Source organism: Nesterenkonia sp. NBAIMH1 (assembly GCF_007922635.1).
In the GTDB taxonomy this organism is placed as follows: domain Bacteria; phylum Actinomycetota; class Actinomycetes; order Actinomycetales; family Micrococcaceae; genus Nesterenkonia; species Nesterenkonia pannonica.
This window is the reverse complement of the sequence record NZ_CP042335.1, coordinates 572329-687671: the sequence shown is the minus strand read 5'-3', so window position 1 is coordinate 687671 and position 115343 is coordinate 572329. Positions and strand designations below refer to the sequence as shown.

General features: G+C 65.6%; 109 protein-coding genes and 1 pseudogene (2 of these 110 only partly in view). 63 read left to right on the top strand and 47 right to left on the bottom strand.

What is annotated here, in order from left to right; all coding sequences use genetic code 11:
• The 3 genes from fdh to FS388_RS12985 all read right to left on the bottom strand — a co-directional run.
• Nucleotides 1-2707: the 5' portion of a formate dehydrogenase gene (gene fdh, locus FS388_RS03215; protein ID WP_246836276.1), read on the bottom strand. It extends 596 nt beyond the left edge of the window; only the first 2707 of its 3303 coding nucleotides appear in the window; its start codon is at nt 2705-2707; its stop codon lies off the left edge, out of view.
• A gap of 33 nt (nt 2708-2740) precedes the next feature.
• Nucleotides 2741-3670: a LysR family transcriptional regulator gene (locus tag FS388_RS03205; protein ID WP_146339638.1), complete on the bottom strand. Its 930-nt coding sequence runs from the start codon at nt 3668-3670 to the stop codon at nt 2741-2743.
• A 203-nt stretch (nt 3671-3873) separates the two neighbouring features.
• Entirely contained in the window at nt 3874-4032 is a 159-nt protein-coding gene (locus tag FS388_RS12985) for a hypothetical protein (RefSeq protein WP_168198578.1), read from the bottom strand.
• Between the two features lie 30 nt (nt 4033-4062).
• Here FS388_RS12985 and FS388_RS03200 point away from each other — a divergent pair, with 30 nt between their 5' ends.
• Complete coding sequence (locus FS388_RS03200) at nt 4063-4716, top strand: hypothetical protein (protein ID WP_146339636.1); 654 nt, start codon at nt 4063-4065, stop codon at nt 4714-4716.
• Nucleotides 4717-4733: 17 nt separating this feature from the next.
• Here the strand turns inward: FS388_RS03200 and FS388_RS03195 are convergent, their stop codons facing one another.
• The 12 genes from FS388_RS03195 to FS388_RS03145 form a co-directional block, all read right to left on the bottom strand.
• Nucleotides 4734-5351 carry a hypothetical protein gene (locus FS388_RS03195; protein ID WP_146339634.1) on the bottom strand — a complete coding sequence of 206 codons (618 nt, stop codon included), beginning with the start codon at nt 5349-5351 and terminating at the stop codon, nt 4734-4736.
• Nucleotides 5302-5616, bottom strand: coding sequence for a hypothetical protein (locus tag FS388_RS03190; protein WP_146339632.1), 315 nt, complete (start codon nt 5614-5616; stop codon nt 5302-5304). Before FS388_RS03190 ends, FS388_RS03195 begins: the two co-directional genes overlap by 50 nt.
• A gap of 243 nt (nt 5617-5859) precedes the next feature.
• Nucleotides 5860-6216 (bottom strand): hypothetical protein, encoded by a 357-nt coding sequence (locus FS388_RS03185; protein WP_146339630.1) that lies wholly within the window; start codon nt 6214-6216, stop codon nt 5860-5862.
• A 73-nt stretch (nt 6217-6289) separates the two neighbouring features.
• On the bottom strand, nt 6290-6445 hold the full coding sequence (locus FS388_RS12980) for a hypothetical protein (RefSeq protein WP_168198577.1): 156 nt from the start codon (nt 6443-6445) through the stop codon (nt 6290-6292).
• Nucleotides 6446-6557: 112 nt separating this feature from the next.
• Complete coding sequence (locus tag FS388_RS03180; protein ID WP_146339628.1) at nt 6558-7535, bottom strand: hypothetical protein; 978 nt, start codon at nt 7533-7535, stop codon at nt 6558-6560.
• A gap of 67 nt (nt 7536-7602) precedes the next feature.
• On the bottom strand, nt 7603-8157 hold the full coding sequence (locus tag FS388_RS03175; RefSeq protein WP_146339625.1) for a hypothetical protein: 555 nt from the start codon (nt 8155-8157) through the stop codon (nt 7603-7605).
• A 410-nt stretch (nt 8158-8567) separates the two neighbouring features.
• Complete coding sequence (locus FS388_RS03170; protein ID WP_146339623.1) at nt 8568-8759, bottom strand: hypothetical protein; 192 nt, start codon at nt 8757-8759, stop codon at nt 8568-8570.
• A gap of 132 nt (nt 8760-8891) precedes the next feature.
• The gene (locus tag FS388_RS03165; protein WP_146339621.1) at nt 8892-10478 is read right to left on the bottom strand and encodes a sodium/solute symporter; all 1587 of its coding nucleotides are present in this window, start codon (nt 10476-10478) and stop codon (nt 8892-8894) included.
• Nucleotides 10479-10592: 114 nt separating this feature from the next.
• Complete coding sequence (gene pdxT / locus FS388_RS03160) at nt 10593-11210, bottom strand: pyridoxal 5'-phosphate synthase glutaminase subunit PdxT (RefSeq protein ID WP_146339618.1); 618 nt, start codon at nt 11208-11210, stop codon at nt 10593-10595.
• Nucleotides 11207-12115 (bottom strand): pyridoxal 5'-phosphate synthase lyase subunit PdxS, encoded by a 909-nt coding sequence (gene pdxS / locus FS388_RS03155; protein ID WP_256369561.1) that lies wholly within the window; start codon nt 12113-12115, stop codon nt 11207-11209. Before pdxS ends, pdxT begins: the two co-directional genes overlap by 4 nt.
• Nucleotides 12116-12218: 103 nt before the next feature.
• Nucleotides 12219-13028, bottom strand: coding sequence for a PspA/IM30 family protein (locus FS388_RS03150; protein WP_146339614.1), 810 nt, complete (start codon nt 13026-13028; stop codon nt 12219-12221).
• A gap of 127 nt (nt 13029-13155) precedes the next feature.
• Entirely contained in the window at nt 13156-14742 is a 1587-nt protein-coding gene (locus FS388_RS03145; RefSeq protein WP_146339609.1) for a TPM domain-containing protein, read from the bottom strand.
• A gap of 66 nt (nt 14743-14808) precedes the next feature.
• Between FS388_RS03145 and FS388_RS03140 the strand changes: the two genes are divergently transcribed.
• Nucleotides 14809-16455 carry a S1C family serine protease gene (locus FS388_RS03140; protein WP_146339607.1) on the top strand — a complete coding sequence of 549 codons (1647 nt, stop codon included), beginning with the start codon at nt 14809-14811 and terminating at the stop codon, nt 16453-16455.
• A complete protein-coding gene (locus FS388_RS03135) occupies nt 16452-17219 on the top strand; it encodes a PIG-L deacetylase family protein (RefSeq protein WP_146339606.1) in 768 nt (255 codons plus the stop codon). The genes FS388_RS03140 and FS388_RS03135 overlap by 4 nt, the downstream gene beginning before the upstream one ends.
• Here the strand turns inward: FS388_RS03135 and FS388_RS03130 are convergent.
• The 3 genes from FS388_RS03130 to FS388_RS03120 all read right to left on the bottom strand — a co-directional run bounded on the left by FS388_RS03130 (nt 17216) and on the right by FS388_RS03120 (nt 20516).
• Complete coding sequence (locus FS388_RS03130; RefSeq protein WP_146339605.1) at nt 17216-18862, bottom strand: anti-sigma factor domain-containing protein; 1647 nt, start codon at nt 18860-18862, stop codon at nt 17216-17218. The genes FS388_RS03135 and FS388_RS03130 overlap by 4 nt on opposite strands.
• An 88-nt stretch (nt 18863-18950) precedes the next feature.
• Complete coding sequence (locus FS388_RS03125; protein ID WP_246836275.1) at nt 18951-19418, bottom strand: tRNA (cytidine(34)-2'-O)-methyltransferase; 468 nt, start codon at nt 19416-19418, stop codon at nt 18951-18953.
• A gap of 9 nt (nt 19419-19427) precedes the next feature.
• Nucleotides 19428-20516, bottom strand: coding sequence for a DnaJ domain-containing protein (locus FS388_RS03120; protein WP_146339604.1), 1089 nt, complete (start codon nt 20514-20516; stop codon nt 19428-19430).
• Nucleotides 20517-20605: 89 nt separating this feature from the next.
• On the opposite strand from FS388_RS03120, the gene FS388_RS03115 reads away from it, so the two are divergent.
• Nucleotides 20606-21787, top strand: a complete 1182-nt coding sequence (locus FS388_RS03115) for a cysteine desulfurase family protein (protein ID WP_146339602.1) — start codon at nt 20606-20608, stop codon at nt 21785-21787.
• Between the two features lie 6 nt (nt 21788-21793).
• On the opposite strand, the gene FS388_RS03110 is transcribed toward FS388_RS03115, so the two are convergent.
• Genes FS388_RS03110 through FS388_RS03085 form a run of 6 tightly spaced genes read right to left on the bottom strand, consistent with a single transcriptional unit; the run spans nt 21794 to nt 26430 of the window.
• Nucleotides 21794-22213 carry a chorismate mutase gene (locus tag FS388_RS03110; RefSeq protein ID WP_146339600.1) on the bottom strand — a complete coding sequence of 140 codons (420 nt, stop codon included), beginning with the start codon at nt 22211-22213 and terminating at the stop codon, nt 21794-21796.
• A 23-nt stretch (nt 22214-22236) separates the two neighbouring features.
• Nucleotides 22237-23364, bottom strand: a complete 1128-nt coding sequence (mnmA, locus tag FS388_RS03105) for a tRNA 2-thiouridine(34) synthase MnmA (RefSeq protein WP_146339597.1) — start codon at nt 23362-23364, stop codon at nt 22237-22239.
• Nucleotides 23365-23404: 40 nt separating this feature from the next.
• The gene (locus tag FS388_RS03100) at nt 23405-24715 is read right to left on the bottom strand and encodes a DUF58 domain-containing protein (protein ID WP_146339596.1); all 1311 of its coding nucleotides are present in this window, start codon (nt 24713-24715) and stop codon (nt 23405-23407) included.
• A gap of 13 nt (nt 24716-24728) precedes the next feature.
• Nucleotides 24729-25751: a MoxR family ATPase gene (locus FS388_RS03095; protein ID WP_146339593.1), complete on the bottom strand. Its 1023-nt coding sequence runs from the start codon at nt 25749-25751 to the stop codon at nt 24729-24731.
• A complete protein-coding gene (locus FS388_RS03090) occupies nt 25748-26155 on the bottom strand; it encodes a hypothetical protein (protein ID WP_168198576.1) in 408 nt (135 codons plus the stop codon). Before FS388_RS03090 ends, FS388_RS03095 begins: the two co-directional genes overlap by 4 nt.
• Nucleotides 26155-26430 (bottom strand): hypothetical protein, encoded by a 276-nt coding sequence (locus tag FS388_RS03085; protein WP_146339589.1) that lies wholly within the window; start codon nt 26428-26430, stop codon nt 26155-26157. The genes FS388_RS03090 and FS388_RS03085 overlap by 1 nt, the downstream gene beginning before the upstream one ends.
• Before the next feature lie 110 nt (nt 26431-26540).
• On the opposite strand from FS388_RS03085, the gene FS388_RS03080 reads away from it, so the two are divergent.
• Entirely contained in the window at nt 26541-27104 is a 564-nt protein-coding gene (locus FS388_RS03080) for a hypothetical protein (RefSeq protein WP_146339587.1), read from the top strand.
• A gap of 251 nt (nt 27105-27355) precedes the next feature.
• The gene (locus tag FS388_RS03075) at nt 27356-27550 is read left to right on the top strand and encodes a hypothetical protein (RefSeq protein WP_146339585.1); all 195 of its coding nucleotides are present in this window, start codon (nt 27356-27358) and stop codon (nt 27548-27550) included.
• A 55-nt stretch (nt 27551-27605) separates the two neighbouring features.
• On the opposite strand, the gene FS388_RS03070 is transcribed toward FS388_RS03075, so the two are convergent.
• Nucleotides 27606-27818: a hypothetical protein gene (locus tag FS388_RS03070; RefSeq protein ID WP_146339583.1), complete on the bottom strand. Its 213-nt coding sequence runs from the start codon at nt 27816-27818 to the stop codon at nt 27606-27608.
• Between the two features lie 204 nt (nt 27819-28022).
• Nucleotides 28023-28658, bottom strand: a complete 636-nt coding sequence (locus FS388_RS03065) for a hypothetical protein (RefSeq protein ID WP_146339581.1) — start codon at nt 28656-28658, stop codon at nt 28023-28025.
• A gap of 57 nt (nt 28659-28715) precedes the next feature.
• Here FS388_RS03065 and mtrA point away from each other — a divergent pair, with 57 nt between their 5' ends.
• The 20 genes from mtrA to FS388_RS02965 all read left to right on the top strand — a co-directional run bounded on the left by mtrA (nt 28716) and on the right by FS388_RS02965 (nt 49636).
• Complete coding sequence (gene mtrA / locus FS388_RS03060; RefSeq protein WP_146339579.1) at nt 28716-29405, top strand: MtrAB system response regulator MtrA; 690 nt, start codon at nt 28716-28718, stop codon at nt 29403-29405.
• Nucleotides 29406-29408: 3 nt separating this feature from the next.
• A complete protein-coding gene (gene mtrB / locus FS388_RS03055) occupies nt 29409-31121 on the top strand; it encodes an MtrAB system histidine kinase MtrB (RefSeq protein WP_146339577.1) in 1713 nt (570 codons plus the stop codon).
• Nucleotides 31118-32878, top strand: a complete 1761-nt coding sequence (locus tag FS388_RS03050) for an LpqB family beta-propeller domain-containing protein (RefSeq protein WP_146339575.1) — start codon at nt 31118-31120, stop codon at nt 32876-32878. Before mtrB ends, FS388_RS03050 begins: the two co-directional genes overlap by 4 nt.
• 79 nt (nt 32879-32957) lie before the next feature.
• The gene (locus FS388_RS03045) at nt 32958-33638 is read left to right on the top strand and encodes a hypothetical protein (protein WP_146339573.1); all 681 of its coding nucleotides are present in this window, start codon (nt 32958-32960) and stop codon (nt 33636-33638) included.
• On the top strand, nt 33626-33793 hold the full coding sequence (locus FS388_RS03040) for a phosphoribosyltransferase family protein (RefSeq protein ID WP_146339571.1): 168 nt from the start codon (nt 33626-33628) through the stop codon (nt 33791-33793). Before FS388_RS03045 ends, FS388_RS03040 begins: the two co-directional genes overlap by 13 nt.
• A gap of 180 nt (nt 33794-33973) precedes the next feature.
• Nucleotides 33974-34714 (top strand): ribosome hibernation-promoting factor, HPF/YfiA family, encoded by a 741-nt coding sequence (gene hpf / locus FS388_RS03035; RefSeq protein WP_146339569.1) that lies wholly within the window; start codon nt 33974-33976, stop codon nt 34712-34714.
• A gap of 115 nt (nt 34715-34829) precedes the next feature.
• Nucleotides 34830-36698 (top strand): proline--tRNA ligase, encoded by a 1869-nt coding sequence (locus FS388_RS03030; protein WP_146339567.1) that lies wholly within the window; start codon nt 34830-34832, stop codon nt 36696-36698.
• 45 nt (nt 36699-36743) lie between these two features.
• On the top strand, nt 36744-37295 hold the full coding sequence (gene rimP / locus FS388_RS03025) for a ribosome maturation factor RimP (protein WP_168198574.1): 552 nt from the start codon (nt 36744-36746) through the stop codon (nt 37293-37295).
• A 51-nt stretch (nt 37296-37346) separates the two neighbouring features.
• On the top strand, nt 37347-38318 hold the full coding sequence (gene nusA, locus FS388_RS03020) for a transcription termination factor NusA (RefSeq protein ID WP_146339563.1): 972 nt from the start codon (nt 37347-37349) through the stop codon (nt 38316-38318).
• A 25-nt stretch (nt 38319-38343) separates the two neighbouring features.
• On the top strand, nt 38344-38622 hold the full coding sequence (locus FS388_RS03015; RefSeq protein ID WP_146339561.1) for a YlxR family protein: 279 nt from the start codon (nt 38344-38346) through the stop codon (nt 38620-38622).
• Between the two features lie 160 nt (nt 38623-38782).
• Complete coding sequence (gene infB, locus FS388_RS03010; protein ID WP_146339559.1) at nt 38783-41611, top strand: translation initiation factor IF-2; 2829 nt, start codon at nt 38783-38785, stop codon at nt 41609-41611.
• 132 nt (nt 41612-41743) lie between these two features.
• Nucleotides 41744-42217, top strand: coding sequence for a 30S ribosome-binding factor RbfA (rbfA, locus tag FS388_RS03005; protein WP_146339557.1), 474 nt, complete (start codon nt 41744-41746; stop codon nt 42215-42217).
• Nucleotides 42218-43186: a tRNA pseudouridine(55) synthase TruB gene (truB, locus tag FS388_RS03000; protein ID WP_146339555.1), complete on the top strand. Its 969-nt coding sequence runs from the start codon at nt 42218-42220 to the stop codon at nt 43184-43186.
• Nucleotides 43187-43254: 68 nt separating this feature from the next.
• The gene (locus FS388_RS02995) at nt 43255-43629 is read left to right on the top strand and encodes a hypothetical protein (RefSeq protein WP_371708582.1); all 375 of its coding nucleotides are present in this window, start codon (nt 43255-43257) and stop codon (nt 43627-43629) included.
• Nucleotides 43608-44096 carry a hypothetical protein gene (locus FS388_RS02990; protein WP_371708580.1) on the top strand — a complete coding sequence of 163 codons (489 nt, stop codon included), beginning with the start codon at nt 43608-43610 and terminating at the stop codon, nt 44094-44096. Before FS388_RS02995 ends, FS388_RS02990 begins: the two co-directional genes overlap by 22 nt.
• Before the next feature lie 9 nt (nt 44097-44105).
• Nucleotides 44106-45083 (top strand): bifunctional riboflavin kinase/FAD synthetase, encoded by a 978-nt coding sequence (locus FS388_RS02985; protein WP_146339553.1) that lies wholly within the window; start codon nt 44106-44108, stop codon nt 45081-45083.
• A gap of 9 nt (nt 45084-45092) precedes the next feature.
• Complete coding sequence (locus FS388_RS02980) at nt 45093-45965, top strand: class I SAM-dependent methyltransferase (protein WP_146339551.1); 873 nt, start codon at nt 45093-45095, stop codon at nt 45963-45965.
• Between the two features lie 87 nt (nt 45966-46052).
• Nucleotides 46053-46322, top strand: a complete 270-nt coding sequence (gene rpsO / locus FS388_RS02975; protein WP_146339549.1) for a 30S ribosomal protein S15 — start codon at nt 46053-46055, stop codon at nt 46320-46322.
• Nucleotides 46323-46632: 310 nt separating this feature from the next.
• The gene (locus tag FS388_RS02970) at nt 46633-48909 is read left to right on the top strand and encodes a polyribonucleotide nucleotidyltransferase (RefSeq protein WP_146339547.1); all 2277 of its coding nucleotides are present in this window, start codon (nt 46633-46635) and stop codon (nt 48907-48909) included.
• An 82-nt stretch (nt 48910-48991) separates the two neighbouring features.
• Nucleotides 48992-49636, top strand: coding sequence for a trimeric intracellular cation channel family protein (locus FS388_RS02965; protein WP_146339545.1), 645 nt, complete (start codon nt 48992-48994; stop codon nt 49634-49636).
• 63 nt (nt 49637-49699) lie between these two features.
• Here the strand turns inward: FS388_RS02965 and FS388_RS02960 are convergent, their stop codons facing one another.
• From FS388_RS02960 to metK, 4 genes are all read right to left on the bottom strand, one after another.
• Nucleotides 49700-50176 carry a pyridoxamine 5'-phosphate oxidase family protein gene (locus tag FS388_RS02960; RefSeq protein WP_146339543.1) on the bottom strand — a complete coding sequence of 159 codons (477 nt, stop codon included), beginning with the start codon at nt 50174-50176 and terminating at the stop codon, nt 49700-49702.
• 21 nt (nt 50177-50197) lie between these two features.
• Nucleotides 50198-51691, bottom strand: a complete 1494-nt coding sequence (locus FS388_RS02955) for an FAD-dependent oxidoreductase (protein ID WP_146339541.1) — start codon at nt 51689-51691, stop codon at nt 50198-50200.
• 104 nt (nt 51692-51795) lie between these two features.
• A complete protein-coding gene (locus tag FS388_RS02950) occupies nt 51796-52587 on the bottom strand; it encodes a hypothetical protein (protein WP_146339539.1) in 792 nt (263 codons plus the stop codon).
• Nucleotides 52588-52618: 31 nt separating this feature from the next.
• A complete protein-coding gene (gene metK / locus FS388_RS02945; RefSeq protein ID WP_146341841.1) occupies nt 52619-53794 on the bottom strand; it encodes a methionine adenosyltransferase in 1176 nt (391 codons plus the stop codon).
• A gap of 56 nt (nt 53795-53850) precedes the next feature.
• On the opposite strand from metK, the gene ahcY reads away from it, so the two are divergent.
• Nucleotides 53851-55350, top strand: coding sequence for an adenosylhomocysteinase (gene ahcY / locus FS388_RS02940; RefSeq protein ID WP_146339537.1), 1500 nt, complete (start codon nt 53851-53853; stop codon nt 55348-55350).
• 161 nt (nt 55351-55511) lie between these two features.
• Here ahcY and FS388_RS02935 read toward each other — a convergent pair whose 3' ends face one another.
• From FS388_RS02935 to rfbB (FS388_RS02910), 6 genes are all read right to left on the bottom strand, one after another.
• Nucleotides 55512-56408, bottom strand: a complete 897-nt coding sequence (locus FS388_RS02935) for an SDR family NAD(P)-dependent oxidoreductase (RefSeq protein WP_146339535.1) — start codon at nt 56406-56408, stop codon at nt 55512-55514.
• A 33-nt stretch (nt 56409-56441) separates the two neighbouring features.
• Nucleotides 56442-56744, bottom strand: coding sequence for a putative quinol monooxygenase (locus FS388_RS02930; protein WP_146339533.1), 303 nt, complete (start codon nt 56742-56744; stop codon nt 56442-56444).
• A gap of 57 nt (nt 56745-56801) precedes the next feature.
• Nucleotides 56802-57635: a nucleotidyl transferase AbiEii/AbiGii toxin family protein gene (locus tag FS388_RS02925; RefSeq protein ID WP_146339531.1), complete on the bottom strand. Its 834-nt coding sequence runs from the start codon at nt 57633-57635 to the stop codon at nt 56802-56804.
• Nucleotides 57607-58620 (bottom strand): type IV toxin-antitoxin system AbiEi family antitoxin, encoded by a 1014-nt coding sequence (locus FS388_RS02920; RefSeq protein ID WP_146339529.1) that lies wholly within the window; start codon nt 58618-58620, stop codon nt 57607-57609. The genes FS388_RS02925 and FS388_RS02920 overlap by 29 nt, the downstream gene beginning before the upstream one ends.
• A 121-nt stretch (nt 58621-58741) precedes the next feature.
• Entirely contained in the window at nt 58742-60151 is a 1410-nt protein-coding gene (locus tag FS388_RS02915; protein ID WP_146339527.1) for a bifunctional dTDP-4-dehydrorhamnose 3,5-epimerase family protein/NAD(P)-dependent oxidoreductase, read from the bottom strand.
• Nucleotides 60148-61149: a dTDP-glucose 4,6-dehydratase gene (rfbB, locus tag FS388_RS02910; RefSeq protein ID WP_146339525.1), complete on the bottom strand. Its 1002-nt coding sequence runs from the start codon at nt 61147-61149 to the stop codon at nt 60148-60150. The genes FS388_RS02915 and rfbB (FS388_RS02910) overlap by 4 nt, the downstream gene beginning before the upstream one ends.
• An 86-nt stretch (nt 61150-61235) precedes the next feature.
• Between rfbB (FS388_RS02910) and rfbA (FS388_RS02905) the strand changes: the two genes are divergently transcribed.
• Together rfbA (FS388_RS02905) and FS388_RS02900 are read left to right on the top strand one after the other, a co-directional pair.
• Entirely contained in the window at nt 61236-62117 is an 882-nt protein-coding gene (gene rfbA, locus FS388_RS02905; RefSeq protein ID WP_146339523.1) for a glucose-1-phosphate thymidylyltransferase RfbA, read from the top strand.
• 11 nt (nt 62118-62128) lie between these two features.
• A complete protein-coding gene (locus tag FS388_RS02900) occupies nt 62129-63751 on the top strand; it encodes an N-acetylneuraminate synthase family protein (RefSeq protein ID WP_146339521.1) in 1623 nt (540 codons plus the stop codon).
• Between the two features lie 1048 nt (nt 63752-64799).
• On the opposite strand, the gene FS388_RS02895 is transcribed toward FS388_RS02900, so the two are convergent.
• On the bottom strand, nt 64800-65669 hold the full coding sequence (locus FS388_RS02895; protein ID WP_146339518.1) for a hypothetical protein: 870 nt from the start codon (nt 65667-65669) through the stop codon (nt 64800-64802).
• Nucleotides 65670-65757: 88 nt separating this feature from the next.
• On the opposite strand from FS388_RS02895, the gene FS388_RS02890 reads away from it, so the two are divergent.
• The 5 genes from FS388_RS02890 (at nt 65758) to FS388_RS02870 (ending at nt 71760) form a co-directional block, all read left to right on the top strand.
• Nucleotides 65758-66666, top strand: coding sequence for a hypothetical protein (locus FS388_RS02890; protein ID WP_146339516.1), 909 nt, complete (start codon nt 65758-65760; stop codon nt 66664-66666).
• Complete coding sequence (locus FS388_RS02885; RefSeq protein WP_146339514.1) at nt 66618-67310, top strand: hypothetical protein; 693 nt, start codon at nt 66618-66620, stop codon at nt 67308-67310. The genes FS388_RS02890 and FS388_RS02885 overlap by 49 nt, the downstream gene beginning before the upstream one ends.
• Nucleotides 67311-67329: 19 nt before the next feature.
• The gene (locus FS388_RS02880; protein WP_146339512.1) at nt 67330-67572 is read left to right on the top strand and encodes a hypothetical protein; all 243 of its coding nucleotides are present in this window, start codon (nt 67330-67332) and stop codon (nt 67570-67572) included.
• A 90-nt stretch (nt 67573-67662) separates the two neighbouring features.
• The gene (locus FS388_RS02875) at nt 67663-68550 is read left to right on the top strand and encodes a hypothetical protein (protein WP_146339510.1); all 888 of its coding nucleotides are present in this window, start codon (nt 67663-67665) and stop codon (nt 68548-68550) included.
• A gap of 126 nt (nt 68551-68676) precedes the next feature.
• Nucleotides 68677-71760 carry a glycosyltransferase gene (locus FS388_RS02870; protein ID WP_146339508.1) on the top strand — a complete coding sequence of 1028 codons (3084 nt, stop codon included), beginning with the start codon at nt 68677-68679 and terminating at the stop codon, nt 71758-71760.
• 35 nt (nt 71761-71795) lie between these two features.
• Here the strand turns inward: FS388_RS02870 and FS388_RS02865 are convergent, their stop codons facing one another.
• Nucleotides 71796-73217 carry a bifunctional dTDP-4-dehydrorhamnose 3,5-epimerase family protein/NAD(P)-dependent oxidoreductase gene (locus tag FS388_RS02865; RefSeq protein ID WP_146339506.1) on the bottom strand — a complete coding sequence of 474 codons (1422 nt, stop codon included), beginning with the start codon at nt 73215-73217 and terminating at the stop codon, nt 71796-71798.
• The gene (rfbB, locus tag FS388_RS02860) at nt 73217-74215 is read right to left on the bottom strand and encodes a dTDP-glucose 4,6-dehydratase (RefSeq protein WP_146339504.1); all 999 of its coding nucleotides are present in this window, start codon (nt 74213-74215) and stop codon (nt 73217-73219) included. Before rfbB (FS388_RS02860) ends, FS388_RS02865 begins: the two co-directional genes overlap by 1 nt.
• A 79-nt stretch (nt 74216-74294) precedes the next feature.
• Between rfbB (FS388_RS02860) and rfbA (FS388_RS02855) the strand changes: the two genes are divergently transcribed.
• The 18 genes from rfbA (FS388_RS02855) to FS388_RS02780 all read left to right on the top strand — a co-directional run bounded on the left by rfbA (FS388_RS02855) (nt 74295) and on the right by FS388_RS02780 (nt 95814).
• Entirely contained in the window at nt 74295-75167 is an 873-nt protein-coding gene (gene rfbA / locus FS388_RS02855; RefSeq protein ID WP_146339502.1) for a glucose-1-phosphate thymidylyltransferase RfbA, read from the top strand.
• A 703-nt stretch (nt 75168-75870) separates the two neighbouring features.
• Entirely contained in the window at nt 75871-76182 is a 312-nt protein-coding gene (locus tag FS388_RS12975) for a hypothetical protein (protein ID WP_168198573.1), read from the top strand.
• A gap of 423 nt (nt 76183-76605) precedes the next feature.
• Nucleotides 76606-77064 (top strand): hypothetical protein, encoded by a 459-nt coding sequence (locus FS388_RS02850; protein WP_146339500.1) that lies wholly within the window; start codon nt 76606-76608, stop codon nt 77062-77064.
• Between the two features lie 746 nt (nt 77065-77810).
• Entirely contained in the window at nt 77811-79202 is a 1392-nt protein-coding gene (locus FS388_RS02845) for a BNR repeat-containing protein (RefSeq protein WP_146339498.1), read from the top strand.
• Nucleotides 79203-79205: 3 nt separating this feature from the next.
• The gene (locus FS388_RS02840; protein WP_146339496.1) at nt 79206-82331 is read left to right on the top strand and encodes a glycosyltransferase; all 3126 of its coding nucleotides are present in this window, start codon (nt 79206-79208) and stop codon (nt 82329-82331) included.
• Between the two features lie 2 nt (nt 82332-82333).
• Complete coding sequence (locus FS388_RS02835) at nt 82334-83371, top strand: NAD-dependent epimerase (protein ID WP_146339494.1); 1038 nt, start codon at nt 82334-82336, stop codon at nt 83369-83371.
• A gap of 1728 nt (nt 83372-85099) precedes the next feature.
• Nucleotides 85100-85681 carry a hypothetical protein gene (locus tag FS388_RS02830; RefSeq protein ID WP_146339492.1) on the top strand — a complete coding sequence of 194 codons (582 nt, stop codon included), beginning with the start codon at nt 85100-85102 and terminating at the stop codon, nt 85679-85681.
• A 199-nt stretch (nt 85682-85880) separates the two neighbouring features.
• Nucleotides 85881-86342, top strand: a complete 462-nt coding sequence (locus FS388_RS02825; protein WP_146339490.1) for a hypothetical protein — start codon at nt 85881-85883, stop codon at nt 86340-86342.
• A 59-nt stretch (nt 86343-86401) separates the two neighbouring features.
• On the top strand, nt 86402-86938 hold the full coding sequence (locus FS388_RS02820) for a hypothetical protein (protein ID WP_146339488.1): 537 nt from the start codon (nt 86402-86404) through the stop codon (nt 86936-86938).
• Between the two features lie 5 nt (nt 86939-86943).
• Nucleotides 86944-88572 carry an aldolase catalytic domain-containing protein gene (locus FS388_RS02815; protein ID WP_146339486.1) on the top strand — a complete coding sequence of 543 codons (1629 nt, stop codon included), beginning with the start codon at nt 86944-86946 and terminating at the stop codon, nt 88570-88572.
• Entirely contained in the window at nt 88572-89261 is a 690-nt protein-coding gene (locus tag FS388_RS02810) for a cytidylyltransferase domain-containing protein (protein ID WP_146339484.1), read from the top strand. Before FS388_RS02815 ends, FS388_RS02810 begins: the two co-directional genes overlap by 1 nt.
• A gap of 143 nt (nt 89262-89404) precedes the next feature.
• Complete coding sequence (locus FS388_RS02805; RefSeq protein WP_146339482.1) at nt 89405-90700, top strand: hypothetical protein; 1296 nt, start codon at nt 89405-89407, stop codon at nt 90698-90700.
• A gap of 49 nt (nt 90701-90749) precedes the next feature.
• Nucleotides 90750-91148: a hypothetical protein gene (locus tag FS388_RS02800; RefSeq protein ID WP_146339480.1), complete on the top strand. Its 399-nt coding sequence runs from the start codon at nt 90750-90752 to the stop codon at nt 91146-91148.
• 75 nt (nt 91149-91223) lie between these two features.
• Nucleotides 91224-91508, top strand: a complete 285-nt coding sequence (locus FS388_RS13325; RefSeq protein ID WP_256369560.1) for a transposase — start codon at nt 91224-91226, stop codon at nt 91506-91508.
• Between the two features lie 186 nt (nt 91509-91694).
• On the top strand, nt 91695-92333 hold the full coding sequence (locus FS388_RS13320) for an IS3 family transposase (RefSeq protein WP_256369559.1): 639 nt from the start codon (nt 91695-91697) through the stop codon (nt 92331-92333).
• Nucleotides 92311-92856, top strand: a complete 546-nt coding sequence (locus FS388_RS02790) for a hypothetical protein (protein ID WP_146339478.1) — start codon at nt 92311-92313, stop codon at nt 92854-92856. Before FS388_RS13320 ends, FS388_RS02790 begins: the two co-directional genes overlap by 23 nt.
• 55 nt (nt 92857-92911) lie before the next feature.
• Nucleotides 92912-95389, top strand: a complete 2478-nt coding sequence (locus FS388_RS02785) for a glycosyltransferase family 2 protein (RefSeq protein WP_146339476.1) — start codon at nt 92912-92914, stop codon at nt 95387-95389.
• Nucleotides 95386-95814: a hypothetical protein gene (locus tag FS388_RS02780; RefSeq protein WP_146339474.1), complete on the top strand. Its 429-nt coding sequence runs from the start codon at nt 95386-95388 to the stop codon at nt 95812-95814. The genes FS388_RS02785 and FS388_RS02780 overlap by 4 nt, the downstream gene beginning before the upstream one ends.
• Before the next feature lie 69 nt (nt 95815-95883).
• Here FS388_RS02780 and FS388_RS02775 read toward each other — a convergent pair whose 3' ends face one another.
• Nucleotides 95884-96438 (bottom strand): TetR family transcriptional regulator, encoded by a 555-nt coding sequence (locus tag FS388_RS02775; RefSeq protein WP_146339472.1) that lies wholly within the window; start codon nt 96436-96438, stop codon nt 95884-95886.
• A gap of 87 nt (nt 96439-96525) precedes the next feature.
• On the opposite strand from FS388_RS02775, the gene FS388_RS02770 reads away from it, so the two are divergent.
• On the top strand, nt 96526-97272 hold the full coding sequence (locus tag FS388_RS02770) for an SDR family NAD(P)-dependent oxidoreductase (RefSeq protein ID WP_146339470.1): 747 nt from the start codon (nt 96526-96528) through the stop codon (nt 97270-97272).
• Nucleotides 97273-97294: 22 nt separating this feature from the next.
• Here FS388_RS02770 and FS388_RS02765 read toward each other — a convergent pair whose 3' ends face one another.
• The 3 genes and pseudogenes from FS388_RS02765 to FS388_RS02755 form a co-directional block, all read right to left on the bottom strand.
• Complete coding sequence (locus FS388_RS02765) at nt 97295-97678, bottom strand: hypothetical protein (RefSeq protein WP_146339468.1); 384 nt, start codon at nt 97676-97678, stop codon at nt 97295-97297.
• 505 nt (nt 97679-98183) lie between these two features.
• Nucleotides 98184-98651 (bottom strand): SpoIIE family protein phosphatase, encoded by a 468-nt coding sequence (locus FS388_RS02760; RefSeq protein WP_146339465.1) that lies wholly within the window; start codon nt 98649-98651, stop codon nt 98184-98186.
• Nucleotides 98621-99124, bottom strand: a pseudogene (locus tag FS388_RS02755) (GAF domain-containing protein); the annotation flags it as partial. The gene FS388_RS02760 and the pseudogene FS388_RS02755, both read right to left, overlap by 31 nt.
• Before the next feature lie 221 nt (nt 99125-99345).
• On the opposite strand from FS388_RS02755, the gene kdsB reads away from it, so the two are divergent.
• Nucleotides 99346-100080: a 3-deoxy-manno-octulosonate cytidylyltransferase gene (gene kdsB, locus FS388_RS02750; protein WP_146339461.1), complete on the top strand. Its 735-nt coding sequence runs from the start codon at nt 99346-99348 to the stop codon at nt 100078-100080.
• A gap of 17 nt (nt 100081-100097) precedes the next feature.
• Here the strand turns inward: kdsB and FS388_RS02745 are convergent, their stop codons facing one another.
• Nucleotides 100098-101258, bottom strand: coding sequence for a glycosyltransferase family A protein (locus FS388_RS02745; protein ID WP_168198572.1), 1161 nt, complete (start codon nt 101256-101258; stop codon nt 100098-100100).
• A gap of 56 nt (nt 101259-101314) precedes the next feature.
• Here FS388_RS02745 and FS388_RS02740 point away from each other — a divergent pair, with 56 nt between their 5' ends.
• The 5 genes from FS388_RS02740 (at nt 101315) to FS388_RS02720 (ending at nt 107771) form a co-directional block, all read left to right on the top strand.
• Nucleotides 101315-103300, top strand: a complete 1986-nt coding sequence (locus FS388_RS02740; protein ID WP_146339457.1) for a hypothetical protein — start codon at nt 101315-101317, stop codon at nt 103298-103300.
• Between the two features lie 10 nt (nt 103301-103310).
• Entirely contained in the window at nt 103311-105020 is a 1710-nt protein-coding gene (locus tag FS388_RS02735) for a hypothetical protein (RefSeq protein WP_146339456.1), read from the top strand.
• An 82-nt stretch (nt 105021-105102) separates the two neighbouring features.
• On the top strand, nt 105103-106176 hold the full coding sequence (locus FS388_RS02730; protein WP_146339454.1) for an LCP family protein: 1074 nt from the start codon (nt 105103-105105) through the stop codon (nt 106174-106176).
• A 39-nt stretch (nt 106177-106215) separates the two neighbouring features.
• A complete protein-coding gene (locus tag FS388_RS02725; protein WP_146339452.1) occupies nt 106216-107262 on the top strand; it encodes a hypothetical protein in 1047 nt (348 codons plus the stop codon).
• Nucleotides 107259-107771, top strand: coding sequence for a hypothetical protein (locus FS388_RS02720; protein ID WP_146339450.1), 513 nt, complete (start codon nt 107259-107261; stop codon nt 107769-107771). The genes FS388_RS02725 and FS388_RS02720 overlap by 4 nt, the downstream gene beginning before the upstream one ends.
• A 111-nt stretch (nt 107772-107882) precedes the next feature.
• Here FS388_RS02720 and FS388_RS02715 read toward each other — a convergent pair whose 3' ends face one another.
• Complete coding sequence (locus FS388_RS02715) at nt 107883-108980, bottom strand: CDP-glycerol glycerophosphotransferase family protein (protein ID WP_146339448.1); 1098 nt, start codon at nt 108978-108980, stop codon at nt 107883-107885.
• Nucleotides 108981-109107: 127 nt separating this feature from the next.
• On the opposite strand from FS388_RS02715, the gene FS388_RS02710 reads away from it, so the two are divergent.
• The gene (locus tag FS388_RS02710) at nt 109108-110406 is read left to right on the top strand and encodes a pitrilysin family protein (protein WP_146339446.1); all 1299 of its coding nucleotides are present in this window, start codon (nt 109108-109110) and stop codon (nt 110404-110406) included.
• Nucleotides 110407-110456: 50 nt separating this feature from the next.
• Here FS388_RS02710 and FS388_RS02705 read toward each other — a convergent pair whose 3' ends face one another.
• Nucleotides 110457-111605: a GAF domain-containing SpoIIE family protein phosphatase gene (locus FS388_RS02705; protein WP_146339444.1), complete on the bottom strand. Its 1149-nt coding sequence runs from the start codon at nt 111603-111605 to the stop codon at nt 110457-110459.
• A 218-nt stretch (nt 111606-111823) separates the two neighbouring features.
• Here FS388_RS02705 and FS388_RS02700 point away from each other — a divergent pair, with 218 nt between their 5' ends.
• The 3 genes from FS388_RS02700 to FS388_RS02690 are packed head-to-tail and all read left to right on the top strand — an operon-like array spanning nt 111824 to nt 114694.
• The gene (locus tag FS388_RS02700) at nt 111824-113557 is read left to right on the top strand and encodes a glycosyltransferase (RefSeq protein ID WP_246836274.1); all 1734 of its coding nucleotides are present in this window, start codon (nt 111824-111826) and stop codon (nt 113555-113557) included.
• Nucleotides 113547-114215: a hypothetical protein gene (locus FS388_RS02695; RefSeq protein ID WP_146339442.1), complete on the top strand. Its 669-nt coding sequence runs from the start codon at nt 113547-113549 to the stop codon at nt 114213-114215. The genes FS388_RS02700 and FS388_RS02695 overlap by 11 nt, the downstream gene beginning before the upstream one ends.
• 5 nt (nt 114216-114220) lie before the next feature.
• Complete coding sequence (locus FS388_RS02690; protein ID WP_146339441.1) at nt 114221-114694, top strand: hypothetical protein; 474 nt, start codon at nt 114221-114223, stop codon at nt 114692-114694.
• Between the two features lie 16 nt (nt 114695-114710).
• Here FS388_RS02690 and FS388_RS02685 read toward each other — a convergent pair whose 3' ends face one another.
• On the bottom strand, nt 114711-115343 hold the 3' portion of the coding sequence (locus tag FS388_RS02685; protein ID WP_146339439.1) for an acetamidase/formamidase family protein. It continues 444 nt past the right edge of the window; the window shows 633 of its 1077 coding nt (coding positions 445-1077); its start codon lies off the right edge, out of view; its stop codon occupies nt 114711-114713.

The window sequence follows — 115343 nt, the reverse complement described above, 5'->3', positions numbered from 1 at the left end:
TCCGCGCAGGGTTGCTCTGCTGCCCATAGAGGGGGTTGGTGATCGGGGATTCGGGCGGCTCGTAGTGCGTGGGCAGCGGACCGTCCACCATGCCCTTGGGCGCGTAGAGCCAGCCCTTGCCGTCCGACTGCATGATGAAGGGGTCGTCCCCGGCGAGCGCGTCCGGCCCGCCTGAGTCCGGGTCGGCCTCCGTGCCGGGCTTCAGGCCTATGGGGAAGTCCGGCACGTCCTTGCCGGTCCACTTCTCCTGGTCCTCGTCCCACCAGATGTACTTCTTGCGTTCGCTCCAGGGCTTGCCCTGAGGGTCGGCGGACGCGCGGTTGTACAGCACGCGACGGTTGGCGGGCCATGCCCACGCCCACTCGGATGCTGTCTCGTCCTGCTCCTGGCCGGGCTTGCGGCGGGCAGACTGGTTGACGCCGTCGGCGAAGATGCCGGTGTAGATCCAACAGCCTCCTGAGGTGGACCCGTCGGCGCGCATCTGGGTGAAGCTCGACAGCGGCTTGCCAGCGTCCTCACCGGTGAGGTGGTAGCCGTTGATCTCACGCAGGACGGCTTCTGCGTCGGGCTCGCCGTGCTCATCGACGGGGTAGTCCCAGGTGAGGTCCTGCAGGGGACGATCGCGCGGGTCGGTGGAGTCGGCCACCCGCTCCCTGATGCGCTTGCCCAGCTCGTAGAAGAACTCCAGCTCGCTCTGCGCGTCGTCGGGCGGGTTCACCGCCTGGTGGCGCCACTGGACCAGCCGCTGGGTCTGGGTGAAGGTGCCGGCCTTCTCGGTGTGGTTCGCCGCCGGCATGAAGAACACCTCGGTGTCGATGTCTTCGGTGCGCAGCTCGCCGCTGTCGATCTCCGGCCCGGCCTTCCACCAGGTGGCCGACTCGATGAGGCTGAAGTCGCGGACCACCAGCCACTTCAGGTGCGACATGCCCATCCGCTGCATCTTGCCGTTCGCGGAGCCCACGGCGGGGTTCTGGCCGACGATGAAGTAGCCGTCGATCTCGTCCTTGAGCATCTTCTCCAGCGTCTGGTACGTCCCGTGGGGGCCGGTCAGCCGCGGCAGGTAGCCGTAGGCGTAGTCGTTCTCCTTCTGCGCCGCATCGCCCCACCAGGCCTTGAGCAGGCTGACCGCGTACGCATCGCCATTGGCCCAGAAGCCCTTCTGGTGCTTGGATCCGATGGCGTTGGTGAACTCGGCCAGGGTGTTGTGCGTTCCGGCTTCGGGCATCGGCAGGTAGCCCGGCAGCAGGTTGAACAGGGTGGGGATGTCGGAGGAGCCCTGGATGGTGGCGTGGCCGCGCAGGGCAATGATGCCTCCGCCGGGACGCCCCATGTTGCCCAGGAGCAGCTGAAGGGCAGCGGCGGTGCGGATGAACTGCGCGCCCTGAGCGTGCTGGGTCCAGCCGACCGCGTAGCAGAACGCGGTGGTGCGGTCGCGCCCGGAGTTCTGCGTCACCGACTCGGCGAGGTACTGGAAGTCCTCGGCCGATATGCCGCAGGTCTCTTCGACCATCTCCGGGGTGTAGCGGGAGTAGTGGCGCTTGAGCACCTGGAACACGCAGCGGGGGTCCTGCAGGGTGGGGTCGTGGGCGAGGTCCGCGTGCGTGAGAGGAGGTCCTCCTTCGCCGTACCCCTGCGGGTCGGCGGTCTCGCCCTCATCGTCAGCTCCCTTCTCCTCAACCTTCTCCCCGCTGCCGCGGGCCTGGTAGGACCAGGAGGCCGGGCTGTAGGAGCTGCTCTCCTCGTCGTACCCGGAGAAGAGCCCGTTGAGGTCCTCGGTGTCCCGGTAGTCCTCAGAGATGATCGTCGCCGCGTTGGTGTAGTGGCGGACGTACTCCTCGAAGTAGAGGTCGTTGCTGAGGACGTAGTTGATCAGGGCGCCCAGCAGGGCGATGTCGCTGCCTGCGCGCAGAGCCACGTGCTTGTCGGCCACGGCGCTGGTGCGGGTGAAGCGGGGGTCGACGTGGATGACGCGGGCGCCGCGCTTCTGCGCCTCAGTGACCCACTGGAATCCGACAGGGTGGCACTCGGCCATGTTGGAGCCCTGAATGACGATGCAGTCAGCGTTCGCCAGGTCCTGCTGGGGCTGTGAGGCTCCGCCTCGCCCGAACGAGGTTCCCAGACCGGGAACCGTGGAAGAGTGTCAAATGCGAGCTTGGTTCTCGATCTGCACCGCGCCGGCGGCCGAGAACAGCTTCTTGATGAGGTAGTTCTCCTCATTGTCGATCGTCGCGCCGCCGAGGCTGGCGATGCCCATGGTGCGGTTGACCGGGTTGCCGTGCTCGTCATGGTCCTGCCAGTGGCGTCGGCGGGACTCGACGAACCGGTCGGCGATCATGTCCATGGCTTCGTCCTGGCCCAGCGCCTGCCACTCGTGGGAGCGGGGAGCGCGGTACAGGATTGTGGTCTGGCGGCCCACGGAGTTGACCAGCTGCTCGCTCGCAGCGCCCTTGGGGCAGAGCCGCCCGCGGGAGATCGGTGAGTCGGGATCGCCTTCGATGTGGATGACGCGGTCGTCCTTGGCGTAGACCTTCTGGCCGCATCCCACGGCGCAGAAGGGGCAGACGCTCTGCACCACCGTGTCGGCGTCCGCTGTGCGGGGGGCCGTCTGACGCGTCTTCTTGGACGTCACGGCTGCGCCGCGGCCCGAGGAGTCCCGGGAGCGGAGCTGGCGGATGACGGGCCATTCCAGCGGTGTGAGCCGTGTCATGAAGGGATACTATCAGGGCCGTTCCGCGAGCGGTCAGTCCAGGCCCGTCAGCGGGTTCTGGCTGGTCACCGCGGCGTTCGCCGCCGCCGCGAGGGTCTCCAGGGCCGCCGCAATGAGCCGGCGGCGCTCGGATCCGCGCCGCGCCGCCGCGAGGACGGTTCGGGCTGGAGCGGTGGCACCGCCGAGGCTCACCCTCACGACGCCGGGATGGGTGGGCGCCATTCGCGGCAGCAGCGAGACCCCCAGCCCCGAGGCCACCAGCGTGGACACGGCCGTCCAGTCCTGGGCGTGGTGGCCCTCAGAGGGTGTGAAGCCGGCTTTGGAGCATTGCTCAAGGATCTCCTGACGCGACCCCTGCCACGGCGATCCGAGGATCCAGGGGTCCTCCTTCGCTTCGCTGAGCAGCACCTCATCCTCACGCGCGGAGAGGGGGTGCCCCCGCGGAACGATGAGGTCGACGGGCTCGGTCACCAGCCGCCGCACGGAGAAGCGCGGGTGGTCGTCGGGCGGGGTGTGCGGCCCGGCGGGCATGATCACGATGTCGGCCTGCCGTCCCGCCAGCAGGCGCGGGCCCTGGGACGGCTCCACTTCGCGCACGCGCCAGGGGCTCTGCGGCCAGGCGGGCCGCCACCGGCCGAGGGCCGGCAGCACGATGGAAGAGATGGCGAAGACGTGGGAGGCCACGCGCACCTCGCCGACGGCCGGATCCGCCGCATCGGCGACGGCCATCCGCGCCGCCTCGTCGGCAGCGTGCAGGTGGGGAGCCGCTTGGACCAGAGCCTCTGCCGCGGCTGTGAGCTCCACGTTGCGTCCTCGGCGCTCGAGGAGGGGCACGCCGAGGTCCGAGGCCAGGCGCTGAATCTTGCGTGAGATGCCTGAGGCGTTTCGCCCCAGCACGTCAGCGGCGGCAGTGACGCCGCCGTACTCCGCCACAGCCTCCAGCAGGGGCACCGCATCATCCATCAGGGGAGTCGCCACCCCTCCAGTCAACCATTGCTGAAATCGCAATGGAACAGCTGACTATTGTGCCGTGGACGCATAGGGTCCCGAGGCCGGATGGTTGTCCGTATGGAAATCTTCTTCGCGGTCGGAGCAGCAGCGATGTTCGGTGCCGGCCACTACATGAGCGGCACAGTCGCGCGCACCGCCGGGCCTCTCGCGGTGGCCTACTGGACCCAGTACGGGGTGGTCGCGGTGGCCGCGATGCTGCTGCTCACCCAGCCGTTTCCGCCGAGCTGGAGCTTCTCCGCGATCACGTGGGGACGGTGGCCGCCCTGGGCGGCATCGCAGGGTCCCTGTGCCTCTACGCCGCTCTCCCGCGCCACGTTCACCCCTTGCCGTCAGGGGCGTCCACGGTGACGGCCACGGTGACCCCGGGACTGGTGGCGATGCTGCTCCTGGGCGAGGGCGCCGAGCCCATCCGGTTCGCGCTGATCGGCCTGGCCATGCTCACCGTGTGGCTGCTGGTCTCCCAGCGCAGGGATGACCGTGCGGTGACCGTGGTGACCTCCCCTCTGCCGGTGGTGACCTCGTCGATGACGATCGTCGGTCCGGACACTGTTCTGCCTCAGGCTCCGCGCACGCGCCCGGGCGCGGGTCCGCGCCCTTGGCTCTGTGCGCAGGGCTGGGCTATGCCGTGGAGCTGGTGGGGGTGGCCCAGATTCCGGGGAATCGTTCACCCAGGGCTGCTGGCATGGGCGGCCGCCTCGTTCCTGGTGATGCTCGGCCTGGTCGCGGTGCGGCGCGGTGTGCGGGTGCTCCCCAGGGGTCGGGGAGGGGGCGCTGGTGGTGCTCGCCGGCGGGTTCAGCGCGGCGGGCATGCTGCTGTTCCACCTCAGCTCCTCGGCGGTGGGGCTGGCGACGACCTCAGCGACGGTCGCCGTCTACCCGGCGGTGCCGATCCTGCTGGCGGTGGTGCTGCTGGGGAGCGGCCGACCCGTCGTGGGTGGGCCGGGCTGGTGGGCGCCGCGGCCGTGGTGGCTGCCGGTGCGCTCAGCACTGCCCTGTAGACGGGCGGGGCTGCGCCTCAGTTCTCCGGGAGGAGGTCGAGGGTGATCGGTATGGCCGATTCGATCGTGCTGCTCTGCCCCTCGTACTCCACCTCGAGCGAGGCGACCAGGTCGACGGTGGCGGCGCTGATGGGGATCTCGAAGGCCGCGCCGTAGTCCCCGTACGGCCACTGGTCGATGCCGGAGGCCTCAGAGGTGTACTCGTGCTGGGTGCTGCCGCCGTCCTGGTCCACGGCCGTGAGGGTCCACGTGCCGCCGTCGAAGTCCAGGACCCCGTCCGGTCCCTGGATCTCGATGCGCATGTCGAGGATCAGCCAGATGCTGCCGGGCTCCGCGGGGCCGGTGCTGTCGAGCCCGTAGAGCATCCAGGCATCCTGGTTCTCCCAGTTGTAGCCGTCCTGGTACGCCTCCGGGTCCCATTCGAGCTCGTCGTGCTCGTAGGTGAGCATCGCTCTGTTGATGATCAGCTGCGCGTTGTGCTCGGAGCCCTCGTCGCCGCTGTAGAGCGTCTGGTCGGGGAAGACGAACGTCTCACCCACCTCGAGGGTGTGGGGGATCTCCGGCAGGTGGAAGAGTGCGGCTGCCTCAGGATCCGTGGCCTCGCCCCTCGGCGAGGCTGATCTCCCCTGCTCCACGCCGTGCGCCGAGGAGGACGAGCGCGTCGCCCTCCGCGACGGAGGCGATGAAGCTGCCGCTGATCTCCTCACCGGCGAGCGCTCCGGACTGCTCCTCGCCGCCTATGCGCACGCTGAGCTCGCCGTCCTCCGACCACGGGTCGTCCGCGGGTTCGTAGCTCCACTCCACGTACCGCAGCTGCTCTCCCTCGGCGGCGACGGCGGTCTGGCCGTCGGTCTGCACGCTGTCCACCTCCGCGAAGTCGTCGATGGTGACGGTGCCCACCGGTGCTGGGAGGGGGGAGGGAGCGTGAGATCCCTGCCGCGCTCGAAGTCCTCCTGCGCGGGGCCTGGATGAACAGCCCTGGTTCGGCCGTCGTCTCAGGACTCGCCTCCCCTTCGTCCAGCTCCTCCTGCTCCGCCTCCTGCGCGGCAGGCGGCTGGTCAGCAGCGGGGTCGCCTCCGGGCCTGGACAGCAGCAGCCACGCAGCGGTCCCCAGCATGGCGACGGTGAAGACGCCGAGAACGATCAGAACCGCCCACATGCCTCTGCTGCGTCCGGCGTCGGAGGCTTCGCCCTGAGGGGATGCGCTCGCCGGCTGCGCGGACGCGGCTGCGGGGCGGTCTCCGTCTGAGCCGACCGTCTGCGGGTGCGCGGGCTCGTCGAGCGGGTTCCAGGTGCCGTCGGGGTGCGGTACCCGGGGTGCCACCCGCCCTCAGCGTCGTGGAAGCCGGCCTGCCAGGCGCCTTCGGCGTCGTAGAATCCGGGCTGCCACTGACCGTCCGGGTCGTAGAATCCGCCGTGCCATAGGCCCTGGGCGTCGTGGAATCCGGGCTGCCACTGACCCCTGCCGTCAGCAGCACCGAGCGGCTGGTTGTCGCTCATGCGAGCCCCCCTCTGATCAGTGTGAGAGACAGCCTATGGCCAACGGCGGCGCGTGCCTACTGCTGGGGCGAATTCACCAGTCGTACAGGTCGACGTTCTCCCTGGCGAGCGTGAAGCCGTTGCCGGTGTCCACGGACCAGCATTCGACGCCGGTCTCGGCAGAGGTGCAGGCGAAGTCGTCGTTGGTGATCGCCTGTCCGTAGTTCAGGCTCGCCGGCTGTCCACCCACTGACGAGTCACAGTCCGGCTCGGAGCTTCCGCTGCTGCTGACCGTGAAGGTGGATCCGTCGTCACAGCCGGCGGGGGCGCTGAAGTTGTGCTCGTCGATGGTGCAGGTGACGTCATCGCTGCCGAGCTGGCAGTGGATGTTGCCGCTGGGGAGGTGAAGGAGCTGCCGCTGGCCGCGTTCGCCGGTGCGGGGCGCTCCTCGTCCACCTCCTCGGCGGTGAACTGCCACTCGGTTGTGGCGCCTTCTGAGAACTCGTAGCCGTCCATGGCCTCAGCGTTGACGGTGACGGTCTCGCCGGGCTCCACACCCACCTCATCGCTGACCGGCTGGCCGTCGACGAGGTACTGGATCCCTTCGACGTCGGGGATCGTGATGATTCCGTCCTCTTCGTCGAAGCTGACCTCCTGCGGGTGACGGTCTGGGAGGCGTCGGGGTCCTCCTGCCCGTCCTCAGGCGAGAGCTCCTGCTCCTCGTCCTGCTCCTCGGGCTGCTCCTGCGCCTGATCGTCCACGGGCTCGTCCTCGTCGTCGCCTGAGAAGAACAGCACCCAGAGGGCCACCAGGGCCCCGATGACCAGCAGGACGAGAAGGGCGATGATCGCGCAGATGCCCGCAGGGCTGCGGCGCTCTTCACGCGAGGGCTGCTCCACGGACTCGTAGCCGGCGGGCGGGTACTGGCCAGGGGGCGCTCCCACCGGAGCGGCGGGGTAGTAGCCCTGCTGCTGATGCTCCTGCGCGTGCTGCTGGGCCGGGTAGGCGGCGGTCTGGTCCTCCCAGGGAGGGGTGCCGTGGGGTGCCGGCTGCCCGTGGTGGACGGCGCCGAACTCTTCGGTCTGCTGCGGATCGGAGGAGCCGGTGGACAGGGCCTGGGTGGGCTGGTCCTCGCCGGGACCCGAGCGGCTCGCCAGCGCTGCGTCGACGTCGGGGTCGCCGAGGCTGCCGAGCCAGTCGAGCAGCCCCGGGTATGCGTTGGGGTGCTCGGCGATCTGGGGCCTCACCTCGGGGTGGGAGGCGGCCAGCTCGTACAGCTCCTGTGCGCTGGTGCTCGGGTCCTGCGCCTGGGCGCGGGGGCCCTTGGGTCCGTCCGTCATGTCCTGCATGCTCCTCGTGTCTGAACAGGTCTGTGCGGAAACCTACCGCTTTTCGCCGCTTCCTGCCCTACCGGCCCATGGCCCGGATGCTCGCCTCGGAGTGCTCGATCAGCTCGACAACCATGTCGACGATCAACTCTTCATCCTGGGGGTCGCTGCTCTGGGCCCAGTACTGCACGCTGGAGGATCCCATAACTTGGTAGAGGTTGACCGAGACGCCGGAATGCTCCGGATACTCGAAGACGGTGATGTGTCCCTGAACTCCGTCCTCGTCGAAGATCCGAGTCTCGGCAGCTCCGCCGTCGATCTCCGCCAGCACGGGAAGGCACACCGCGGACTGCTGCTCCCAGACGTCGCCGAATCCCTGGAATGCCTCATACGATTGGTAGCGTGCGGTGACGCGCAGGTCCCCGGGTCCGGCGAAGGAGCGCTCTGCCTCCGTGCCGAGGCCCTCCGGTCCCTGCTCCGCCATCGAGTCGGCACGGTCGTGCCAGAAGTCGTCGCGCGCGTGGACTGCCTCCAGGCACGCGTCCGCATCCTGGGGGCGGGGATCGCCTGCTCTGATCTGCTCCTGCAGGTTCTCCGAGTACGAGGCTCCTCGCTGAGCTCCTGCTGGGCCCACTCCGCGTCGAAGAAGAAGGTGTCGGCACCGGCCTGGTCGGGGCGTCTGCGCGCAGCGTGCCCGGCAGCGCATGCTCGGCGGGAATGATCTGCTCCAGCTCCGAGGGTGTGAGCGCACGCTGCGGATACGGGCCGTCTCGAACCATGATCGCGGCCACCAGCAGTGCGGCTGAAGCGAGGAGTGCGACGCTCATGGCGCCGATGCCCGCGATCAGCCACGTGCGCCTCGAGGCTCCGGGGTTCAGGGGCCCCTCGGTGCGGGGGCGCGAGGCTCAGGCTTGGCCTTCGGCGGACGCTGCAGCTCGGGCTGCGGCTGTGGCGGGGGTACCCCGGGGGCGCGAGCGTCCGTGGGTGTGTGCTCCGGCCTGTCCAGGCTGCGCCGCCGTCCCACTTCTGCGAGGGCGGCAATCGTCACGCTGATGGCGCCGGGGATGAGGATGCGGGTGATGAGCTCGTGTAGGAGCTGGTGTAGTCGGAACCGTCGGGCCCGTAGCTGAACTCGCCGATCTCGATGCCGCGCACAGAGCCGTTGTAGATCATCCAGATGCCCGGTATCAGGGCGATGCCGAAGATGATGCGCCAATGCCGTTCCAGCAGTCCCATGCAGAGCCCTCATCTCGTTCCTCAGGCGGCCCGGGGCCGCGCCTGGGACTGAGAGTAGTGCGCCGGACGGGCAGGAGCGCGGCATGACGCCCAAAAGGGACGAACGTGACGCTGATCGGCGGCTTCAAGGCCTCAGATGAATGGAATGACGACGGCCACGGTGAGCCCGACCATGCCGATGGCGGCATAGCGGTACCGCTTGTACCAGGGCTTCTGGGCCTGCTCCGCGGTTTCGCGGTCCCAGACCTCGCGGCTGAAGATGACCTCCCGGATGTCCTCCGGGTCGGGGGCCTCCTGGGAGAGGGTGATGACTGCGAACATGACCGCCGAGATGAGGAACATGATGCCCGTGGCGTAGAGGAAGTGCACGCCGTGGAGGTCCAGGAGCTCCCCAGTGATGAAGCCCACCATGCCCAGGGGCGCGATGATCGTCAGGGTCCAGAAGGCAGCGCCGGCGGTGGCCCGCTTGAAGAAGATGCCGCCCAGCAGCACGACGACGAACGGCATGGTGACGTAGCCGAGGAAGCTCTGGAAGTACTCGACGATGGTGTCGAAGGTGAGGATCACCGGAGCCCAGAGGACGGCGATGACCATGAAGACGCCGACCAGCACGCGGGAGATGAGCAGCAGCTGCTTCTCGGTGTACTGCTTCTTGCGGGTCTTGATGAAGTCGTTGACGACCAGCGAGGAGGCGCCGTTGAGCACCGAGTCGAGGGTGGACATCAGTGCCGCGATCAGGGCGGCGACCACCAGTCCGCGAAGCCCCTGGGGCAGGTACTCGAAGACCAGCGACGGCCACGCCATGTCTGGGTCGTCGAGGTCGGGGAAGACGTCTCGGGCGAGGATGCCGGGGAAGATCAGCAGGATGAGCAGCGGCAGCTGCATCAGGCCGGCGAAGAGCACGCCCCAGCGGCCGTGGTCGATGTTCTTCGCGGCGAGCACGCGCTGGACCACCATGTGGTTGGAGACCCACACATAGAAGCCCAGCCAGATCGCACCGGTGAAGATGCCGGGCCAGGGCAGGAAGTCGTCGTCGGCCGACCGGGCGATCGAGAAGTCCTCGTCGCCGGCGATCTCCGGGAAGGCCATCCAGTCCCAGTCGAAGTCCTGGAACAGGAAGACGAAGATGACGCCCGCCGCCACGAACAGCAGGATTCCCTGGATCGTGTCGGTGATCATCACCGCACGGAGTCCGCCGAGGATCACGTAGATCCCGCCCAGGATGGCGATGGTGATGATGTGCACCATCAGGGGCACGTCGGGGAAGAGCAGGCTGAGCACCAGGGCGCCGGCGAACATGCCGCCTGCGGAGTCGATCAGCATGCCGGTCACCACCGTGAAGCCTGAGAAGGCGTGCCGGGACCGGCGGTCGTATCTCTTCTCCAGATACTCCGGGACCGTGGTGATCTTGGACTGCAGATAGATCGGCAGGATGAACATGGCGAAGACCACCAGGATGAGGGTGGCCATCCATTCGTAGTTCCAGACGGCGATGCCGGTGTCGTAGCCGGCGCCCGCGAGTCCGAGGAACTGCGTGCCCGAGAAGTTGGTGACGATCAGCGAGAAGCCGACGAGCGGCCAGACCATGCCGCGACCGGCGAGGAAGAAGTCGTCCGAGTCTTTGGTCTTTCGGCCGGACCACCAGCCGATGAGGATGGTCCCGATGATGAAGAACGCGATGACGCCCAGGTCGAGCGCACTGAGGTCAAAGTCCGGCATACCGCCAGAGAGTGTCACGGGTCACTTGCCGAACGCTGACGTTTTCCCCAACACTCACTGAGTGCAAGGTGGGTGTCGCTCCCGCGCCCTGACACGTGCCCTGCGGGCGCTGGTCTATTCGCCGGAGAGGGTGACGAAGAGATCGTGGAGGCGGTGGTCGGCGGTCAGCTCCGGGTGGAAGCTGGCGGCCAGGCGGTTGCCCTGGCGGACCACCACCGGGTGGGAGCCCCCGGCGCCCAGTTCGGCCTGCGCGAGGATCTCCACGTCCTTGCCGGAGACGTCCTCGATGATGGGCGCCCTGATGAACACCGCCGGCAGGCGGCGCTGGGAGTCGGGGATCTGCTGGGTCTCCAGCTCGGTCTCGAAGGAGTCGAGCTGGCTGCCGTAGGCGTTGCGGCGCACCACCACGTCCAGGCCGCGGACGCGGTCGAACCCTTCGAGCGCTTCGGCGTCGAGGACCCGGTCGGCCATAAGGATCAGGCCCGCGCAGGTGCCGAAGAGGGCCATGCCCTCGTCGTGGCGCTGCCGGATGGCCGGCATCAGCCCGACCGGCGCGGCCAGGCGTGCGATAGCGGTGGACTCCCCGCCGGGGATGATCAGTCCGTCGAGCCCCTGGAGCTCGGCGGCGCGACGGACCTTCACCGTGTGGGCTCCGGCGGCCTTCAGGGCGCGCTCGTGCTCAGCGACCGCGCCCTGAAGGGCCAGGACCCCGATGGTGGGGGTTCGGGTCACCAGCCGCGCTCAGCCAGACGGTGGTGCTGGGGGAGGTTTCCTGCGGAGATGCCGACCATGGCCTCGCCGAGACCCTTGGAGACGTCGGCGATGACAGCGGGGTCGTCGTAGTAGGTGGTGGCCTTCACGATGGCCTGGGCCCGAGCGGCAGGGTTGCCGGACTTGAAGATGCCGGACCCGACGAACACGCCTTCGGCGCCCATCTGCATCATCATGGCGGCGTCGGCCGGGGTGGCCACGCCCCCCGCCACGAAGAGGACCACGGGCAGCTTGCCCTCGGCGGCCACCTGCTTGACCAGCGGGTAGGGAGCGGCGAGGTCCTTGGCGGCGGCGAACAGCTCCACCTCGTCCAGGGCGGAGAGGCGGGCGATCTCGCCCTTGATGGTGCGCAGGTGCCGCACGGCCTCGATGACGTCGCCGGTGCCTGCCTCGCCCTTGGAGCGAATCATGGATGCGCCTTCGGCGATGCGGCGCAGGGCTTCGCCGAGGTTGGTGGCTCCGCAGACGAACGGGACGCTGAACCTGGTCTTGTCGATGTGGTGGGCCTCGTCGGCGGGGGAGAGGACCTCCGACTCGTCGATGTAGTCCACCTTGAGGTGCTCGAGCACCTGAGCTTCGACGAAGTGGCCGATGCGGGCCTTGGCCATGACGGGGATGGAGACGGCGTCAACGATGGAGCTGATCAGCTCGGGGTCGCTCATGCGGGCCAGGCCGCCCTCTGAGCGGATGTCGGCGGGAACGCGTTCCAGGGCCATGACGGCGACCGCGCCCGCCTCCTCAGCGATCCGGGCCTGCTCGGGGGTGACCACGTCCATGATCACACCGCCCTTGAGCATCTGGGCCAGTCCCTTGTTGACGGTGCCGGTGCTTGTCGATGCGCCGGTGTCAGAGCCGTTGACGGTCACGTAGATCTCCTAGAAGAGGTGAATGGAGGGCGAACTGAAGAAGTCCACCCTCCATTACACCAAAGACGACGGGTTTATGCCCGTCCTCAGCTCCGATTCCGGGTCAGGCTTTGTCCTTCTCAGTCTCCAGGGAGGCGAACTCCGACTCGTCGACGGCTGATTGGTCCCCGCCTGCCTCCAGCGAGCGGGGCTCCGACTCGCCGGCTCCGGAGCGCAGGGCGGCGAGGCGCGCCTCGACCTCTGCCTGCTCGCCGAGGTCCTCCAGCTGCTCGAACTGTGCGTCGAGCGAGGAGGCGGCCAGTTCGTTCTGACCGCGGACCATAGCCTCTTCGCGGCGGATCTTCTCCTCGAAGCGGCCGACCTCTGAGGTGGGGTCCATCACGTCGATGGACTTCACGGCGTCGTGGACCTGGGACTGGGCGTGGGCAGCCTTGGAGCGGGCCACAAGCTCGTCCCGCTTGCTGATGAGCTGCTGGCGCTTGGTCTTCATCTGCTCCAGGCCGGTGCGCAGCTGCTCGACGGTGTCCCGCTGCGACTGGATCGTCGGCTCCACGGCCTTCGCCGAGTTCTCGGAGTCGATCTGGCGCTGGATGGCGACCTTGGCCAGGTTGTCGAACTTCGAAGCCGACTGCTCCTCGCCGTCGCCGCGGAAGTCGTCTGCCTTGCGGGAGGCTGCGAGGGCCTTCTGCCCCCATTCGCGAGCCGTGTCGAGGTCCTCCTTGTAGTCGTCCTCCATCATCCGCAGGTTGCCGATGGTCTGGGCGACGGCTTCCTCAGCCTCACGGATGTTGTTGGTGAAGTCCCGGACCATCTGGTCCAGCATCTTCTCGGGGTCCTCGGCCCGGTCGAGCATGGTGTTGACGTTGGCTCGGATGAGCTGGGACATCCGACCGAAAATGGACTGCTTGCTCACGGTGATCACCTTCTCCTTATCAGGCTGCATCGCGGTGGCACGATCACGCCCTCGATCCTAGTCGCAGGGGCTGGCACGGCGTCAGCCCCAGGGATGAGTTTGTCGCCCACGGCGAACGTCGGGCTGCTCAGAGGATTCCGCGGCGGCGCCGGCCGCCGCCGGTCATGCGGCTGACGGTCCTGGCGGTGCGCATGGTGCTGCCCATCGGGGAGCGGCGGCCGTAGCCCATGCCCATTCCGGTGCCCATGCCGAAGCCGCCTCCGAAGCCTCCGCCGGTGCCGTAGCGGCCGCCGGGCCCTCCGGAGGGGTGCTGGTACGCGCCGCCCATGCCGCCCGAGAAGTTCGACTCGGCCTGCTCCCGCTGAGCGATCTGCGCAGCCTGGACGGCCATCTGCTTGGCCTGCTGGGCCGAGTCCACGGCACGGGCGGGCTCTGAGGAGGCGCGGCTCTCCGCCTCGGCGAGACAGCGCTCCGCCTCGGCCATGCGGGTGCGGCTGGTCGCGGAGATGCCGTACCGGCGGGAACGGAGGTAGTCAGCCGAAGACTGCACCTGATTGCGGGCGGCGAGGAGCTCGTGGTCCAGCACCTCCCGTGCCCGGCGGTCCTTGGCCTGCTTGTCCCGCACCGCGTTGAGCGGCTCATCGAGCTCCCGGTGAGCGATCTCGAGACCCTCCAGAAGCTCCAGCGGGTCGATGCGCTCATCGGAGGCCAGTGAGCTCTTGGCTCGACGCACCGCAGTCTGCGCGGCGGCGATCGGGCCGGCCAGATCATGGGCCTGCCCGGCGTCCTGAATGGCCTGCGCCTGAGCGATGTCGGACTCCGTCTGGGCGATGCCCGTCTCCAGGTTCTTCCGTGCGGTGCGCAGCCGCTCGCCGGAGTGCTCCAGGGAGTCGACCAGCTCGCCGGCGTCCGCGACAGCCTGCTCCCCGGAGTGCAGGGCCAGCACAGCCTCGGACGTATCGCCCTGCTCGGCTGCCGCAGCCGCATCAGACCTGGCCTCCTCCGCGGCCTTCAGCGCCTGCGCGGACTGTGTGAGGTTGTCGCGGTACTGCTTCAGCGCATCGTCGCTGTACCTGCTGCTCAGGTCCTCGAGCGCCTGCTCGCGCTCCTGCCGGCGCGGGGTGAGCTCGGCGATCTTCGACGCGAGGTTCTCGATGGCTGGGCCCGGGTCGCGCTCCAGGCTGCGGAGCTCGTTGAACTCGTCCTGGTGCGAGTCCAGCGTCTCGCTGATCTGCTCGCAGCTGCGGATGATGGTCTTCAGCTTCTCGCGGACGGTCTCCTCGTCGAGCTCCTCACGTCCGGCCCGCGCCGCATCCGCCTGATGCTGCAGGTGGAAGGACTCGCTCAGCTGCTCCTTGGCCTCATCGATGTCCCTGCGGAAGGGAAGGACCTTCTCATCGCCGTATGAGGCGGAGGCGAAGAGCAGCTCCTGCTCAGACTCCTGCACGGCGTTGTCGGCGCTGACCAGCAGGGACCCCGCCTGCTTGCGCAGCTCGTCGGTGTCATGCTCGTCGAGGGGGTCGCGCTTGGCCTCGGAGAGCTGCTGGTTTCGCTGCCCCGAGGAGATCCGCCGGGAGCCGCTCCCCATGCCGGAGACCCAGACCGCTCCGAGGCCGATCAGGGCCAGCACAGCTGCACCGATGAGCAGCGGACCCACCAGCGTGCCCACAGGCGGAACGGCGACCGGGAAATATGCAGAAGCTTCTGGCACCATGTCCGTGAGTCTATAGAACGAAGCAGGACACATCAGTGTCCATCCACAGGATCGAGGCAGACCCTCATGACCCAGGACCCCCACGGCCAGCCCGGCAGCGACCGCCCCGAGGACGAGGCCGCCGAGTCGAATCCCACTGGCCCTGCGCCCAGCGAGCCGCCCCCGCCCGGGGCGTCCGAGCCGGCGCAGCCCACCCCGGGCTGGGGCGCTCCCAGCGGCGGCTACGCCCACGCCGCCCAGCATGAGCACGAGCAGCGCTTCGACCCCTCAGAGCCCACGCCTGCGGAGGGCGGAGCGGGGCACCAGCACACCGCGCAGATGCCTCCGCAGCCTGCTGGACCCGGCACGCAGGGGCCTGCCTACGGATCCGATGAGCCCTATGCGGGCGCACCGGCCGGACAGCCGCATCATCCTCAGTCGGCCGTCCGGAAGGAGAAGCGCAGCGTGGGGCTCTTTGCCCTGCTGGCCTGCACCCTGATCGCCGCTCTGATCGGCGGCGCGCTGGTGGCAGGCATCGCCGCGCTCGCCGACCGTTCGCCCCAGGCGGACGGAGAGGGATCCGTGGAGGAGCAGGCCGGCGATTCGGCCATTGAGGTGAACAGCCCTGATGACGCCACGATCGTCACGGCGGCTGCCTCCGAGGCGTCTCCGTCGGTGGTGACGCTGGCGGTCGCCGACGAGGGCGCCGCCGGTTCCGGCTCCGGCATCGTTCTCGACGACCAGGGACATGTTCTGACGAACACGCACGTGGTGACGCTGGGCGGAGCCAGCGCCGACCCGCTCATCCAGGTGCAGCTCTTCGACGGCTCGTCGGTGGATGCTGAGATCGTCGGCACCGACCCGGTGTCGGATCTCGCGGTCGTGCAGCTGCAGGGTGCCGAAGAGCTGGATCTCACGCCTGCCGAGCTGGGCAGCTCAAGCGAGCTGAATGTGGGCGATCGAGCCATCGCCATCGGAGCGCCTCTGGGGCTTTCGGGCACGGTGACCGACGGCATCGTCTCCACGCTGGACCGCACCATCACGGTGGCCTCCTCGGAGGTCGAGGACCCGGGCGCAGACGCCCCTGAGGGCGAGGGCGACGGTGAGGGCTTCGAGTTCTTCTTCCCGGACAGCGAGGGTGACGAGGAGGAGGGCCAGCCTGCGCCCAGCCCGGGCGGCTCCATCTTCCTGAACGTCATCCAGACTGACGCGGCCATCAACCAGGGCAACTCCGGCGGTGCGCTGGTGGACTCGGAAGGACGGGTCATCGGCGTCAACGTGGCGATCGCGTCCTCCGGCGGCATGCTGGGAGAGGCCGGAGGCAGCATCGGGGTGGGCTTCGCCATCCCGGTCGACTACGCCCAGCGGGTCGCTGAGGACCTCATCGAGCAGGGCAGCGCCTCCCATGGGCAGATCGGCCTGATGGGCACGGACGCCTCGCACGACCCGCAGATCAACGAAGAGATCCTCAATGAGGGCAGCGCTGCTCCCATCGGCGGCGATGCCTTCACCGCCGGCGCCCTGGTGACTGAGGTGCTGGAGGGCTCACCCGCGGATGAGGCCGGCCTGCAGGCCGGGGATGTCGTCACCGAGGTGGAGGACCGAAGGATCGACGGGCAGCTGGCGCTGTCGGCGACGATCCGGGAGTTCCGCGCCGGGGAGACCATCACACTGACGGTGCTGCGCGACGGCGAGGAGCAGCAGGCCGAGGCGACGCTGGCAGAGATGGAATGAGGTCCGGCGGGGACCTGCTGACTCCCGAGGAGCTCATCGAGGGCCTCGGCATCGGCCGTGCTCTGGCCTTCGGCGCCCATCCTGACGATGTCGACTTCGGCGCATCGGCGACTCTCGCCGCTCTGGCGGACCGGGGAGCGGAGGTCACGCTGGTGCTGCTCACCGCCGGCGACGCCGGGGGCTTCGACGCCGCACGCAGCGCGGAGGAGACCGCGCGTGTGCGTCTGGCGGAGCAGCAGGCGGCAGCCGAGGTGCTGGGCATCCGGGAGGTCGTCCTCCTGGACGGCCGGGACGGCTTCGTCCAGCCCGACGAGGCGCTGATCGGGGAGGTGGTCCGCCTGATGCGGACCTACCGTCCCGACGCGGTGCTCTCCTTCCACCCCGAACGGAATTGGGACAGGCTGCAGGCCTCGCATCCGGACCACCTGGCCTGCGGCGAGGCTGTGGTGCGGGCCGCCTACCCGGCGGTGGAGAACCCCTTCGCCTACCCGGAGCTCGCCCAGCAGGGCCTGGAGGCGTTCAAGATCAAGCACCTGCTCCTCATGGGCGCCCCGGCTGATCGGGTGAACCTGCGAGTGGATGTGACCGGGCTGCAGGAGCGCAAGATTGAGGCGCTGAGCCGTCACTTCACGCAGCATCGCGACGCGGAGCGGATGGTCGGGTTCGTCTCTGACCAGATGAGCCGCATCCACGGGGGCGGAGGCTTCGCCGAGGAGTTCCACCACGTGGTGGTGAACTCCCCGGAGACGATCTCGGGCTTCTAGCCCTCCTCGGGCACCTGCAGGGACACTTCGGTGACTGTGTCGCCCTGGGGGGTCTCCTCGTTGCGCACCTGCTCGACGGTGATCTGCAGCATCCGGTGCTGGGCCAGGCCGCTGACGTCGATGCCGTCGGACTCCAGCTCGTCGGCGGTGAAGTTGCCGAGGGATGAGATGGGCGACTCGCCCACGGGCAGCAGCCACACCTGGTAGGTGGCCTCGCCGTCCAGCTCGGGGACGTCCTCGAACTCGATGAACCCGACGTCCTCCTGCTCGGAGAGCACGGCGCGCACCTCGCCGCCGTCGTTCATCTCCTGCTCGATGGTGTACGCGTCCTCATCGGCTTCCACCGCACTGCGGGTGTCACTGGCTGCGGTGATGATGAGCCACACCAGCAGGCCGACCAGCACCACCCCGACGAAGGCGGCGATGAGCATCCACCGCTTGGCCTTGGGCACCTGGCGCTCGGTCTCTTCGGCGTCGAAGCCGGCGGTCTCCACCATGCCCATGCCGACCTCTTTGTGGGCGACCGATCCCAGCACGGCGTCGAGAAGGCCCGACGGCGGTGCGACGGGGTGGGAGGCGAAGATCTCGGCGAGGGTTCTGCGGGTGGCCAGGACACGGGTGTCCCACCGCTGCGCGGTGGAGGCTTCGGCCGTCAGGGCGGCTTCGTCCAGCAGCGCCCGCTCCGCATCGTCCACTGCGTCCAGGGCGTAGGCCTCGGCCAGCTCGGTCAGCAGGCCCTTGTCCAGGTCAGCGCTGACCTCATTGGTGAAGTTGCGGTTCACGGCTGTGCCGCGGGCGATGTCATCTGCGGTGACGGCGGCTCGGAGGATCGGGTCGCCCTCGCCCTCGTGCCCCCGCTGCTCACCTTCGAGGCGGGCGCTGTGCAGGCGCGTCATGGCGTCGCGGAGCCGGGACTTCACCGACGGGACGGCTGCGCCCACCTCCTGGGCGACCATCTGATGGCTCCGCCCGGCCAGGTACGTCAGCGCCAGAGACTGAACCTGGGAGTCCGAGAGCGGCAGGAGGTCCTCGAGCACCTCCTCGGGCAGTCCGGCGACGCCGCCTCCCTCGGATTGGGGGACGGGGACGAGCGGCAGCGGCTCGGCCAGGCCCTCCCGGAAGCGTTCGGCGATGATCCGGTGGGCCAAAGGCACCAGCCACTCGAGCACCAGTTCGTACTCGTTGGGACGCCAGTGCGCCTCCTGCCCGGCCTCACCGGTGCTGATCTCAGGCTCGAAGCCCGCGTACTCGTCGGTGAGCGTCTGGGAGGCCTTCGTCTGGAGCCTGAGGTCCTGGGCGCGCGCCTCGGCCTGGTCCCAGAGGTGCTGGTAGACCGCCTGTGCTGAGGCCGCGGCACCGTCTGCTTCCGCGTGCATCAGCAGGGCAAGCCCGTAGACCACGTCTGAGGTGGACTCGTAGAAGAGGGAGAATGCGGCCTGGTCGCCCCGGGCAGTGCCGGTCAGCAGCTCCGCCAGGGTGGGGTCCTCAGCCGGTGCGGCCGTCTCATCGTCAGTGTCAGTCGTGCCCAGCTCAGCGCCGTACTCGCTGTGACCGGGTGCCGCGTCCTCCAGGTGCTCGCCCTCAGGCGTCACCTCCTGCTGCGGGTCCTGGTCGGGCTCGTCCGTTCCGTTCGGGGTGCTCATGGTGCGAGTCTAGTGAGCCAGTCCGCGCAGGCCCGGCGCGACGCCCCGCAGGCCCGCAGATGATAGTCCCGGAGCGGGATGCTGCCGGTCACACCGCACCGTCGAATCCGTGCTGGCGCCACGCCTCATAGACGACGACGCTCGCCGAATTCGCAAGGTTCAGGCTCCGGATCCCCGGGCGCATGGGGATCCGGACGAGTTCGGTGACCCTGGGGTCGTGCTTGACGTGCTCGTCGAGACCGGTGGACTCGCGGCCGAAGAGCAGCGCGTCACCGTCCTGGTACTCGATGTCGGTGTGGTGGGCGGCAGCCTCCCCGGTGAACGCGAAGACTCTGCGCGGCCTCAGGGCTGCGTAGGCGGCGTCGAGGCTCTGATGCTCGGTCATGACGGCAAGGTCGTGATAGTCCAGCCCCGCCCGCTTCAGCCGGGTGTCGGTGAACTCGAAGAGGGTGGGCCCAGCGATGTGCAGCTCGAAGCCCACGGCGGCCGCCAGCCGGATGAGGCTGCCGGTGTTGCCGGGGATCTCGGGCTGGTCGAGGATGACGTTCAGGCGCACTGGGTGCCCCTAGATCTCGTCCGGCTGGACCAGCTGCCGCCTCAGGGCCGCCATGAGGTGACGATCCACCAGGTTGGGCTGCTCCTGGTCTGTCAGCAGATCGGTGATCTGCCGGAACGCGCGCGCCGCCGGCACGGGAGCGTCGAGGTCGGATGCGCCGCCGACGGTCTGGACCAGAGGCTTGAAGAGGTCGTCGCTGGGGGAGAGGAGGATCACCTGGTAGTCCACGCGCAGCGTGGGCACGCTGGAGGCAGTGGCTCGCATGGCCTCCTGGACTGCCCCGCGGAGCCTCCTCGCCTCAGCCTGAAGGTTGGGCACGCTGTGGCTGCGGCCGTGGGCATGCAGCTGGCCGCCGTCCCAGGCTGCGGCCTCACCGCCGATCTCCAGCGCCTCGACGACCACCAGCCGGTGGCCGCAGATGAGGACGTGCGGCACACGGTCGCTGCTGGTGGGCTTGGCGCGCCCGCGGCGGTCCACCTGCACTGCGGCCTCGTACACGTCGTTGAACAGCCGGGCCGCAGGAACCCGCGGGAAGACGTGGGCCTCCAGCAGGGCCGCCACGCGGCTGCCGCGCTTGGCGGCGCCGCCGCCGAAGAGGCCGGAGCGCTTGAAGGTTCCGTGCATGCGCTGACTGGTGAGCTGCAGCGGCAGCGGCTGGGGCTCCTTCAGGGACGGGAAGTACTCCACCGCCAGGTCGGCGACGTCTGTGCCCCCGCGTCGGGCACGGTCCTGCCCGGCAGGCTCCGAGGAGCCGGTGTTGGCGGCGGAGCCGCGGCTGGAGAACGACTGGGGCGTGTACAGCCCCTGGTCCGCCTCCGCGGCAGGCTCGTAGTGGGCAGCGCTGCGGTCGCGTTCGGCCGCCGGTCTCGGAGCAGGCTCGCGCTCCGGCGCCGGGCCGTACATGTCAGCGTCGTAGTCGGCGCGGGCGTCCTCATCGCCGAGCACCTCCCATGCCAGCTGCACCTCATGGAATGCTTCGGCCGTTCCTCCGGCATCCGGGTGCGTCTGACGCAGGCGGCGGCGATAGGCAGCGCGCAGGGTCTTGAAATCATCACCGGGCTCAACCCCCAGCACGGTGTAGTGATCTGGCTCGTTCATCAGACGTTCAGCATAACTCCATGCCTTAACCCCCCGATCCCTGTGACACCCCGGATCCGGGGCCTCGGCCGGGCGTAGAATCGAGGGTGATGCCCCGCTATTTCGACCATGCCGCCACCACTCCTCTGAAACCCTCTGCAGTGCAGGCGATCACTGAGCACAGCGGCTTGGCGAACCCCTCCTCGCTGCACGGCTCGGGGCGCCGGGCGAGGCTGGCTGCGGACTCCTCCAGGGCTCGCCTGGCGGCCGCCGCCGGGGCTGACCCCAGTGAGGTGATCATCACATCCGGAGGCACCGAGGCGGACAATCTCGCCGTCAAGGGGCTGTACTGGCAGCGCCGGCATGAGGACGGGCGCCGCCGCCGCATCCTGCTGCCTGCGCTGGAGCACCACGCGGTTCTCGAGGCCGCCGAATGGCTGGAGGCCCACGAGGAGGCCGAGCTGGTCATCATTCCGGTCGACGCCGAAGGTGTGGTGGATCTGGCCGCGCTCGAGGCGATGCTCGCCGAGGCTCCGGAGAGCATCGCCCTGCTGACGGCCATGTGGGCCAACAACGAGATGGGCGCGGTGCAGCCGATCGGCAGGATCGGTCAGCTGTGCGCCGCCGCTGGGGTCCCCTTCCACACTGACGCCGTGCAGACTTTCGGGTCGATCCCGGTGAGCTTCGCCGAGTCCGGGGCCTCCACGATGGCCATCAGCGGGCATAAGATCGGCGCGCCCGTGGGCATCGGGGCGCTGCTGGTGCGCCGAGACGTGAAGCTGATGCCTGTTCAGCACGGAGGCGGCCAGGAGCGCGACATCCGCTCAGGCACCCTGGATGTGCCGGGGCTGGCGGCCTTCGCTGCGGTGGCCGAGGAGGCGGTGGCCTCTCTGGAGGCGGAGTCGTCTCGCCTGGCCGGCCTGCGCAACCGGCTTCTGGAGGCGGTGGAGCAGGAGGAGGGGGTCAGGCTGCGGGGCCCGGATCCGCGCACCCACCCGCAGAAGCGGCTGCCGAACAATCTTCATTTCACGGTCGACGGGGCGGAGGGGGATTCGCTGCTGTTCATGCTGGACATGGCCGGCTTCGACACGGCCACGGGCTCGGCCTGCACGGCCGGGGTGCCGCGGCCCTCTCACGTGCTGCTGGCGATGGGCCTCAGCGAGGAGGAGGCCCGGGGCGCCCAGCGTCTGACGTTGGGCTGGACCACTGCCGAGGAGGATGTGGAGGCGCTGAGGCAGGCGCTTCCGGGCATCATCAGGCAGGCGCGCACCGCCGGGATGGCAGCCGGCTGAGGGAGCTCAGCTTTCGGTGGCCCAGTCGAAGGGCGCGTCCGGGTCCTGCGGAGCCGCGGGCCGGTTCGGGGGGTGTCCGTCGCTCTCGGTGGCGGAGAGCGCCTGGTGGTGCCGGATGACCTCTTCGATGATGAAGTTCAGGAACTTTTCGGCGAAGTCCGGGTCGAGCTCCGCATTGGCCGCCAGCTGCTTGAGGCGGGCGATCTGGTTCTTCTCCCGCTGGGGGTCTGAGGGCGGGAGCTTGTGCCGCGCCTTGAGCCGCCCGACGCGCTGAGTCGCCTTGAACCGTTCGGCGAGCATGTGGATGAGCGCCGCGTCGATGTTGTCGATGGAGGAGCGCATGGACAGCAGCTCCTGCAGAATCTCTGGGTCGACGTATTTCCCGGCTTCGCCGGCCCGGTCGTAGGAGGGCTGCTGGGTGCTCATCCTCACACCCTAGCGAAATCCGGCTAGGCAGGCTGGTAGTGGCGGCTGCGGGCGGTGTCGATGGTGGCCTGGCCCAGCACCCGTGTTCCCTGGTACATCACAGCGGTCTGGCCTGGGGCGACGCCCTTGAGGGAATCGATCAGCTCCACGTGCAGGCGGGGGGAGCCGTCGTCGTCATGCTGCACGCGCGCCCGGGCGGGCACAGGGTCGGCGTGGGCGCGGATCTGCAGCTCGATGTCGAACGGGGTGCCCGCGGCGGCCTCCTCGACGGGCCGGCCGGCCCATGAGAGCCGGATGCCGGTGATGAAGTCCACCTCCAGCAGCTCCTGGGGCCCGGCGACGACGGTGTTCTCCTTGGGGCGGATCTCCAGCACGAACCGGGGCTTGCCGTCCGGGGCGGGCCGTCCCAGCTTCATGCCGCGGCGCTGTCCCACGGTGAACGCCTGCGCGCCGTCGTGCTCGCCGAGCTGCTCGCCCTCGGGGTCGACGATGGGGCCCTGCTGCAGGTCGATCTGCTCGGCCAGCCACCCGCGGGTGTCTCCGTCGGGGATGAAGCAGATGTCGTGGGAGTCGGGCTTCTTCGCCACGGAGAGGCCGCGCTCGGCGGCTTCGGCCCGCACCAGATCCTTGGAGGGGGTGTCGCCGAGGGGGAAGTAGCAGTGGGCGAGCTGCTTCTCGTTGAGCACGCCCAGCACGTACGACTGGTCCTTGGTCCAGGTGGCGGCGCGGTGCAGCTCGCGCGTGCCGTCCTGCTGCTCGATGATGTGGGCGTAGTGGCCGGTGGCGACCGCGTCGAAGCCCAGAGCGATCGCCTTGTCCAGCAGCGCTTCGAATTTGATCTTCTCGTTGCAGCGCATGCACGGGTTGGGGGTCCGGCCGGCGGCGTACTCGGCGATGAAGTCGTCGACCACATCTGCTTTGAACCGTTCGGAGAAGTCCCACACGTAGAAGGGGATGCCGAGCTTCTCGCAGGCGCGCCAGGCGTCGGAGGAGTCTTCGATGGTGCAGCAGCCTCTGGAGCCGGTGCGCAGGGTCCCGGGCATGCGGGACAGGGCCAGGTGCACGCCGACCACCTCGTGGCCGGCGTCGACGGCGCGGGCTGCGGCGACGGCTGAGTCCACGCCGCCGGACATTGCTGCTAGTACCTTCATCGCGGTATCCAGCGTAGGCGCTCATCCGGATATTCCGAAGCTAGAGCCTGCCCTCGGCCTTCAGGCGGATGTAGGTGTCGGCCAGTGCGGCGGGCAGCTGCCGGGGAGGAGCTTCGACGACTTCGGCCCCCACAGCGGTCAGCTCGTCGCGGACTGCGGCGGACTCGTAGAGCTGCCGCTCTGCTGCGGCGGCGGAGTAGACGTCGGAGACGCTCTGCCGGGCATCGAGCCGCGCCTGGAGCTCCGGGTCCTGGGGGGAGGCGACGACGACGGTGTGCTGGGAGGCCAGGGTCGGAAGGACGGGCAGCAGCCCCTCCAGCACCGCACCGGCGTCCAGTGCGGTGAGCACCACGACCAGCGCGTGCCGGGTGCTGACCTCGGCCACCCGGGCGGGCAGCTGGGAGAAGTCGGCTTCGACGAGGGCGGGCTGGACGGAGGCGAGCTGCTCGGCCATGTGATGGCTGAAGGAGCCCGCTGCGGCGGAGGAGGCCCGTGCGACCTGCTCGCGGTGGAAGGCGGTCAGGTCCGTGCGGTCGCCTGCGGAGACGGCGAGCGTGCCCAGCAGCATGGCGGCCTCGATGGATGTCTCGATGCGGGGTTCGTCGCCGATCCGCACCGCGGAGGTCCGGGAGGCGTCCAGGCAGAGGATCACCCGGCGTTCGCGTTCGGGCCGCCAGGTGCGCACCACCAGGTGCTCGCCCCGGTCGGCTCCTCCGGCGCGGCGGCGTGCGGTGGCCCGCCAGTCGATGGAGCGCACGTCGTCGCCGCGGACGTAGTCGCGCAGGGAGTCGAACTCGGTGCCGGCGCCAAGGCTCCTGGCGGCGGAGCTTCCGTCGAGCTCACGGATGCGGCGCAGGGCCGACGGCAGGTGCTTCCGGGACCGGAACGGGGGCAGGATCCTCAGGGTTTGGGGCACCCGGTGGGTGACTTGGCGTCCGGCGATCCCCAGGGGCCCGAGGCTGCGCACGGCGATGTGCTCGCTGCGCAGGTGCCCGCGGCGCACGGGTGTGAGGCGGGTCCGGATCTGCAGGGCCTCGCCGGGGTCGATGCTCACGGGGTGAAGCGGCTGCTGGGCGCGGGCGCTGGGCTGCCAGCCGTCTCGGGCGTATCCGCGCAGGCGCCGCCGCCCGGCGTTGTGCAGCACGGTGACGGCCTCGGCGTGCTCGTCGAGGCGGATGGGGCGCACCGGCTCACGTGTCACCGTGATGCGCCGGGGCGAGGCGCAGAGGAGCACATCTGCTGCGGTCAGGGCGGCCAGCAGCCCCACCCACCACCAGAAGGCCCCGGGAAGGAGGACGACGGGGAGGGCGAGGGCCAGGGCGGCCCACAGCGCACGCCGAGTCAGGAGCATCGCGGGCGCGGACTCAGTGCTGCCGCTGAGGGGCTGGGGCGTATGCGGGCTGTGGGCTGGGGGTCCGGCCCTCCGGGCTGTGGACGCCGGGCACCGGGACCGATGCCAGCACGCCGTGGAGCACGTCGTCGGAGGAGACCCCGTCCATGTGCGCCTCGGCGGAGAGCATGACCCGGTGGCGCAGCGCAGGCAGGGCCAGGGCTTTGACGTCGTCCGGGGTGACGTAGTCCCGTCCGGAGAGCCAGGCCCAGGCCTTGGATGCGTTCAGCAGGGCGGTGGCTCCGCGGGGGGAGGCGCCGAGCTGGAAGCTGGGGGCGTCGCGGGTGGCCCGGGCGATGTCGACGATGTAGGCCGAGACCTCCGGGGATGTGGCGACCTGGGCGACTGCCTCACGGGCGGCGAGCACATCCTCGACCCCGGCCACGGGCCGCACGCCTGCGGCGGCGAGGTCTGAGGGGCGGAACCCGGCGGCATGGCGGCGCAGCACCTCGATCTCTTCGTCGCGGGCGGGCATCTCCAGGTGGACCTTCAGCAGGAACCGGTCCAGCTGCGCCTCGGGAAGCGGGTATGTGCCTTCGTACTCGAGCGGGTTCTGCGTGGCGGCCACCAGGAAGGGGTCGGGGAGGGCTCGGCTGACGCCGTCGACGGAGACCTGCCGCTCCTCCATGGCCTCCAGGAGCGCGGCCTGGGTCTTGGGCGGGGTGCGGTTGACCTCGTCGGCGAGCAGCAGGTTCGTGAAAAGCGGCCCCTTGCGGAAGGAGAAGTCTCCGCCTTCTGCGTCGTAGACCAGGGACCCGGTGATGTCGGAGGGCATCAGGTCCGGGGTGAACTGCATCCGCTTGGAGTCCAGGCTCAGGGCGGCCGAGACAGCGCGCACCAGCAGCGTCTTGGCCACACCGGGCACCCCCTGGAGCAGCACGTGGCCGCGCACCAGCAGTGCGATGGTCACCGAGGTGACGGCGGCATCCTGGCCGACGACGGCCTTGGCCACTTCCTCGCGCACGGCGGCCAGCTTCTGCCGGGCCTCATCACTCATCTGTTCTCCTCCGTCGGGGTGTTCACGGTGGTGGTCTGCTGCTCGAGCGTCTGAAGTGCCTGAGCATAGGTCACCAGGTCGGTGCTGCTGTCCACGCGGGGATGCTCCAGCAGCGCGGTCAGCTCCTGCGGGTCGCGTCCTGTGCGGTGCGCGGCGGCGCGGGCCGCTGCGTGGGGTTCGGGATGGGTGCCGAGCCGCAGGGTGCGTCCGAGCCGACGCAGCGTTCCCTGCCGCAGGGCATCGGCGGCACGGCTGTGCGCGTGGGCGCGCTGATACAGCCGGGCACGGCCTTCGGTGAGCTCCCCGGCGGGCACGTTGGCCGGCATGGGCTCGGCGACGACGGGCCCGTAGCGACGGCCGGCGGCGAGGATTCCGATCAGGGCCGCGAGCACCAGCCACCCCATCAGCGGCAGCATCCATCGTCGAGGAGCTGACCGGGGTCAGCCAGTCCTCCTCCCGGCGGGGCTGTCGTCCGCGGAGGGGTGTACCAGATGAGCTGGTCGTCCTCGCCGGAGAGGTCCTGGGCGAGGCTGAGGGCCAGGGCCGCGTTTCCGGCGCGCTCGATCTGCCGGTTCGCGAAGGCGTCGGGGGCGCCGAGGACCAGTCCTTCAGGGGTGTCTGCCAGCAGGTGGCCCTCGGGGTCCACGGGGAAGCACCCCTCGTCGCCCGGGATGACCACTCCGGGGACTGGATGCTCTCGGACGACTGGGCCGCGTCGATCTGGCATTCGGATCCGGCGGGGATCTCGGGGGCGGTGCCGGCCGGGCCGGTCTCGAGGGGCAGCGCACCTTGGGGCAGCTCCTCAGGCACATGCTCGGCGGCCCACGAGTCGCCGAGGATCCAGAGCGCCTGCCGCTGACCGTCGGAGACCTGGCTGAGCAGCTCCTCGCTCAGCTGCCCCTCGGGGCCTCGTCCGAGGTTGGGAGGGAGCATGGTGACGACGCCGGCGTCGGGCAGCTGCCCCATCAGCTCGCGGGCCTCAGTGCCGGAGGAGGCGGCATGCACGGTGATGCCCTCGTCCTCCATGACGGCCGCGAAGGCTCCGTAGCCGTCGAGCTCGGTGCTGCCCAGCGCGTAGGGGCGGGCCTCGCCCTGGTCCATGAGCTGCATCGCCGCGGCGGTGAGCGCGCCGAGGACCAGAAGGATGATCCAGAACTGTCCGCGGGCGAGGGTGCGCCGCGCCGCGGAGCCCAGGCCCACGGCGGTGGGAGCGGGTGCTGTCACTGCGGCGCCACCAGCCTCGGGCCGGAGGCAGCCGCGGCGGGCTCGGCGGCTGCGAGCTCCTCGTCGAGCTGCCGGAGGGCCTCGTACTGCTCCCGACTCAGCGTCCCGCCCCGTAGAGGGAGCGGCTGAAGTCCTCGGCGGCCTGCTGCAGACGGCCCGCGCGGGAGCCGAACCGGGCGTCCAGGGCCGCGCAATCTCGGTGGCGGTGCGGCCTGCCTGCGCGGTGACGAGTGCGCGCTCCTCCGCGGAGCGGGCCATCGCGCGGTAGGTGTCGCGGAAGGCTTCGGCATGCTCGCCGCGGTGGGCGTGCTCCTCAGCCCGGCTCCGCAGCTGCGCTGCGCTCGCCGTCGGGTCGATGTCGACCTGCGGCTCGGCCGAGGGTGCTCGCTCCAGGCGGGGCGGATCAGCAGCACCACGGTGATGACGGCCGCCGCAGCCAGCACCAGCAGCAGCAGCGGCCCGAAGGGCACGTCGAGGCCGGTGGCGTCGGCGAATCGCGCGTCGAGCCATCGCAGGAAGTCGTCGAACGCTTCGCGGAGAGGCCCGGAGAGCTCGCGCTGGTATTGGGCCTCTGAGAGTTCGCTGCGCAGCAGTTCGCGCGCCTCGTCGGGGTGTGGGAGGCCGCCGGGGTCATGGTGCCCTCCATGTCTGTGCGAGCGCCGCAGGCGATGGTTCGTCTCCGTCGGCCTGCATCTGCCGGACGGTGCGGCTGAGCCGCACGTCGAGGGCTTCCTGCCGGATGCGGCTGCTGATGTGGATCATCGCGACGCCGGCGCCCATGAGCGCCACGCCGACGGCGTTGAGGGCGGCTTCGAAGACGTGCAGGCCGATCATCATCCACACGGCGGCGCCCTCATCGGGGCCTGCCCCTGGTCTGCGGCTGATGCGACGCCGGAGGCTATGCCCAGGGGCACTGCTGCGATGCTGATGATGATCAGCACCATGACGAGCAGCAGGAGACCGCCCCCATATTCCTCCACCAGAGTCCGCGGTTGAGCTGGAATGAGCGGGCGACGGCGGAGAAGGCGGTGCGTCGCTCGGTGATGATCACCAGGGTGCATGCAGCAGCGCGGTGGTGATCCATGCCAGCGCCAGGAGGCTCACGGGCACGACGACCACCGCCCCGATGAACAGCGTGATGATGATGATGAAGAGCGCGACGAAGGCTCCGACCATCAGTCCCACGAACAGGAGGACGGTCAGCATGAGCAGGTGGAGGCTCAGCCAGCCCCAGACGGCCGGGGGGTGCCGGAGCGCCTGGCCGAAGCTGGTCTTCAGCCCCAGCCCTGAGCGCAGTGCGGGAATGATCAGCAGCGTGGCCGCGGCGACCCACAGGAGGGAGGAGACGAAGCCCGTGAGGGCGGTGACGGCCAGGAAGGACGCTTCCCCCATGAGTGACAGGGCCATCTCCTGGTCCTCGTAGGCGAGCGGATCGGCCAGGATCCGGTTCATGGAGGAGGGCGCGACGGCGTAGGTCAGCAGGGTCAGCAGCAGGGTGATGGTCCCCGCGACGAAGGGGATGCCGAGCGCGGCCTTGGGGGAGTGGCGGATGATGGCGAGGGCCGCGGCGAAGATCTCGTTGAGGTTGAGCGGCCGCAGCGGGTAGACGCTGCTCGTCCCGGCCTCCTGGGGCGGGAGTGCGCTGAGGGAGCCCCGGCCGGTCTCCATGCGCGCGCCCACCATGTGACCACCATATATCCTGGGCGTCGATACGATGCGAGGAAGGTTGCTGAGGGCTCCATGAAAGCAAAGATTCTGGTGGTCGACGACGATGAGGCGCTTGCCGAGATGATCGGCATCGTTCTGCGCAATGATGGGTTCGATCCGACGTTCTGCGAGACCGGCGATGCGGCATTGGAGGCGTTCCGGGCCAGTGATCCTGATCTGGTGCTCCTGGATCTGATGCTTCCGGGCAAGAACGGCATCGAGGTGTGCCGGGAGATCAGGGATGAGGCTGATACGCCGGTCATCATGCTGACCGCGAAGTCCGACACTGCTGATGTGGTCCGCGGCCTGGAGGCGGGCGCTGACGACTATGTGCCCAAGCCCTTCAAGCCTGCTGAGCTGGTGGCCCGGGTCCGGGCGCGTCTGCGCCCCTCGGACTTGGCGCCGAAGGCTGACGCGGACACCCTGCTGACCGTGGGGGATCTGAGCATCGACGTCGCCGGCCATGAGGTGCGCCGGGGCGATGAGCGCATCTCCCTGACGCCGCTGGAGTTCGATCTGCTGACGACGATGGCGAAGAAGCCGTCTCAGGTGTGGGCCCGCGAGCAGCTGCTGGAGGAGGTCTGGGGCTACAGGCACCAGGCGGACACTCGTCTGGTCAACGTGCACGTGCAGCGGCTGCGCTCCAAGATCGAGCGCGACCCGGAGAGCCCGGAGATCATTCAGACGGTTCGCGGCGTCGGCTATAAGGCGAAGGCGTCCTAGCGGGTGCTGAACCTGCACCGCCTGTGGACCCGGTCGCTTCGCCTTCGTGCGGTGCTGCTGACCGGCCTGTTCACGCTGCTGGGCACGGGGCTGGTGGCCTCGTTCCTCATTTCGCAGGTGACGGACGGGTTCTTTCAGGAGCGCTTCGAGCAGGTGGAGACCGAGGCGACGAGCGGCTTGGGCTATGTGCGCAGCAGTCTGGACACTCTGCCCTCCACGGAGACCACTGCGGTCAATGACTATGTGACCAGCACCTTCAGCGACATCTCGGGGGCGACGAGCCTGCCCCGGGAGACGATGCTGGTGCCGTTGGAGGATGCGGAGAACCTGGCTGTGCAGCCGCGGGCCACGGGTGGGGTGGAGCCTGACGAGGTCATCACGGACGAGATGCGGGATGCGGTCCTGGGCGGTCAGGAGCAGTACTGGCAGTCGATCAGCTACGTCAACGAGAACGGCGACACGGTTCCCGGTGTGATCTTCGGGCTGCGGATCACGTCGCTTCCTCAGGGAAGCACGTACGGGACCTTCTTCATCTACGACTTCTCCTCGGTGCAGGAGAACATCGACTTCGTCTTCCGGATCCTGATGATCGGTGTGGGGATCCTGCTGGTGCTGAACATTGCGATCGCCCTGTGGCTGGCCCGGACCGTGGTGCGGCCGGTCTCCCAGGCTGCGGAGGTGTCGGAGCGGATCGCGGACGGCCAGCTGGATCAGCGTCTGGCCGTGGTGGGCGAGGATGAGATCGCCCGGCTGGGCCAGTCGTTCAACCGGATGGCGTCGAACCTGCAGGATCAGATCGTCCAGCTGGCGAACCTGTCGAAGATGCAGCAGCGGTTCGTCTCCGACGTCTCGCATGAGCTGCGCACCCCGCTGACCACGATCGGCATGGCTGCGAGCATGCTTCATGAGTCGCGCGAGGACTTCGATCCCATGACGCAGCGGACCTCGGAGCTGCTGCACCATCAGGTGGAGCGCTTCGAGGGCCTGCTGGCGGACCTGCTGGAGATGTCGAGGTTCGACGCAGGGGCCGCGGAGCTGTCCCTGAACGAGGTGGACCTGCTGGGCCTGACCAAGGAGGTCCTTCTCACGGCGAAGCCCCTGGCGGACCAGTCCGAGACTCCGGTGTATCTGGTGGTGCAGGGCGAGGACTTCCGCGCTGAGGTGGACCACCGCCGGATCGACCGGATTCTGCGGAACCTCATCAACAATGCCATCGAGCACTCTGAGGGCAGGCCGGTGGACATTGTGATCGCTGCGTCGCCGACGGCGGTGGGTGTGGCGGTCCGTGACTATGGCGTGGGCATGACCTCCGAGGAGGTCTCCCGGGTGTTCGACCGGTTCTGGCGGGCTGATCCTGCGCGGGCCCGCACCACGGGAGGGTCCGGGCTCGGCCTGGCCATCGCGACGGAGGACACACGGCTGCACTCCGGTTCGCTGGATGCGTGGGGCCAGAAGGGGCAGGGGTCCTGCTTCCGGCTGGTCCTTCCGCGCTCGCAGGAGGCTCCCTACCGGGCTGCGCCGCTGGCCCTGCCGCCGAGCTACGCCACCCATGAGCGGCAGAGTGTCGAGGATCGGGACCTCATCAGCGCGGCGGCGGCTCACGAGAGGGTCCATGAGCAGGCGTTGAATGACCAGCCGCTCAGCGCGGCGGCTCGGGCCGAGGACGCCCCTGAGCCCGGTGCGGCTGAGGACGATGATGAGGGAGGAGTGCGATGAGGTCTCGGACCTGGGCGGCCCTGGCGGCTGCCGCGGCGCTGCTGACGGGCACTGCCTGCGCCCCCGCGGTTCCCACGGAGGGCCCGGTGAGCACCTCGGAGGCGGCGCCGCTGCCGGAGTTCAGCGTGAACATCAACCCGGAGCCTCCCGCAGAGGGGGCCTCGCCCGAGGAGATCGTCGAGGGGTTCCTCCAGGCGGGGGCGGGGCCTCAGGACGACTATGCCGTGGCGCGGCAGTACCTGACCCCGGAGGCGTCCCAGGAGTGGGTTCCCGACCAGGGGACCCGGGTCTATTCCGATGAGCCGGAGCTGATACCTGATGGTGACTCGGCGTTCACGCTGCAGGTGCCGGTGGACTCATCGGTGGATGCGGTCGGAACGATGAGCCACCCGCGCAGCGCGGAGTCCTTCTCCTTGGAGATGGAGGAGGTCGAGGGTGAGTGGCGGATTGCCTCCCCGCCTGACATGACGATCCTCGATGACGCGCAGTTCCGGGCCATCTTCACCGATGTGACCATGTACTTCTTCGACCCGCAGCATCGGTTCGCGGTCCCGGACACGCGCTGGTTCCTGAACCGCCCGGGCATGCCTGCCCAGATCGCGGGCCGCCTGCAGCAGGGCCCGGCTGAGTGGCTCAGCGGCGCCGTGGTCTCTGCGCTGGGCGCTCCGGACGACGCCACGCCGCCCACGGTGTCTGTGAACCGTGACAGCCAGGTGGCGACGGTGGGGCTGGACCCGTCGGCTGTGGGGGGTGCGAGCCAGTTTGAGCTGCTTCTGATGCAGTCGCAGCTGGAGATGGCGCTCACCCAGCTGAACACCGTCTCCAGTGTGGAGATCAGCACGGGGGCTGCCGAGGTGGCGATCCCTGATGAGGCTGAGGTGCCGGCGGAGCAGCGCCCCGAGATCGAGCAGACGCCGTACACGACCTCCACGATGGTGGGCATCGTGGGCGACGAGATTGCTCTGCAGGAGGGGACCACCACCTTGGAGCTGTCCGAGCTTCCGGATCTCAGCGCATACTCTCCGCAGGCGCCGGCGCACCCGCGCGATGAGGAGGGCGAGGTCTTCGGGTTCCTCGACGGCGATGCCGAGACGCTCTATCACGTGCGGCTGGGGGACGATGAGCCCACCGCTGCGGTGGAGGGTGAGGATCTGACACGCCCCTCGATGGACAACTACGGCTGGACCTGGACGGTGGACAACGAGGACGACGAGGCATCGGTGCAGGTTGCTGAGCACAACGGCGATGGGGAGTCGGCTCCTCAGTCGGTCTCTGCCGACTGGCTGGAGGGCCGGACGGTGACCTCGCTGCGCGTGGCCCAGGACGGCACCCGGGTGGCGCTGGTCGTCGACGACGGCGGGGTGCGGACGCTGTACGTGGCAGCGATCGGCCGCAACTCCGCCGGCACTCCGCGAAGCATCGGCCCGGGCCGTGTGCTGGAGCCCACCCTGGACATCAGCGAGGTGCGCTGGGCGACCAATGACAGCCTTCTGGTGTGGGACCCGGTCCCGGGGGATCCGGAGTCGGACGATCCGCCCACGGATGTCGGAGAGATTGAGCGCGTCTGGCTGACCGGCGAGCAGGAGGTGCTGGAGAACGGCGTGGCCGGCCTGCAGAATGTGGCCGCCGGTGAAGGCTCCGGTGGAGGCCAGAGAATCTACGTCGAGGGCAGCATCAACCCGTTCCTCAACGAGCTCGGCGAGCAGTGGGAGCCCAACGACGACGTGGAGATCCGCGACTTCGCCTACCCCGGCTGACCTCCCGGCCTCCCCGCAGGCCGGGCTGCCTCTTCCACAGGGGGTGCGTCGCACGGTCCGGCCCGGGGACGCTGGTCCCATGTCGGTAGGCCATGGGTTCGGCGCCACCCTGGACGCCCTGTGGTTCTCGTCGGCGGGGATCGCGGCGCGCGGCGCCTGCGCGGCGGCATCAGACCTGATCATGCCGCAGCAGTGCGGCGGCTGCTGGGCCCCTGCCTGCGTGCTGTGCGAGGAGTGCGCAGAGGATCTGCGGCTGATGCTCAGGGCGCCGTTCTGGGCGCAGGAGGGCGCCCGCGCGCTCCCCTGTCCTGCCGGAGCCGGACTGGAGGGGTTGCCTGATGCTCATCCGGGGGCTGGTGCGGACGGGCTGTTCGTGCTGCCTGTGCTCAGCGCAGCGGCGTACAGCAGGGTGGTCTCGCAGGCCGTGGTGGCCTTCAAGGACCACGAGCGGGTCAGGCTGCGGGAAGCTCTGGCGCCGGCATTGGGACGGGCAGCGCGCCTGGCTGCGGCCTCACTGCTGGCCCCGCATGAGTCGGCGCTGCTGGTGACCCCTCCGGGAACCCTGGCCTCTCGGCTCCGCCGCGGGCGCTCTCCTCTGCATGAGCTGCTCGTCGCGGCTGATCTGCCGCCAGCTGTCACGCCGGCCTTCGGGCTGGTGCGCTGGGGGCCGACGGATGAGGCGGCCTCGCTGCGGCCGGGCGCTGGGCAGAAGGGCCGCAGCGCAGCCGGCCGACGCAGCAGCGCCCCGTGCCGCGGCTGACGGCAGAGGGACGCCGGGTGCTGCCGGGGTCGACCGTCCTTCTGGCCGATGATGTGCTCACCACTGGGTCCACGCTGAAGCGGCTGAGCATGGCGCTCAGCGCCGCAGGAGCGCAGGTGCGAGGGGGCGTGGTGCTGGCCGCAGCGGCACGGTGAGGCCCGTCATTCTCGGCGCCCACGAGGAATGTTGGGAATGCTCTTCACACCGAGGTCTGCTCGGGCATAGGGTCAAGTATGGGTATCACTTAGACGAGACCCATCGCACCGGCGGTGGCCTCGAAAGCACCTCAAGGTCCCGTCAGTGCGCGACACGCGCGAAAGCGAGGAGGACCGGAAATGACCCTGCAGGTGACCTACACCGGACGAGGCATCAGTGTTCCGCAGGACTTCAGAGACCATGTCGAGATGAAGAGCGACAAAGCCGCCTCCCTGGCCGATAAGGGGCAGCGGATGGAGGTCAAGCTTTCCTCCCAGACCGGGCACCGAAGCGCGGAGACCACCATGGTGGTGGAGCTCACCGTCATCGGACGAGGCCCCATCATCCGTTCCGAGGCTCAGGCGGCTGACAAGTTCGCCGCTTTCGAGACGGCGTGGGACAAGCTCTGCGAGCGTCTCCGCAGAGCGCGCGACAAGAAGAAGTCCAAGGCTCATGGCAATGGAAGCGGGCGGGCCAACGGCGGCAGCCACACGCCTCCGGGCCTCGGAGCCGCACTCGCCGGCCTGACGCCGGTGGATCCGGATCGTCCGATCTATGAGCAGGTCACCGATGCTGAGCGGGCCGATGACGCCCCGCCGGCTGAGGAGGACGCCGATGAGCCCATCCGCATCCGGCGCAAGGTGTTCTCGGCGGAGCCGATGAGCGTGGATGCGGCGGTCGACGCGATGGAGCTGCTCGGCCACGACTTCTACCTCTACCTCGACGTGGAGACCGGCCAGCCCTCGGCTGTCTATCGCCGCCGCGGCTGGACCTACGGCGTCATCTCCTTGGACGCCTCCGCCGAGGGAGGCGACGAGGAGGAGCGGCCCTACAGGCCGGAGAACGGTGCCACGCTGCAGAGCCTGAGGTCAGCAGCCTGATCCTGGATCCGACTGCAGGCAGCGCAGAGGCGGGGTCCCTGATGGCGGGGCCCCGCCTCTGCGCGCGGGTAGACTCCCCACAGATTTCTGCCGCCACCGTCTGAAGAGGTTCTCCGTGACCGTTCGCCTGTCCCACCTGTTCCTGCGCACGCTGCGCGAGGCCCCCTCAGAGGCTGAGGTGGCCAGCCACCAGCTGCTGGTCCGCGCCGGCTACATCCGCCGCGCGGGTGCGGGCATCTACACCTGGCTGCCGCTGGGCCTGAGCGTGCTGCGCAGAATCGAGCAGATCATCCGCGAGGAGATGCACGCCATCGGGGCCCAGGAGGTGCACTTCCCCGCCCTGCTGCCCAAGGAGCCGTATGAGGCCACAGGCCGCTGGGAGGAGTACGGCGACGGCATCTTCCGCGTGCCGGACCGCAAGGCGGAGCAGGTCGAGTACACCGACCAGGACGGGGAGACGCAGACCGTGCGGGTGCCGAACCACCTGCTGGCGCCGACGCATGAGGAGGTGTTCACCCAGCTGGTCAAGGACATCGCCGGCAGCTACAAGGACCTGCCGCTGAACCTGTACCAGATCCAGACGAAGTACCGGGATGAGGCACGTCCTCGTGCGGGCCTGCTGCGGGGCAGGGAGTTCATCATGAAGGATTCCTACAGCTTCTGCCTCACGGAGGAGGACCAGCAGGCGGCGTATGACGCTCACCGCGCTGCGTATGTGCGCATCTTTGAGCGGCTGGGCCTGCCGGCGGTGCCGGTGAGCGCGCAGTCCGGCGCTATGGGAGGGGCCGCCTCGGAGGAGTTCCTGCATCCGAGTCCTGTCGGCGAGGACACCTTCGTGGAGTCGGCCGGCGGGTACCGGGCCAATGTGGAGGCCGTGACGACGCCTGCGCCCGAGCCGATCGAGTACGGCGACGCCCCGGCGGCGCAGGTGCACCATACGCCGGGCACGGACACCATCGAGACGCTGGTGGCTGCGGCCAATGCTGATCACCCCAGGGAGGACCGCGCGTGGACCGCCGCGGACACGCTGAAGAACGTGGTGGTCTCGGTGACGACTCCGGAGGGCCAGCGGCTTCTGGCCGTCATCGGCGTTCCGGGCGACCGCGAGGTGGACCTCAAGCGCGCCGAGGCGACCATCGGCCCCAAGCTCGGAGTGGAGGGGGAGGTCCAGCTGGAGGCGGCGAACGAGGCCGACCTCAAGGCGCATCCTCGTCTGGTGCGCGGCTACATCGGCCCTGGGATCTCCACGGGCGCGCCTCACCTGGGAGCGTCGCTTCCCACCGAGTCGGCGACGGGCATCCCCTACCTGGTGGATCCGCGGGTCGTCTCCGGAACCCGGTGGATCACCGGGGCGAACGAGCAGGATCAGCATGTCTTCGGGCTGGTCGCCGGCCGCGACTTCGGCTGGGACGGCACGATCGAGTCGGTGGTGGTGCGCGACGGCGACCCCGCACCGGACGGGTCCGGCCCGCTGGAGACCCGTCGCGGCATCGAGATGGGCCACATCTTCATGCTGGGCCGCCGGTACGCGGAGGCGCTGGGCCTGCAGCTGCTCAACGCTGACGGCAAGCTTCAGACGGTGACGATGGGCTCCTACGGCTTCGGCGTCACCCGTGCGCTGGCTGCGCTGGCGGAGTCCAACCATGATGACAAGGGCCTGATCTGGCCGTTGGCGGTGGCCCCTGCACAGGTCCACCTGGTGGCCACCGGCAAGGGCGAGGAGATCTTCGAGTATGCGGATCAGCTGGCGCGCCAGCTGGAGGCGGCCGGCGTGGACGTGATCTACGACGACCGGCCCAAGGTCTCCCCGGGCGTGAAGTTCGGCGACGCTGAGCTTCTCGGCGTGCCCAACATCGTGGTGGTCGGACGCGGCCTCAAGGACGGCACGGTCGAGCTGAAGGACCGCCGCACCGGTGACGTCACAGAGCTGCCGTCGGATGAGGCGGCCACGCGGATCGCGGAGCGCGTCGCGTCCCAGCGCTGAGCCCGCTGGACGGCGGCGGCGCATATCCCTGGCAGAATGGGCGGCATGGCTGTACCACCGCGCGCTGGAGATGATCGCCGCTTCCCCGACGAGCGGGCCGAGCGGCTCGCCGGGCTGATCGAACCCACCGTGGAGGCGCACGGCCTCTACCTGGAGGAGCTTCGGCTGAAGCCGGGGGCCACGGGCCACCTGCAGGTGGTGGTCGACTACTTCTCGGGCACCGACAGCGTCGATCTGGACACGCTCGCGAGCCTTTCGCAGGCGATGGAGGTGGTCCTGGATGAGCACGCTGAGTCTGGGCCGCTGGCCGAGGTGGCCGCCTATGAGCTGGAGGTCTCGACCCCGGGCGCGTCCCGGCCGCTGACCGAACCTCGGCACTTTCGCCGGAACCTCGGGCGGAAGATTGAGGTCGAGCGGGAGGGCGAGTCGCCCATGGTCGGCCGTCTCAAGGACGTGGACGACGAGAGCATCACGGTCCAGGAGATCATCGAGCCCCCCAAGAAGGGCATGACCCCTAAGCAGGGGCCGGAAACACGCGTGCCGATGTCCTCGGTGGCTCGAGCACGCGTACAGGTAGAGTTTTCACACCAGGAGTAACGACGTTGGGCATGCCGCGGTTTGGACGGGCGGCAGGCTGGGAGGCAACAAGTGGATATCGATATGAGCGCGCTGCGCATGCTCGTCGCTGAGCGTGACATTCCCCTGGAGCGGCTGATGCCGGCCATCGAGCAGGCGCTGCTCCTGGCCTATCAGAAGTCGCCGGGGGCTATGCAGCGTGCCCGCGCTGAGGTGGATGAGAAGACGGGCCACGTCACGATCTGGGCCAAGGAGCTCGACGAGGACGGCAGCATCGTGGGGGAGTTCGACGACACCCCCAGCAACTTCGGGCGCATCGCCGCCTCAACCGCCCGCCAGGTCATCATGCAGCGCATCCGCGATGCTGAGGATGACCAGGTGCTCGGCGAGTTCAAGGGCCGTGAGGGTGAGCTGATCTCCGGGATCGTCCAGCAGGGACGCCATCCTGAGATGGTGCAGGTCGACATCGGCGGCATTGAGGCGGTCCTTCCTCCCCAGGAGCAGGCGCCCGGCGAGACGTACACGCACGGCTCGCGGCTGCGCGCCTACGTGGTCGAGGCCCGCCGGGGCTTCAAGGGTCCGTCCATCACGCTCTCCCGCTCCCACCCGGGCCTGGTCAAGAAGCTCTTCGCCCACGAGGTGCCGGAGATCGCCGACGGCACGGTGGAGATCACGTCCATCGCCCGTGAGGCAGGCCACCGCACCAAGATCGCGGTCCGGGCCACCCAGCCGGGCATCAACGCCAAGGGTGCCTGCATCGGCGCCATGGGCTCCCGGGTCCGCGCTGTGATGACCGAGCTCAACGACGAGAAGATCGACATCATCGACTTCGACGACGAGCCGGCGTCCTACATCGCACACGCCCTTTCGCCCTCCAAGGTGAGCTCTGTCACCGTGTTGGATGAGGCTCAGCGCTCCGCACGAGCTGTGGTGCCGGAGTACCAGCTCTCCCTTGCGATCGGCAAAGAGGGGCAGAATGCGCGCCTGGCGGCCAAGCTCACCGGGTGGCGCATCGACATCGTTTCCGACGCCGCCGCGCGCTGACCGAAAGAGCGGGGTGTAGACTGGTTTGGTCCCAGTTCGGACCTGCGTCGGCTGTCGCCGGCGCTCCGATCAGGATGACGTCGTCCGATTCGTCCTTCAGGACGGTCAGGTGCGTCCAGATCCCGCACGCCGGATGCCCGGCCGCGGGGCATGGCTGCACCTGAGTCGGGAGTGCTTCGACTCCGCGTTGAAGCGCAGGGCTTTCAGCAGAGCGTTCCGAGCTGCTGTGAGCACTGAAGGTCTGGAGTACGACGCCGTCGCAGCACACGTGTCCACCGACAAGAGAACGGGTTTGAAGGAATGAACACCCGATGAAAGCGGCAGGATGAGCGCCCAATGACGCCCACACCCTCCCTGCCGGGAAATCTTAAGCACGTTCAACGGCCCATGTCGGTGAGCCGCTGAGAGCCACAGCTCCGCTGTGACATTCAGCGGAGCATCGAGCGGGCCAGACTAGGAGAAATGTGGCCAAGGCCCGCGTACACGAGATCGCCAAAGAACTCGGTGTCACATCGAAGCAAGCGCTCGCCAAGCTCGAAGAGCTGGGCGAGTTCGTCAAGTCCCCGTCGTCGACGGTTGAGCCGCCGGTAGCCAAGAAGCTCCGGAACGCGTTCCCCAAGGCGGAATCTGCCCCGGCGCCGGAGAAGTCCGGCTCCGCGCCGGCACCCGGCCCGCGGTCGGCGCCCAAGCCGGGCTCCGCCGCGCCGAAGCCCGGCGGTCCCAAGCCCGGGCCGAAGAAGCCCGAGCCCGCTCCTGAGCCGGCTCCCCAGGAGGCCCCCCAGGAAGCCCCGCAGGCTGCTCAGCCCGCACCGGGCCAGGCAGCTCAGCCTGCAGTCCAGAAGGACGAGACCGGCGCCGAGTCCAAGCCTGAGCCCAAGGCCCAGGGCGGTTCGCCCTCCGAGGCTCCGGCTGCGGATGCGCCGACGTCCGGCCAGGGCAAGCCTGCGCCGAAGCCGGGCGGCCCCAAGCCTGCTCCGCGCACCGGCGGAAACAACCCCTTCGGAGTCTCCGGCGGTCAGCCGGCTCCTCGCCCCCGGGGCGGTCAGCCCCGTCCGGGCAACAACCCTTTCGCGCCCAAGCAGGGCATGCGCGGCTCGGGCGGTCCCGGCGGCACGGGCGGACCTCGTCCGCGCGGCGGTCAGGGCGGTCCAGCGGGCGCACCGCGGCCCGGGCAGCGTCCCGGCGCCGGTGCACCCTCGGCACGCACTGACGGCAAGCCGGGGGCTCCCAAGCCTTCGATGATGCCCGGTCAGGCTCCGGCGCCTGCGGCCCCGGGCCGCGGCGGTCCAGGCGGAGGAGCTCCGGGCCGTCCCGGCGGCGGCCCGCCCCGTGGTCGCGGCGGCGGTCCTCGTCGCGGCGGTGCGGCCGGCGCATTCGGCCGCGGCGGCGGAAAGTCGAAGGCTCGCAAGTCCAAGCGCGCCAAGCGCGCAGAGCTTGAGGAGAAGCAGACTCGCGAGGTCGGCGGTGTGCGCGTCCCCAAGGGCGACGGCACCACCGTGCTTCGCCTGCGCCGCGGCTCCTCCCTGGCGGACTTCGCGGAGAAGATCAATGCAGAGCCCGCAGCGCTCATCGCAGTGCTGATGAAGCTCGGCGAGATGGCCACCTCCAACCAGTCCCTGGACGAGGAGACCTTCCAGCTGCTCGGCGAGGAGCTGGGCTACAAGGTCGAGATCGTGTCCCCCGAGGACGAGGACCGCGAGCTGCTGGAATCCTTCGACATCAACCTCGAGGACGAGGCGGCCAACGAGTCCGGCGAGGACTTGGAGGAGCGCGCTCCGGTGGTCACCGTGATGGGTCACGTCGACCACGGCAAGACCCGCCTCCTGGACGCCATCCGCTCCTCGAAGGTCACCGAGGGTGAGGCCGGCGGCATCACCCAGCACATCGGCGCCTACCAGGTGGAGGTCCCGCACGAGGGCGAAGAGCGTGCCCTGACGTTCATCGACACCCCGGGCCACGAGGCGTTCACCGCCATGCGTGCCCGTGGTGCCAAGGTCACGGACATCGCCGTGCTGGTGGTCGCCGCCGACGACGGCGTCATGCCGCAGACGGTGGAGGCACTGAACCACGCCAAGGCGGCCGGCGTGCCGGTTGTGGTGGCGGTCAACAAGATCGACAAGGAGGGCTCCCAGCCCGACAAGATCCGCGGCCAGCTCACCGAGTACGAGCTGGTGCCCGAGGAGTACGGCGGCGACACGATGTTCGTCGACGTCTCCGCGCGCAACGACATCAACATCGAGGCGCTGCTCGAGGCCGTCCTGCTCACCTCTGACGCAGCCCTGGAGCTGACGGCCAACCCGGCCAAGGAGGCGCGCGGCGTCGCGATCGAGGCGCACCTGGACCGCGGACGCGGCCCGGTCGCCACCGTGCTGGTGCAGTCCGGCACGCTGAGGGTCGGCGACAACATGGTGGCCGGCAACGGCTTCGGCCGCGTGCGCGCCATGTTCGACGAGCACGGCGAGGCTGTGCACGAGGCGGGCCCGTCCCGGCCCGTGCAGGTGCTGGGTCTGTCGGCGGTGCCCCGCGCCGGTGACAGCTTCCTGGTCACCAACGATGACCGCACCGCCCGCCAGATCGCTGAGAAGCGTGAGGCTGCTGAGCGCAACGCCCTGCTGGCCAAGCGCCGCAAGCGCGTCTCGCTGGAGAACTTCGACCAGGTGGTGGCCGAGGGCAAGATCGACACCCTCAACCTCATCCTCAAGGGCGACGTCTCCGGTGCCGTGGAGGCCCTGGAGGATGCGCTGCTGCAGATCGACGTGGGCGACGATGTTCAGCTGCGCGTGATCCACCGCGGCGTGGGTGCGATCACCCAGAACGACGTCAACCTGGCCACGGTCGACAACGCCGTGATCGTCGGGTTCAACGTCCGTCCTGCGGAGCGCGTCACCCAGCTGGCCGAGGAGGAGGGCGTCGACATGCGCTTCTACTCGGTGATCTACGCAGCCATCGATGACATCGAGTCGGCGCTGAAGGGCATGCTGAAGCCGGAGTACGAGGAGGTGTCGCTCGGATCCGCAGAGGTCCGGGAGGTCTTCCGCTCCTCGAAGTTCGGCAACATCGCCGGTTCGATCGTCCGTTCGGGCATCATGCGCCGCAACGCCAAGGCCCGTCTGATCCGCGACGGCAGCGTCGTGGGCGACAACCTGGTCATCGACTCGCTGAAGCGGTTCAAGGACGACGCCACCGAGGTCCGCGACGGCTTCGAGTGCGGCATCGGACTCGGCTCCTTCAACAACATCCAGGAAGGCGACACCATCGAGACCTGGGAGATGCGCGAGATCCCGCGCACCTGATCCCGTCCCGACGGTGAGGCGGCGTCCGTTCGGCCATTGCGGCCGGCGGGCGCCGCCTCCGTCTGACATCCCAGCTTTTTGTGAGGGATCCGCCGATAGGGTGGATCCAGACCCTCTGAGAGGAGAGACACCATGGCAGATCCCGCACGCGCATCCCGGCTCGCGTCCCGCATCAAAGTGATCATCGCGGAGGCCCTGCGCTCCCGCATCAAGGACGACCGGGCTGAGCTGATCACCGTCACCGACGCCCGCGTCACCAACGACCTGCAGAACGCCACCATCTACTACACCGTGATGACCGCGGATGAGGATGAGAGGGGTGCCGCTGAGCACCTCCTGCGGGTCAACCAGGGGCTGCTGCGCAGCGAGATGGGACGCCAGCTGAGCGTCCGGCTGACCCCCACCCTGGAGTTCGTCGCCGACGAGATCCCCGAGTCGGCGGCTCACCTGGAGGACCTGCTCGCCAAGGCGCGCGAGCAGGACGAGAAGGTCCGCGAGCTCCGGAAGAACGCCGAGCCGGCGTCCTCCGAGTCCCCGTACCGCTCCGACGCTGATGCGGGCGAGGCCAACGCCGAGGGCGATCGCCCCTCTCCTGAGGACCGCTGATTGGGCAAGCGGCAGCGGCCTGAGGAGCTGGAGGTCGGCTCCGGGCTTGTCCTGGTGGACAAGCCCGCGGGCTGGACCAGCCACGACGTGGTCGGCAAGGTCCGCAAGCTGGCCGGGACCCGGAAGGTCGGCCACGCCGGCACTCTGGACCCCATGGCCACCGGGGTGCTGGTGGTCGGCATCAACAAGGCCACCCGGCTGCTGACCCACATCGTCGGGGTCGACAAGACCTACACGGCCACGATCCGCCTGGGCCAGGCCACCACCACCGACGACGCTGAGGGCGAGGCCCTGGAGACCCGCTACGCCAACGAGGTTTCGGCCGAGCGGGTCGAGGAGGCTGTCTCCCGGCTGACCGGTGAGCTGATGCAGGTGCCGTCGACGGTCTCGGCCATCAAGGTCGACGGCCGTCGCGCCTACGACCGGGCCCGTGCGGGCGAGTCGGTGGAGCTGGAGGCGAGGTCGGTGACGGTGCACCGCTTCGCCGTGCAGGAGATCCGGCACATCGACGGCGGACGGTTCATGGACCTGGATGTGGAGGTGCGCGTCTCTTCGGGCACCTACGTGCGGGCCCTGGCCCGTGACCTGGGGGAGATGCTGGACGTCGGCGGGCACCTGACTGCTCTGCGGCGCACCGCCGTGGGCCCCTACACGGAGGGCCAGTGCCTGAGCATCGAGCAGCTCAGCGAGGACTTCGGATACATCGGTCTGGCAGAGGCCGCCGGGCAGATCTTCCCCCGACGCACGCTGGGTGCGGAGGAGGCTGAGCACCTGGGCCATGGGCGGCGCATCACTGCCTCCGGCTCCGAGGAGCTGACGGCCGCCTACGGACCCGACGGTGAGCTGGTGGCGCTGCTGCGGGACATTCCTGCCAAGCCCGGGGCGTCATCCTCCCCGGACGCTGCGGCTGCTGCGACGACGATCCCGCACGCCATGCACGCCAAGCCGGAGCTGGTCTTCGCGCCCTGAGGAATCCGTCCCGGGACACACTTCTGGGGGAGTAGAATTCTGGCGGTTCAGCGGAAGGAGGCCGGCTTGTGGATCCCACGGTGATGTTCGTCATCGGCACGGCGATCTGTGCGCTCTCCACCCTGATCTGCTGGGTGATGACGGCTCTGAGCCCCGGCCCGGCGGACAGCAGCATCGTCTCGGTGGCCACCATTGAGCTCTTCCTCATCGTCTATGGGATCTACGCCGGCATCAGGCAGGCCTTCGGCGGGGTGGGCATCGTCGGTGAGGCCTGGGAGTTCTGGGGCTACGTGCTGACCGCTGTGCTGCTGCCGGTGGGTGTGCTCATCTGGGCTGTGCTGGACAGGACCCGCTGGTCCAACCTGGTGATGAGCTTCGTCGGTCTGGTGGTCTTCGTCATGATCTACCGCTTGGAGGAGATATGGTTCGGCAGCGCTTTGTGAGCGGCAGGTCTGAGCGTGCGGGCGGGAGCCCCTCGGAGGGGTCCGCTGCTGTGGATCCCGGCTTCGGCGAGAAGACGCCGCGGAACCGTGGTGTGGGGATGCTGATCATCACCGCGTACGGTGTGTTCGCGATCTCCAGCTTCGCTCGGGCGCTGTACCAGATCTCCACGAACTTTGAGGCCTCCCCGGTCGCATACTCGCTGAGCGCCTTCGCGGCGGCGGTGTACATTCTGGCCACCTACGCCTTGGCGCATACCAGTGTGCTGTGGTGGAAGGTGGCCCTGGCGGCGGTGCTGGTCGAGCTGATCGGCGTGATCGGCGTGGGCCTGTGGACGGTGCTGGAGCCTGAGCTGTTCAACCGCAGCACCGTGTGGAGCCACTTCGGGGCGGGATACGGCTACATTCCGCTGATCCTGCCGTTCGTCGGGCTTCTCTGGCTTATGATCCACCGCCCGCGGAGCGCGTAGGGTAGGCGCGTGCAGATTTACCGCGGTCTTGAGCAGCTTCCTGCTGAGCCGGAGCCTTCAGCGATCACGATCGGCAATTTCGACGGCGTGCATCTGGGGCACCAGAAGGTCCTCAGCGCGCTGAGGGAGCAGGCTGCCCGCTATGAGGCACGGTCTGTGGCGGTGACGTTCGACCCGCACCCGGCGTTCGTCCACCGGCCCGAGTCCACTCCGGAGCTGCTGACCGGCCTCGGCGAGAAGCTCGCCCGCATTGAGGCCGCGGGGGTGGATGCTGCCCTGGTGCTTCCGTACAACGAGGCGCTCTACATGCTCAGCGCGGAGGAGTTCGTCTCCCGGTACTTCGTGGACGCCCTCAACGCTGCGGCGGTGGTGGTGGGCCATGACATCCACTTCGGCCGCGCCCGCGACGGCGACTTCACCACCATGGTCGATCTGGGGGGCCGGTACGGCTTCGATGTGGTCGGCGTGGACGACCTGGAGATCACCGGCCCGGACGGGGAGCAGCTGCACGCACGGTGCTCCTCCACGGCGATCCGTTCGGCCCTGGCTGAGGGCGAGGTGGCGTCGGTGACGCGCATGCTGGGCCGGCCGCACGCTGTGGTGGGCGAGGTGGTCTACGGCTACGCCCGGGGGCGCGAGCTGGGCTTCCCCACGGCGAATCTGGCAGCGGACTCCGAAGGAATGATCCCGCCCGACGGTGTGTATGCCGGGTGGCTCTTCGACGAGTCCGGAACCCAGTGGCCTGCCGCGATCAGCGTGGGATCCAACCCCACGTTCGAGGCGGTGGAGCGTGTGGTCGAGGCACACGTGATTGATCGCCGCGACGCCAATATTGAGGATTTCGACCTCTATGGTCAGCACGTGCGCGTGGAGTTCCTCGAGCGTCTGCGCGGCATGGTCGCCTTCGAGGGGATCGAGAAGCTGTGCGTGCAGATGGCAGAGGATGTGGAGCAGACCCGCCGGGTGCTCGCCCAGCTCTCGGCGTGAGGTGAGGCCGTGAGCTCACCGCGGCGGCCCAAGGCTCGCACGGACGCTGCCCCGCAGATCACCAGCGCTGAGCGTCGTCGTACCCTCGGCGAATCGTTCTCGGCTCAGGATCTTCAGCAGGCGCAGGCCTACGACGCGCTGCGCCCCCACTACCCGGATGCTGCGGTCTCTGCGGTGCTGGGGGAGCGGCTCGGTGCTGATCAGAGCGCTGATCACGGAGCTGATGAGGCAGACCTCGGGATTGATGCCGTGGATCTGGGGGCGGGGACCGGGATCCTGTCCCGGCAGCTGCTCGCGGCCGGGGCGCGGGTGACGGCGGTGGAGCCCAGCGTGTCGATGACGGCCGTGCTGGCCGAGCAGGCCGGGCCCGGGCCGCTGACGGTGGTGAACGCCCCGGCGGAGGAGACCGGGCTGGCCGGCGCATCATTCGACGTGGTGGCCGCCGCGCAGGCGTGGCACTGGTTCGATCCTCTTCGGGCGCAGCAGGAGGCCGCACGGCTGCTCACGCCCGGTGGCCGGCTGGCTCTGCTTTGGAACTACATCGACACCTCGGATGAGACCGCGCACCGGCTGACCCGCATCATGCGGGCCGGTGATGTGTATCGGCCTGGGTGGGCGCCTGCTTTGGAGGCTTCGCTGTTCGGGTCTGCCCAGACGACGGAGCTTAGGTGGAGCCGCCGCATGACGGTGGAGGAGATCGTCGGCTATGCGAAGACGCTGAGCTCATGGCTGAGCGCCGACGAGGGCGAGCGTGAGCGCAGGCGGCGGAACCTGAGCGACTACCTGCAGGGGGAGCTGGGCCTGGGCGATGAGGCCCCGGTGCAGGTGCCGATGATCACCGCGGTCCACGTTGCTCCGGTGCACCGGCTCCAGTACAGTTGAGAAGTTGCCTGCTGCAGTCCGCGGCGGCTGGCAGCCGGCCCCTCGGGGCCGTCGTCTGATCGCGGTACAACGTCTGAGGAGACACCCATGGCTCTGGATTCCGCTGTGAAGCAGGAGATCATCAAGGAGTACGCCACCAAAGAGGGCGACACCGGCTCCCCTGAGGTTCAGGTTGCTGTGCTGACCAAGCGCATCTCTGACCTGACCGAGCACCTCAAGGAGCACAAGCACGACCACCACACTCGCCGCGGCCTGATGCTGCTGGTGGGTCGCCGTCGTCGTCTGCTGAACTACCTGCAGCGCAATGACATCGAGCGCTACCGTGCGCTCATCAAGCGTCTGGGCATTCGCCGCTAGGCGAGCCACCAGCACTGCGCTTGAGCGACGGGCGGTCCCACACAGTTGGGGTCGCCCGTTTCTTGTGCCAGACTGAGACTGTTCCCTGAAGGGGAGCAAGCACACCGAGAGCATCACTGCGTCGGCCTCTCCTATGGGGCTGGCATGTACGGCCCGCCTTCGCTGCGGGCAGGGTGCGGGTATGTCCGGTCCTCGGTAGTGGCTTCAGGAGATACGTCCTGGGGCTTCGATCGAAGACCGTCATGCCGCCCCGTCAGCAGGTCCGCTCTCGTGTGCATCGTTATGCAATCGAACATGAGAGGAAACCCCTATGACTGCACAGGCTGCAGCCCCTGAGGTTCACACCGCCGAGGCCGTCATCGACAACGGCCGCCACGGCACATCAACCATCCACTTCGAGACGGGCCGCCTGGCCAAGCAGGCCGCCGGCTCCGTGCTGGTCACCCTCGACGAGGAGACCACCCTGCTCTCGGCGACCACCGTGGGCAAGCACCCCCGCGAGGGCTTCGACTTCTTCCCCCTGACGGTGGACGTCGAGGAGCGCATGTACGCCGCGGGCCGTATCCCCGGCAGCTTCTTCCGCCGTGAGGGCCGGCCCACCACGGACGCGATCCTGGCCTGCCGCCTGATCGACCGTCCCCTGCGTCCGGCCTTCACCAAGGGCATCCGCAACGAGGTCCAGGTGGTGGAGACGATCCTCTCCATCAACCCGGACGACCTCTACGACGTGGTGGCCATCAACGCCGCCTCCGCGTCCACTCAGCTCTCGGGCCTGCCGTTCAGCGGCCCCATCGGCGGCGTGCGCATCGCGCTGATCGATGACGGCCAGGGCGCCGAGTGGGTCGCCTTCCCGAAGCACTCCCAGCTGCAGACCGCCATCTTCAACATGGTGGTGGCCGGCCGTGTGGTCGGCGACGACGTCGCCGTCATGATGGTTGAGGCCGAGGCCACGAACGACTCCTGGAAGCTCATCAAGGAGCAGGGCAAGCAGGCTCCCACCGAGGACATCGTCTCGGAGGGCCTGGAGGCCGCCAAGCCGTTCATCAAGGTGCTGTGCGAGGCGCAGGCATCCCTGGTCGAGCGCGCCGGCAAGGACACCGTCGACGTGCCGATCTTCAAGGACTACCAGGACGATGTGCTGGAGGCCGTGACGAGCGCCGCTGAGGAGAAGCTCACCGGCATCTACCAGATCGCTGACAAGCAGCAGCGCGAGTCCGCTGATGCTCAGTACAAGTCGGAGCTGGTCGAGGAGCTCGCCGGCGAGGGCAAGCAGTTCGAGGGCCGCGGCGGCGAGGTCGGCAAGGCTCTGGGCGCGGTGACCAAGCAGGTCATCCGTCAGCGCATCCTGCGTGACCAGTTCCGCATCGACGGCCGCGGCCTGACGGACATCCGTCAGCTGACCGCTGAGGTCGAGGTGCTGCCCCGCGTGCACGGCTCGGCGATCTTCGAGCGCGGCGAGACCCAGATCATGGGTGTCACCACGCTGAACATGCTGAAGATGGAGCAGACCATCGACAGCCTCTCCCCGGAGAACACCAAGCGGTACATGCACAACTACAACTTCCCGCCCTACTCCACGGGCGAGACGGGCCGCGTGGGCTCCCCGAAGCGCCGCGAGATCGGCCACGGCGCCCTGGCAGAGCGTGCCATGGTGCCGGTGCTGCCCTCGCGTGAGGAGTTCCCCTACGCGATCCGCCAGGTCTCTGAGGCGCTGGGCTCCAACGGCTCCACGTCGATGGGCTCGGTCTGCGCCTCGACCCTGTCGCTGCTGAACGCCGGTGTGCCGCTGAAGGCCTCGGTGGCCGGCATCGCCATGGGCCTGGTCTCGGACGAGGTGGACGGGGAGACCCGCTACGCCGCCCTGACCGACATCCTGGGCGCTGAGGACGCGTTCGGCGACATGGACTTCAAGGTCGCCGGCACCAGCGAGTTCATCACCGCCATCCAGCTGGACACCAAGCTCGACGGAATCCCCGCCTCGGTGCTCTCCGCAGCGCTGAAGCAGGCCCGCGAGGCCCGGCTGCACATCCTCAGCGTGATCAACGCTGCGATTGACGCACCGGACGAGATGGCGGCCACTGCGCCTCGGATCATCTCGGTGTCCGTGCCCGTGGACAAGATCGGTGAGGTCATCGGCCCGAAGGGCAAGATGATCAACCAGATCCAGGAGGACACCGGCGCTGACATCTCCATCGAGGATGACGGCACGGTCCTGATCGGCGCCACGGACGGCGAGTCCGCTGACGCTGCCCGTTCAGCCATCAACGCCATCGCGAACCCGACGGTTCCTGAGGTGGGCGAGCGGTACCTGGGCACGGTGGTGAAGCTGACCACCTTCGGCGCGTTCATCTCGCTGACCCCGGGCAAGGACGGCCTGCTGCACATCTCTGAGCTGAAGAAGCTCAACGAGGGCAAGCGCGTGGAGGACGTCGAGGACGTCCTGGGCGTGGGTCAGAAGATCCAGGTCGAGCTGGCCAAGATCGATGACCGCGGCAAGCTCTCCCTCATCCCTGTGGTGGACGAGGACGCCTCTGAGGCCGGCGAGAAGAAGTCGGTCAACCAGGTCAACGAGGAGCCGGCCGAGTAAGCACCGGCTCACTGTTCGATTCGGGATCGGCCGGGACCCTTTCGGGGGTCCCGGCCTTCCTATGCGATGAAAGGGGAGGCCGATGCCTCTGGCGGAGGTTCTGCTGGCTCTTGAGCTGATCGGCACGTTCGCGTTTGCGGTCTCGGGCGCGCTGCTGGCGGCGAAGAAGGGCGTGGACATCATCGGCTCCCTGCTGCTGGCCAGCCTGGCGGGCCTCGGCGGCGGTGTCATCCGTGACGTCATCCTTAACGAGGGTGTGCCGACGGCCTTCGCGGCGCCGCAGTACCTGATCCCGGTGGTGGTGGCGGTGACGGCCGTCTATGTCCGCGCCATCCGGGAGGATCGGCTGCGCAGGACCCTGCTGGTCTTCGACGCGGTCGGGCTGTCGGTCTTCTGCGTCATGGGCGCCTCAATCGCCTTCGCGGCGGGTCTGAACCCGGTGGCGGCCGGCCTGCTCGGGCTGACCACAGCGGTGGGCGGGGGCATCCTGAGGGACGTGGTCGCCAACGAGATCCCGGAGATCTTCAACCCCAAGGGCGTGTATGCGGTGCCGGCCATGCTGGGCTCCGCAGTGACGGTGACGGCGCTGGAGCTGGGATTCTTCAACGGCTTCGCGGCGGTGGGGACGGCGGCTGCGGTGTTCGTGTTCCGGTTCGTGGCGCTGCGGCGCGCGTGGACGGTCCCTCTGGCGGTGCACGGCAGGCAGCAGAAAGGCGCCGCCGACTGATCCTCGGGTCAGCCTGACGGTGCCTGATGCTGCGGGGCTTCGCGCCCCTGCGCGGGTGGGGCTTTAGAGGTTCACTGAGCCCTGGTCGCCCATGTTGGGCTGTCCGCTGCTGACGGCGGCTGCGGCGAGCTTGACCAGGCGCACGGCCTTTCCTGGGCCCTCCCAGTAGTGGGCCGACTCGGGGGTTACGCGCAGCAGGGCGGCGCGGGGGTCGTCTGCTGCGTCGCTGAAGTAGGCTTCGGCGCCCATGTCCTTGAGCTGCTCGCGCTTCTCCTCGTCTTTGACGACGTCTGCTGTGCCGGCCACGGAGATCCAGGTCTTGTCAGCGCTGAACGCGAGGTTGACCTGGCCTTCTCCGAGGACCTCTGCGACCTTGTCCGAGTCCAGGGGTGTGAAGAACCAGACGTGGTGGTCGTCGTCGATCGCGGAGATCGACATGGGGCGTGAGACCAGCAGTCCCGAGGCGTCCACGGTGGTGAACATGCAGGTGCCGATGTCGTTCATCCGGTCGATGAGGTCTGATGCGTTGAGTTCGCTCATTGTTCTCCTTGTGTGGGGTGTTCAGGTGTCCAGCGTGGTGAGGCCGCGCAGCGCGGGGCCCTCAAGAATGTTCCCCTCAGCGTCGAAGCGCGAGGCGTGCAGGGGGCAGTCCCAGGTGCACTCGGCGTCGTTCCAGCTGAGGATGCCGCCGAGGTGCGGGCACACGGCGGAGACTTTGCGCGTGGTGCCGTCCACGGTGGAGACGGCCACGGGGGCGCCGTTCTCCCGGCCGACGATGCCGTGCCCGTCGGCCGGGGCCTGCGCGGGCAGGGAGCGCAGTTCGGCGCCGGCCCAGTCTTTGGTCATCTGCACGCCGATCTCGAGGTTGTCCTTCACCCCGGTGGCGATGCCGCTGGCGGTGGCGGAGCGCTGGGTGATGGCTTCGGCCCAGTGGGTCTGCCCTTCGAGGATCTGTGAGGAGATGGCCAGCGCGGCGGCGACGCCGTTGGTCATGCCCCACTTGTTGTAGCCGGTGGCGACGTAGGTGCTCTCACCGCCCAGGGGCAGCTTCCCGAAGAAGGGCACGTAGTCGGCGGGCCGGTAGTCCTGGGCGGACCAGGCGTGGGTGCGCTCGGCGCCGGGGAAGTGGGCGAACGTCCATTCGTCGATCTGGTCGACGGCGGCCTGGTGGGATTCGGCGCGGCCCACGACGTGGCCGTTGCCGCCGACCAGCAGCAGCTCCTCGCCGTCGATGGTGGCGGTGCGGGTGCTGAGGCTGGGGGAGTCCACAGCCAGGTACATGCCTTGGGGGATCTCTGTGCCTTCGGGCATCCGGTAGGCCAGCGAGTAGGAGCGCTGGCCCTTCATCTTGGCGAAGTATCCGCCGCGGTCGAGGATGGGCGCTCCGGTGGCGAGGATGAGGTGGTCGGCGCTGATCTGCCCGGCGGTGGTGTCGATCGTGGTGGGCTGCGCGGAGTCCGCGTCAATGACTCGCGTGTTCTCGATGATGGTCCCGCCGCGGGTGCGCAGCTCGCCGGCGAGGGCGTCGAGGACTTCGGTGGGGTGGATCTGCGCCTGGTCGTCGAGCGCGATGGCGCCTGCCACCTCATGGGGCAGTTCGGTGTCCTGCACCCAGTAGGCGCCGATGCCGGCGGCTCGGGCGGCTTCGAGCTCGCGCGCCAGGTGGGGGAGGCCCTCGTCGGTGTTCGCGTAGGTGTAGGCGGTGCGCCGCTGGTACTGGAGGCCGTGGTCGTCCATCCAGCGCAGCAGCCAGGCCTGGCCCTCTCGGTTCGCCTCAGCGTAGGCCTGGAGCACCTCGTCGGACTGGTGGCTGCGGATGCTGGCGAAGTTGGTGCCCTGCAGCAGGGAGACCTTCGCGGTGGTGTTGCCGGTGGCGGCGGCGCCGATGGTGCGCGCTTCGAGGACGGCGACCCGGTGGCCCGCGCGGGCGAGCAGAACCCCTGCCATGAGCCCGGTGAGCCCGGCGCCCGCGACCACAGTGTCGTAGTGGGTGCCGGAGGTGAGGGTCTCAGTGGGCGTGGTGACGGGATGAGTGTCGAACCACAGTGAGCGCATCAGGGGGTCCTTCGGTCGAGGTCAGTGCCGGCCACGTCCCTCATCCTGGTGAACGGACCTGGCCGTCAGCCGAATGCTTGCAGGTCAGTCACTTGGAGCTCCCGTCAGGGCTGGGTGAGGAACACGTCGGCGTAGTACCAGCCGTCGGCTTCCAGCCCGGTGGGGTCCAGGCCCCGCTTCTCGGTCTCCTTTACGGCCTGGGTGTGCTCGTCCTCGCTGACGAACTGCCGCTGTCGTAGGTGTGCGCCGGGCTGGCGCGTGAGGGTGACGCCGAAGCGGGCGAAGGCTTCCTGGATGGGGCCCATGTCGAACTGCCGCAGGGCGAAGAGGGCTGCGCGCACCTCGCCGGGGCGCTCGAGGCATTCGAGGACCCGGGTGATGGTGGCGTCGGTGATGTAGCTGATGCCGCCGGTGCAGGTGATCAGCTGGGTGCCGCAGATGCCGTCGGCGAGGCTCGCAGAGGGGGCGTGCTCTTCGAGGTTCTCGGCCCATCCGGCCTCCAGCAGGCCGGCGCCGGTGGCGTAGTCGATGGCGGGCTGGGAGATGTCGAGGCCGCGGATCTGGGCCCGCTTGCTGCGCATGGAGGCGTAGAAGTCCCGGTCCTGGGCGATGAGGTCGGCGGGGGCGACGTCGTCGAGGGACGGATCCTGGTAGCGGGCGCGCAGCTGCCAGAGGGAGGCGGTGTGGTTCAGCAGCATGGCGTTGAAGCCGTAGGAGCAGCAGAGGTCCAGCACCTGGGTGCTTTCGGGCTGGCCTGCGGGCAGCTGCGGGAGGATCCAGGGCAGCGCGTTCTGGGGGACCTGGTAGTCGTACTGGGAGAGTTCGCGCAGGTAGCCGCGGGGGTCTGGGGCGGTGTAGATGTCGGTGAAGGAGGCTTTGTAGCCGAGGGTGCTCATGGGCTCTGGTTCTGGCTGGAGGGCGCGGGCGTCAGGCGTTGAAGTGGGAGCGGAGGGCGTCGACCCGGTTGGTCTGCTCCCAGGGGAATGAGGTGTGGCCGAAGTGTCCGTTCTTGGCGGTCTCGGCGTAGATGGGCCGTTTGAGGTCGAGGTCTTCGATGATGCCGAGGGGCCGCAGGTCGAAGACTTCGCGGATGGCGTCGGAGATCTGCCCGGGGTCCACTTTCTCGGTGCCGAAGGTTTCGACGTAGACGCCGACGGGGTGGGCCCGTCCGATGGCGTAGGCGATCTGAATCTCGGCGCGGTCGGCGAGCCCGGCGGCCACGACGTTCTTCGCGACCCACCGCATGGCGTAGGCGGCGGAGCGGTCCACCTTGGAGGGGTCCTTGCCGGAGAAGGCGCCGCCGCCGTGGCGGGCGAATCCGCCGTAGGTGTCGACGATGATTTTGCGGCCGGTGAGCCCGGCGTCGCCGACGGGTCCGCCGATGACGAAGGGCCCGGAGGGGTTGATGATCTCGTCGACGCTGCTGATGTCGAGGTCTGCGCCCTGGATCACGGGGGCGATGACGTGCTCGCTGATCTCGGCCTGCAGCTGCTGCTGGGTGGTCTCGGCGGTGTGCTGGGTGGAGACCACCACGGTGTCGAGGGCGACGGGCCTGTCGCCGTCGTAGCGGACGGTCACCTGGGTCTTGCCGTCGGGGCGCAGGTGGTCCAGCAGACCGGACTGGCGCACCTGGGTGAGGCGTGCGGAGAGCCGGTGGGCCAGCGCGATGGGGGTGGGCATGTAGGTGTCGGTCTCGTTGGTGGCGTAGCCGAACATGATGCCCTGGTCCCCGGCCCCCTGGGCGTCGCGGGGGTCGACGGCGCCGCCGCGGGCCTCCAGGGAGTTGAACACGCCTCCGGCGATGTCGGGGGACTGCTGGCCGATGCTCACGGAGACGCCGATGCGCTCGCCGTCGAACCCGTTGGCGGAGGAGTCGTAGCCGATGCCGGTGATGGTGTCGCGGACGATGGAGGGGATCTCGACGTAGCCGGAGGTGGTGACTTCCCCGGCCACGTGGACCAGGCCGGTGGTGGTCAGCGACTCGACGGCGACCCGGGAGTTGGGGTCGACGGTGAGGAGTGCGTCGAGGATGGCGTCGGAGACCTGGTCGCAGATTTTGTCCGGGTGGCCGATGGTCACCGATTCGGAGCTGAACAGGCGCATTGCGTTGGAAGTCACCGGATCAGAGTACCCGCGCGCGGGCCGGATAGGCTGGCTCCATGACGACTTTTGACTACAGGATCGCTGACATCTCGCTGCATGAGGCTGGCCGCCACCAGATTCGGCTGGCTGAGCACGAGATGCCGGGCCTGATGGCGCTGCGCGAGGAGTATGGGGAGTCCAAGCCGCTGGCGGGGGCCCGCATTGCTGGTTCGCTGCACATGACGGTGCAGACGGCTGTGCTGATTGAGACGCTGACGGCTCTGGGCGCGGAGGTCCGTTGGGCTTCCTGCAACATCTTCTCCACTCAGGATGAGGCTGCGGCGGCCGTGGTGGTGGGCCCCGGCGGCACCGCGGAGAGCCCTCAGGGCGTGCCGGTGTTCGCATGGAAGAACGAGACGCTGGAGGACTACTGGTGGACGGCCACCCAGATCTTCAGCTGGCCCGGTGCTGACGCGGACCCGTCCAAGGGCGCGAACATGATTCTTGATGATGGCGGGGACGCGACCCTGCTGGTGCACAAGGGCGTGGAGTTTGAGGCCGCCGGGGGCGTGCCCTCTGGCCAGGAGGACGACCCGGAGGAGTACCGGATCATCCTGGAGACTCTGCGCCGCTCCCTGGGGGAGAACGCGCAGCGGTGGACGAACGTGGCGGAGCAGCTCATGGGTGTGACGGAGGAGACCACCACGGGCGTGAACCGGCTGTACCAGCTGGCCCGGGAGGACAAGCTGCTGTTCCCGGCCATCAACGTCAATGACGCGGTGACCAAGTCGAAGTTCGACAACAAGTACGGCATCCGCCACAGCCTGCCGGACGGCATCATGCGCGCCACCGATGTGCTGCTGGCGGGCAAGACGGCCGTGATCTGCGGCTACGGCGATGTGGGCAAGGGCGCCGCGGAGGCTCTGCGCGGCCAGGGCTCCCGTGTGGTGGTCACTGAGGTGGACCCGATCAACGCGCTGCAGGCCGCGATGGACGGCTTCCAGGTGCTGACGCTGGACGACGTGGTGGAGCAGGGCGACATCTTCGTCACCACCACCGGCGGCAAGGACATCATCACGCTGGATCACATGCGCCGCATGAAGGACAAGGCGATTGTGGGGAACGTGGGCCACTTCGACAATGAGATCGACATGGCCGGGCTGGAGCGTCTCCAGGGTGTGAAGCGTGTGGAGATCAAGCCGCAGGTGCATGAGTTCGTGTGGCCGCAGGCTGACCAGAATGAGGCGGGCACCCGGAGCATCATTGTGCTCTCGGAGGGGCGTCTGCTGAACCTGGGCAACGCGACCGGGCACCCGAGCTTTGTGATGAGCGCGTCGTTCACCAACCAGGTGATGGCCCAGGTGGAGCTGTTCGCGAAGTCCCACAAGGCTGACTACGACGGGGTGGATGCGTACCAGAACCAGGTGTATGTGCTGCCGAAGCTGCTGGATGAGAAGGTCGCACGCCTGCACCTGGACGCACTGGGCGTGACGCTCACGGAGCTGTCGAAGGATCAGGCGGACTATCTCGGCGTGGATGTGGCCGGGCCGTTCAAGCCGGACCACTACCGCTACTGAGCCGCCTCTTCGAGCAGGTGGGCAAGGCCCCGTCGGTCATGAACCGGCGGGGCCTTGTCGTGGGACGTCGTGGGATCTGGGACTCCGCGAATCCCAGAAAGGCCGCACTTTTGGGATTAGCGGGTGCTTCCATCTCACCTGCAGGCCCGTGTGAAGGGTCGTTAGTAGGTGACCCCGGTGAGGTCTTCGGAGACGGCCCAGAGGCGTTTCTGGACGTCCTCGTTGTTGGCTGCGGCGCTTGAGCTGACCAGCACGGGGTGTCCGCGCACCTCGCCGCGGCCGTCGGGGCCGTAGTACTGGCCGCCGGTGACGGCAGGGTCGGTGGCTGCGCGCAGGGTGGGCAGTGCCCCCATCTGTGCCGGCTGGGTGAGCAGGGGCGCCAGCACGGAGACCGGCCTCTGGAGCAGGCGAGGGGTGTGGCGCATGAGTTCGGTGTTGGACACCCCGGGGTGGGCGGCGACCGCGATGGTGGTGCCGGAGGGTTCGAGTCGTCGCTGCAGCTCGTAGGTGAACAGCAGGTTGGCGAGCTTGGACTGGGCGTAGGCGCCCACCCGGCTGTATTTCTGTTCCCACTGGAGGTCGTTGAATCGGATGTCGGCGCCGCGGAAGCGGTGGCCGTTGCTGCTCAGCGTGACGATGCGGGAGCCCGGGACGGGCAGCAGGTGGTCCAGCAGCAGCCCGGTGAGGGCGAAGTGGCCGAGGTGGTTGGTGCCGATCTGGAGTTCGAAGCCGTCGGCTGTGGTGCTCCGGGGCGGGAACATGAGTCCGGCGTTGTTGATGAGCAGGTCGATGGTGGGGTGTGCGGCGCGCAGGTCAGCGGCTGCGGCGCGTACTGAGTCCAGTGATGCCAGGTCGAGGGCCTGGACGGAGACGTCGCCGTCGATGCGGGCGGCAGCTGCCTCGCCTTTGGCGACGTCGCGCACTGCGAGGACGACGTGTGCGCCGTGGTTGGCGAGGGCGCGGGCGGTTTCGAAGCCGAGGCCGGTGTTGGCGCCGGTGACGATCGCGACGCGGCCGTGCTGGTTGGGAATGTCCTGCTCTGTCCAGTGCTGTGTCACGGAGCTCCTATGTGGTGGTGCCGGGGGTGGGGGCTATTCGCGCAGGGGTGAGCCGGTGACGTCGTATTGGAATCCGTCCATCTTTCCGGTGAGCAGCGGCATCGCCTCAGTGATGGCTTCGCGCACGGAGGGGAGTTGGAGGGATTCTTGGTGTGCGGCGGCGGAGATCCAGAGTTCGGTGACGAACACGGTGTCCGGCTGGTCCTCGGAGGCTCCGACCTCGTAGAACAGGCAGCCGGCCTCTGCCAGTGAGGGGTTGGGCCGGGTGAGGATGTCGATGACGGCGTCCCTCTGGCCCGGCTTGGTCTCCAGGGTGCCCACGTTCGCGAAGGTCATGGCCTGAATGTAGTGCGTCGGACCACCCAGCGGAAGAGGGTTACCTTGAGATGCGATCTAGAGGCGTCCTTGACCGATTGCTGTCAGCAGGTTGCGCTGTTGCGCCTTCGCAGTGGGCCAGTTTGGCAGCTCATGGGAGCGGATGTTTCTGCGAAGAAGTTCGAAGTTCGTCTGACGCCACTGACGGAACAGCTCCTTCGCCACACTAGGAGACAGATGAGCTTGGATCTGTGCGCTTAAGTGCAAAGTTGCGGCCAGCGTGGGGTCAAAGTCTGCAGCCTGCAGTAGGACGTTGTCTGTGTCTTCTTCGTAGAGCCATGTCTCGATCTCTTCGGAGGCGATGAACCACACGATGGCCGTAGCAATGTCGACCGCGTCTTTGTATTCGCCCCGACCGGGCTGGGACCGGTCGATCCAAGCGCGCATCTTGAGCGCGGCGTAGCCCTGCGGTTGGGGGATTCGCACGGTGAGGTCGTTTCCGAGGGGGAGCGTATCGGATTTGTCGTAGACATCACGGAAGCCGAAAACATCGATGTGTTGGACCGGGGGCCTTATGACCAGGCCGTGATCGTCTTCGATTGGTCCGAAGGGTGTGAGGTCTACTGCGTGGCCTGCAATTCTTCGACGTAGACCATTTGTCCCGGCCTCGGGGAAACTGCCTGCAATTTTGTCGTACTGATCCCAGGTTGCGACGGCGACGCCGAAGTCCCAGTCTTCGGTGCCACGGAGCGGAAAGTCGTGGCCCATTGTGGAGTGGAGTATGTCGCGGCACGAGGCGCCGACGAGCATCAGCTGCGTTGGATCGGTGCCGACTTTTGAGAGCTCTTGGGCGATGCGTAGGGGCGCGTGGAGGAGCTGTGGGTCAGCTGGGTGTTTGGAGGGAAGTGGCATGCCTAAGCTCCTTGGCCATCTGGATCTGTCGAGGTTCGCGGGATGCCATGAGATCGGCATAAATGAGCAGTTCGGGTGCACGCTGAACGGTGCCCTGAGGGATCTCTTCAGAGCGACGCCGAGGGTCGAGCCAGAACTGAGGTCTCACGAATATGTTCGCGTCGGCCTCTGTGCGTTTCCATCTGTTGGCAGCGGCAATTCTTGCGTTGAATGCCGACGTGTAGAGAGTAAGGGTGAGATGGCGTATTTCTGAGGCGGCCGCCTCCCCGCTTACATATGCAACTGTGTCGTCGTCCATCACGAGGTGTTGGGGGTCACCTGTGAAGCGGCGTTCCCTGGTAGGTGATCCCAGTCCGCTGGGGTACTCCGAAGTCCATATGTCTATGAGTTCATCGCGGTGGGTGAGGGCGTCGTCGTTCCTGTTGGTGATGAATTGGCGTTCGCGGAGGAGTTTGATCGTGTCATGTGCTTGGCCAGTGGATGCGCCGCTGTAGAAGGCAATATCCCGGAGGGGAGCGCTGAGGAGTTCCGGCCAAGTAAGCAGGGCGAAGATGACCTGGGCTCTTCGGGGCGTGAAGAGAGTTTTCTGGGGTCCGGGGCGCATGCTGGTTTTGAGGGAGGGCTTGGGGATTCGACCGCGTACGTCGATGAGGACGTCAGCGAAACGTATGTGGGCGTTGCCGGCCTCGTCCAGGTAGTTGATTCCGTCCTCTCTGAATGCGTCAGCGGCTCGGGGCATGATGCGGGGGCCGAATGCGAAGACGGGAGCGCTGCGGCGCACAGGAGGCGGAATCGCATGAGCGAGAGCGGTGAGGGTCATTTTCGGCAGATAGACCGCTGTGACGTATTCACTTTGTCTTCCGCGGATCAGCTGCCCCGCTCTTTCGAACTCGTACTCTTTGTAGAGGCCAAGGGGTTGAGGCGTTTTCAGTTCGAGGTCGTAGCCGGCCAGCTGGTTCTGTAGGTGCTCAGCGAGGATCTCCATTGCTGACTCCGTTCAGTAGTTTGGCTTGTTCAGTTTAACTGAACACTGGTAACTACTGAACACGATCGTCGAATGACCACACTCGAACGGTTCAGACACCATCCGTCCTCGAGTCCGGACATCACAGATAATCCGCGAGTGCGTCGTGCTGGTCCTGGAGTGTGAACCCCGTGGACTGGAGCTTGGTGAGGTCGAAGGTGCTGTGTGCGGGGCGTGGTGCGATGCCGCTCTTGCCCGCGAAGTACTCCTGGGTCGTGACGGGGGTGACTCTCTCCGGGTCGTGGCCGGTGAGTTTGTAGACCTTCTTTGCGATGTCCGCCCATGCGGCTGGCTCTCCAGCGTTGGAGACGTTGTAGGTCCCGTACGCGGCGCGCGTGGTCAGCAGGTGGTCGATGGCGCGGGCGATCTCGCCGGCGAAGGAGAGTCGGCCCATCTGGTCGCTGACCACGGACGGGTCCACGCCGCGTGCGGCGAGGGATGCCATGGTGCGGACGAAGTTGGGACCGTCGCCGATGACCCATGAGGTGCGCAGTATGTAGTGCTGCGGCGCGGTGGCGACGGCAGTGTCCCCGGCGGCTTTGGACTGTCCGTAGACGCCCAAGGGACTGAACGACTCATCCTCGGTGTGGATCTGCTGGGTGCCGTCGAAGACGTAGTCGGTGGAGACATGCACCAGGGTCAGTTGGTGCTCGGCGGCGATGCGCGCCAGGGCAGCGGGCCCTGCAGCATTGACCGCCCACGCGGCTCGTCGGCCCTCCTGCGTTTCGGCCTCGTCCACGGCCGTGTGGGCCGCGGCATTGACGATGGTGGAGTACTGGGACCAGTTGATCCGGTCGAGGGTCTCCGGTGCGGCGAGATCGACGGTGTCCCGGCCCAGCACCTCGACGTCAGAGCGTTTAGCCCAGCGTGCGCTGAGCGCTCGTCCCAGCTGGCCGTTCGCGCCGATGACCAGCGTCTTCTTCGCCGGCATGGGGGTGACCGCCGCCAGGCGGGGGTGGGCCTTGTCCTTCTCGGACAGCACCGCGTCCTCCAGCGGGATCGGCCAGGGGATGGCGACGGTCTCGTCGGCGAGGTTGAGGAACGTGTACTCGGATTGGGACTCGGCGGACCAGTGGGCGTTGACCAGGTAGGTGTAGGCGGTGTTCGCCTCGAGCGCTTGGAAGGCGTTGCCGACTCCGCGGGGCACGAACACCGCCACGGTGGGGTCTATCTCGCACCAGTAGGCAGCGCCGAAGGTGGGCCCTTCGCGCAGGTCCACCCAAGCCCCGAACACCCGGCCCGTCGCCACGGAGATGTACTTGTCCCATGGTTCGGCGTGGATGCCGCGGGTGACCCCGGGCTGGGCGTTGAAGCTGATGTTGTTCTGCACCGGTCCGAAGTCCTCCAGGCCGAGTGCGGTCATCTTCTCGCGCTGCCAGTTCTCTTTGAACCAGCCGCGGGCGTCTCCGTGCACGGGGAGGTCGATGACCTTCAGCCCGGGGATGGGTGTCTCGTTCACGCGCAGGTCCTTGCCGGTGGGCAGTTCACTCATGGGTGGTCGGCCTTTGCGTACTGCGCCTCAGTGGGTCCTTTGCGGTCGCGCCACCATGGTTCGTTGTCCCGGTACCAGTCGATGGTGTCCCGCAGCCCGGCGTCGAAGTCAGTGTGCTGGGGCTCCCATCCGAGCTCCTCGCGGAGCTTGGTCGCGTCGATGGCGTAGCGGAGGTCGTGGCCGGGGCGGTCCGTCACGTGGTCGAAGGCGTCCTCGGGCTGGTCCATCTCACGCAGGATGCCTCGGATGACGTCGAGGTTGCTGCGCTCGCCGTCGGCGCCGATCAGGTAGGTCTCGCCGGGTGTTCCGTGCTCAAGGATGGTGTGGACCCCGGAGGAGTGGTCGTCGACGTAGATCCAGTCGCGCACGTTGTGGCCGGTGCCGTAGAGGCGGGGGCGGACGCCGTCGATGATGTTGGTGATCTGGCGGGGGATGAACTTCTCGACGTGCTGCCGCGGTCCGTAGTTGTTGGAGCAGTTGGAGATGGTGGCCTCCAGCCCGAAGGAGCGGACCCAGGCCCGCACAAGCAGGTCCGAGCCTGCTTTGGTCGAGGAGTACGGGGACGACGGGTTGTAGGGGGTCTCGGGTGTGAACTTCGCGGGGTCGTCGAGGGCGAGGTCGCCGTAGACCTCGTCGGTGGAGACGTGGTGGAAGCGTGTGTGGTGCCGTCGAGCGGCTTCCAGGAGGGTGTAGGTGCCGACGATGTTGGTGTGCAGGAAGGGGGACGGGTCCTGCAGCGAGTTGTCGTTGTGGGACTCTGCGGCGTAGTGCACGACGGCGTCGGCCTCGGCGACGAGGGAGTCAACAAGGTCCGCGTCGGCGACGTCTCCCACCACGAGTCTGAACCGCTCGGGTGGGAGGGCTGCGAGGGATTCGGTATTGGCGGCATAGGTCAGCCGGTCGAGTACGACCACCTCATAATCGGTGTTCTGTATGAGGTGGTGAACGAAATTGGATCCTATGAATCCGGCGCCGCCGGTCACCAGAATGGTGCTCATTGCCTCAGCATATGGCTTTTTCATCGGTAGGATGCGGTCAGGCCGCCACATCTCGCGCGGCGGCCCCGAGGAGCATCGGGGGATTTATGGCACGGAAGGGCATCATTCTCGCCGGTGGGACGGGCACGCGCCTGCATCCCATCACTCGGGGGGTCTCGAAGCAGCTGCTGCCGATCTATGACAAGCCGATGATTTATTACCCGATTTCGGTGCTGATGCTGGCCGGCATTCGGGAGATCCTGATCATCTCAACTCCGGATGATCTCCCCATGTATCGCCGCCTGCTGGGGGAGGGGGAGGAGTTCGGTGTGCATTTCGAGTATGCCGAGCAGCCCTCGCCGGACGGGTTGGCGCAGTCGTTCCTGATCGGTGAGGAGTTCATCGGTGACGACAGTGTGTGCTTGGTGCTGGGGGACAACATCTTTCATGGGCAGCACTTCACGGAGAAGCTGCTGCGCGCCTCGGAGCAGCAGCGGGGGGCGACGATCTTCGGCTACCAGGTGAAGGACCCTGAACGGTTCGGCGTGATCGGGTTCGATGAGGCGGGCAACGTCACCTCGATCGAGGAGAAGCCGGAGCGGCCGAAGTCCCCGTTTGCGGTGACGGGCCTGTACTTCTATGACAACGACGTGGTGAAGATCGCCCGCGATGTGAAGCCCTCAGCGCGCGGGGAGCTGGAGATCACCAGCGTGAACAGCGCCTACCTGGAGCGCGGGGACCTGAAGGTGGAGCGCTTCGGGCGCGGCTTCGCATGGCTGGACACCGGCACCCATGAGTCGCTGCTGGGGGCGTCGCAGTATGTGCAGACGGTAGAGCACCGTCAGGGTCTGAAGATCGCCTGTCTGGAGGAGATCGCGTGGCAGAACGGCTGGGTGAGCACCGAGCAGCTGGCCCTGCAGGGTGAGCAGCTGAAGAAGACGGACTACGGGCAGTACCTGTTGACACTGGTGGCCGAGGGGGAGGGCTAGACTCGGGGGCGATGAGCGAGCGAATCACCAGCGGTCAGACGTTGCCAGGGCTACCGTCGTCGCAGGCAGCCCCTGGGGGCCTGCAGCATCTTGTTGCGGAGGCGGCGGAGCGGTCCACCAGCGACACCATCGTCATCCTGGGCAAGGGGCCCTCGGCGGATCAGGCCACCGGCCGGATCTTTCAGCACCATACGGTCATTGGGGTCAATGACGCGGAGCGCATCCAGCCCACCGACATCACGATCTTCCACGAGCGGTGGGTGGCGGAGTCGATCCTGGATGAGGGGCTGCGCTCGCATGCCTATGTGACGTCCACGGATTTTGATGTGCCGGGCAAGACGGTGGTGAGGCTGCCATTCATGCCGCTGGCCAATGATGAGGAAGACATCATGCTCTCCCGGTTCCAGAGCCGAGAGGAGGTCGTCATTGAGGAGGCCATGTTCCTCACCGCCCTGGAGATCTCCAGGGCGATCGCGGACCACAAGGGACGCCCGCAGACGGTGTACATGGTGGGCTTCGACTTCACACCGAAGGCCGGCATGGCCCGGGCGGCGACCACCCAGTACGCACCGCACCTGACCTCCGGCCGTGGGGCAGGCATCCATTTGCAGCAGTACATCCTGCGCAACGCGCTGTACGTGTTGGAGGACTCGAATCTGACGGTCCACCACGTGGGCACCCATGAGTTCTCGAGCCTGACGGTGGAGGACCTCAACGAGAAGTTCCGGATGCTCATTTCGGAGCCCACCGGCAAGATCCCAGCGATTCGCGATGAGCCGGAGCCGGAGATCCCGCACGTGGAGATCACCGCGGAGATCACGACAAACCACTTCGGTGACATGGGGCGCCTGGAGCGTCTGGTGCGCGCCGCGCACGCGGCCGGTGCGGATTGGGTGAAGGTGCAGAAGCGTGAGGTGGAGAGCTTCTACGCCCCCGAGCAGCTGGCACGGGCGTACAAGTCGCCGTTCGGCACGACGTTCGGGGATTACCGCCGGCAGCTGGAGCTGGACCGTGAAGGGTTCCGATTCCTGGACGAGCTGTGCAAGGACCTGGGCATCGGCTGGTTCGCCAGCGTCTTGGATCAGCCGAGCTTCGAGTTCATGATGGACATGGATGCTCCACTGATCAAGCTTCCCTCCACGATCTCGGAGAAGCGCGACTACTTGAGCTACGTGGCAGAGAACTACACAGGTTCGTTGGTGATCTCGACGGGCATGACGGACCAGTCCTATGAGGAGTGGCTGCTCTCAACGTTCACCAAGCAGGACACCCTGTATCTGCTGCACTGCAATTCGGCGTACCCGACCCCGGATGAGCACACCAACATCGGTGTGGTCCGGCATTACGCGGATCTGGCGGAGCGGCAGGCGGACAAACCAGGACCGCGCATTGTGCCGGGCTATTCGAGCCACGACTTCGGGTGGATGGCCTCAGCGTTGGCCGTCGCGGCCGGGGCCGGCATGGTGGAGAAGCATGTGAAGCTGGGAAACACCGAATGGGCTCACTTCGACGCGGTGGCGGTGGATCTGCTCACTGACGACTTCCGGGAGTACGTGGACCAGGTCCGCCAGGCGCAGGTGCACGTGGGCTCCACGCAGAAGCACATCACCGATTCCGAGCACCACAAGTACTGACGCGCTGATCGCAGACTTCGCTTCGGCCGCTGGGCAGGGTTGTTGGCATCTCGCAAGGCTGACAGTGTTCTCGTAGCCTCACCTGGCGTCGAATGCCGAGAGCTCGACGACAAACTCATCCCAATTCAGACAGGTGTACGACCAGTCGATTTGATTCGCCTGTCTCGGTGTACCTCGGGTCTGACCGAGGGCGGGCGTCACCGGTGAGATCTACTCGCGCGACCGTTTCGTCGTCACCGCTGGCAAACGTTTCGAACTCTGCGCTTGGGTCGCGTGCTTGCGTCCGAGCTGCGTCTGTGGCTTGTTGCCAGGTGGTTGGACTTGAACCCTTAGTGAGCCGTACAAACTGTGGCCACCCCGTTTGCCCGCAGGCATCTATTTGATTCAGAAGTCGAGGAAGTTTATAGGCGTCGGAGGTTTTGGAGGCCGAGGAGGTCGTAGCGAGGAACTAGTCGGTACAGAGGTCCCAGACTGATATGTGTAGGTGATCAACTTGTCAGCTGTCTTGGCAGCTTGGTTGGCGTTCTTTGCGACCATGGGGCAACTGGTGGCTCCCTCTGCACTGGGTGTTGTGGATGACCTACTGCGCGTGCGACCTCATCTGTCGTGAGCACACGCAACCAGGTGGCGAACCAAAGTCGTCCGGCCCGACGGAATCCGAGTTCTGTTATGTCTTGGTTCTGAGTTTTGCAGTAGTCCACAAGCGTTTGTACCGGCCACCGTGGCTCTGGAAAAACATAGAAGGGTTGTTCGTGCCGCGGGCGAGCATGGTAATGGCACAGCTGCGGGTAGCTTACGGAGACAGAACGGGTGCTTTTGCTATCTTCGGTGGAAGTCTTCATCTCGAGCTGCAGGGCCTTGCCGGGCGCGCGAGGTAAGTGATCTACGCTGATGTCCTCGCCGGCGGCGGGCCACCATAAGCCAGCTTTTGATGCATAGCGGTAGTTGATGTATTGACTCACCCAGTGCTCGAGGGTCTTTTCGGGGATCGTGACAGCCATCGACCCCTCCTATATGTCGCGCGGAGGACGCCGTAAATACGTGCGAGTCATTTCTTCCGCGCCAGATCGTACATGTGCTCGAGCATCGGCAGGCCGACACGGCGGTACTGTCCGTAAGCAGGGAAGAGGTATTCAGTGAGGTCCGCGCCGGGCTCCACACTCAGGACGACCGCACCGTCGGGCTGTGTCAGTGACGGCGTCAGCACTTCGACAGTGGTGGCAGCGAGGGCAGGAAAGGCCCACATGGCGTCGAGGGAGAGCTCGACAAGCTCACGCGGCAACTGCTCGTAGACATCCACAGTGACGGCGCCGCGCCCGGTTTCCGCACTGCTCAGAAAGACGACCTCCCCTTCGCCGGGGATGATCTCCCCGTCGACGTCAGCGGCATCGAGCATTGTGTCTGTGCCTTTCGGGAGGCGTTCGCGCTGCACGGCACATGCCTTGAGCCTCTGGCGGGCCGCGGAGGCGAGCTGTCGCACGGTCTGCGTGCCATCACCGATGACACTCCACGGCACTCGTACCACTGCGGCGGTGGCTTGCTCGCCGACTACGTGAATCCGCACCTTCACACCCTCAAAGGTGGGGCGGGTTGCATGCGGAACACCGGACGCTTCCAGGTACGCCTGAACAAGCGACGGCACCTGAGTGGCTCGCTGTGACTGTTCACTCACCAGGGTGGTGTAGTTGCCAGCCAGTCCACCCACGGTGATGCCTGGACGCTGCAGCAGGTAGGTTCCTGCGACTTGGGTGAGCTTCATGTGGCGCCGCTTCGACGCGTCGTCCTGGAGCATCTGCCGAGTCCGAATGGGGTGCTCCCATGTGTTCAGCTCTCTGCCAGCTACGTGCTCGGTGATGAACGCTGCCATCGGTTCGGAGGCGTAGGACGCTGCTGCGGAGATTCCCGGATGGGCGGACATGGGCTCCAGCATAGACGCGCACGGCTCTCTGGGCCGCGTAGTTGTATGATCGCCCGAGTGTCCAGCCCCGTTTCACGAACTCTCAGGCGTGCCCGACGCACAGTTCTTCCCCACGCCGCAGGCCAAGGTGCAGCCGCCTCGGGTCCCGCAGGTCGTCGCCTTCACCCACGCAGCGCCCGAGCGTGTCTTTCCCGCCGTGGTCGCCCTGCACACTCTGGGGGAGCACCACCCGGAGTTTGGCCTCCTCCTGCTGACGGACGCGCAGGCGCTCAGTGAGCAGGACGCGCAGCGTCTGCGCTCCTCCGGCATCGAGGTGCTGGATACGGGCCAGGTGGCGTCCCGGGCAGATGCTCTGCCAGAGGCGCTGTACGAGTGGATGGTCCCTCATCTCCTGGCTGAGCGCGGTGTTCGGTTCTCTCTGAGGGTGGCTCCGGACATGGTGTTCCTGCAGAGCATGAATCCGTTGAAGCAGCCGATGCGCAGCGGTCACCCGGTGGCCTATGCTCGTCGGCCGGTGGATTACCGGCTGCAGGGGGCTCATCGCCGCCAGGTGAGAGAGGCTCTGGGCATCTCGGTGCCGAAGCGCCGCCGGCCGGAGCATTCAGTTGTCCTGTTCCGAAGCAGCCACCTTCGCAGCCGCCTGCCGGACATCTACGCAACAGTCCTCTCCGTCCTTGGGCATGAGGAGTTGGCCATGGAGGCGGCCGTTGACCTGATGCTCACCAGCTACGGAAAGGACGCTGTCCATCACCTGCCCGGGTCCGTGGCACACCGAGCAGACGGATACATCAAGGGGCTGCAGCCGAAGGAGCACATTCGAGGGCTGGTGGCGCCCAGCAGCCCGCCCCCGTGGGAGCCTCTCAGCACGCAGCACATCCGCCACGCAACGATGGGGCGAGCATCGGTGAGTCTGGCAGCCCGCGATGTCTGGCTGACAGCGGCATCAGGGTGGAAGGCTTTGAGGATTTCACGGACGAACGCGCCGCGGATCCGCTGACGCGGCTGAAGCAGCTCAACCAGTTGGAGGGCGTCCGTCGGAGCGAGGACGCCGAGCAGGCCAAGAAGGACGAGGCGCAGGCCAAGCGTCAGCTGACCTTTCCGCGTCGCATATGGAGAAGTGCGGCGGAAGTCGACCCCGCCCAACCGTCGCAGTACCTAGCGCTGGCGGCGGACGAGCAGCACGACTTCCTGTTCTTGCCCAAGGCGGGGGCCCAGAAGCTGTTCGTGTTCTTCTCCGGCTATGCGGACCGTTCCAAGGTGCAGCCGCCCGTGTTTCAACGGTGGACGTGGGCGGAGAAGTTCCCCGGGCACTGCGTGTATTTCTCTGACCCTGCGCTCATGGGTTCCGGTAATTTGACCACGAGCTACTACACAGGCTCCCGACAGACAGATTCATTGAAGGTCATTGCGCAGTTTGTGCGTGACCTGGCGGAAAGGCTCGGCATTCTGCCGGAGAACATCGTGACCTACGGCTCCAGCGCGGGAGGCATGGCCTCGCTTCGCATCGCGCAGCACCTGCGCGGTGCCGCGCATATTGCCATCAACCCGCAGACCCACCTGGCAGCTCACAGGCAGGAAAAGGTGAACCGGGTGGCGAGGGAGAGGTTCGGCGAGGATTCCCTGTCTCCAGCTGCCCGATGAATTCGCGCACCGTTTCACCGTGCTGTCGCCAGACGTGCTGGAGAACGCGGGCCGCATCCTGGTGCTGCAGAACACGGCGGATACCTTCCACTTTGAGAATCACTACACACCGTTCGTCGCCCACGTCGAGGAGAGTGGAGCGGCCTGGAAGGTCCGCACGCACGAGTTCACCCATCCGGGAGGTCATCGCCACGGGGAGAACCGGGATGCATTTCGGACTGCGGAAGCATTCTGGGAAAGCACCGGCGACACCGCGGCCTGAGCGTCTCCAGAGACCTGATCGGGCGTTCACGCTCTGATAACGTCACCAGTGGCACCCGTGCCTTCCCTTCCCTCGAACAGCAGCAGGTCCATGAAATACAAGGTCGTGAATTTCCGAGCCGACCGCATCAGCGGCTGGCTGTTCAACCCCGATGCGCCTCAGGTGCGGCAGAAGTTGGCCGTGGTGGTCAATGGCGAATCAGCCACCACCCTGACCTGCAACGTGTTCCGCGGTGAGCTCTCAGGCGATGAGTTCCCCACACGCAATGTGGGTTTTCTCGGCTCCCTGCCTCCGAACTTGTGGACGGGAGAGACGTACCAAGTCAGTTTGCAGGACCCGGTGTCCGGGCAGACGTTCGCGGAGGGTGCCCTCGACACCCCTGATGTCCGCATCTCCGCGGAGGCTGACGTGGCGGGGGACGTCCGGATTACTGAACGCGGCGAGGTTGCCGGTTGGGTATCCCGTGCGGGTGACCGCACCACCGTTCAGGTGCTGGTCGACGGCCAAGAGATCTTCAAAGGTCGGGCGAACCAAAAGAAGCTGCGATTCAGCGGCAAGGACTTCGACCTCACCGTTCCGCCAGAGTTCGCTTTCTCTGCCCAGGTGCCGCCGGAGTATTTCGACGACGAGCAGCACTTCGTCGAGGTCCGGGTCAACGCCACCGAGACCACCGTGGCGCAGTCCACGCCGCGACTCGTATCTGCACACCGCGAGCACGCAGCTGAAGAGGCGGAGCGTCTTGCTGCTTCGGAGTCGGATGCCTTCGAGCCCTGGCGCAAGAAGAGCTCTGAGGCAGCAGCCATCCAGTTGGAGATGCTGAGCGTAACAGCCTCTTACGCTCAGGCGACGCTGACAGGTGAAGGGCTCCACACACGTGTTCTTCTCAGGGTGGGTGAGGAAGTCGCGGTGCTGCACCCCGTGGCGGAGCCGCGCGGGAACCTGCCTCCACGAGACCCATTCGCAGCACTACGCGGCTGAGATATCCGCCGGTGTGGGCTTCGAGCAGCTGAGCCTGGCCACGGTGAGCGAGCCGCTCACGTCCACCTTTGACCTGCGCCTCGGCGACGAGGGCGGTAGGCGGCCTTCGGGCTGCCGCGCACACTCGTGGAGGATCAGGACGGCGAGTTCGTGGTCTCCGCGCCTGAACTCGATGCGGGGACCTTCGAAGGTCATGCCTTCCACACCGCGGCGTTGGACGTACCTGTGCAGGTCGTCCTGGAGGAGCTCACGTCGGACGGCTCGCAGATCCTCGCCCAGGTCGAAGCATCACAGGGCAGCAAGCAGGTTCTCCGGCGATACGGCGTTGCGACGGGTTCTTACAGCCTGCCGCTGCCAGTGGAGGTGCTTCGTCGAAAGACCTCGCATCTGGTCCTGCGTGCAGTGCACGCCAGGGACGAGGAGGTCCTCTGGGAAGACCCGGAGTTCTACCCCAAGAATCAGTTCCTTCTCACCCAGAGTCTCAACACCTCGTCACGGAGCAAGGCGACGGACCTGGTGAAGCGAGCTCGTCAGGCCGGTCGCAAGAACTTCGTCGAGTCGTTCCTCGGGACGTACAAGTACGGGCAGGCGGACCTGACCCTGGACGACATCACCGAGGGCCTCAGCGCCGGTGCGCAGACCACCGGTGACGTCCTGGAACCCTCCTCGGGAGCGATCTGGTACTGGTTGAAGGAGCTGCGCGCCAACCCGGGGCGCATCGACTGGTTCACCCAGACGGCTGTGCGAAACCGGATGGGCGATGCACGAGACCTACTGGCCTACGCCGCGACGAAGGGTCGTCTCGATTTCGCGCAGGTGCATGGCCTGCTGGAGTCGGCCCGCATTGAGCTGTTCCGGGAGGCCGCGGAGAACCAGCTGCAGCGCGATTACTGGGCCTCTGGGGTCCTCTCTCTTGCGCGATACCTGTACAGCGCACCACGGGACGAGATCGACTATCTGGACTCACTTACGCTGTATGACATGTTGGCACGGTGGCGCGGCTTGGACCGCATCACCGATACCAACCGGTCCTACTACGGTGATCTGCTGATCTGGCGCGGCGAGTTCACCCGCGCTGCTGAAGTACTGTCGGAGACTGATCCGGACCCGGTCTACGACTACTCACAGAATCTCTTGGCGCTGAATGCTGTGAATCCGCACGTCAACTCGGATACGCATGTGCCGGAGCTTTGGCGCAGCGAGTTCAATGAGCTCCTTACCCAGGGCGGCGCGTCGGGCATCCACTTGGACGCGGGGGAAGTCTCCTTCTACTCGTTGATGTCTGAGATTGATGGCCCGCACGCGCCCGTTGAGGACGGCCCATTGGTCAGCGTCATTGTGCCGATCTTCGAGCCGAGCCGTGCCACGGATGTTGCGGTGGCGTCGTTGCTGGGCCAGACCTGGCGCAACCTTGAGGTCATCATTGTGGATGACTGCTCGCCTGCCACCGATGAGCAGGGCAATCCCACCGGGTACCGCGAACAGTTGGAGCGCTACGCGGCGAGCGACAGTCGGGTTCGGGTGGTGTTCAATGAGCAGAACCGTGGTGCGTACTCCGTCCGCAATGACGGCCTTGATCTGGCTCGTGGTGAATTCGTCACGGTGGCCGACAAAGATGACTGGCACCACCCGCAGCAGATCGAGGCGCAGGCGAAGCAGCTCGTGGCGAACCCCGAGATGGTGGCCAATGAGAGCAACTGGATCCGCGTGGATGAGAACCTGAAGTTCATTATGCGTTCCGCTACCGGCAAGGTGGTCTACCCGTCGCTCCCGTCGCTGATGTTCCGGCGTGAGCAGGTCCTGCAGGACCTGGGTTATTGGGACACCGTGCGGAAGTCCGGCGATTCCGAGTTCAAGAGCCGTCTCGAGAACTTCTACGGCATGAAGGTTGAGCCTGTCATCGACGCTCCTCTGGCCTTCGCGTTGATGGATGGCGCCAACCTGACGCGTGAGGACATGGGCGTGGGGTACTTGGCCCCTGATCGCCGCGCGTATCTGCGCGGTTATAAGCGCTGGCATCGTGATATTCGCGAGGAGGGTGCTCATGCGTTCATGCCGAAGACGCCCGAGGAGCGCACATTCGTGGCACCGCCCTCCTTCTTGCCAGAGAGGTCCAGTGAGCCCCCGCATTACGACGTGGTGTTCGCTTCGGAGTTCGGCTTCTTGGCGGGCAATTCGACGTCGCTGTTCACCGAGATATCGGTGTGTCTGGACGCTGGCATGAAGGTTGGGGTGATTCCAATCCAGAATGGTCTGATTCCTTCCGCGTCAAGGCGTCAGTTCAACCGCAAGGTGGATGACCTGGTCTTGTCGGGTCAAGTAGATCGCCTTTCCTTGGACGTTGAGGCGTCTGCGGACCTGTTGATCGTCCGGTGGCCGACAGCTGTTCAGGCGGTGCGGGATACGCCTGCCCGGTTGAAAGCGGGACGAGTTGTCGTGGTGGCGAACCATCCTCCGTATGAGCCGTCAGGACAGCGGCGCAGCTATGACGTGGGACAGGTGACCCGCAATGTGGAGCGCGTATTCGGGGTGCGGCCGCTGTGGGCTCCTCAGAGTGAACAAACTGGAGCCATGTTGGAGCCTATGATGCCTGCGTCGGATCTGGCGGACTTCTCGTGGAAGGGCATCATCACGCTGAAGGAAGAGCACGCGAGCCGGAACCGGTTCGATCCCTCCCGCAAACCTGTGATTGGCCGCCATGCACGCGACGATGCGGCAAAGTGGCCTTCTGACAGGACAGTGTTCCGTCAGGTGTATCCGGTGGATGGTTCTGCGGAGGTGTGCATTCTGGGTGGGGCGAAGGTGCCGACGAAGCTTGGCTATCTCCCGCCGCGACCTAAGGGTTGGGAGGTGTACGTCTTCAACGAGATTGATGTGGAGGAGTACCTAGCCCACAAGCTCGACTTCTTCGTGTACTTTCACTCGGACGGCTGGCTCGAATCTTTTGGAATGTCCATCCTGGAGGCGATGACCTATGGTGTGGTTTGCATCCTGCCGAAGCACTTTAAACCGGTCTTCGGAGATTCTGCTCTTTACGCGGAACCGGGTGAAGTTCAGGAGGTGGTGTCATCTCTTTGGGATCAGGGTAGATATGCGGCCCAGCAGCAGACAGCTTTGAAGTTCGTCGAGCAGCATTGCACGCCCGAGGCGTACTTGCGACGTATCAGTAACCTAGGCGTCGCCGTTCCCAGGGATCCCCAAAGGACTTGAGGCGACTGGGCTTTAGGCTCCCTGGGCGAGTGCTGTCAGAGGGAGCGTCCAAGGAGCGTTGCTAGGTCCTCGAACTGGTCTCGGGGCGTGAAGCCACATGCCTCTAGTTTGCTCAGGTCGAAGGTGCTGTGTGCAGGGCGTGGTGCGATGCCGCTCTTGCCCGCGAAGTACTTCTCGGTGGTGACAGGGGTGACCCTCTCAGGGTCGTGTCCGGTCAGTTCGTAGACCTTCTTCGCGATGTCCGCCCATGAGGCTGGTTCTCCGGCGTTGGAGACGTTGTAGGTCCCGTACTGGGCGCCGGTGGTCAGTAGGTGGTCGATGGCGCGGGCGATCTCATTAGCGAAGGAAAGCCGGCCCAGTTGGTCGCTGACCACGGACGGGTCCACGCCGCGTGCGGCGAGGGATGCCATGGTGCGGACGAAGTTGGGACCATCTCCGATGACCCATGAGGTGCGCAGGATGTAGTGCTGCGGCGCGGTGGCGACGGCTGTGTCACCGGCGGCTTTGGACTGTCCGTAGACGCCCAGGGGGCTGAACGGCTCATCCTCGGTGTGGATCTCTTGCGTCCCGTCGAAGGCATAGTCCGTGGAGACATGCACCAAAGTAAGTCTGTGCTCGGTGGCGATGCGAGCCAGGGCGCCAGGCCCTGCACTGTTGACGGCCCAGGCCGTCCGTCGACCCTTTGCCGTCTCGGCGTCGTCCACGGCCGTATAGGCGGCCGCGTTGACGATGGTGGAGTACTGGGACCAGTTAATGCGGTCGAGGGTGTCTTGGACGGAAAGGTCCACGGTGTCCCGGCCCACCAGGTCCACATCGGAGCGTCCTGCCCAGCGTGCGCTGAGCGCTCGTCCCAGCTGACCGTTCGTGCCGATCACCAATGTCCTCTTCGGCGGCATGGGGGTGACCGCCTCCAGCCGGGGGTGGGCCTTGTCCTTTTCGGACAGCACCGCTTTGTCCAGGGGGATCGTCCAGGGGATGGCAGCTGTCTCATCGGCGAGGTTGAGGAACGTGTACTCGGACTGGGCCTCGGCGGACCAGTGGGCGTTGACCAGGTAGGTGTAGGCGGTGTTCTGCTCGAGGGCCTGGAAGGCGTTGCCCACCCCGCGGGGTACGAACACCGCCACGGTGGGGTCTATCTCACACCAGTAGGCAGCGCCGAAGGTGGGCCCCTCACGCAGGTCCACCCAGGCGCCGAACACCCGGCCCGTCGCCACCGAGATGTACTTGTCCCATGGTTCGGCGTGGATGCCGCGGGTGACCCCGGGGGATGCGTTGAAGCTGATGTTGTTCTGAACCGGCCCGAAGTCCTCCAGGCCGAGTGCGGTCATCTTCTCGCGCTGCCAGTTCTCCTTGAACCAGCCGCGGGCGTCACCGTGCACAGACAAATCGATGACCTTCAGTCCGGGGATGGGGGCTTCGTGGACGCTTAGCGTCTTACCGGTCGGCAGCGTGCCCATCAGTGGCCCGCCTTCGCATACTTAGCTTCAGCTTGGGCCTTCTGGCTACGCCACCAGGTTTCGTTATCCCGGTACCAGACAATGGTGTCCCTCAGTCCGGATTCGAAATCGGTGTAAAGCGGCTTCCATCCGAGCTCCTCGCGGAGCTTGGTCGCATCGATCGCGTACCGAAGGTCGTGACCTGGACGGTCCTTAACGTGGTCGAAAGCATCAGAGTCCAGCCCCATCTCCGTGAGAATGGCTTGGACCACCTGAAGATTGTTGCGTTCACCTTCGGCGCCGATCAGGTAAGTCTCCCCGGAGTTGCCGTGCTCAAGGACAGTCAGCACGCCAGATGAATGGTCGTCCGCGTGGATCCAGTCACGCACGTTATCTCCCCTCCCATAAAGGCGGGGCCGGACACCGTCGATGATGTTGGTGATCTGGCGAGGGATGAACTTCTCGACGTGCTGCCGCGGCCCGTAGTTGTTGGAGCAGTTGGAGATGGTCGCCTCCAGTCCGAAGGAGCGCACCCACGCCCGCACCAGCAGATCCGAGCCCGCTTTGGTCGAGGAGTAGGGGGACGACGGGTTGTAGGGGGTCTCGGGCGTGAACTTCGCGGGGTCGTCGAGGGCGAGGTCCCCGTAGACCTCGTCGGTGGAGACGTGATGGAAGCGCGTTCCGTGACGACGGGCGGCTTCCAGGAGAGTGTATGTGCCGACGATGTTGGTGTGCAGGAAGGGGGAGGGATCTTGAAGTGAGTTGTCGTTGTGGGACTCGGCTGCGAAATGAACCACGGCGTCCGAGCTGGCCACCAGGGAGTCTACGAGATCCCTGTCGACGATGTCCCCAACAACTAGTTCAACGCGCTCGGGAGGAAGGTCTGAGAGAGAGTCAATGTCCCCCGCGTATGTCAGTTTGTCCAACACAACAACGTTGTACGCCGTGCTGTCGACCAAAAAGTGTACGAAATTCGATCCGATGAACCCAGCGCCGCCGGTCACCAACAATGTGCTCATCTATCCAGCATATGGGTTTGGAGTCGGTAGGGTGACATGCACACGAACTTGACGATAAGACCGGGGAGAAGGTCAACCTATGACACGTAAAGGCATTGTTCTGGCCGGAGGATCTGGTACCCGGCTCCACCCCATCACCCGAGGGGTGTCCAAGCAACTACTACCGATCTATGACAAGCCGATGATCTACTATCCGATCTCGGTTCTTATGCTCGCGGGAATACGCGAGATCCTGATCATCTCGACTCCGGAGGACACTCCGCAGTTCGAGCGGCTTCTTGGCGACGGCTCGGACTTCGGAGTGCGATTCGAGTATGCGGTTCAGCCGTCTCCAGATGGTCTAGCTCAGGCTTTCCTGATCGGCGAAACCTTCATCGGTAACGATAGCGTGTGCCTGGTGCTGGGTGACAATGTTTTTCACGGCCAGCATTTCACGGACAAATTGCTGAGGGCGGCGGCCCAGAAGAGTGGGGCAACTGTCTTCGGCTATTTGGTTAAAGACCCTGAACGCTTCGGAGTAGTGGAATTTGATGAAGATGGAAGAGCTATATCTATCGAGGAAAAGCCCACAGACCCGAAGTCTCCCTATGCCGTCACGGGTCTTTACTTCTACGACAACGACGTTATCAAGATTGCCAGGCAGGTGAAACCGTCCCCGCGCGGCGAGTTAGAGATCACGAGCGTCAACAACGCTTACCTGGAGCGCGGTGACCTTGAGGTCGAACAGCTCGGTCGCGGATTCGCATGGCTTGACACAGGTACACATGAGTCTCTTCTCGAGGCCGCCCAGTACGTGCAGACCGTAGAGCACCGTCAAGGCCTGAAGATCGCGTGCCTGGAAGAAATCGCGTGGCAAAATAACTGGCTTACGACAGATGAACTCGCGGAGCACGGGAAGAATCTCCAAAAGACTGACTATGGCAAGTATCTCCAGGAGAGAGCCAAGTTCTGAGAGTTATACTTGTGGTCTGGACTGCCTTATTATTCTGTATGCCGCAAGTCGATCCTTGTCGTGCCTCGACGGCTCGTTTCAGTACCTCCCCCATAGGTTCGCGGCACAAGATAGGGGGCCGCGGGCTCTCTGAGCGGTCGCGCGCAGATAAGGCTAGTCCGCGGTGGCTGGATCGGCTCACTCGACGCGATCATCAGAGGTCCGTAGAACACCGCGCATTTGAGTGAGAGCGATGCGCCGCTGTCGGTAACCCGGAGCCCACGTGCGCTCTGTTAACATCGAAACTTCGAGGCCAGGCCATTCGATTAGGCCACCACGGTTTCGTCTGACAGGAAACGATGGGGACCGACGGTGCCGTTACTACTAGCAAATCTGAACGACCGTGCGGAGCCCAGTGGCTTCGATCACTAAGTGAGCTCGCTGGATCAGAGTCTAGGAGGCTCAGCAGCCTCGAAGAGATCCAGGTCGCCCTCGAAGAAGATGAGACTGCTTATTGCGTGATCGGGTACACGAGTCCATATGACTTCCTGAGCGAGCGCCTCCTTGCGGGCGCAACGCCTGCGACGGCATTGGTGGGTTGGCAAGACTTCGCATCTTCACTCATATCCATGGTCGGCAAATTTTGGAACCGCGTGACGCTTATCGGCGAACATCCCACGACTGACGATCTCGTCACGTTGAACGACAGGCTCGCGGGCAGCGGGTGAAGGATCGTATAGAGGTCGCACCGGAAGGTTCTGTCGCTGATGGCGCTGAGAACGGTCTAAGGCAGCCGGGCATGGAGTTAGCTGTAAGTCAGCTCCTGTCGATGAAGCGCCCCCGTGCGCTGGTTGGCGAGCTCAGGTCTATAACTATCGCAGCTCACGCAGAGCCATTTGTTCCCGAAGTCGTTCAGAAGTATCTGCAAATCACGGAGACGCAGGAATCCGAGTTAGTGGCGCTCAAGCGCCAACTCGCGAACCTCAAGAAGGCGAAAAAGAAACTGAAGCACACCACCAGGCCTCACCAGAAGTAGAGCTAGCGCTCAAGGGCTGCACAAGACTCAGGAACAACTCGAACGTCAGATAGCGGCTCAGAAGGTCAAAGATTCGAAGCTTGCTGAGCTTCGTCGGGGTAGGGCGTACCGAAAAAGCAAAATTCGCCAGCTCGAACATAAGCTGATTGCGCTGCGGCGAGGGAAGAAATGGCGCGATGAGCGAATACAGCAACTACAAGAAAGTCTGTCGGAAAGCGAAAAGAAGGTCGAGTGGTTACGGGGCGTTCGCGAACAACATAGACAAGAAGCTAGAAGATTGCGAACTGAGTTAAGGACCTCCCAAGAGATGAACTCTCGGAGCCAAGACGACGTCAAGCACTTAGGACACGAGCTTCGTAGAATCAAAAATTCAAGAAGCTGGAAGTATACTGAGTTCTTGCGCAAAGCGAATGGTACACATCTGTGAAGCTTGATCGCTCCAGCGAACTCTCCGCCGACGTGGTGGTCTATGTCACGCTCGGGGAGCCGTACCTCATGAGCGAGCTCGAAGCTATCGCTTTGCGCAAGATCATTGTGCTTGCCGCTGACTACGACTTCGCGACCGTCCTCCAGCTTAGACATGCAGGCAACCCCGTGTTGAAGTCCGGAACGCTGTGCTGTTGGACAGCGACGACCCAGCTTGCAGTTTTCGAGCTTCGGACCCCCTCACCTGAATCACGTGGTTCGACAAGCCGAACATGCGCAGGGTTTCCCGGGTGGGGGTCAGATGACGGTCGTGAGGTTTCATCCATAAGCCCAAAACAACTTTCATCTCTTGGTGAGCAAGGGACCAAGAGACTCCTTGTCATCGAGGGGCGGGTACCGACCGTTACGTTCTGCGGTCTCTGGCCGAGGGCCATTATGGGTCATTCGACACGGTAGTGTTGCGAACCTCAGGTTTATCTGTGCTTGTTGGCATCTCACCTGAAGCCGACGAGATCACTCGGGCATTCACGGACGCGGGCTTCGATTCAGTAGATGTGACTCATCATGAGTCCTTGAAAACGTTCATTGCCCGACGCAAAGGCAGAACCACGCCTGAGCGCGCCGAACTGAATTGGGGCCGACGATCTGAGAACGGACTGCCCAGCGATGACGGACCATCCCATGTATCCCGTGATGCACAGAGCTCCGAGGCTTCTCGCGGGCCCGAAATTACGGCTGGCAGTGTCTGGACGCTCCTTGAGCGGCTAAGAGTCTTAGAGAGATATCCGATTTTGAGACGCTGCTTAATCAACTCCGATCAGAGGCTGATCTGGCCTTCGCTCAAAGCCAAGAGATCGAAAACTGAAAGACAATCTTAACAAGCACAAGAAAAAATGGATCAGTATCAACGCAGTCGCATGACCCTGGCCAAACAGAACGGGGATCTTCGCAGGTCAAATAAAGAGCTGCTGATGAGGGTACAAGACCTGGAAGGCCGACAGAGCACGTTCAGGTCAGAACTCTCAGCAGCGGAGTCTCGACTAACTCGTCTCAAGAGTGCGATCGACACAACTGCAGAACCCACCTCCGATGCCTGAACTGTTCAAAGCAATGGAAGAGATTGAGCGGCATCTAGATCTGGCACGTTCCGCTACAAAGCGGTCGAGCGAGGGCCGGTCGAACCTGGCGCATCCCTTAGCTCCGTGCATGCAGATATCAAGAAAATAGGTCTAGCTCACAGTGGAAATACCGTAAATACCGTAATATTTCGCAGTCACGCTCTGCTGACTCACAATGCAAAACAGTATATTGCGTACTACGAGGACGCCAGCAAACTGCGCATTGTCTGTCGTGATTTGTCCACTGACGACGTCGTTTCGTGCGTGATTGAAGGTCATTTCAACTTGGCCGACGCCCACAACGCAATTAGTTTGGGGCTCGATCGGGATGGATATCTGCATCTGGCTTACGATAGCCATGGTGGTGCATTAAGATACAGGCGCGGCACGGTCCCGAACAGTATCGAAGAATGGACTGACGAGATCCCGATGACGGGAGCCCGAGAGCACCAGGTAACTTACCCTACGTTCGTTCTCCCGAAGAACGAAGAACCGCTGATAATCATCTATCGCGATGGAACGTGGAACGCGGGCGAAGCGCGCATGAAGATATATAGCGAGTCATGCCAACAATGGGAAGATAATCCCGACCCGATACTAAGCGGACTCAATCAGGCTCCATGGACAAGCAATGCCTACTGGAACACGCCCGTTCGCGGGCGCGACGGTACCTTACATGTGAGTTTCACGTGGCGCACCCACTACGTTCCAGGCAGCCTGGAATTAAATAACATTGACATCTGCTATGCGAAAAGTTACGACAACGGGTTTACTTGGTACAGTAGCGACGAAAGACCTTTTGAGTTACCGATAACACAAGTAAACTCAGAGACTATCGCCATAGTACCGCCAGGAAGTAACTTGATGAACCAGTGCGGGATGACCTTAGATTCATTCGACCAACCTCACGTCGTGTTTTATGCCGACGACTCGGATGGGGTCCCCCAGTATCAGCACCTTTGGTTCGATGGTCAATCGTGGAAACGCAACGTGATCTCCGCCCAGGGGGACGATTTCGATCTCAGCGGGAGTGGGACGCTCAGCATTCCCATGACTAGGCCTCAAATCGTTCTAGATCAAGAGGACACAGCGTATGTCCTGTACGCTGGCACGGCTACAGGAGGGCGAATGTGTGCAGCCGCTCTCGCGGCACCTGACTACGATCCGCTGGCTCAGCGAACATTTTTGCTGACAAACGAGGAGACTGGACACAGTGAGCCTCTCATCGATTCCAAAAGGTGGGACGAGTATCAGGTCCTGAGTTTATACATGCAGTTCTCCGATCAGCCGCTGAGCGATGATGTCCTTGTAGATGAGCAATGCACGGCCTGGGTGTTGGACGTTCACCAGGCGGCGCTGCGGACGGCTGCAGCTGGCCCGGTCCGGGCGGAGGAGAGTCGCGAAGGTCGTGATGCCGACGCAATTATCGAACAAGAATATGAGCGTTCGGATGGCGACGTTCTTCCGGGAGGTTAACGAATGAGTAAGACGACCGATGATGTGCTCCGTCAGGCAAACAAGAAATTTGCCGAGGGTGACTACGTCGGAGCTGCGGACTTGTACGTCGCTGCTTCCGAGACGTACGGCGATCGGATCCCAGGAGTGCAGTTTTCCCTGGAACACACACGGAAGCGCCTCCGCAGTACAGTTGAAGATAGCCGCATCGTAGTCTATACATGCAATTTTGGGGCTTACGAATCAGTCAAGCAACCGAAATACGTGGACCCAAGTGTGCGGTACATACTATTCACGGATGATGCTGAGCTGGAGAGCGGTCTTTGGGAGAAATGCGTTCTTGCTGGCGAACTAGAGGACCCGCGGCGCGCGTCTCGGTTAGCAAAAATTCTGCCGCATAAATACTTACCTGAGCACGACATCAGCATTTATATCGACTCGAGCCTAGAGCTCCAAGCCGAGGACGTGCGCCTCATGGCAGCCGAATGCTTGGAAGGGCAACAGATTGCCCTATACAGGCACTATAAACGTGACTGCGTGTACGACGAAATCGAATTCGTCATGCATTCGTCTGACCGTTTCGTAGGTGACAAGGGGCTCTGCCTGAGGGCGATCGAGAAGTATGAAGCTGTAGGCTACCCCCGAAAAAACGGCCTGTTCGAAAACGCCCTTATTGTGAGACGAAACACAACTGCCATCGCGTCATTGAACGATACGTGGTGGAATGAGTATATTGCGGGAACCGAGCGCGATCAGTTTGTATTCATGTACTCGTTGTGGGTCAATAATATTGAGCCTAACGCAATACGCGTCGGCAAGCAGTTTCGAAACAACCCCTACGTTGAGTTCTTCAAGCATAAATACAAGTCTTCGAGTCGTTCTGGGTCAAGCGCCTCAAGTATGGCCTCAACGTCCGCTCCAGTTCAGGAGCCGGAAGGCCAGACGCGGGATCCGTATGTCTTCATTGCTTACGCTCCTAGTTCCTACGATATGAACCTCGGTCGTACCTACAACGACTATATGGAGCGACTGCCGGCAGGATCAGAGGCGCTCTTTATCGATCACGATGCGGCATTCACTCATGATGGATGGCGGGACCTTGTACGTTCTGTTTTCAAGCAACATAGGAACGAAGTCGCCCTGTTCACCTCGGTCACAAACCGCATCAACAATCCATATCAGCGGGTTAGCCTTCTTGAGACAAACCATAGTCTCAGTGACCACGAAGCCTTCGGTGGTGCGATGGCGGGCCGCTTCGGCGCCCAAACACTCGATGTTGCGCAGCTGCCATCGACGTCGGGTGTAGTGATCGGCCTAAGCAAAGAGACCTGGCAAAAGCACAAGTTCGCCGATGGTTTCTTGAAAGTCGACAATAAGATGCATTTGTCGCATCGCGCGGCTGGTGATCCTGTGTATCTCATCCCGGGTTTGTACGTGTACCACTTTTACCGAGCCGATAACGACCTCTCGCATGCGGTAAAACCGCCCCCTGTCGACGAGACCGTTCAGCTGAGTTCAGAAGATCACAAGCTTCGCAACTTCGTTTATAGCGATCTTTCGATCGAGGAGGTTGCGCGATACATGAACCTTCTTGAAGATCATGAATTTGGGGTCTTCGTGCCAGCACGTGGAGTGTTTGCACACAAAGACTGGTACGCAAAGTTGTGCAAATACTTCGATCAGGACCGCAACCTTGGCACGGCGCTACTGAATGACAACGCTGTTGACGAGCGCGCGCCTGCTGGTACCAACTTCCTCGATCATCGTGCCTATGCGGTAGGGGGCCTGTCTGACTCTTGGCGAGACAACGAGCTGATTAAGAGGGGCTCTGGTTCTGAAAACGGGATCGGAGCTTTTGTGCTTTCGAAGCGTGCTTGGTTAGAACGCCACGTGCAGGAAGCGGTATCTGCCGAGAACCTCGAGCTCTGGGCTAACCGGGCGGGGCTATCGAGTCGAGTATTAAATGACATCTATCTCTTGGACCCCAGACCTCAACGTTTGGCCGCGCGGGCTACCTTGTTCACGGACTCAAGGTTGCGCGTTGGAGTGCTTACCCAAGGATTCTGGCCCCAGCAAGCTGGCATGGAGATGATGGTCCATAATCTCGCAAGTCAACTGACTGCCGCAGGCGATGACGTAGTCCTATTTGCGCCCAAACCCAAAGGTGAGTTCGCGGAGATTAGGGCGCAGTACATCGTTCGGCGATATAAGCACTTCAACCACATGAAGGATATGTTCCGACAGCACCACACCGTTCTCCCGTTTGATGTGCTTTACGTTCAGGGTGCGTACCTTCCGGCGTCAGCGGCAGCAGAGCTTGGTGAGGAGCTGGGTATACCGGTCGTGCTTCGTACGCACGGAGAAGACATTCAGATTGACCGTGAGTCTGGTTATGGGTATCGCTTGGATCCCGTTAAGGCAGAGATTATAGAACGCAACATTGAGCGAGTGAACTACAACGTGGTTATCGGCCCTCACATAGAAGATGAGGTGCGCTCATTGACCTCCGGTCCTGTGCAGCTTATCCACAATGGCGTAGACACGGACCATTTTCGACCGCAAGTCGATTCGAAACTCCGAGAGCATCTTGGTGTGCCTGACGGTCATCGGATTCTCTTGTGCGTAGGGCGAAACGTCCAGAAGAAGACTCTGCACCTTGCCATAGACGTATTGGCTAGAGTGCGCGAGGTTGATCCCTCCGTTGTCCTCGTCCATGCGGGCAAGGCGGGTAACGGTTTGAATCTTCGCGAGTACGCGGTCGAACGGAATCAGTCTGATTGGTTCTATGAACTGGGTGAGACAAGCTACTTCGACATGCCGAGTGTCTATGCTGGTGCTGACCTCTTTGTCTTCCCGGCCAAGACAGAAACGTTTGGGAATGTGACGGTCGAGGCGTTGGCCTCGGGACTGCCTTGTGTTGAGTTTGACTATGTTGTTAATCGGCAGAAAATTAGTGATGGTGTGGACGGCTTCATACGCCCGCACGGTGATATAGACGGCATGGCTGCGTCCGTATTGAGGTTGCTTAATGACAAAGACGAGTATGAGAGATTCTCCACTGCTGCTCGTGTTGCGGCCGAAGAGCACTTCTCTTGGCGAACAAAGGTCGGAGAGTACCGAGATATTTTCAAACGCGCGATGGGGATGTAGGCATGCGAATACTTGTGACTGGTTCCGCTGGTTTCATAGGCTCCGAGCTGACTCTGCAGCTTCTTAAGCGGGGCGATGAGGTCGTGGGCATTGATAACATGAACGACTACTATGACCCGGCGCTTAAGCGTGCTCGACTCGAACGGCACATCGATAATCCAAAGTACTCGCACGTGTACGCCGATATAGCTAACAACGGTGATGTGCAAGATGTGTTTGCGGAGTACAAGCCAGAAAGAGTGGTACATCTAGCGGCGCAAGCAGGTGTTCGCTACTCGCTTTCTCACCCCTTAGAGTATATTCGGAGCAACGTTCTGGGTTTCGCGCATATTCTGGAGGGATGTCGCGCTTTTTCCGTTGAGCACCTGGTCTACGCGAGCAGCTCTTCCGTCTACGGGGCAAATGAAAGTATGCCGTTCTCCACGAAAGACAATGTAGATCACCCCCTCAATATGTACGCCGCAACGAAAAAATCTAATGAGTCGATGGCTCACGCGTACAGTCATCTTTACGGTATACCGACTACTGGACTCAGGTTCTTTACGGTCTATGGGCCCTGGGGTCGACCTGACATGGCACCTTATAAGTTCACATCTTCGATCTTTTCCGGGGATCCCATAAATGTTTACAACTATGGTCGCCACAGGCGCGATTTCACCTACATTGATGACATTGTCATGGGCGTAGAGCGTGTCTTGGATGCTGTGCCCCTCGACACGCAAGTTGGTAGTGTCAATAGTTATGGCCCTGACTCGAGCAGTGCACCTTGGCGTATCTACAACATCGGGAATCAGGAACCCGTGGAACTCCTGACTTTCATTCATGAGTTGGAGGAGAATGTTGGCGCTGAAGCTGAGATGATAATGCTTCCCCTTCAGCCCGGTGATTTGCCGGATACGTACGCAGACGTTGAGGAACTCATTGCCGCCACGGGCTATTCACCGACAACACCGATCTCCACTGGAGTGAAAAGGTTCGTAGCGTGGTTCAGGGATTACCATGGTCTCGAAGACAGGCGAGCTGCAAGACTCGACGGTTAGTGGGTTGGCTTACAGACCCCGATGGCTAGCGCCGGTTAAGAGGAAGTGAGAGGGACGTTGCGGGACGCAGTTTCGATATTAACGGACTCTGCAGGGGGGCGAGCCCATGAGGACTATTTTTCTGCCTTAGAGGCGGTCATCGAGGCTGGTAACTTCGGACTCGTTCGAAAAGTGATCGCCAATAAGGACTTCAGGCCGCAAGATTTGGGTTATCAGTACCTGCTGCTCTCACACCTGGCAGATCATCAGGGAGTTCCTTTGGCCTTGCGTTTCACCGCGCGCGTTGCGGCGGGACATAAGGCTATGGAGAACATGGACAGTGGGGCCGTTTCCCAGAGTTTTTCTGCTCTCGTCGGTCAGCTCGCACATGTTGGAACTTTGCCTCTCGCGGAGTCGATTAGAGAAGACCGCGTTCACGTGAAGTTTTCCACCTACGCTTGTTTGTATCATTTGGCGCTCTACCAACGTGACTGGTGGGAATTTGTCAACGTCACAGGGGCTGCGATGTCTGATCTACCGAGGGAATCTGAGGTCGGGCCGGCCTTTTCCAGACCTGTACTAATGTATCTAGATGTTTGGCTGCACGCTCTCTTGCGGAGCTTTCAACTAACGGGGAGTCCCAACTCGGGGTTTTGGAAGCGTCTCATGAGGCAATACGGGAAGCCTTCAGGATGGGTCTCCAGAACGCGGACAAGAACGACGTGAAGTTCAAAGAATATTTGCGAGACACTCGCATTTTCACGCGCACGCGGATCTTGTTTCGGCGGTGCGATTAGGGCGAAATCGCAACACTGTTAGCGACTCAGCATTAAAACTTTAGACTGCTCGTTGCGGAAACATGGCCAGGAGAAGTTTAAGTATATGGTATCTTCCTACTTGTCGCGCCTGAGTACCCGACTGGAAGTGCGGTAACCTGAATGGAGTGTTCCTCTCTGCGGGCCGCCAACAGTGCGCTTAGAGAGGGTCGGTTCGAAGATGCCCTGGCTCTTTACGCGGTCGCCCGTCAAGAGGTTCCAGAGCTCTCCGGAACTATCGATTTCAACGTCGACTGGATGGGCCTGACGTTACAGAAGGGCGAGAAGAACTCTGTCGTTGCGGCAAGTGCGTTAGAACCACCTGTGGAGAAGCTCTGCCCTCGGGAGAGGTGCTGGTCATCGTGCGAGCGCGAAAGCTTGCTCGAGCAGGAGAAACGGCTCGGTTGTTCTCGCGTCGTGCGCTACACCACGTAGGGATCGTTACACTTCTCGACGATGGCGATCCAGCCCCTGAGGCGCTCGCGAAGACGCTTCGCACATCCGGCGCGAAGTTTGCGCTGATCGTCGATGAAGGGGTGCTACCCGCTCGGGATTGGTTACGCTACGCCCACAATGCCCTAAGGCACTTTAACGGCGACGGCGTTCTAGCCAATACAGGAATGGCAACGGGCGCGCCTGTGTGGATGAACGTACTCGCGCCACCGAGTCTTCTCGTGGAAGCGTTGGAGAGCGGGGCTTCGGTGAGGCGAAGGTGGTCGTTTGTCCTGACTTCTTGCTGGCGGACGTGGGCAAAGCCTCTCGAGCTGGCCTATCAAAATCGGGTAACCCGAGTAGTGTCCACCTGGTCGAAGTGTCCGCGCACCAGAAGGCCCAACATTGGCCTAGGTTCGCTGAAGATGTGTGCGTGATTATGCCGAGCGTTGATATCGACCGGGCGAGTCGTACTGCGCAGCTGCTTCATGATCGCGCGGGAATGTCAGCCGACATTATTATCGCCCACGACGTAGGGCTTCAAGGGTTCATCCCGACTCTTAACCAGGTGGCGTTAAGGAGCGACGCTTCATGGGTCGTCTATCTCGCGGAGGATGCCATTCCGGGAGCGGGTTGGCTTCGGAGGGCCCATACGAAGTTGCTTGCGAACGAGAAAAGCCTACTCGCCTTCAACTGCGGCAAATGGCACGGCCGAGTGGCATCGTTCGGGATGATCAAGAAATCTTGGGCGTATGAGCTCTACGGACCTCACATAATGTATGAGGGCTACCAATCACACCGGGCGGACAACGAGATCACGGCGATCGCGAGGGCGCAGGACCAATTCCTCTACGCCCCTGAATGCGTCCTTGTTGAACATGATCTGGAAAAGGACTTTCGCTCATCGGAGCGCGCGGCCAGTAACTTTCGACGTGACGACGCCCGGCTCTTTAGGAGAAGGTTCGAGGAGAATTTCGGCGGCGTCGTGACTTCCGAACAACTCGAGGACTTGCGAGAAGAATATCTAGATCTCAAGTCACACTATGCACGGTTGGGGCCCGCAATAAGCAACTTGCAGTCTTAGTGCATGCTCGTCGCGGTTAGCAGATGGCTGGTCCGCCCGGAAGAAGTGCCCACCGCGATTATCCGGACTAGATTGGGATGGTTGCCAGCGCGACCTTTTGCCCGTGCGTCAAGGGTCACGCGAACGCCAGATCGGTCTCGACCATAGAGCTAAAGGGGCTTCGTCCTGCCAACGTGCGTAGTGCGATAACGTAAAGGCGATGACTGAGAATGGTGAAGGGACCATGGCGCGGTTTAGCGCTGCTGTCCGTCTATGCGACCTGGCCGATGGGCGCATTGTCTTCGAAGCCGATCAGAGCCCCGAGAGTCTAAGCTCGCTTGAGCTGGTCGTGCACTCTGAGGACGGTACTTCAAAGGCGATAGACACCGAACCCGACGGTCACGCCCTGACTTTCGATCTGGCGCAGGCACTACCCGTAGCGACCGTCGAACTGCGGGACAGCGCCACTGGGCAAGCGGTTGTGACCCTGCCGGATCTGTACTTCTCGACGAACAAGGACTTCGAAGGCGGCTTTAAGTCGAGAAAGACACGACCAGACGACCCCCACCTCGACTACTTCATCGCATCGCAGACTTTGATCACTTCCGTGGACACATGGGGTACCGCGTCTCCTGCGCCGTCATATGCGCATATAAGAGTGCCGAACTCCAGCACCAGCTGAAGATGGAAAAAGCAGAGAAAATGCTTCTTCAATCATTGGTTGTCCTTCCCACTGGCGACGTGAACGCCAGCGTCCGCCTCAACAAAGAGCACCTGCACATCTCGGTGCTCTGTGCCCTCTGGCACCTCTACCTCGCCAACGGCAAACCGCTCGAATTCCTCCGGACCATTGATGCCCTCCACGGGATGGTGGCCAAGAAAGAGTTTCACTCCTTCTTCAACTTGGGATTCAACGTCTCCCTCTCACTCCGTGCACTGACTCTCCTGCAGGTGCGCCGAGGAGACGTCAAAGCCGCCCAAATTACATCCGATCTCGCACTGGAGATGTTTCAGCTCAGCGTCCGGGACTCCACCTCAAACTTTAACCACTTCAAAGAAGTCGGCTACACCCACTCACACGCGCTCGAAGCCATGAGACTTTCCCGCCGAACCAAGAGCGCCGACGACGCTCTCGTCCGACGAACCCTGTCGCGGACCCTCCGAATTCCCGAAGACACGTACCCCCAGGCCTTCGAAACAATGCACGAGACTTTCCTCGCCGCAGCCGAGCTCGTCACCCCTGACACCCAGCCCGCGCAGACCCCCACCACAGATTGAAGACGATGAACCACCCAGCCCCCGCATCTCAGCCGATCTTCCTCGACTGCACCTTCCGCGACGGCGGGTACTACAACTCGTGGGACTTCTCCCCGCAAACAGTGCTCGACTACCTCGAAGCGATGCCCGCCACCGGCGTGGACGTGCTCGAAATGGGATTCCGCTCCCTGAAGACCAAAGGCTTCGCCGGGGCGGCTGCCTACACGACCGACGAATGGCTCCGAACGCTCCCGCTGCCCGGCAACAAGACCATCGCCGTCATGGTCAACGGAGCCGAACTGGTCGGAGAAACCCCCCAGCTTGAGGTGCTCGAGCGGCTCTTCCCCAACACCGCGGACTCCTCACCCGTTGACCTGGTCCGCGTGGCTTGTCACGTCCACGAGTTCGAACGCGCTCTTCCCGCAGTCAACTGGCTGAAAGAACGCGGATACCAGGTCGGCTACAACCTCATGCAGGTCTCCGACCGCACCGAGGAAGAGGTCAAAGCCCTCGCCCGGGCCGCAGCCCAATACCCCCTCGACGTCCTCTACTTCGCCGACAGCTTCGGGTCCATGGACCCCGACCAGGCCGCACAGATCATCCAATGGATGCGCACCAAATGGTCCGGCCCTATGGGCATCCATACCCACGACAACAAGGGGCTCGCCCTCTCCAACTCCATGCGCGCCATTAAAGAAGGCGTGACCTGGGTGGACTCCACCGTTACCGGCATGGGGCGCGGGCCCGGCAATGCCCGCACCGAAGAGCTCGCCATCGAAATGGCCTCCCACCGCGGCCAAGACATCAACTACGTGCCGCTCATGGGACTTCTCCGCAAGCACTTTAAGCCCATGCAGGAGCACTACGGCTGGGGCACCAACCCCTACTACTACATGGCTGCCGAATACAGCATCCACCCCACATACATCCAAACCATGCTCGGCGACGCTCGCTACGACGAGGAAGACATCCTCGCCGTCATCGACCACCTCCGCATCGAAGGCGGCGCCAAGTACGACATGCACACCATGGATGCCGCCAGAGAGTTCTACGGAGCAGATCCCACCGGCGAGTGGGCCCCCAACCAGCTGATGAAGGGTCGCGACGTCCTTCTCCTCGGCACAGGCCCAGGTGTGGCCACCTACCGGGAACCCCTGGAACAGTTCATCCGCACCACCAAGCCGCTGGTCATTGCGCTGAACACCCAGACCGGCATCTCCTCCGAACTCATCGACATCCGCGCTGCCTCGCACCCCATCCGTCTGCTGGCCGACAGCGAGATCCATGCCGAACTCCCACAGCCCCTCCTGACGCCGTTCTCCATGCTTCCCGAAGACGCCAAAGCATCCCTCGGCAGCAAGAAGGTCCTGGACTTCGGACTCCAAGTGCAGGCAGACACTTTCGCATTCGACGAGAAGCACTGCGTAGCGCCCACATCTCTGGTCATGGCATACGTCTTCGCGGCGGTCGCCAGCGGTGAGGCCAACTCGCTCTACCTGGCCGGCTTCGACGGTTTCCCCGCCGGCGACATGCGGAACAACCAGTCACAAAAGATCCTCAACCAGTACACCGACCACCCACAGTCCGTACCCGTGACAGCGATCACCCCGACCACATACGACGTCGTGCAGACCAGTGTCTACGGAATGCTGTGATGAGCAAGGTCACATGCTTCCTTCCCTGCCGTCAGGGCAGTCAGCGAGTGCCCCGCAAGAACATCAAACCGTTCGCGCACGTCGAGCACGGACTTATCGAGATCAAGCTGCGGCAGCTCGTGGCTGCCGATCAGATCGACGAGATCGTTCTTTCCACGAACGATCAAGAGATTCTCGACTTCGCCGAAACCTTGCAGAGCACAAAAATCCGGCTTCACCGTCGTGCCGAGGAGCTCTCCTCGAGCCTGACGAGCACTGATGCTCTGGTCGCACACGCCCACGAGCTCATCCCTAAAGGCGACATTCTGTGGACCCACGTCACCTCACCGTTCGTCACCGCCGCGCACTACGACGAGATCATCACCACCTACCAGGCCCAACGAGCGGCCGGGTACGACTCCTTGATGACAACCACCGAGATCCACGGGTTTCTCTGGCAGAACGAAAAACCCATGAACTACGACCGCAGCGTCGAGAAGTGGCCGCGCACCCAAACGCTGGAACCCGTCCACGAAGTCAACAGCGCCGTCTTCCTTGCACCGGCTGAGGTCTACAAGAACCTCGACGACCGCATCGGCGATAGTCCCTACCTGTACGCCCTGGACAAGCTCGTCAGCCACGACATCGATTGGCCCGAAGACTTTGTGCTCGGCGAAGCGATGCTCGAAAAGGGAATCGTTGAACTCTGAGTCCAGGTTCTTCCCGTCTCGTAGCGTGTGAGAACATCACTCGCATGGGTATAGAGGCCTCCTCGCTGACCTCGGCGAACAAGGCGCTGCGAGATGGCCGGCTGGAAGAGGCTGTGACCCTCTACGCGGCTGCGAGTGAGGCCATGCCCGAGCTGGCGGAGCACATCAACTTCAACGTCCGCTGGCTCAGCCGCACCCTCCAACCTGACGACGAAAGCACCGTCATTGCGGCATCGACGCTTCACCCGCCCACAGGGAAATCGCTGCCCTCCGACGAAGTGCTCATCATCGTGCTTACCCAGACCTTTGCCCGCGGGGGAGAAGCGGCTCGGCTCCTAGCCAAACGCGCGAACCACCGTGTCGGCGCCCTCGCCCTTCTCGAGGGCACCGCATCTACTGCTGACGCACTGGTCTACATTCTCCGTACGTCCACGGCCAGATACGCCCTCATCGTTTCAGAAGATACATTCCCGGCCCGGGACTGGCTCCGCCATGCCCACTACTCGCTCACTGGCCATGGGGCAGAAGCTGTCTTGGCCAACACTGCAGTGCCCGCCAAGACAGCCCAGTGGATGAATACCATGGCAAAGCCCAGCCTGCTCTCAGAGGTCCTCCAAAACGGAAACTTCGGAGAGGCGAAGAAGGTCGAGGCCCCGAATTTCCTGCTTGCGCTGACCAGCGAAGTTGATCACGGAAGAGCCTCCAGCGACCCGGTGCCAAGCAACATTCACGTGATTGAGGTCGGTCGTGGGGAGAATCATGAGGGCGGCCCTCACCTCGCAGAAGAGGTTTGTGTCATCATGCCAAGCATTGATGTGAACCGTGCCGACTACACCGCGCAGCTGCTTCACGAGCGTGCGGGAATGCGGGCTGACATCGTGATCGCTCATGACGTTGAGCGCCAAGGATTCATCCCGACCCTCAACCACGTCGCGCGACGCAGCTCCGCATCCTGGGTCGTCTACCTCGCCGAGGACGCTCTCCCAGGGGACGCGTGGCTGCGCAAAGCCCACGCGCGACTGAGCTCAACGGACTCGAGCTTGCTTGCCTTCAATTGCGGCAAGTGGCACGGTCGCGTCGCTGCCTTCGGGATGGTCAAAAAGTCATGGGCCTACGGCCTCTATGGAGACCAAGTGCTGTATGAGGGCTACCAATCGCATCGCGCAGACAACGAGCTTACGGCCATAGCAAAAGCCCAAGACGAGTTCATCTACGCACCCGAATGCGTTCTCGTGGAGCATGACCCACACAAGGACACGCGCTCTTCCGAGCGCGCAGCCAGCAACTTTCGACGCGAAGACGCCCGTCTCTTTCGCCAGAGGTTTCAAGAGAACTTCGTTGGTCTTGTGCGTCCAGAGCAGCTTGAACCGTTCTACGAGGAGTACCTCGATCTCAAAGCGCACTATGCCAAAAAAGGCCCCGTGTTGGGAGTGCCATAGGGTTATTTCCAGGTCTGCAGGGGTACGGTCCCTCCAGTGAGGAGGCCCTGTGAAAGCCACAAAGACATCCATTACGTCACTCAACGACTTGCCCCGAAAGTCCTGGGAGGCCCACGCCCTAGTCAGAACGAATGAGCGGGTGCTCTACCCACACACCCACGATGGGGAGCGCTACGACTTCATCCTCTCGCCTCGGCGCGAGGCCCACCGGCTGATCGTGTTCTTCTCCGGCGACGCCCGACGTGACAAGTTCCAACCGCCGGTCTTCCAACGGTGGAGCTGGGCCGACAAGTTCCCCGCCCACTGCCTCTACATGTCCGACCCCGCCCTCTATAGGAGCGAAACTCTCGGCCTCACCTGGTACGCCGGCGCCGCCGAACAGGACTATCTCAAACACATCTGGGGCATCGTCGACCGCATCGCAGACCAACTTGGCGTTGTGGAGTGACCCCCTAGTTTCGGTCCACTGGTTATGAGAGTTGCACTAGCGCCCGTGGGAGCGGGCAGGAAGACTGGTGTGACTATGACTTCGAAGAGACGACGCCATACCCCGGAACAGATCATCCGGAAGCTCCAAGATGCGGAGAAACTCCAGGCCGAAGGCCAGGATGTCGCCGCGGTGGCCCGAGAACTCGGAGTAACCGAGGCCACCTACTACCGGTGGAAGAACCAGTACGGCGGGATGAAGGCCGAGGACGCGAAGCGTCTGAAGGAGCTGGAGAAGCAGAATGACCGGCTCAAGCGGCTGCTGGCTGATGCGGAGTTGGAGAAGGCGGCGCTGAAGGAGCTGGCGGAGGGAAACTTCTAAGCCCGGATCGGCGCCGCGCTGGGGTCCATCACCTGATGAGAAAGATGGGCCTCTCCGAGCGCAAGTCCACGATGCTGACCGGGCTTTCTCGTTCTGCGTTCCGCCGCCGACTCAAGGGTGAGACCACTGCTGACCCTGACGCCGCGCTGCGAGGTGGCTTCGCGCCTATGCGAAGGCCCACCCGCGGTGGGGCTACCGACGGCCTACCATGACGCCCGGGCCGAGGGTTGGGCGGTCAATCACAAGAAGGTCCAACGGCTATGGCGTGAAGAAGGCCTGCGGGTGCCGGTGAAGCGCCGACGCAAGCGCGTTGGGTCTTCCACCGCGGAAGCGCCGCCGGCATGTGCGCCGAACACGGTGTGGGCAGTGGACTTCCAGTTCGACGCCGATGAGACCGGCCGCGCGATCAAGATCGCCTCGATTGTTGATGAGCACACCCGCGAATGTCTGGGCGGGATCGTGGCCCGCAGCATCACCGGTGATGATCTCACCACCCACCTGGACGCTATCGCCGCGCAGCAGGGGCTACCGCAGGTCCTGCGGTGCGACAACGGCCCGGAGCTGATCAGCCAGGCGATGGCTGACTGGGCTGGAGAGGCCACCGGGCTCCACTACATCCCGCCCGGTTCCCCGTGGCGCAATGGTTACGTGGAGTCCTTCAACAGCCGGATCCGGGACGAGTGCCTGAACATCACCAGCTTCTGGTCCCTAGCCCATGCCCGGATGATCATCACTGATTGGAAGAAGGAGTACAACACGATCAGACGCCACTCAGCGCTCGGATACCGCAGCCCCGCTGAGTATGCTGAAATCTGCACTCATTGAAGAAACCGCGGCTCTCATAACGCGTGGGCCTACTCCCGGGGGCATCCCAGTTGAACCCGAGAACGTATACGCATACGGCTCCAGCGGCGGAGGCTACGCCGCCCTCCGCTCCGCCCTATACAGGGACGGCCTCAACGTCATCGCCATCAACCCTCAGACCCAGTTGGCCGCCTACGGTCCCAAGTGGACGAGGCGATTCGCCCAAAACTGCTACGGGCGAAAGAAGATCGAAGACATTGCTGAGCGGTACCAGGGTCGGTTCACCGCACTGGACCCGCAGATTCTCAAGAACGCGCGCCACATCTTCTACGCGCAGAACACCGAAGACCAGGAACACATGGACAATCACTTCAACCCGTTTCTGAACTTCGTGGCCCAGCAGAACGCTGACGATCGGCTCACCGTGCATACCTTCGCCGACCCTCCGGTCACGCCGCAGGCGAAGACGAAGCGACATTCGACGCCATACTGCACCACATTCGCAAGGACTAGACGCGAGTCGGATCAGCGCGGGTGCTTATAGACTGCGCGGGTGACACCAGCCGCCCCTGCCTCCACGCCCGTGGGGAGTGCGGCCGATGAGCGTCCAAACCCGCGAGCTCGGCACGCCTGCCCTCCTGCAGGCCTACGCAGACCAAGTTCAGGGCCGAGGAAGAGCACTCGCTGCTGTGACTTTGCGCAGCGAGTCCGTGCAGATGCGGGAGATCCTCGCCCACCGGGCCACCCACGGCACCCTCACCCAGCACCAGCTAGAACACGCCATTCTTCACGGCACCGTCTCCGCATACTCACTGGAACCGCAATGGACCGCCCGGCTGTGCCGCGTCGTCGCCCTCCAGAACCAGAACCAGCAGGACACCGACTTCGCCATCGCCGGGCTGCGGCTCATCCTGCCGCACCTCCTCATCGGTGAGCAGCACCGGTACGGGCGGCTCCTCGCCGAAATGCTGATCGAACTCCGCAGGTTCGACGAAGTCCTCGACGTCCTCGAGAGCTACCCCACCCTCCGACGGGCATACCACGGGTACCTGCGGGTCGACGCCACCAACCCCTGGGCCCGCGGGCACAGCACCTCCCGGCCCATCGACCGCTGGCTGCGCGGATTCAACCGGCCCTTCACCCAAACCGGACTGCTCCCACTCACCATCAGCTCCGGTGCAGGCGTCCCCTTCAACCGGCTCAGCGCCACCATCCCCGCCGAACACATCATCACCGACGGGCCGCTGGTCACCGTCATCATGACCACCTTCCAGCCCGAGCGCGCCGACGCTCTGCAGTCCGCGCGCTCCATCCTCAACCAGACCTGGCAGAACCTCGAGCTGCTCATCGTCGACGACGCCTCACCCGAGGCGTTCCGCCCCGTGCTCGACGAGCTCGAACGGCTCGACCCGCGGGTGCGCGTGCTGCGGCTCGAATCCAACGGCGGCACCTACCGGGCCCGGAACACCGGAATCCGCCAGGCCCGCGGCGAATACATCGCCGGACAGGACGCCGACGACTTCTCCCACCCGCAGCGCATCGCCCAGCAGGTTCAGCAGCTCGAAAATCACCCCAGCATCCCCGGCAACCAGGTCTACACGCTCAACATGAGTGAAGATCTCGTCCGCACCCGCCGCGGCTACCACCCCTTCATCCCAAGTGCACCAGCCGTGATGTACCGGGCCGAGATCCTTCGCGCCGTCGGCGGCTACCTGCCCGCACGCAAAGCAGCCGACAATGAGCTCCTCCGACGCATCAGCACCTACGCCGGCACCCCCGTCGCCCGCATCAAAGACCCCCTCATCTTCATGCGGATCCTGCCCGACTCCCTCTCCCGGGCAGACTTCCGCCCAGGGTGGCAGCACCCCGCACGCCGCGCGTTCTGGTCCGCCTACAAGTACTGGCACCAGGTCGCCGCACCCGAAGAGCTCGCCCTCAACGGGGAAGCCTCACCCATCCACGTGCCGACGCGCTTCACCCAAGCCCCCGAGGAACCCTCACTCATCGACGTGCTGGTCATCGCCGACTGGTGCGAATACGGAGAGAGCCAACTCACCGGGATCGACGAGATCCACACCCTCCTCGAGGCCGGCTATCGGGTTGGCGTCCAGCACCAGGAGAACGCCGTGCACCTCGCCGAGCACTCACGGATGCTCCTCCCCGAGATCCAGCAGCTCATCAACGACGGGCGCATCACCTGCGTCCTCGACGACGAAACCCACCACAGCATCGGCACCGTCCTCGTCCGCAGCCCGCAGCTGCTGCAGTTCATGCCGCACAAGCCCGCGTCCTTCACGCCCGCCCGGCTGATCGTGACCGCCGACTCCGCCCCCTTCGAGCCCGGAGAGACCTGGCCCGGCTACCTCGCCGACGACGCAGCCAAGCACGCGGAGAAACACTTCGGACTGCGCCCCACATGGATCCCAGGCTCCGCGCGCATCCGCGAACTCCTCGAACACGAGATCCCCGGCCAAGAGATCCACGCACAGCCCGCCGCAGCCACCATGAACCCAGAGGGCTTCGCCGGGGCGCGCCGCCGCCGACGCGGAGTGCGGCCCGTGATCGGACGGTGGGCCGGCACCGGGCCGGAAGAGTGGCCACGCGGTGCCTCCGCCATCGAGCAGGTTCTGCCCACTGACGGCAGCGTCGACATACGCCTCTACGGGGACCCCTCCAGTGTGCTGCGCACCCTCGGCCTCGCCCGGCTGCCCGCCCACTGGCTCTGCTTCGACCCCGTCGAGATCAGCCGCGCCGCCTACACCCGCATGCTCGACTTCTACCCGCACCAGCCCCAGAAGCAGCCCGCGGGGCGGTACGAGACTCCCGTGCTCGAAGCGATGGCCGCCGGATGCATCGTCATCCTCCCGCCGTCCTTCGAGAACCTCTACGGGGATGCTGCCGTCTACGCAGAGCCGGGGGAGACCCAGCAGCTCATCCGAGACATCTGGGGAGACTCCCAGCGGTATGTGGAGCAGTCCGCCCGAAGTGTGGCTTTCGTCCGCGCTCAGGATCCGCAGGCATACCGTGAACAGATGCAGACCCTCATCGAACCCGCGCAGGAGCATGCAGTCCTATGACCCGAGGCCTCTCCACCAAACAGATCGCCGTCATCGGCGCCTACGGCATCGCGCTGCTGGCCACTCTCATCGCCGTGCTCGCCGGGGCGTGGACCGTGGCGGCCGCGGCCGGGATCATCAGCCTCGGGCTGCTGTCTGTCCTGCTGGTCTTCACTCTGGCTGCCATGACTCGCATCGCGTCGTTGACCCGTCAGCAGGTCCGGGAGATTCACCACCAGACCCGTGCGGGTGAAGAGCTCGGTCAGCTCCGGCGGCTCGAAGCTGACACGGCAGAGCGCTTTAAGGAGCTCTCGGGGACGCTGCAGGGCACCGAAGCTCGCATCGAAGCCGCCGAACGCCGCCTGTTGGCCACCTTCGAAGCCCACCGGGACCACCTCGAAGAAGACATCGCCGCACTGCGCAAGCATCTCGCGGGCGAGCGATAAGTGCAGCCCGGCGGAGGACGCTGAAATCTGCGCCCATTGAAGAAACCGCGGCCCTCATCACACCTGGACTTACTGCCGGAGCATTCTCTCAACTGCCGTGACGATAGAAGCCCGGTGTGCCGCTAACCGCTCATAGCTGCGAGGGTCACCTTCGAGCCCTGTCAGCCCCTCAGGTGACAACTCCCACGCTTGAGCTATGGCATAGATAAGAACGAGCACGTCCACCGGCGAGAGCGGACTGGCCTCGGCCGTTGCGACGGCCAGTGCCTTGTCACGATATATCTCGAGTGGCTCGGCCAAGGTTTCCGGTCGTTCGAGCTGCGCCCACATGCTGAGCCGGAGCACCTCGGGGTATGACTGATGATGATCGAACACTTCGCCTGCCCACTCAGAAAGGTTCTCTGCTCGAGGGGGGACGTTCTCCGCCATGCGGCGCAGAGCCTGTCCGAGCGCCGCGTCGAACAGCTCGGCTTTGCCGCCGTAGTAGGCATAGATCATCCGGACATTGCTTCTGGCACGCGTGGCGATCCGGTCCACGCGTCCACCGGCGAAGCCGTGGGAAGCGAACTCAGCGGTAGCCGCTTCGAGGATGCGCTCTTTCGTGGCGTCCGCGTCTCGCGCCATAGCGACCTGCTCCTGATTCCAGTTGACGGGGGAGATGCAGAGGTCTAGCTTAGTGGTAAGTATTCATTTACTTATCTAGGAGAGAATATGACTCGCATTGCCTTGGTGACCGGAGCGAACCGTGGACTCGGACGAGCCGCGGCTATAGCCCTGGGCCAGAAGAACATCCGCGTGGTGGCGTCCTCACGCGAGGGAACCACCGACGTGGTCGAAGAGATCGAAGCCGCCGGTGGTGAGGCTATTGCGCTGAGGCTTGACGTCGGCGACCCCGCGATGATTGAGGCCGGGCGCGCGGCCCTGCTCGCCGCTATCGAGCGTCAGTGGGACGCAGCCAGTATCGACATCCTCATCAACAACGCCGGTGTAGGCCTATTCGCCCCGCTGGGCGCGATCACGGCCGATGACTTCGACACGACTTTCGCGATCAACGTGCGCGGTCCGCTGCTCCTGACCCAGGCGCTCCTGCCGCATCTCGCAGAAGGCGCGCGGGTGGTGAACGTATCCAGCTCGCTGAGTCGACACTCAAGTCCCGCAACTTCGGTCTACGCCGCCTCAAAGAAGGCCTTGGAAGCCATGACGAGGAGCCTGGCCCTGGAGCTCGGTCCTCAGGGGATCAGGATGAACTCCATCGCTCCCGGTCCGACAGCTACAGACTTCAACGGCGGGGCCATGCGCGATGATGAGGGCATGCGCGATGCTCTTTCTCAGCAGACCGCGCTTGGGCGCGTCGGAGACCCGGAGGAGATCGCTGACGCCATCGTCGCGCTGATCTCCGAAGAGCTGCGCTGGGTGACAGGAGAGCGTATCGAAGCGTCGGGCGGGGCGCTCATGTGAATGACACCGCACTGTTGGTGTCCTAGGACTCTGATGCCGCTTCGGTGCCGTGGCCGAGAGACTCCCACGCTTCCGGGTCGTGCTCAGCGCACCACTGGAACACTGTGCTGGGATAGATGATCCCTCCAGCCCTCTGACCATCGAAGACCAGCAAGGGCCAGACCTGCTCCCGCTGATACCAGGCAAGAATGTCCGTCAGAGAAGCATCAGGCCGCACCCACCGCCTCAGCTCCGGAACGAGGCATGCGCACCGCTTCCACGTCCACGAATTCGGCTCACGGGCAGCAATGTCCTTCAGGTCCGCCTCGGTGATCACACCGATCGGCTGGGACGAGAAGTTCACGACCACCACCGCCTCGCTGTCGTCCGCGAGCCTGGCCGCCGCCTCCGACAGCGACTGCGTCATCCAGAGCGTGTGACTGATCGGTGAGGCCAAATCGCACGCCCGCACGGACGGGCGCTCAGCATGCTCGCGCCTCGGAGGCTCGTCATAATGGGTGGCCGAGGTTCCGGGGAGACGCGAACTCTGTTGCACAGTTTCCTGCCTTACAGATAGGTGAAAGCTCCTCTTTGAACTTTCCATTCATTTTAACGTCCCATATTCGCCTGTGAAAGACCTCCACAGGGGACACCTTCGTCTGAGCGCCCACTGAATATTTACAGCGATGTCATTCTCCACGTCAGCGCGGCACCAGGGTGAAACTCCTTGTGATCATAAGGCAGGGTGCCTGAAACCGCATGTGCTGGGGTCCAGCCCTGCACCAGCAAAAATCAAGCTTTCTGACTCACTTATTTCATTTTTGAAGAGAATAATTGCTGCACAATCTGCCACATCTCACGCTTTAAGGTCAGGGGGAGAGGAGTCCGCGCGATGTGGTCAGCGTGCAGACATATTGAGGTGCGCGAGGGGTTCAGGGCTGCGCCTCGCGTCGGACCACGACGATGGTGACGTCATCAGGTGCCTTCATCCGCTCCGTCAGCCGGAGCGCCTCCTGCACTGCCCCGTCCACGCCGCACTCCGCCAGAACCCCGTCGATCTGCCCCAGAGGGTCCTCCAGGTCCAACAGGTCCAGCAGGCCGTCGCTGCACAGCATCAGCGCCTCACCGGGCCCCAGCTGTGCAGTGCCCACATGATGCGACTCGCCTATGCTCAGTGCCAGGGGCAGCCCGGTGGAGTCCAGGTGCTCCCACGTGCCGTCAGCCCGGCGGATGAAGCTCAGACTGTGCCCGCCGTCCACATAGCTGATGGTGCCGGTGGCAGTATCAATATCGGCGCAGAAGAGGGTGGCGAACATGTTGAGATCCCCGACGTCCTCCTCCAGCAGCGCATCGATTTCGGAGACTGTGCTCAGCAGCGAACGCTCCGGGGCGGTGCGCATCGAGGCGCGAATAGCTGAGGCGATGATCCCGGCGCCGATGCCCTTTGCGGCACCACAGCGGCATGGTCGAGCTCCTGCTTGTGCGCAAGTTCGATCTGCACCCAACGGGCCAGCTCCCGGAACAGCCTCCGATCCTCCTCGCTGAGGTGCCGGGGCTCAGTGTCCAGAAGGCACAGGGCCCCCACGTGCTCGCCGCCCGGAGCCTCCAAAGGGTGCCCCGCGTAGAAGCGGAGGTTCGGGTCATCGGTGACGTACTGGCTCTCCCTGAAGGGGCCGTCCCGCTGCAGATCCTCAATGATCAGAGAGTCGGTCTGGTGAATCGTGGTGCTGCAGAAGGCGTCCTCGCGAGGGATATCTGTGATGTCCAGCCCGACCGAGGATTTGCTCCACTGCCGATCCCGATCGATGAGATTCACGCTGACCATCGGGACCCCGAAGATCTCCTGGGCCAGGCGGGTGATCCTGTCCACACGCTCATCTGGCGGGTGTCGAGAACGTTCAGGGAGTCGAGCGCCGCCTGCCGACGCACCTCATCCGTCATCATCGTAAATCCTGTTCATCGCCGTCATGATGTCGTCACGTATCTCCGGTCGAGGGCAATACACCAGCTTCTGGAGCCCCCGAGGCAGTCCCACCTGCTGGCATACTGGCGTCGATCACTGGAGCGCACTCCGACCCGAGGGAAAAACACACCATGCTCGACGAACTCGTCATCATCCCTGCCCGGTACCGGTCATCCCGTCTGCCCGGCAAACCCCTGGTGGACCTCGCCGGCAAACCGATGATCATCCGAACCGCCGAACGCTGCTTCGACGTCGTCGACCGGGAGCACGTCGTCGTCGCAACCGATGATGAGCGCATCGCCGAAGCCTGCCGCGAGCACAACGTGCGCTACGAGATGACCCGCGACGACCACCCCACCGGCGGAGACCGCGTCGCCGAAGTTGCCGCCCGCATCCCCGCCAAGACCTACATCAACGTCCAGGGCGACGAGCCCGTCTTCAACCCTGAAGACCTGCGCATCATCATCGAGGCCGCCCGCGCCGACCGCACCCGCACCTATATCGGCTACTGCGAGATGACCGAGGAGCAGTGGAAGGACTCCAAGTTTATCAAGCTGCTCTTCGGTCAGAACAAGCAGCTCATCTACATAGGCCGGGCACCGGTGCCCCACGGCCACAGCGGGGAGTTCCAGGTCGGCTATCGGCAGGTGTGCGTCTACGCCTACCCGCTTGAGGTGCTCCAAGCCTTCGCCGCCCCCGGAAAGAAGACCCCGCTGGAAGAGATCGAGGACAACGAAGTCATGCGGTTCCTCGAACTCGGGCTGCCCGTCGACGTCCTCGAAATGTCAGAGGACTCCATGCCCGTCGACCGTCCCGACGACGTCCCCCTCGTCACCGCCCGACTCCACGAGCTCGACCTCGTCTGAGCCAAGAACATCTCAGCTCAGGCTGAGGCTCCGTCGGCCTTGGCCCGTGCCTGCTCCCGCACCTGCAGAGCCGCGGCCTGGATCTCCTGGGCCTCATCGGACTGCAGGGCGCTCAGCATCAGCCGCGCCTCCTCCGTCAGCCCCGAGGTGGACGCCTGCACCCCATACAGCACCGTCATGTACCGGGCGTGCTGGGCCAGCTCCAGGGCGAGGGACGGGTCCTGCTTGCGCAGAATGAGGGCGGGCAGCTGGTTCTTCAGGAACCGGTTCCAGTAATGAACCCGCATGCGCCCGGCCAGCTTGCCCACATCGCCCGCGCCGCCCCTGGCCAGCGCCAGCAGCCCGAACACATCATGGAGGAACCGCAGCTGCTGCACCGCGGTGATCTCCGCCCGAGAGATATTGCCCCGTGAGACCCTGCGCTGCACCTCCGAGGGGTCATCGGCCTCCAAGGTGATGAAGTAGCAGTCCACGTCGTCCACCCGGGACGTGCGCTGCGCATACAGGAAAGCCGCCACCATGAACGGGTGGTCGTTGCAGTAGATCAGCTGCTCATTGAACCGGTACGGCAGCGACCTCAGGAACTCCGTGCGGAACAGCTTCTGCACATGCAGGCTGTTCAGCCAGCCCGAGTGATACTCGTGCACACGAGTGCCCTGCGCGTCCCGGATGTTCGGCGCCGGACGGTTCACCCCCACATAGTGGCCCGTGACCACCTGGGCATCCCGCACCGCGGCCTCCCTCGTCATCGCCTCCAGCGCCTGCGGGCCCAGATAGTCATCCCCGTCCGCCAGAAACACGAACTCGCCGCGAGCCCGCTCCATGATCAGGTTCCGGCCCCGCGACGGCGTGCCCGTATTGCCTTGGCGATGCACCTCAAAGCCTGCCCAGCCGGCCGAATCCGCGAAGGCCTCAGCCGTGTCCGCGGTGCCGTCCGACGAGCCGTCGTCCACCACAATCACCTCGATGTGGCCAGCCCCCAACGACTGCTCCAGGATGCTCTCCAGGCAGCGGGTGATGCGCTCACCCTCGTTGTGCGCGGTGACGCCCACCGTCACCAGAGGCTCGTCCCCCGAGACCGCCTTCACAGCGCTGCGGACACGGGAGCGCAGCGCCCGCCGACGCCGCAGCTCATCACGGGCACGGGAGACCTGACGAAGTGACGGAAAAAGAATCATCGCCTGCCATTCTGCCCTGTCATGACCGTCCGTACCTGGCAGTAAACTCAGCATTGATGCTGAAGACACTCGTGATGGGCGCAGAAGCCGGCCGGCGCACCGTGCGCGTCCTCGGACGCATACCCGGCGCCGAGCCCGCACTGGCGCGCGCCGTCATCGCCTCCGCACGGGCCGTTCCCACCCCCGCCCAAGCCGAATTCGCGGGCAAAGACCCCGCCCTGCGACGTCTTCACGCCCAAGCTGCCACCGTCCTGTTCGAAGCCAACCCGCGCGGCGCCCAACAGCTCCTGGACCAGCTGGACCTCGACTCCGCGCACAGCGCCGACCACCTCGAACGCATGGCCGTGCGCTACATGAAGCTCGGCGAATTCGAAGCAGCCCTGGCCATGCGCCAGCGCGCCGCCGAACTCGGCCCCCACGACCCCCGTCGGCACCTCGCCCTGGCCCGCTCCCTGCAGCGCGCCAGCAAAAAAGGCCTCACCCGAGACCCCGTCCTCGGACTGCGGCCCGGGGGAGAGCCCCAGGTCGCCGAAGCCCGCCAGGCCCTCCGAACCGCCGCCGAGCTGGCACCCGGGCACCCCGCCGTGCTGCGCGAACAGGGCGACCTCGAATTCGCCCACGGCGACCAGGAGCGCGGACTCGCCCTCCTCGAGGAGGCTGTCGCCGCGCGCCCCACCGCCGCCGGGTACAAGGACCTCGGCCAGCGGTACCGCAAACCCCAGATCCAGCGCCTCGACGACGCGCTCACCGCCTACGAGAAGTCCCTGCAGCTCAGCCCCCGCGACGGGCAGGTCTTCCGCGCCGTGGTCACCCTCGGCTGCCGCACCAGCCACGACTGGCCCCGCCTCTGGCGCAGCGCCCTGCTCTACGAACGCTCCCGGGGGGTGCGTCTGCCCGGCGCCGGCAGCCGACGGCGCAGCCGGCTCGCCGCAGAGTTCGCCGACCTCTTCACCGAAGCGCCCATCACACCAGCCCGCGCCCACGGCGCGGTGGCCCGGCTGGAAGAGACCGGGGGAGCGCGCGGCCGGCTCTCCTGGCCCACCACCGCCCTCATCACCTACCGGCTGCAGTTCGCCGGGCACCTCGCCGCCGGATTCCGGCTGCGCCGCCAGCTCGCCGCACGCACCCGCGACTGGCTCGGCAGCGTCTCCGCAGGCCACGCCGGCCACCGGCAGAAGCTCCTTGCAGCCCAGGTCTACCTCGACCGCCTCGACGAGGCGCTCGCCCTCATCGACCCCATGCCCTGGAAGCCCCAGAACCCTCTGGCCGCCCAGCAGCTGCGCAAGCTCGCCGCCGACGTGCACCTGCTGCGCGGCAGCACGGGCCCCTACCTCGAATACTCCCGCAGCGCCCGGGCCCAGCAGCCCATGCAGGCCGAAGGGACCGCCGAGCAGCTCGTCGCCGGCAAGCGGGTGGCCATCGTCGGCCCCGTCGACACCGGCGACCAGCTCGGTGAGCTCATCGACAGCTACGACGTCATCGTCCGGCCCCGGTTCGCCCCCGAGTTCGTCCAGCAGCACCAGGACGCCCAAGGCAGCCGCACCGACATCGTCTACCTCAACGACCACGACATCCACGCCTCCGTGCCCGCCATGCAGGAGGCCGTGGACGCCGGGCAGCTGCAGCTCGCCGTGGCCCGCCCTAGCAGCATCAGCCGCCACGGCACGGCCCAGCAGCCCTGGCTGCGGTTCTACCGGCAGGAGTTCGCGCTCTCCCACCACGGCGCACTGCTCGGCATCCCACGCATGGTCTACGACCTCGCCCAGTTCGAGCCCGCAGAGATCGCGGTGTTCAACACCGACCTCTACACCGGCACTGACGCCTTCGCCGCCGGGTACCGGGAGGACAAGGACACCGTCTTCGGCCCCGGCTCCGCCATGAACGACCTCATCGTCAACCACGACCTGCGGTTCGACTTCACCTTCCTGCAGCGGCTGCAGCAGGCCGGCCTCCTCACCGCCCACGGGCGCACCGCCGAAGTCCTCAGCCTCACCCCAGATCAGTATGTCCGCGCTCTCGAAACCGGAAGCGCCCTGCGATAGGAGAAAGACCATGGCTGTGTCACTGCACGGGCTGCGCGGAAAGATCGCAGGCGCGGCCGTGCTCAAGGGAGCCGTCCGCCGGGCCGGCTCCCTCACCCCGGTCGCCAAAGCGATCAGCACCGTCGCCGACGCTGTGGAGCCCGGCACGGTCGCCGCAGGGCAGGCCGAAGCCAGCGGGTCCTACCGCGGGCTCCTCGCAGGCATGCTGCGCGAAGCGCTGCCCGCACCACCCGTCGACCACACCGACGTGATCTTCGACGCCGTCTGCGGACTCATCCCCGGCCCCCGCACGGAACACGTCAGCTACCAGCAGCTCCTGGACCGCGCCGAAGCCCAGCCCACCGCCGGCAACCTGCTCGCCGCCGCCGCCGAGGCCCGCCGGCCCTACAACGCAGACCTCACCCGGGCCCTTCAGCTCTACGAAGCCGCCTTCGAGAAGAACCCCCACGACCTCCGCGCCTACGAAGGCATCCTCAGCACCACCGGGCGCACCGACCTGGACTGGCAGCGCGTGTGGGAGGCCGCCTCCGTGCTGAAGCCCCGCCGGGGCCTCCTCGGCGCCGACTCCCTCTTCTGGGTCCCCATCAACCAGCTCTTCCAGCCCCAGCCGCCCGCAGAAGCGCTCCGCCGAGCCAAACCCCTGCTGGAGCAGTACCGCCCGCGCGTCACCCGGCTGCACCAGCTGCTCATCGAAACCATCACCGCCCGCCTGCAGTTCCTCGGCGAATTCCGGGCAGCCCAAAGCCTGCGCGCCGCCATGGCAGAGAACAGGGTCCGCGAGCTGCGCGGCATCCCCCTGGAATCCCCCCTCTGGCTCAAGCACCTCCTCGGCGCCTACGCCCACCTGGACCAGGACGCCCGCCTGCTGCGCACCGCCGCCCGCCCGCTGGTGGACACCGGCACCGCACGCGCCGGCATCGCCGCCGAGAAGCTGCGCGCCGACGCCGCCCTCTACACCGGCGATGCCTCCCACCTCATCGCCCACGCAGCCCGCCGGCGCGAACAGCTCACCCTGCCCGGCGAGGAGCTCATGCATCAGCTCGTCCACGGCAAGCGCATCGCCGTCGTCGGACCCGCCGCCGCCTCCGATGCCCTCGGAGAGGCCATCGAGGACTACGACATCGTCGTGCGCACCCAGTACAAGCCCCAGACCCTCCGAGGCAGGGCCGCGAAAGTCGGCGAACGCACCGACATCGCCTACTTCCAGACCAAAGACCTCACCTCCGACTGGGACCAGCTCGCCGAGACCATCCCAGCCAGCGGCGTGAAGCTGGCCGTGGCCCGGCCGCTGATGCACACCGTCCTCTCCGCCGAAGAGCGGCAGGCCCCCGACTGGCTGCGCTTCGCCCGGTTCGAATACGGGCTCTACTTCCGCGGCGCGCCCCTGGGCATCCAGCGCATCCTCTACGACCTGCTGCAGTTCGCCCCCGCCGAGGTCGGCCTCTTCCACGCCGACTTCTACGCCGGGACCGGCACCTTCACCGCCGGATACCGGCACCAGGAGAACACCTTCGGGCCCCACTCGGCCCTGAACGACCTGGTCATGATGCACGACCTCGGCTACGAGTTCCGGTTCGTCCAGCGCCTCCTCCGCGCGGGGACCATCACCGCCCACGGCACCGCCGCCGAAGTGCTCGGCCTCAGCGAAGACGAGTACCTCGGCCGGCTCGAGAGCGGACCCCTGGCCGCGCTCTCGCCCAGCCGAGCCCTGCGGCAGTGACCGCTCACCACCATCGGCGCCCCGCTCACCGGCAGGTCGTTATGATTCTGTGATCCTTTGACCCCTGCCGTACCCTGGGGCCGTGACGGATCACCTTTTGGACAGCACCCCCGCCCCCGAGGAAAGGGGACGGAAGAAGAGCTCCCTCGGCAGACGAGTCCTGCTCGTCACCCTCTCCCTGGCAGCCCTGGTGGTGGTCGGCGGCGTCGCAGCCGTCGCCCTGTACCTCGGCTCCCTGAGCTCCAACTACGAGGAGTCCGTCAACGTCCTCCCCGAGGACCAGACCTTCCCCGACGGTGACCGCCCCGACAGCCCCACCGTCGAGGACGAGGACGGCGACGAGTCCGAATCCGACCAGCTGAACATCCTGCTGCTGGGCTCGGATGCAGGAGGAGGCTCCGGCGAGGACGAGAACGTCCCATGGCTGCCCGACGCCGCCCGAGCCGACAGCATCATGTGGGTCCACGTCCCCCACGACCGCGAATCCGTGCAGATCATGTCCATCATGCGCGACACCTGGGTGCCCATCGCAGGCCAGAGCGAAGCCAAGATCAACGCCTCCCTGAGCTACGACGGCCCCGAGACGGCCGTCGCCACCCTGGAGAACCTCATCGGCGTGCCCATCGACCACGTCGCCGCCGTCGACATGGAAGGCTTCCAAGGCCTCGTGGAGGGCATGGACGGGGTCACCGTGAACTCGCCCCAGAGCTTCACCTCCCAGGACGGCTACCACTTCGAGGCCGGATCCCAGGAGCTCACCTCCTCCGAGGCCCTGAGCTTCGTGCGCGAGCGCCAAGCCTTCAGCGACGGCGACTACACCCGAGTGGCCAACCACCAAGCCTTCATGGAAGGTGTGCTCAGCGGCGTCCTCACGCCCCAGAACCTCTCCAACCCGGCCCGGGTCCACGACATGGTCACCGGCTTCACCCCCCACATGACCGTGGACTCCGAACTCTCCGAATCCGGATACGTCGCAGACCTCGGCTGGGAGATGCGCAGCGTCCGCGCCGGGGACATCACCAGCTTCACCCTCCCCAACAACGGCATCGGCACCGCAGGCTCAGAGTCCATCGTCGTCGCCGACTACGACGCCTTCGACGAGGCCGGGGAGGCCATGCGCGAGGGCACGTTCGAGCAGTACGCCGACCAGCACTGATTGGTTCCCCGGCACTGAAGCGCCGTAAGCTGGGGAGTCATGACATCGCCCCAGGACGACGCTGCCGAGCTCGAGGCACTCGCCAGCCATCCGGACACCGACTGGGATGTTCTCCACTGGATCGCTGAGAACTACCCGGAGCTCAGGCCTGCCGTAGCAGCCAACCCAGGCACCTACCAGGAGCTCATCGACGCGCTCGCCTCCCTCGGAGATCCAGAGATCGACTCGGCCATCGCCATGCGCGGCCGCAGCGGCATCAACTCCGGCCGGGCCGCCACAGACCCGCTCGCCGGCATGTTCGACACCTCTCGCCGACTGCCCGCCTACATCGAGCCGGGCTACCAGGACTACGCGCCCTACCCCGCAGCCGGCCAGGCGCAGCCCGTCCAGGACGAGCCGGCCTACGAGGAGCCGCCCACACCGCAGCCGGCCGCGTACACGGCCCCTGCTGCCATGCCGCCGGAGCCGGAGCCGGAGCCGGAGCCGGAGCCAGAGCCCGTGCAGCGCACGCCGGCCCAGTCTGAGGCAGCGCCGCCCGCGCCAGTCCAGCCTGCGCCAGCCCAGTCGGAGCCAGCACATTCGGTCCCGGCCGAGGAGGTCGCCTCCGCGCCCGTCGTCCCCAGCGAGCCCGCTGCCGACTACGACGACACCTCCACTCAGGCCTACCCCGCAGTGGCCGCGCAGCCCGCAGCCATCCCGCCTGCACCCCACCAGACCCCCGGATACCGGCCGTCGGCTGCCAGACGGCGGCGCTCCATGGTTCCCGTGGCGGCAGTGATCGGCCTCATCGCAGTAGTCGGACTGGGCATCGTCGCAGCCTTCGCGCTGCTCACCGGCGACGAAGACCCCGTCGCCGACGAGCCAGCCCCACCGGCCGAGGAGCAGCCCGTCCAAGACCCCGCCGAGGACGAGGACGAGGGTGAGCCCACCCCGCCGGAGGAGGACGACGCCGAACCTGAGGAGGACCAGGTCCTCGAAGCGCAGGCAGCCGTAGCCTCCTGCCCGAGGACACCAACTGTGAGGCCCAGGAGGACGCCGAGACCTTCGCCGCATGGATCAGCGCCGGCGCCGAGGGCGACGGCATGACCGACGAAGACGTCAGCACCGCGCAGGAGTCCCTGGCCGGGCTGCAGGACTCATGCGACGCCGAGCACGCCGGTATGACCGTCGGGGAGCTCCGGGCCGAGGCCCCCGACCACCAGATGCTCAACGAGCTCAGCTACGACTGGGTCGACCGAGGCATCGGAGACCGCGGAGCCCAGACCGTCAGCGGCTTCGTCACCCCCGACGGCAACATCGCCTGCGACTTCTCCGACGGTGTCAGCTGCACCGTCTATGACCACCAGTACACCGACGGCTGCGACGGCAATGAGGGCACCACCTACTCCATGACTGTCAACGGCGCCGAGATGGACTGCGACAGCCACGTTGGTGACGCGGGCGACCGGGAGACGATGCCGCACGACGAGATCGGCACCGACGGCTTCATCGAGTGCGCCTCCCTGGACGACCGGGTGAGCTGCTACAGCGCACTTAACCCCGCCGTCGGATTCGAGATCTCAGACATCGGCCACTACACCTACGGCTCCGGCTGAGCCGACTGGCAGGCCCATTCGCAAGCTGAGGGCCAGCCTCTGCTGTAGGCCAGCTGCGCGCCTGGCTGTAGGCCAGACGCGCGTCAGGGGCCGCTGAGGCCCCGTGAAGGCCTAGCTGAGGTTCAGGGCCCGCACGATCCGGTCGGCGCAGCCAGGGCCCTCCTCGGGCAGCTCACCGGAGGGCCCGGTGACGAAGTTCAGGTGACGGGCCCGCCACCGGCTGTAGTCCAGGTGCTTGAGCCGCATCGCCGTGTTGGCCGCCTCCTCCGCGGTGGCGACGATCGGCCCCGGCGATTCCGCCTCGTAGTCCAGCGGGAAGCCGCGCGTGTTCCGGAACTCCTCCAGGTCATAGGCCCAGAAGATCGTCGGAATGTCCTTCAGCGCAGCCTCGTACACCACCGCCGAATAGTCGGAGATGATCACATCGGCCACCGAGAGCCAATCCATGATGCCGAACTCGGCGCCGCTGACGGTGCTCCCGTCGTCGGGCACCGGAGTCTTGTCCACCGGGTGCGGGATGATGACCAAGTTGGTGTCCGTGCCGCGGAACTGCTCAGCCAGCTCCTCATAGGGCAGGCCCCGCTTCAGCCGGGATGTGGGCGTGTACAGCACAGTGCGTCCCTCGGCCAGCTCCGGGTGGCGCCTGAGAATCCGCTCCCGACGCTTCTGGCTGCCCTCGTCATCCAGCAGGTAGTCCACCCGGGCCATGCCGAAGGGCTGCACCGACTCCGGCGCAATCTGGAAGGCCTTGGCGAACACCTCAGCGGGCACCGTGCCGGCCGCGCACATGAACGTGTAGTTCGCATGCATCCGCATCACCTTCGCCACCGCAGGATCCGGGCCCTCAGGGGTGCCCGCCACCAGGTAGGCGAAGTTCTTGAACCCGCCCATCGCGTGCCAGATCTGCCCCACAGGCAGGCCCTTGCGATGATTGAGCACGCTGACCGGGATGATGTAGCCGTCCACCAGGATGCCCCGGCAGGTGGCCAGGTGGTACATCTCCCGCACCGCGGCGAACAGGTATCCCATGGAGAGCTTCTTGTGCTTGATCACCTTGATCTCATAATCCGGGTGATTCCGCCTGATGGAATCCTTCAGCAGTGCGAAGTCCACCCGAATCTGGCGCAGATCCCTGGTCATCAGCACCACTTTGCGCTGCGTGGGCAGCAGCTTCAGCACCGCGTAGATCATGCGGGCTCCCAGGACCATGATTCCTAGGGCATACGGGAGGACTCGGCGAATAGCTGCATCCTCCCTCAGGGCCTGACAATGAGCGAATATTTATCACGGATACCCTAACTCACCCCGCATTACATCCGGGTAGCTTGGAGGCACTATGCGAATCACCATTCACCCCACCACCGAAGGCGTGCTCAACGACGACGCCGGCTCCACCGTCCGCCGCACTGTTCTGCCCTCCGGGGTCAGGGTCCTCACCGAGCAGATGCCTGGCGTGCGCAGCGTGACCATCGGCTACTGGATCGCCGTAGGATCCCGGGACGAGGCCGAGCACCAGTACGGCTCCACCCACTTCCTCGAGCACCTGCTGTTCAAAGGCACCCGCACCCGGTCCGCCCTGGACATCGCCGCGGCCTTCGACACCGTCGGCGGGGAGTCCAACGCCATGACCGGCAAAGAATCCACCTGCTACTACGCCCGGGTCCTGGACACCGACCTTCCCATGGCCGCAGAGGTCCTCACCGACCTGGTCACCTCCGCGGTCATCGACCCTGACGAGATGGAGACCGAGCGGGGCGTGATCCTCGAAGAGCTCGCCATGGACGAGGACGACCCCACCGACGTGGTCCACGAGCGCTTCTCCGAGCAGGTGCTCTCCGGGCACCCGCTGGGCCGGCCCATCGGCGGCACCACCGAAGCGATCCTCGCCGCATCCCGCGCCGACGTCGTCGACCACTACAGGCGCTGGTACCGGCCCGAGGAGCTGGTCATCACCGCCGCCGGAGGCGTGGACCACGACGAGCTGGTCAGCATGGTCGCCCAGGCGCTCGAGGCCAGCGACTGGGACGTCAGCGGCCGCGGAGAGCCCGCAGCCCGCCGAGTGGGGGACGTGCAGACCATCCCGGTGGACGAAGGGGTGGTCAAGCACCGCAAGAGCATCGAGCAGTCACAGGTGATCATCGGCGGCCGCGGGCCCGCCGCCGGAGACGAAGACCGCTTCGCCCTGTCGCTGATGCACGCCATCCTCGGCGGAGGAATGTCGTCGCGGCTGTTCCAGGAGGTCCGTGAGCGGCGAGGGTTGGCGTACAACACCTACAGCTTCTCCGCGCCCTACACCGACGTCGGCTACTACGGCCTCTACGCCGGATGCATGCCGGAGAAGGTCGACACCGTCACCCAGGTGATGATGGAGCAGCTGGAGCGAATCGCCTCCGAGCCGGTCGGCTCCGAGGAGCTCACACGTGCCAAGGGTCAGCTGCGCGGAGGCACGGTGCTCGGCATGGAGGACACCGCCTCCCGGATGCAGCGGCTCGGAAAGGCTGAGCTGGTGCGCGGGGAGTTCGTCGACATCTCCGACTCGCTCGCCGAGATCGACGCCGTCACCGCCGATGACATCACCCGTGTGGCCCGTCGCCTGGCGGAGAGCCCCCGGGCCACCACCATCATCGGCCCCTGAGCCCGGCTGCGTCGTCGTCGTTCAGACCTGCGAGGGTCCTGGTGCCCTGCTCAGGCGTCCCGCCGCACGACGGCGACCGTGACGTCGTCGGGCGCCTTCATGCGTTCGGTCAGCCGCAGCGTCTCCTCGACCGCTCCGTCGACGCCGAACTCGGTGAGGACCGCATCGACCTGCCCGAAAGGATCATCCAGATCCAACAGGTCCAGCACACCGTCGCTGCAGATCATCAGCGCATCCCCGGGTTCCAGATGCACCGTGCCCACGTGATGCGGATCCCCCATGCGCATGGCAAGGGGCAGTCCGGTGGAGTCCAAGTGCTTCCAGCTGCCGTCAGCGCGGCGGATGAAGCTCAGGCTGTGCCCGCCGTCGACATAGCTGACAGTGCCGGTGGTGGTGTCGATGTCCGCGCAGAAGAGGGTGGCGAACATGTTGAGCTCCCCGATGTCCTGCTCCAGAAGCTCGTCGATCTCCGAGACCGTGGCCAGCAGCGAACGGTCCGGGGCGGTGCGCATCGAGGCGCGAATGGCTGAGGCGACGATCCCGGCACCGATGCCCTTACCCATCACATCGGCAAGAGTGACTCGAAGCTGATCCTCGCGCAGCGCCACATCATAGAAGTCGCCTGCCACGCTCCCAGCCGGCGCGGAGCCGGCCGTGACGGTGAAGCCAGCGGGCTGGGGCAGCTGGGCGGGGGAGAGGGCCCGCTGCACCACAGCGGCATGGTCCAGCTCCTGCTTGTGGGCAAGCTCTGTCTGAACCCAGCGGGCAAGGTCCCGGAACAGCGTCCGGTCATCCTCGCTGAGGTGCCGCGGCTTGGTGTCCAGCAGGCACAGGGCCCCGACATGCTCTCCGCCCGGAGCCTCCAGGGGGTGCCCGGCATAGAAGCGCAGGTTCGGGTCACCGGTCACGTACTGGCTCTGGCTGAAGGGGCCGTCCTGCTGCAGATCCTCAATGATGAGGGAGTCGGAATGATAGATGGTCGTGCTGCAGAAGGCCTCCTCGCGGGGGACGTTCGTGACGTCCAAGCCGACCGAGGACTTGCTCCACTGCCGATCCCGGTCGATCAGATTCACGCTGACCATCGGCACTCCGAAGATCTCCTGGGCCAGCCGGGTGATCCTGTCCACCCGCTCATCCGACGGGGTGTCGAGAACGTTCAGCGAGTCGAGCGCCGCCTGTCGGCGCGCCTCATCGATCATGACCTGAAATCCTGTTCACAGTGGGCATCATTACATATTCCCATTCGATGGTAGTGCACCACGTCAAATAGACCCAGGGGTATAGAATTGCAAAGTCCTAAGTGTGCCGACACGATGGTCCCTTCCTCACAAAGGCCTTGCGTGTCGAGCTTCTAAGCCGCATTCGACGTACGTGCCGTGCGGGCGCCTGAGCGCCCCGAAGTGTTGAGGAATTCTGAGTGGAGCGTCCCGCCCCGGCCGAGGGTGTCAACCCGGCCACCGTCGACCGTGCCTATGCGCAGCAGCTGGGCCTCGATGCCCTGATCCATCAGCAATGGATCCCCCTGCTTCATCATGACGAGAGCTCAGTGCCGGAGGAGCCTGAGGGCGTCCGGCACATTGCAGCGACAGCCTCTATGACGCGACGCCGTCTCCACGCGCTCCACACCGAGCACGGCGAGCGCATCCACGTGCACGAAGTGTCCTCAGACGAGCTGACGTCGCTGCTCCTGGAGGCCTTCGGCGAGGAGATCGCAGACGACGCCGCCATGGCCCTGCACCGCGCGAACCCGTTGGCCTCCGCCCGGACGGTCTTCACCCGCCCCCAGGCGATCGGGCTGATCCTGGCGCTGGTGATCACCCTCGTGTGCCTGATCGTCTGGCCCTCCGCCGCCCTGGGCACCCTCATCGCAGCGGCCGGCATCGTGTTCCTCTGCTCCACCCTGTTCAAGTTTGCGGTGGCTACGCGCGGGGCCGGCAGCGACATCACCAGCTTTGTGAGCGAGCCGGAGCCGCCGGCGATCTCCGACGACGATCTGCCCCCGTACACGGTGCTGGTCCCGGTGTACAGGGAGGAGAACATCGTCGCGCAGCTGGTGCACAACCTCGGCGGCATCGACTACCCCCAGCACAAGCTCGAAGTGTTCATCCTCGTGGAGGCGGAGGATGACGCCACCCGCAACGCAGTGCTGGAGTCCAACCCGCCGGCGCACTTCCACATCATGACGGTGCCCGACGGCATGCCCCGCACCAAGCCGCGCGCATGCAATGTGGGCCTGCGCTTCGCCCGGGGCGAGTTCCTCGTGATCTACGACGCCGAAGACACCCCAGAGCCGGATCAGCTGAAGAAAGCCGTCGCCGCCTTCCGCCAGGCCGACAGCAGCACCGTGGTGCTCCAGGCGGCCCTGAACTACTTCAACGCCCGCGAAAACATGCTGACCCGCATGTTCACCCTGGAGTACAACTACTGGTTCTACTACATGCTCCCGGGCCTGGACGCCGCAGGGCTGCCCATCCCGCTGGGCGGAACCTCGAACCACTTCCGCACCTCCGCCCTGCGGGAGCTCGGCGGCTGGGACCCCCACAACGTCACCGAGGACGCCGACCTCGGCATCCGCGCCTCCGCCCTGGGGTACCGGGTGGGGGTGATCAGCTCCACCACCATGGAGGAGGCCAACACCTCGGTGCCCAACTTCATTCGGCAGCGCAGCCGGTGGATCAAGGGGTACATGCAGACCGTGCTCATCCACGCCCGCAGGCCCGCAGCACTGATGAAGGAGGTGGGCCCCGTCGCCTTCCTCTCCTTCCTGCTGCTCATCGGAGGCACCCCCGCCACCTTCCTCCTGGTGCTGCCGTTCATGGCCGTGACCGCCGTGGCCGTGCTCTTCCCGGAGCTGATCGGCCCGCTGGATCTGCCGGTGTGGCTGCTGGGGCTGGGGATGGTCAACTTCTTCGTCGGCTCAGCCCTGATGGTGCACCTGACGATGATGGGCCCCTACCGGCGCGGCACCTTCACCATGGTCCCGTGGGCGCTGCTCAACCCGCTCTACTGGGTGCTGCACTCCATCGCGTCCTACAAGGCACTGTGGCAGCTGCTCACACGCCCGCACTACTGGGAGAAGACAGCCCACGGCCTGACCCAGGAGACACACGCGGACGCTGAGCCCGCACAGGAGGCGACCCATGTCAGCTGAGGCACCCGAGCGGAGCACCAGCGCCCCCGGCGACCGTCGCATCGTCCCGGCTCGGACGCCGCGGCTCTTCCTGCGCAACAGAGCCATCGATCTGGCCCTGGCCTCACCGCTGATCCTTGCCGTGCTGCTCCTGAACCCGTACACGCTGAGCACGGGCACCATCAACCAGCAGCTCGTCGCACAGATCCTCGCCGGCGGCGACGCGGACGGTCCGGCCCAGCCGGCCGGCCTCATCCCTCGAGTCCTGGTCACGCTGCTGCCGCATGAGAATGCACACGTCATCCTTGCGCTCGTGGGCGCCCTGCTGGGGGGACGGCTCCTGCACTATCTTCTGGCCGCCCTCTGGCGAGAGAGCGTCGCCGTCTCGGTCACCACCGCCTGTCTTCTCACCCTTGCTGCCAGCCCGCTGTTCGCCTTCATCGCCCTGACCAACTTTCCGCTGATCCTGGCTATGACCCTGTTCGCGATGTCAGTCGTCGGTGCCATGCGCATGGCCATGTGGAACGACACCCGCGCCGGATTCAACGCCGGCGCCACCCTGCTGCTGGCCGTGCTCAGCCACCCACTGGCCCTGGTCTGCGCCGCTGTGCTGGCCGTGTCCATGCCGTTCCTTCCCCACGCGCGGGGCCAGCACGAGGGGTCCGCCGGGCGAACCTGACCGTCATGCTGTTCCCAGTCATCGCCGCCACCATGATGTGGGTCGTCTTCGAGGTGCTGTTCTTCGGCCTGGGTGAGACCTGGGCCCTCTACACCTCATTCCTGCAGGGCGCCGGCGAGCGCGCGGCCTGGCTGCTCAGTGTGGCTCAGGAGCCCGCGGGCCTGGTCATCTTCGGCCCCTTCCTGGCCGGTCTCCTCCTGTGGCCGGTGCTGCGCCACGAGGGCGTGCCCCTGGGGAGCGGGCTGGCGCTGACCGTCGTCATGGCAAGCTACATCCTCGGGGTGATCTCCCTGGCGGACACGGGCTCTACGTTCATGGTCACCATGATCATCGGCATCGTATTCTTCCCCCGCCCCAAGGCCGCCTGGTCGAAGGCGGGCATGGGGCTGATCATGATGATGCTTCTGGCCGCCACATGGTGGGGCAGCTGGCACCACGAAGTGATGCACGAATGGCTCACCACCGCCTTCACTCTCTGACGCACGGGCTGACCCACTACACCCAGGCCGACCAGTCCGCCTTGCGGATCATGCAGTGGATGCCCTTCACGCCGTCCACCACCTGACTGACCTCGAAGTCCGCGCCCGCCGACAGGTACGCCATCGCCACCTGTTGAGGCACCCCCATCCGCTGGTGGAGAAACTCGATCGCGCTGCGCGTCGCATTCTGCATCGCCAGATTCAGATCCTCGTCCATCCCTGACGGGATCCAATGGGTCGGGGTCTCGATCACCGGCCCCACCGCACCGCCCACCGTCTCACCGCGGCGCTCGCCGGGGATCACGCTCAGGCGCATCGTCGCCCGCAGTGAGGCCTCCAGGGCGGTCAGGGCGACCTCCCCGTTGCCCTGGGCGAAGTGCGGGTCCCCGGTGAAGAACAGCGCCCCCTCGGTGAGCACCGGAAGGTAGACCGTGGTGCCCACCACCGTGTGCTTGATGTCCATATTGCCGCCGAACTCGCCCGGCGGCTGGGTCCGCAGGGGCTCCGCCGCTGTCGGGGCGGTGCCCATCATGCCCATGAACGGGGACAGCGGAAACCGGACCGTCCGGCCCTCGCCCGCATCCAGGAACCCGTGCTCCACGCCCTCGTGGTCACCGGTCCAGCTGAAGAGGCTCACATTGCCCTCACC

Excerpts from the sequence above, each read along its gene's own strand:
- FS388_RS03205 (WP_146339638.1), bottom strand. The coding sequence starts at position 3,670 with ATGGATGATGCGGTGCCCCTGCTGGAGGCTGTGGCGGAGTACGGCGGC.
- FS388_RS03185 (WP_146339630.1), bottom strand. The coding sequence starts at position 6,216 with ATGAGCGACAACCAGCCGCTCGGTGCTGCTGACGGCAGGGGTCAGTGG.
- FS388_RS03180 (WP_146339628.1), bottom strand. The coding sequence starts at position 7,535 with ATGACGGACGGACCCAAGGGCCCCCGCGCCCAGGCGCAGGACCCGAGC.
- FS388_RS03170 (WP_146339623.1), bottom strand. The coding sequence starts at position 8,759 with ATGGGACTGCTGGAACGGCATTGGCGCATCATCTTCGGCATCGCCCTG.
- FS388_RS03165 (WP_146339621.1), bottom strand. The coding sequence starts at position 10,478 with ATGCCGGACTTTGACCTCAGTGCGCTCGACCTGGGCGTCATCGCGTTC.
- FS388_RS03145 (WP_146339609.1), bottom strand. The coding sequence starts at position 14,742 with ATGGTGCCAGAAGCTTCTGCATATTTCCCGGTCGCCGTTCCGCCTGTG.
- FS388_RS03140 (WP_146339607.1), top strand. The coding sequence starts at position 14,809 with ATGACCCAGGACCCCCACGGCCAGCCCGGCAGCGACCGCCCCGAGGAC.
- FS388_RS03135 (WP_146339606.1), top strand. The coding sequence starts at position 16,452 with ATGAGGTCCGGCGGGGACCTGCTGACTCCCGAGGAGCTCATCGAGGGC.
- FS388_RS03130 (WP_146339605.1), bottom strand. The coding sequence starts at position 18,862 with ATGAGCACCCCGAACGGAACGGACGAGCCCGACCAGGACCCGCAGCAG.
- FS388_RS03120 (WP_146339604.1), bottom strand. The coding sequence starts at position 20,516 with ATGAACGAGCCAGATCACTACACCGTGCTGGGGGTTGAGCCCGGTGAT.
- FS388_RS03115 (WP_146339602.1), top strand. The coding sequence starts at position 20,606 with ATGCCCCGCTATTTCGACCATGCCGCCACCACTCCTCTGAAACCCTCT.
- FS388_RS03110 (WP_146339600.1), bottom strand. The coding sequence starts at position 22,213 with ATGAGCACCCAGCAGCCCTCCTACGACCGGGCCGGCGAAGCCGGGAAA.
- mnmA (WP_146339597.1), bottom strand. The coding sequence starts at position 23,364 with ATGAAGGTACTAGCAGCAATGTCCGGCGGCGTGGACTCAGCCGTCGCC.
- FS388_RS03100 (WP_146339596.1), bottom strand. The coding sequence starts at position 24,715 with ATGCTCCTGACTCGGCGTGCGCTGTGGGCCGCCCTGGCCCTCGCCCTC.
- FS388_RS03095 (WP_146339593.1), bottom strand. The coding sequence starts at position 25,751 with ATGAGTGATGAGGCCCGGCAGAAGCTGGCCGCCGTGCGCGAGGAAGTG.
- FS388_RS03090 (WP_168198576.1), bottom strand. The coding sequence starts at position 26,155 with ATGGGGTGGCTGGTGCTCGCGGCCCTGATCGGAATCCTCGCCGCCGGC.
- FS388_RS03065 (WP_146339581.1), bottom strand. The coding sequence starts at position 28,658 with ATGGTGGGCGCGCGCATGGAGACCGGCCGGGGCTCCCTCAGCGCACTC.
- mtrA (WP_146339579.1), top strand. The coding sequence starts at position 28,716 with ATGAAAGCAAAGATTCTGGTGGTCGACGACGATGAGGCGCTTGCCGAG.
- FS388_RS03050 (WP_146339575.1), top strand. The coding sequence starts at position 31,118 with ATGAGGTCTCGGACCTGGGCGGCCCTGGCGGCTGCCGCGGCGCTGCTG.
- FS388_RS03045 (WP_146339573.1), top strand. The coding sequence starts at position 32,958 with ATGTCGGTAGGCCATGGGTTCGGCGCCACCCTGGACGCCCTGTGGTTC.
- hpf (WP_146339569.1), top strand. The coding sequence starts at position 33,974 with ATGACCCTGCAGGTGACCTACACCGGACGAGGCATCAGTGTTCCGCAG.
- rimP (WP_168198574.1), top strand. The coding sequence starts at position 36,744 with ATGGCTGTACCACCGCGCGCTGGAGATGATCGCCGCTTCCCCGACGAG.
- rbfA (WP_146339557.1), top strand. The coding sequence starts at position 41,744 with ATGGCAGATCCCGCACGCGCATCCCGGCTCGCGTCCCGCATCAAAGTG.
- FS388_RS02990 (WP_371708580.1), top strand. The coding sequence starts at position 43,608 with ATGGTTCGGCAGCGCTTTGTGAGCGGCAGGTCTGAGCGTGCGGGCGGG.
- rpsO (WP_146339549.1), top strand. The coding sequence starts at position 46,053 with ATGGCTCTGGATTCCGCTGTGAAGCAGGAGATCATCAAGGAGTACGCC.
- FS388_RS02970 (WP_146339547.1), top strand. The coding sequence starts at position 46,633 with ATGACTGCACAGGCTGCAGCCCCTGAGGTTCACACCGCCGAGGCCGTC.
- FS388_RS02965 (WP_146339545.1), top strand. The coding sequence starts at position 48,992 with ATGCCTCTGGCGGAGGTTCTGCTGGCTCTTGAGCTGATCGGCACGTTC.
- FS388_RS02960 (WP_146339543.1), bottom strand. The coding sequence starts at position 50,176 with ATGAGCGAACTCAACGCATCAGACCTCATCGACCGGATGAACGACATC.
- FS388_RS02955 (WP_146339541.1), bottom strand. The coding sequence starts at position 51,691 with ATGCGCTCACTGTGGTTCGACACTCATCCCGTCACCACGCCCACTGAG.
- FS388_RS02950 (WP_146339539.1), bottom strand. The coding sequence starts at position 52,587 with ATGAGCACCCTCGGCTACAAAGCCTCCTTCACCGACATCTACACCGCC.
- metK (WP_146341841.1), bottom strand. The coding sequence starts at position 53,794 with ATGCGCCTGTTCAGCTCCGAATCGGTGACCATCGGCCACCCGGACAAA.
- ahcY (WP_146339537.1), top strand. The coding sequence starts at position 53,851 with ATGACGACTTTTGACTACAGGATCGCTGACATCTCGCTGCATGAGGCT.
- FS388_RS02930 (WP_146339533.1), bottom strand. The coding sequence starts at position 56,744 with ATGACCTTCGCGAACGTGGGCACCCTGGAGACCAAGCCGGGCCAGAGG.
- FS388_RS02925 (WP_146339531.1), bottom strand. The coding sequence starts at position 57,635 with ATGCCACTTCCCTCCAAACACCCAGCTGACCCACAGCTCCTCCACGCG.
- FS388_RS02920 (WP_146339529.1), bottom strand. The coding sequence starts at position 58,620 with ATGGAGATCCTCGCTGAGCACCTACAGAACCAGCTGGCCGGCTACGAC.
- FS388_RS02915 (WP_146339527.1), bottom strand. The coding sequence starts at position 60,151 with ATGAGTGAACTGCCCACCGGCAAGGACCTGCGCGTGAACGAGACACCC.
- rfbB (WP_146339525.1), bottom strand. The coding sequence starts at position 61,149 with ATGAGCACCATTCTGGTGACCGGCGGCGCCGGATTCATAGGATCCAAT.
- rfbA (WP_146339523.1), top strand. The coding sequence starts at position 61,236 with ATGGCACGGAAGGGCATCATTCTCGCCGGTGGGACGGGCACGCGCCTG.
- FS388_RS02900 (WP_146339521.1), top strand. The coding sequence starts at position 62,129 with ATGAGCGAGCGAATCACCAGCGGTCAGACGTTGCCAGGGCTACCGTCG.
- FS388_RS02895 (WP_146339518.1), bottom strand. The coding sequence starts at position 65,669 with ATGTCCGCCCATCCGGGAATCTCCGCAGCAGCGTCCTACGCCTCCGAA.
- FS388_RS02875 (WP_146339510.1), top strand. The coding sequence starts at position 67,663 with ATGAAATACAAGGTCGTGAATTTCCGAGCCGACCGCATCAGCGGCTGG.
- FS388_RS02865 (WP_146339506.1), bottom strand. The coding sequence starts at position 73,217 with ATGGGCACGCTGCCGACCGGTAAGACGCTAAGCGTCCACGAAGCCCCC.
- rfbB (WP_146339504.1), bottom strand. The coding sequence starts at position 74,215 with ATGAGCACATTGTTGGTGACCGGCGGCGCTGGGTTCATCGGATCGAAT.
- rfbA (WP_146339502.1), top strand. The coding sequence starts at position 74,295 with ATGACACGTAAAGGCATTGTTCTGGCCGGAGGATCTGGTACCCGGCTC.
- FS388_RS02840 (WP_146339496.1), top strand. The coding sequence starts at position 79,206 with ATGAGTAAGACGACCGATGATGTGCTCCGTCAGGCAAACAAGAAATTT.
- FS388_RS02835 (WP_146339494.1), top strand. The coding sequence starts at position 82,334 with ATGCGAATACTTGTGACTGGTTCCGCTGGTTTCATAGGCTCCGAGCTG.
- FS388_RS02830 (WP_146339492.1), top strand. The coding sequence starts at position 85,100 with ATGTCAGCCGACATTATTATCGCCCACGACGTAGGGCTTCAAGGGTTC.
- FS388_RS02825 (WP_146339490.1), top strand. The coding sequence starts at position 85,881 with ATGACTGAGAATGGTGAAGGGACCATGGCGCGGTTTAGCGCTGCTGTC.
- FS388_RS02815 (WP_146339486.1), top strand. The coding sequence starts at position 86,944 with ATGAACCACCCAGCCCCCGCATCTCAGCCGATCTTCCTCGACTGCACC.
- FS388_RS02810 (WP_146339484.1), top strand. The coding sequence starts at position 88,572 with ATGAGCAAGGTCACATGCTTCCTTCCCTGCCGTCAGGGCAGTCAGCGA.
- FS388_RS02805 (WP_146339482.1), top strand. The coding sequence starts at position 89,405 with ATGCCCGAGCTGGCGGAGCACATCAACTTCAACGTCCGCTGGCTCAGC.
- FS388_RS13325 (WP_256369560.1), top strand. The coding sequence starts at position 91,224 with ATGACTTCGAAGAGACGACGCCATACCCCGGAACAGATCATCCGGAAG.
- FS388_RS02790 (WP_146339478.1), top strand. The coding sequence starts at position 92,311 with ATGCTGAAATCTGCACTCATTGAAGAAACCGCGGCTCTCATAACGCGT.
- FS388_RS02785 (WP_146339476.1), top strand. The coding sequence starts at position 92,912 with ATGAGCGTCCAAACCCGCGAGCTCGGCACGCCTGCCCTCCTGCAGGCC.
- FS388_RS02780 (WP_146339474.1), top strand. The coding sequence starts at position 95,386 with ATGACCCGAGGCCTCTCCACCAAACAGATCGCCGTCATCGGCGCCTAC.
- FS388_RS02775 (WP_146339472.1), bottom strand. The coding sequence starts at position 96,438 with ATGGCGCGAGACGCGGACGCCACGAAAGAGCGCATCCTCGAAGCGGCT.
- FS388_RS02770 (WP_146339470.1), top strand. The coding sequence starts at position 96,526 with ATGACTCGCATTGCCTTGGTGACCGGAGCGAACCGTGGACTCGGACGA.
- FS388_RS02765 (WP_146339468.1), bottom strand. The coding sequence starts at position 97,678 with ATGACGCAGTCGCTGTCGGAGGCGGCGGCCAGGCTCGCGGACGACAGC.
- FS388_RS02760 (WP_146339465.1), bottom strand. The coding sequence starts at position 98,651 with ATGCGCACCGCCCCGGAGCGTTCGCTGCTGAGCACAGTCTCCGAAATC.
- kdsB (WP_146339461.1), top strand. The coding sequence starts at position 99,346 with ATGCTCGACGAACTCGTCATCATCCCTGCCCGGTACCGGTCATCCCGT.
- FS388_RS02745 (WP_168198572.1), bottom strand. The coding sequence starts at position 101,258 with ATGATTCTTTTTCCGTCACTTCGTCAGGTCTCCCGTGCCCGTGATGAG.
- FS388_RS02740 (WP_146339457.1), top strand. The coding sequence starts at position 101,315 with ATGCTGAAGACACTCGTGATGGGCGCAGAAGCCGGCCGGCGCACCGTG.
- FS388_RS02735 (WP_146339456.1), top strand. The coding sequence starts at position 103,311 with ATGGCTGTGTCACTGCACGGGCTGCGCGGAAAGATCGCAGGCGCGGCC.
- FS388_RS02725 (WP_146339452.1), top strand. The coding sequence starts at position 106,216 with ATGACATCGCCCCAGGACGACGCTGCCGAGCTCGAGGCACTCGCCAGC.
- FS388_RS02720 (WP_146339450.1), top strand. The coding sequence starts at position 107,259 with ATGACCGACGAAGACGTCAGCACCGCGCAGGAGTCCCTGGCCGGGCTG.
- FS388_RS02715 (WP_146339448.1), bottom strand. The coding sequence starts at position 108,980 with ATGGTCCTGGGAGCCCGCATGATCTACGCGGTGCTGAAGCTGCTGCCC.
- FS388_RS02710 (WP_146339446.1), top strand. The coding sequence starts at position 109,108 with ATGCGAATCACCATTCACCCCACCACCGAAGGCGTGCTCAACGACGAC.
- FS388_RS02705 (WP_146339444.1), bottom strand. The coding sequence starts at position 111,605 with ATGATCGATGAGGCGCGCCGACAGGCGGCGCTCGACTCGCTGAACGTT.
- FS388_RS02695 (WP_146339442.1), top strand. The coding sequence starts at position 113,547 with ATGTCAGCTGAGGCACCCGAGCGGAGCACCAGCGCCCCCGGCGACCGT.
- FS388_RS02690 (WP_146339441.1), top strand. The coding sequence starts at position 114,221 with ATGCTGTTCCCAGTCATCGCCGCCACCATGATGTGGGTCGTCTTCGAG.